The sequence below is a fragment of the Rhodococcus sp. G-MC3 genome (assembly GCF_030063335.1).
In the GTDB taxonomy this organism is placed as follows: Bacteria; Actinomycetota; Actinomycetes; order Mycobacteriales; family Mycobacteriaceae; genus Rhodococcoides.
The window spans coordinates 111975-227317 of record NZ_JASISW010000003.1; the positions used below are offsets into that span (position 1 = coordinate 111975).

General features: G+C 63.6%; 95 protein-coding genes, 3 pseudogenes and 1 riboswitch (2 of these 99 cut by a window edge). Of the genes and pseudogenes, 59 read left to right on the top strand and 39 right to left on the bottom strand.

Going from position 1 to position 115343, the window contains the following annotated elements:
* Nucleotides 1-299, bottom strand: the 5' portion of a protein-coding gene (locus tag QMK17_RS04025) for a MarR family winged helix-turn-helix transcriptional regulator (RefSeq protein WP_283507153.1). 163 nt of this gene lie to the left of the window's left edge; only the first 299 of its 462 coding nucleotides appear in the window; the start codon lies at nucleotides 297-299; the stop codon falls past the left edge of the window.
* A gap of 93 nt (nucleotides 300-392) precedes the next feature.
* Here QMK17_RS04025 and QMK17_RS04030 point away from each other — a divergent pair, with 93 nt between their 5' ends.
* Genes QMK17_RS04030 through QMK17_RS04040 form a run of 3 tightly spaced genes read left to right on the top strand, consistent with a single transcriptional unit; the run spans nucleotide 393 to nucleotide 2344 of the window.
* The gene (locus QMK17_RS04030; protein WP_283507154.1) at nucleotides 393-905 is read left to right on the top strand and encodes a VOC family protein; all 513 of its coding nucleotides are present in this window, start codon (nucleotides 393-395) and stop codon (nucleotides 903-905) included.
* Nucleotides 906-936: 31 nt separating this feature from the next.
* On the top strand, nucleotides 937-1536 hold the full coding sequence (wrbA, locus tag QMK17_RS04035; RefSeq protein WP_283507155.1) for an NAD(P)H:quinone oxidoreductase: 600 nt from the start codon (nucleotides 937-939) through the stop codon (nucleotides 1534-1536).
* A gap of 37 nt (nucleotides 1537-1573) precedes the next feature.
* The gene (locus QMK17_RS04040; protein ID WP_283507156.1) at nucleotides 1574-2344 is read left to right on the top strand and encodes a pirin family protein; all 771 of its coding nucleotides are present in this window, start codon (nucleotides 1574-1576) and stop codon (nucleotides 2342-2344) included.
* 58 nt (nucleotides 2345-2402) lie between these two features.
* Here the strand turns inward: QMK17_RS04040 and QMK17_RS04045 are convergent, their stop codons facing one another.
* Nucleotides 2403-2717 carry a hypothetical protein gene (locus QMK17_RS04045; RefSeq protein WP_283507332.1) on the bottom strand — a complete coding sequence of 105 codons (315 nt, stop codon included), beginning with the start codon at nucleotides 2715-2717 and terminating at the stop codon, nucleotides 2403-2405.
* Between the two features lie 249 nt (nucleotides 2718-2966).
* On the opposite strand from QMK17_RS04045, the gene QMK17_RS04050 reads away from it, so the two are divergent.
* The 5 genes and pseudogenes from QMK17_RS04050 to madC all read left to right on the top strand — a co-directional run bounded on the left by QMK17_RS04050 (nucleotide 2967) and on the right by madC (nucleotide 9323).
* Nucleotides 2967-3524, top strand: coding sequence for a TetR/AcrR family transcriptional regulator (locus QMK17_RS04050; protein ID WP_283507157.1), 558 nt, complete (start codon nucleotides 2967-2969; stop codon nucleotides 3522-3524).
* 102 nt (nucleotides 3525-3626) lie between these two features.
* Nucleotides 3627-5227: pseudogene (locus tag QMK17_RS04055) on the top strand (GMC oxidoreductase).
* Nucleotides 5228-5442: 215 nt separating this feature from the next.
* Entirely contained in the window at nucleotides 5443-6714 is a 1272-nt protein-coding gene (gene mdo / locus QMK17_RS04060) for an NDMA-dependent methanol dehydrogenase (protein ID WP_283507159.1), read from the top strand.
* 27 nt (nucleotides 6715-6741) lie between these two features.
* The gene (locus tag QMK17_RS04065; protein WP_283507160.1) at nucleotides 6742-7830 is read left to right on the top strand and encodes a MadB family AAA-type ATPase; all 1089 of its coding nucleotides are present in this window, start codon (nucleotides 6742-6744) and stop codon (nucleotides 7828-7830) included.
* Nucleotides 7827-9323 carry a MadC family VWA domain-containing protein gene (gene madC, locus QMK17_RS04070; protein WP_283507161.1) on the top strand — a complete coding sequence of 499 codons (1497 nt, stop codon included), beginning with the start codon at nucleotides 7827-7829 and terminating at the stop codon, nucleotides 9321-9323. Before QMK17_RS04065 ends, madC begins: the two co-directional genes overlap by 4 nt.
* On the opposite strand, the gene QMK17_RS04075 is transcribed toward madC, so the two are convergent.
* A complete protein-coding gene (locus tag QMK17_RS04075; RefSeq protein WP_283507162.1) occupies nucleotides 9278-11053 on the bottom strand; it encodes a nitroreductase family deazaflavin-dependent oxidoreductase in 1776 nt (591 codons plus the stop codon). The genes madC and QMK17_RS04075 overlap by 46 nt on opposite strands.
* Nucleotides 11054-11161: 108 nt before the next feature.
* Here QMK17_RS04075 and QMK17_RS04080 point away from each other — a divergent pair, with 108 nt between their 5' ends.
* The 4 genes from QMK17_RS04080 to QMK17_RS04095 all read left to right on the top strand — a co-directional run bounded on the left by QMK17_RS04080 (nucleotide 11162) and on the right by QMK17_RS04095 (nucleotide 16850).
* Nucleotides 11162-11749, top strand: a complete 588-nt coding sequence (locus QMK17_RS04080; protein WP_283507163.1) for a TetR/AcrR family transcriptional regulator — start codon at nucleotides 11162-11164, stop codon at nucleotides 11747-11749.
* 99 nt (nucleotides 11750-11848) lie between these two features.
* A complete protein-coding gene (locus QMK17_RS04085) occupies nucleotides 11849-13468 on the top strand; it encodes an MFS transporter (RefSeq protein WP_283507164.1) in 1620 nt (539 codons plus the stop codon).
* 76 nt (nucleotides 13469-13544) lie between these two features.
* The gene (locus QMK17_RS04090) at nucleotides 13545-14630 is read left to right on the top strand and encodes an MFS transporter (protein WP_283507165.1); all 1086 of its coding nucleotides are present in this window, start codon (nucleotides 13545-13547) and stop codon (nucleotides 14628-14630) included.
* Nucleotides 14631-14666: 36 nt separating this feature from the next.
* Entirely contained in the window at nucleotides 14667-16850 is a 2184-nt protein-coding gene (locus tag QMK17_RS04095; protein WP_283507166.1) for a thiamine pyrophosphate-dependent enzyme, read from the top strand.
* A 20-nt stretch (nucleotides 16851-16870) separates the two neighbouring features.
* Here the strand turns inward: QMK17_RS04095 and QMK17_RS04100 are convergent, their stop codons facing one another.
* Genes QMK17_RS04100 through QMK17_RS04120 form a run of 5 tightly spaced genes read right to left on the bottom strand, consistent with a single transcriptional unit; the run spans nucleotide 16871 to nucleotide 19559 of the window.
* Nucleotides 16871-17308, bottom strand: coding sequence for a GNAT family N-acetyltransferase (locus tag QMK17_RS04100; RefSeq protein WP_283507167.1), 438 nt, complete (start codon nucleotides 17306-17308; stop codon nucleotides 16871-16873).
* Nucleotides 17308-17928, bottom strand: coding sequence for a TetR/AcrR family transcriptional regulator (locus QMK17_RS04105; protein ID WP_283507168.1), 621 nt, complete (start codon nucleotides 17926-17928; stop codon nucleotides 17308-17310). The genes QMK17_RS04100 and QMK17_RS04105 overlap by 1 nt, the downstream gene beginning before the upstream one ends.
* Before the next feature lie 53 nt (nucleotides 17929-17981).
* Complete coding sequence (locus QMK17_RS04110) at nucleotides 17982-18167, bottom strand: rubredoxin (protein WP_283507169.1); 186 nt, start codon at nucleotides 18165-18167, stop codon at nucleotides 17982-17984.
* Nucleotide 18168: 1 nt separating this feature from the next.
* On the bottom strand, nucleotides 18169-18339 hold the full coding sequence (locus QMK17_RS04115; RefSeq protein WP_283507170.1) for a rubredoxin: 171 nt from the start codon (nucleotides 18337-18339) through the stop codon (nucleotides 18169-18171).
* Nucleotides 18339-19559, bottom strand: a complete 1221-nt coding sequence (locus QMK17_RS04120; RefSeq protein ID WP_283507319.1) for an alkane 1-monooxygenase — start codon at nucleotides 19557-19559, stop codon at nucleotides 18339-18341. Before QMK17_RS04120 ends, QMK17_RS04115 begins: the two co-directional genes overlap by 1 nt.
* A gap of 156 nt (nucleotides 19560-19715) precedes the next feature.
* On the opposite strand from QMK17_RS04120, the gene QMK17_RS04125 reads away from it, so the two are divergent.
* Nucleotides 19716-20135, top strand: a complete 420-nt coding sequence (locus QMK17_RS04125; RefSeq protein ID WP_283507171.1) for a TIGR03618 family F420-dependent PPOX class oxidoreductase — start codon at nucleotides 19716-19718, stop codon at nucleotides 20133-20135.
* Nucleotides 20136-20161: 26 nt separating this feature from the next.
* Here QMK17_RS04125 and QMK17_RS04130 read toward each other — a convergent pair whose 3' ends face one another.
* Nucleotides 20162-20629 carry a polyketide cyclase gene (locus QMK17_RS04130; protein WP_283507172.1) on the bottom strand — a complete coding sequence of 156 codons (468 nt, stop codon included), beginning with the start codon at nucleotides 20627-20629 and terminating at the stop codon, nucleotides 20162-20164.
* 260 nt (nucleotides 20630-20889) lie between these two features.
* Between QMK17_RS04130 and QMK17_RS04135 the strand changes: the two genes are divergently transcribed.
* The 3 genes from QMK17_RS04135 to QMK17_RS04145 all read left to right on the top strand — a co-directional run bounded on the left by QMK17_RS04135 (nucleotide 20890) and on the right by QMK17_RS04145 (nucleotide 25712).
* Entirely contained in the window at nucleotides 20890-23067 is a 2178-nt protein-coding gene (locus tag QMK17_RS04135; RefSeq protein WP_283507173.1) for a glutamine synthetase III family protein, read from the top strand.
* Between the two features lie 231 nt (nucleotides 23068-23298).
* Nucleotides 23299-24708 carry a hemolysin family protein gene (locus tag QMK17_RS04140; RefSeq protein WP_283507174.1) on the top strand — a complete coding sequence of 470 codons (1410 nt, stop codon included), beginning with the start codon at nucleotides 23299-23301 and terminating at the stop codon, nucleotides 24706-24708.
* Nucleotides 24705-25712, top strand: coding sequence for a hemolysin family protein (locus tag QMK17_RS04145; protein WP_283507175.1), 1008 nt, complete (start codon nucleotides 24705-24707; stop codon nucleotides 25710-25712). Before QMK17_RS04140 ends, QMK17_RS04145 begins: the two co-directional genes overlap by 4 nt.
* Before the next feature lie 226 nt (nucleotides 25713-25938).
* On the opposite strand, the gene QMK17_RS04150 is transcribed toward QMK17_RS04145, so the two are convergent.
* Nucleotides 25939-26400 (bottom strand): MarR family winged helix-turn-helix transcriptional regulator, encoded by a 462-nt coding sequence (locus QMK17_RS04150; RefSeq protein ID WP_283507176.1) that lies wholly within the window; start codon nucleotides 26398-26400, stop codon nucleotides 25939-25941.
* A gap of 121 nt (nucleotides 26401-26521) precedes the next feature.
* Here QMK17_RS04150 and QMK17_RS04155 point away from each other — a divergent pair, with 121 nt between their 5' ends.
* Genes QMK17_RS04155 through QMK17_RS04165 form a run of 3 tightly spaced genes read left to right on the top strand, consistent with a single transcriptional unit; the run spans nucleotide 26522 to nucleotide 29671 of the window.
* A complete protein-coding gene (locus QMK17_RS04155) occupies nucleotides 26522-27649 on the top strand; it encodes an AbrB family transcriptional regulator (protein WP_283507177.1) in 1128 nt (375 codons plus the stop codon).
* Nucleotides 27633-29117 carry an MFS transporter gene (locus tag QMK17_RS04160; RefSeq protein WP_283507178.1) on the top strand — a complete coding sequence of 495 codons (1485 nt, stop codon included), beginning with the start codon at nucleotides 27633-27635 and terminating at the stop codon, nucleotides 29115-29117. Before QMK17_RS04155 ends, QMK17_RS04160 begins: the two co-directional genes overlap by 17 nt.
* Nucleotides 29114-29671: a TetR/AcrR family transcriptional regulator gene (locus QMK17_RS04165; protein ID WP_283507179.1), complete on the top strand. Its 558-nt coding sequence runs from the start codon at nucleotides 29114-29116 to the stop codon at nucleotides 29669-29671. Before QMK17_RS04160 ends, QMK17_RS04165 begins: the two co-directional genes overlap by 4 nt.
* Nucleotides 29672-29682: 11 nt before the next feature.
* On the opposite strand, the gene QMK17_RS04170 is transcribed toward QMK17_RS04165, so the two are convergent.
* Both QMK17_RS04170 and QMK17_RS04175 read right to left on the bottom strand, forming a co-directional pair.
* A complete protein-coding gene (locus tag QMK17_RS04170) occupies nucleotides 29683-31698 on the bottom strand; it encodes a neutral/alkaline non-lysosomal ceramidase N-terminal domain-containing protein (protein ID WP_283507180.1) in 2016 nt (671 codons plus the stop codon).
* Between the two features lie 127 nt (nucleotides 31699-31825).
* Nucleotides 31826-32215 (bottom strand): winged helix-turn-helix transcriptional regulator, encoded by a 390-nt coding sequence (locus QMK17_RS04175; protein WP_283507181.1) that lies wholly within the window; start codon nucleotides 32213-32215, stop codon nucleotides 31826-31828.
* 124 nt (nucleotides 32216-32339) lie between these two features.
* Here QMK17_RS04175 and QMK17_RS04180 point away from each other — a divergent pair, with 124 nt between their 5' ends.
* A complete protein-coding gene (locus tag QMK17_RS04180) occupies nucleotides 32340-33185 on the top strand; it encodes an SDR family oxidoreductase (RefSeq protein ID WP_283507182.1) in 846 nt (281 codons plus the stop codon).
* A gap of 84 nt (nucleotides 33186-33269) precedes the next feature.
* On the opposite strand, the gene QMK17_RS04185 is transcribed toward QMK17_RS04180, so the two are convergent.
* Entirely contained in the window at nucleotides 33270-34634 is a 1365-nt protein-coding gene (locus QMK17_RS04185; RefSeq protein ID WP_283507183.1) for an FUSC family protein, read from the bottom strand.
* A gap of 73 nt (nucleotides 34635-34707) precedes the next feature.
* Here QMK17_RS04185 and QMK17_RS04190 point away from each other — a divergent pair, with 73 nt between their 5' ends.
* Nucleotides 34708-35208 (top strand): MarR family winged helix-turn-helix transcriptional regulator, encoded by a 501-nt coding sequence (locus QMK17_RS04190; protein WP_283507184.1) that lies wholly within the window; start codon nucleotides 34708-34710, stop codon nucleotides 35206-35208.
* Between the two features lie 69 nt (nucleotides 35209-35277).
* Here the strand turns inward: QMK17_RS04190 and QMK17_RS04195 are convergent, their stop codons facing one another.
* Nucleotides 35278-35904: a lipocalin family protein gene (locus QMK17_RS04195; protein ID WP_283507185.1), complete on the bottom strand. Its 627-nt coding sequence runs from the start codon at nucleotides 35902-35904 to the stop codon at nucleotides 35278-35280.
* 5 nt (nucleotides 35905-35909) lie between these two features.
* A complete protein-coding gene (locus QMK17_RS04200) occupies nucleotides 35910-37877 on the bottom strand; it encodes an MMPL family transporter (protein WP_283507320.1) in 1968 nt (655 codons plus the stop codon).
* A 219-nt stretch (nucleotides 37878-38096) separates the two neighbouring features.
* Here QMK17_RS04200 and QMK17_RS04205 point away from each other — a divergent pair, with 219 nt between their 5' ends.
* On the top strand, nucleotides 38097-38540 hold the full coding sequence (locus QMK17_RS04205; RefSeq protein WP_283507321.1) for a MarR family winged helix-turn-helix transcriptional regulator: 444 nt from the start codon (nucleotides 38097-38099) through the stop codon (nucleotides 38538-38540).
* Between the two features lie 189 nt (nucleotides 38541-38729).
* A complete protein-coding gene (locus tag QMK17_RS04210) occupies nucleotides 38730-39155 on the top strand; it encodes an STAS domain-containing protein (protein ID WP_283507186.1) in 426 nt (141 codons plus the stop codon).
* A 25-nt stretch (nucleotides 39156-39180) separates the two neighbouring features.
* Here the strand turns inward: QMK17_RS04210 and QMK17_RS04215 are convergent, their stop codons facing one another.
* From QMK17_RS04215 to QMK17_RS04235, 5 genes are all read right to left on the bottom strand, one after another.
* Nucleotides 39181-40767: a phytoene desaturase family protein gene (locus QMK17_RS04215; RefSeq protein ID WP_283507187.1), complete on the bottom strand. Its 1587-nt coding sequence runs from the start codon at nucleotides 40765-40767 to the stop codon at nucleotides 39181-39183.
* Nucleotides 40764-41204, bottom strand: coding sequence for an SRPBCC family protein (locus QMK17_RS04220; protein ID WP_283507188.1), 441 nt, complete (start codon nucleotides 41202-41204; stop codon nucleotides 40764-40766). Before QMK17_RS04220 ends, QMK17_RS04215 begins: the two co-directional genes overlap by 4 nt.
* 158 nt (nucleotides 41205-41362) lie before the next feature.
* A complete protein-coding gene (locus QMK17_RS04225) occupies nucleotides 41363-41746 on the bottom strand; it encodes a universal stress protein (protein WP_283507189.1) in 384 nt (127 codons plus the stop codon).
* A 29-nt stretch (nucleotides 41747-41775) separates the two neighbouring features.
* Entirely contained in the window at nucleotides 41776-43188 is a 1413-nt protein-coding gene (locus tag QMK17_RS04230; protein WP_283507190.1) for a CitMHS family transporter, read from the bottom strand.
* A 39-nt stretch (nucleotides 43189-43227) separates the two neighbouring features.
* Nucleotides 43228-44205 (bottom strand): Bug family tripartite tricarboxylate transporter substrate binding protein, encoded by a 978-nt coding sequence (locus QMK17_RS04235; RefSeq protein ID WP_283507191.1) that lies wholly within the window; start codon nucleotides 44203-44205, stop codon nucleotides 43228-43230.
* A 150-nt stretch (nucleotides 44206-44355) separates the two neighbouring features.
* On the opposite strand from QMK17_RS04235, the gene QMK17_RS04240 reads away from it, so the two are divergent.
* Nucleotides 44356-45906 carry a sensor histidine kinase gene (locus tag QMK17_RS04240; protein WP_283507192.1) on the top strand — a complete coding sequence of 517 codons (1551 nt, stop codon included), beginning with the start codon at nucleotides 44356-44358 and terminating at the stop codon, nucleotides 45904-45906.
* Between the two features lie 13 nt (nucleotides 45907-45919).
* Nucleotides 45920-46582, top strand: a complete 663-nt coding sequence (locus QMK17_RS04245) for a response regulator (RefSeq protein ID WP_283507193.1) — start codon at nucleotides 45920-45922, stop codon at nucleotides 46580-46582.
* Nucleotides 46583-46711: 129 nt separating this feature from the next.
* Here the strand turns inward: QMK17_RS04245 and QMK17_RS04250 are convergent, their stop codons facing one another.
* The gene (locus QMK17_RS04250; protein ID WP_283507194.1) at nucleotides 46712-47461 is read right to left on the bottom strand and encodes a dienelactone hydrolase family protein; all 750 of its coding nucleotides are present in this window, start codon (nucleotides 47459-47461) and stop codon (nucleotides 46712-46714) included.
* Between the two features lie 304 nt (nucleotides 47462-47765).
* Between QMK17_RS04250 and QMK17_RS04255 the strand changes: the two genes are divergently transcribed.
* Nucleotides 47766-49970: an HNH endonuclease signature motif containing protein gene (locus QMK17_RS04255; RefSeq protein WP_283507195.1), complete on the top strand. Its 2205-nt coding sequence runs from the start codon at nucleotides 47766-47768 to the stop codon at nucleotides 49968-49970.
* A gap of 115 nt (nucleotides 49971-50085) precedes the next feature.
* On the opposite strand, the gene QMK17_RS04260 is transcribed toward QMK17_RS04255, so the two are convergent.
* Nucleotides 50086-51036, bottom strand: a complete 951-nt coding sequence (locus QMK17_RS04260) for a proline dehydrogenase family protein (protein ID WP_283507322.1) — start codon at nucleotides 51034-51036, stop codon at nucleotides 50086-50088.
* Nucleotides 51027-52676 carry an L-glutamate gamma-semialdehyde dehydrogenase gene (gene pruA, locus QMK17_RS04265; protein ID WP_283507196.1) on the bottom strand — a complete coding sequence of 550 codons (1650 nt, stop codon included), beginning with the start codon at nucleotides 52674-52676 and terminating at the stop codon, nucleotides 51027-51029. Before pruA ends, QMK17_RS04260 begins: the two co-directional genes overlap by 10 nt.
* A gap of 99 nt (nucleotides 52677-52775) precedes the next feature.
* Here pruA and QMK17_RS04270 point away from each other — a divergent pair, with 99 nt between their 5' ends.
* Entirely contained in the window at nucleotides 52776-54359 is a 1584-nt protein-coding gene (locus QMK17_RS04270) for a PucR family transcriptional regulator (RefSeq protein WP_283507197.1), read from the top strand.
* On the opposite strand, the gene QMK17_RS04275 is transcribed toward QMK17_RS04270, so the two are convergent.
* Nucleotides 54337-54936 (bottom strand): TetR/AcrR family transcriptional regulator, encoded by a 600-nt coding sequence (locus QMK17_RS04275; RefSeq protein WP_283507198.1) that lies wholly within the window; start codon nucleotides 54934-54936, stop codon nucleotides 54337-54339. The genes QMK17_RS04270 and QMK17_RS04275 overlap by 23 nt on opposite strands.
* An 83-nt stretch (nucleotides 54937-55019) precedes the next feature.
* On the opposite strand from QMK17_RS04275, the gene QMK17_RS04280 reads away from it, so the two are divergent.
* Both QMK17_RS04280 and QMK17_RS04285 read left to right on the top strand, forming a co-directional pair.
* Nucleotides 55020-56159 carry an acyl-CoA dehydrogenase family protein gene (locus QMK17_RS04280; protein ID WP_283507199.1) on the top strand — a complete coding sequence of 380 codons (1140 nt, stop codon included), beginning with the start codon at nucleotides 55020-55022 and terminating at the stop codon, nucleotides 56157-56159.
* A gap of 14 nt (nucleotides 56160-56173) precedes the next feature.
* A complete protein-coding gene (locus QMK17_RS04285; protein WP_283507200.1) occupies nucleotides 56174-56884 on the top strand; it encodes a dienelactone hydrolase family protein in 711 nt (236 codons plus the stop codon).
* A gap of 52 nt (nucleotides 56885-56936) precedes the next feature.
* Here the strand turns inward: QMK17_RS04285 and QMK17_RS04290 are convergent, their stop codons facing one another.
* Together QMK17_RS04290 and QMK17_RS04295 are read right to left on the bottom strand one after the other, a co-directional pair.
* Entirely contained in the window at nucleotides 56937-57746 is an 810-nt protein-coding gene (locus tag QMK17_RS04290; protein ID WP_283507201.1) for an ABC transporter, read from the bottom strand.
* A 26-nt stretch (nucleotides 57747-57772) separates the two neighbouring features.
* Nucleotides 57773-58087 carry a DMT family transporter gene (locus QMK17_RS04295; protein ID WP_283507202.1) on the bottom strand — a complete coding sequence of 105 codons (315 nt, stop codon included), beginning with the start codon at nucleotides 58085-58087 and terminating at the stop codon, nucleotides 57773-57775.
* A gap of 13 nt (nucleotides 58088-58100) precedes the next feature.
* Nucleotides 58101-58162: riboswitch (guanidine-III (ykkC-III) riboswitch) on the bottom strand.
* A 111-nt stretch (nucleotides 58163-58273) separates the two neighbouring features.
* Between QMK17_RS04295 and QMK17_RS04300 the strand changes: the two are divergent.
* Together QMK17_RS04300 and QMK17_RS04305 are read left to right on the top strand one after the other, a co-directional pair.
* Nucleotides 58274-58738 (top strand): annotated as a pseudogene (locus tag QMK17_RS04300) (response regulator transcription factor); the annotation flags it as partial.
* Nucleotides 58739-58749: 11 nt separating this feature from the next.
* A pseudogene (locus tag QMK17_RS04305) lies at nucleotides 58750-59742 on the top strand (sensor histidine kinase); the annotation flags it as partial.
* Nucleotides 59743-59770: 28 nt separating this feature from the next.
* Here QMK17_RS04305 and QMK17_RS04310 read toward each other — a convergent pair.
* The gene (locus tag QMK17_RS04310) at nucleotides 59771-61129 is read right to left on the bottom strand and encodes an MFS transporter (RefSeq protein ID WP_283507203.1); all 1359 of its coding nucleotides are present in this window, start codon (nucleotides 61127-61129) and stop codon (nucleotides 59771-59773) included.
* A 32-nt stretch (nucleotides 61130-61161) separates the two neighbouring features.
* Between QMK17_RS04310 and QMK17_RS04315 the strand changes: the two genes are divergently transcribed.
* On the top strand, nucleotides 61162-61335 hold the full coding sequence (locus tag QMK17_RS04315; protein ID WP_283507204.1) for a hypothetical protein: 174 nt from the start codon (nucleotides 61162-61164) through the stop codon (nucleotides 61333-61335).
* A gap of 16 nt (nucleotides 61336-61351) precedes the next feature.
* Here the strand turns inward: QMK17_RS04315 and QMK17_RS04320 are convergent, their stop codons facing one another.
* Entirely contained in the window at nucleotides 61352-61777 is a 426-nt protein-coding gene (locus tag QMK17_RS04320; RefSeq protein ID WP_283507205.1) for an HIT family protein, read from the bottom strand.
* Nucleotides 61778-61864: 87 nt separating this feature from the next.
* On the opposite strand from QMK17_RS04320, the gene QMK17_RS04325 reads away from it, so the two are divergent.
* Genes QMK17_RS04325 through purD form a run of 3 tightly spaced genes read left to right on the top strand, consistent with a single transcriptional unit; the run spans nucleotide 61865 to nucleotide 66398 of the window.
* Nucleotides 61865-63106, top strand: a complete 1242-nt coding sequence (locus QMK17_RS04325; protein WP_283507206.1) for a bifunctional glycosyltransferase family 2/GtrA family protein — start codon at nucleotides 61865-61867, stop codon at nucleotides 63104-63106.
* A gap of 8 nt (nucleotides 63107-63114) precedes the next feature.
* On the top strand, nucleotides 63115-65106 hold the full coding sequence (locus QMK17_RS04330) for a glycosyltransferase family 39 protein (protein ID WP_442972691.1): 1992 nt from the start codon (nucleotides 63115-63117) through the stop codon (nucleotides 65104-65106).
* Nucleotides 65107-65147: 41 nt separating this feature from the next.
* The gene (gene purD, locus QMK17_RS04335) at nucleotides 65148-66398 is read left to right on the top strand and encodes a phosphoribosylamine--glycine ligase (protein WP_283507208.1); all 1251 of its coding nucleotides are present in this window, start codon (nucleotides 65148-65150) and stop codon (nucleotides 66396-66398) included.
* Between the two features lie 70 nt (nucleotides 66399-66468).
* On the opposite strand, the gene QMK17_RS04340 is transcribed toward purD, so the two are convergent.
* The gene (locus QMK17_RS04340) at nucleotides 66469-67305 is read right to left on the bottom strand and encodes a DUF559 domain-containing protein (RefSeq protein WP_283507209.1); all 837 of its coding nucleotides are present in this window, start codon (nucleotides 67303-67305) and stop codon (nucleotides 66469-66471) included.
* A gap of 85 nt (nucleotides 67306-67390) precedes the next feature.
* A complete protein-coding gene (gene thiM / locus QMK17_RS04345; RefSeq protein ID WP_283507210.1) occupies nucleotides 67391-68209 on the bottom strand; it encodes a hydroxyethylthiazole kinase in 819 nt (272 codons plus the stop codon).
* A 95-nt stretch (nucleotides 68210-68304) separates the two neighbouring features.
* On the opposite strand from thiM, the gene QMK17_RS04350 reads away from it, so the two are divergent.
* Nucleotides 68305-69414 (top strand): pyridoxal phosphate-dependent aminotransferase, encoded by a 1110-nt coding sequence (locus QMK17_RS04350; protein WP_283507323.1) that lies wholly within the window; start codon nucleotides 68305-68307, stop codon nucleotides 69412-69414.
* Here QMK17_RS04350 and QMK17_RS04355 read toward each other — a convergent pair.
* Nucleotides 69394-70401 carry a threonine aldolase family protein gene (locus QMK17_RS04355; RefSeq protein ID WP_283507211.1) on the bottom strand — a complete coding sequence of 336 codons (1008 nt, stop codon included), beginning with the start codon at nucleotides 70399-70401 and terminating at the stop codon, nucleotides 69394-69396. The two genes, QMK17_RS04350 and QMK17_RS04355, sit on opposite strands and share 21 nt — an antisense overlap.
* Before the next feature lie 66 nt (nucleotides 70402-70467).
* On the opposite strand from QMK17_RS04355, the gene QMK17_RS04360 reads away from it, so the two are divergent.
* Nucleotides 70468-71112 carry a TetR/AcrR family transcriptional regulator gene (locus tag QMK17_RS04360; protein WP_283507212.1) on the top strand — a complete coding sequence of 215 codons (645 nt, stop codon included), beginning with the start codon at nucleotides 70468-70470 and terminating at the stop codon, nucleotides 71110-71112.
* Nucleotides 71113-71161: 49 nt separating this feature from the next.
* Nucleotides 71162-72580: an adenylosuccinate lyase gene (purB, locus tag QMK17_RS04365; RefSeq protein WP_283507213.1), complete on the top strand. Its 1419-nt coding sequence runs from the start codon at nucleotides 71162-71164 to the stop codon at nucleotides 72578-72580.
* Between the two features lie 48 nt (nucleotides 72581-72628).
* On the opposite strand, the gene QMK17_RS04370 is transcribed toward purB, so the two are convergent.
* The gene (locus tag QMK17_RS04370) at nucleotides 72629-73432 is read right to left on the bottom strand and encodes an HAD-IIA family hydrolase (protein WP_283507214.1); all 804 of its coding nucleotides are present in this window, start codon (nucleotides 73430-73432) and stop codon (nucleotides 72629-72631) included.
* Nucleotides 73433-73484: 52 nt separating this feature from the next.
* Between QMK17_RS04370 and QMK17_RS04375 the strand changes: the two genes are divergently transcribed.
* A complete protein-coding gene (locus tag QMK17_RS04375) occupies nucleotides 73485-73910 on the top strand; it encodes an HIT family protein (protein WP_283507215.1) in 426 nt (141 codons plus the stop codon).
* A gap of 33 nt (nucleotides 73911-73943) precedes the next feature.
* Here the strand turns inward: QMK17_RS04375 and QMK17_RS04380 are convergent, their stop codons facing one another.
* Both QMK17_RS04380 and QMK17_RS04385 read right to left on the bottom strand, forming a co-directional pair.
* The gene (locus tag QMK17_RS04380) at nucleotides 73944-74717 is read right to left on the bottom strand and encodes a 2,3-dihydro-2,3-dihydroxybenzoate dehydrogenase (protein WP_283507216.1); all 774 of its coding nucleotides are present in this window, start codon (nucleotides 74715-74717) and stop codon (nucleotides 73944-73946) included.
* Entirely contained in the window at nucleotides 74714-75859 is a 1146-nt protein-coding gene (locus QMK17_RS04385; protein WP_283507217.1) for an isochorismate synthase, read from the bottom strand. Before QMK17_RS04385 ends, QMK17_RS04380 begins: the two co-directional genes overlap by 4 nt.
* Nucleotides 75860-75989: 130 nt before the next feature.
* On the opposite strand from QMK17_RS04385, the gene QMK17_RS04390 reads away from it, so the two are divergent.
* From QMK17_RS04390 to QMK17_RS04440, 11 genes are all read left to right on the top strand, one after another.
* The gene (locus QMK17_RS04390; protein WP_283507218.1) at nucleotides 75990-77285 is read left to right on the top strand and encodes a lysine N(6)-hydroxylase/L-ornithine N(5)-oxygenase family protein; all 1296 of its coding nucleotides are present in this window, start codon (nucleotides 75990-75992) and stop codon (nucleotides 77283-77285) included.
* Nucleotides 77285-79015, top strand: a complete 1731-nt coding sequence (locus QMK17_RS04395) for an ABC transporter transmembrane domain-containing protein (protein ID WP_283507219.1) — start codon at nucleotides 77285-77287, stop codon at nucleotides 79013-79015. The genes QMK17_RS04390 and QMK17_RS04395 overlap by 1 nt, the downstream gene beginning before the upstream one ends.
* Entirely contained in the window at nucleotides 79012-80799 is a 1788-nt protein-coding gene (locus tag QMK17_RS04400) for an ABC transporter ATP-binding protein (RefSeq protein ID WP_283507220.1), read from the top strand. The genes QMK17_RS04395 and QMK17_RS04400 overlap by 4 nt, the downstream gene beginning before the upstream one ends.
* A 46-nt stretch (nucleotides 80800-80845) precedes the next feature.
* On the top strand, nucleotides 80846-81508 hold the full coding sequence (locus tag QMK17_RS04405; protein ID WP_283507221.1) for an isochorismatase family protein: 663 nt from the start codon (nucleotides 80846-80848) through the stop codon (nucleotides 81506-81508).
* Complete coding sequence (locus QMK17_RS04410; protein ID WP_283507222.1) at nucleotides 81505-83124, top strand: (2,3-dihydroxybenzoyl)adenylate synthase; 1620 nt, start codon at nucleotides 81505-81507, stop codon at nucleotides 83122-83124. The genes QMK17_RS04405 and QMK17_RS04410 overlap by 4 nt, the downstream gene beginning before the upstream one ends.
* Complete coding sequence (locus QMK17_RS04415) at nucleotides 83121-96380, top strand: non-ribosomal peptide synthetase (protein ID WP_283507223.1); 13260 nt, start codon at nucleotides 83121-83123, stop codon at nucleotides 96378-96380. The genes QMK17_RS04410 and QMK17_RS04415 overlap by 4 nt, the downstream gene beginning before the upstream one ends.
* Before the next feature lie 80 nt (nucleotides 96381-96460).
* On the top strand, nucleotides 96461-97474 hold the full coding sequence (locus QMK17_RS04420) for an ABC transporter substrate-binding protein (RefSeq protein ID WP_336620124.1): 1014 nt from the start codon (nucleotides 96461-96463) through the stop codon (nucleotides 97472-97474).
* 89 nt (nucleotides 97475-97563) lie between these two features.
* A complete protein-coding gene (locus QMK17_RS04425; RefSeq protein WP_283507224.1) occupies nucleotides 97564-97791 on the top strand; it encodes a phosphopantetheine-binding protein in 228 nt (75 codons plus the stop codon).
* A gap of 27 nt (nucleotides 97792-97818) precedes the next feature.
* Nucleotides 97819-99657 carry a siderophore-interacting protein gene (locus QMK17_RS04430; protein WP_283507225.1) on the top strand — a complete coding sequence of 613 codons (1839 nt, stop codon included), beginning with the start codon at nucleotides 97819-97821 and terminating at the stop codon, nucleotides 99655-99657.
* Entirely contained in the window at nucleotides 99647-100540 is an 894-nt protein-coding gene (locus tag QMK17_RS04435) for a siderophore-interacting protein (RefSeq protein WP_283507226.1), read from the top strand. Before QMK17_RS04430 ends, QMK17_RS04435 begins: the two co-directional genes overlap by 11 nt.
* 60 nt (nucleotides 100541-100600) lie before the next feature.
* Nucleotides 100601-101344 (top strand): ABC transporter permease, encoded by a 744-nt coding sequence (locus QMK17_RS04440; protein ID WP_283507227.1) that lies wholly within the window; start codon nucleotides 100601-100603, stop codon nucleotides 101342-101344.
* Here QMK17_RS04440 and QMK17_RS04445 read toward each other — a convergent pair.
* The gene (locus tag QMK17_RS04445) at nucleotides 101295-102761 is read right to left on the bottom strand and encodes an MDR family MFS transporter (RefSeq protein WP_283507228.1); all 1467 of its coding nucleotides are present in this window, start codon (nucleotides 102759-102761) and stop codon (nucleotides 101295-101297) included. The genes QMK17_RS04440 and QMK17_RS04445 overlap by 50 nt on opposite strands.
* 63 nt (nucleotides 102762-102824) lie before the next feature.
* Between QMK17_RS04445 and QMK17_RS04450 the strand changes: the two genes are divergently transcribed.
* Both QMK17_RS04450 and QMK17_RS04455 read left to right on the top strand, forming a co-directional pair.
* A complete protein-coding gene (locus QMK17_RS04450; protein WP_283507229.1) occupies nucleotides 102825-103709 on the top strand; it encodes a phosphoribosylaminoimidazolesuccinocarboxamide synthase in 885 nt (294 codons plus the stop codon).
* Nucleotides 103706-105829 carry a S9 family peptidase gene (locus QMK17_RS04455; RefSeq protein ID WP_283507230.1) on the top strand — a complete coding sequence of 708 codons (2124 nt, stop codon included), beginning with the start codon at nucleotides 103706-103708 and terminating at the stop codon, nucleotides 105827-105829. The genes QMK17_RS04450 and QMK17_RS04455 overlap by 4 nt, the downstream gene beginning before the upstream one ends.
* Before the next feature lie 43 nt (nucleotides 105830-105872).
* On the opposite strand, the gene QMK17_RS04460 is transcribed toward QMK17_RS04455, so the two are convergent.
* A complete protein-coding gene (locus QMK17_RS04460; protein WP_283507231.1) occupies nucleotides 105873-106553 on the bottom strand; it encodes a response regulator in 681 nt (226 codons plus the stop codon).
* Nucleotides 106550-108184 (bottom strand): sensor histidine kinase, encoded by a 1635-nt coding sequence (locus tag QMK17_RS04465; protein WP_283507232.1) that lies wholly within the window; start codon nucleotides 108182-108184, stop codon nucleotides 106550-106552. The genes QMK17_RS04460 and QMK17_RS04465 overlap by 4 nt, the downstream gene beginning before the upstream one ends.
* 54 nt (nucleotides 108185-108238) lie before the next feature.
* On the opposite strand from QMK17_RS04465, the gene QMK17_RS04470 reads away from it, so the two are divergent.
* From QMK17_RS04470 to QMK17_RS04485, 4 genes are all read left to right on the top strand, one after another.
* Nucleotides 108239-109627 (top strand): cation:dicarboxylate symporter family transporter, encoded by a 1389-nt coding sequence (locus QMK17_RS04470; RefSeq protein WP_283507233.1) that lies wholly within the window; start codon nucleotides 108239-108241, stop codon nucleotides 109625-109627.
* A 137-nt stretch (nucleotides 109628-109764) separates the two neighbouring features.
* Nucleotides 109765-110274: a glutathione peroxidase gene (locus tag QMK17_RS04475; protein WP_283507234.1), complete on the top strand. Its 510-nt coding sequence runs from the start codon at nucleotides 109765-109767 to the stop codon at nucleotides 110272-110274.
* Between the two features lie 55 nt (nucleotides 110275-110329).
* Nucleotides 110330-111028 (top strand): DUF2334 domain-containing protein, encoded by a 699-nt coding sequence (locus QMK17_RS04480; RefSeq protein ID WP_283507235.1) that lies wholly within the window; start codon nucleotides 110330-110332, stop codon nucleotides 111026-111028.
* Between the two features lie 88 nt (nucleotides 111029-111116).
* Nucleotides 111117-111755, top strand: a complete 639-nt coding sequence (locus tag QMK17_RS04485; RefSeq protein WP_283507236.1) for an LppP/LprE family lipoprotein — start codon at nucleotides 111117-111119, stop codon at nucleotides 111753-111755.
* On the opposite strand, the gene QMK17_RS04490 is transcribed toward QMK17_RS04485, so the two are convergent.
* Nucleotides 111752-112390, bottom strand: coding sequence for an MBL fold metallo-hydrolase (locus QMK17_RS04490; protein ID WP_283507237.1), 639 nt, complete (start codon nucleotides 112388-112390; stop codon nucleotides 111752-111754). The genes QMK17_RS04485 and QMK17_RS04490 overlap by 4 nt on opposite strands.
* Before the next feature lie 97 nt (nucleotides 112391-112487).
* On the opposite strand from QMK17_RS04490, the gene purS reads away from it, so the two are divergent.
* The 3 genes from purS to QMK17_RS04505 all read left to right on the top strand — a co-directional run bounded on the left by purS (nucleotide 112488) and on the right by QMK17_RS04505 (nucleotide 114765).
* Complete coding sequence (gene purS / locus QMK17_RS04495; protein WP_068370576.1) at nucleotides 112488-112724, top strand: phosphoribosylformylglycinamidine synthase subunit PurS; 237 nt, start codon at nucleotides 112488-112490, stop codon at nucleotides 112722-112724.
* Nucleotides 112721-113398 carry a phosphoribosylformylglycinamidine synthase subunit PurQ gene (gene purQ / locus QMK17_RS04500; RefSeq protein WP_283507238.1) on the top strand — a complete coding sequence of 226 codons (678 nt, stop codon included), beginning with the start codon at nucleotides 112721-112723 and terminating at the stop codon, nucleotides 113396-113398. Before purS ends, purQ begins: the two co-directional genes overlap by 4 nt.
* A 98-nt stretch (nucleotides 113399-113496) precedes the next feature.
* Nucleotides 113497-114765 carry a M18 family aminopeptidase gene (locus QMK17_RS04505; RefSeq protein WP_283507239.1) on the top strand — a complete coding sequence of 423 codons (1269 nt, stop codon included), beginning with the start codon at nucleotides 113497-113499 and terminating at the stop codon, nucleotides 114763-114765.
* A gap of 96 nt (nucleotides 114766-114861) precedes the next feature.
* Here QMK17_RS04505 and QMK17_RS04510 read toward each other — a convergent pair whose 3' ends face one another.
* Nucleotides 114862-115343, bottom strand: the 3' portion of a protein-coding gene (locus tag QMK17_RS04510) for a nucleoside phosphorylase (protein WP_283507240.1). It continues 292 nt past the right edge of the window; only the last 482 of its 774 coding nucleotides appear in the window; its start codon lies beyond the right edge, outside the window — the gene reads right to left on this strand; its stop codon occupies nucleotides 114862-114864.

Here is a 115343-nt window from a genome sequence, read left to right on the forward strand (position 1 = left end):
AAGGTGCCGCGCTTGTCGTCCTCGCAGAGCACGCGCTGCGCCCATCCGGCGTCCACGAGTCGCGTCACCGCGCGCGTTACCCCGCCGCGCGTGGTGGTGACGGCGTCGGCGAGATCGCTCATCCTCATTCGGCGGTCCGGAGCCTCTGACAACAGCACCAGTAGTTCGAAATCGGTGAACGAGATGTTCGAGTCACGGCTGAGCTGCCGATCGAGCGTCTGCAACAAGAGTCGCGTCGCGTCGAGGTAGGCCCGCCACGCCAACTGTTCTTCGTCGTCGAGCCAGTTCGGTGTGTCCATACCAAGACCATAGCCGATTGGTTGACAAAGCAACTATATTCGGTAATGTAGTTGACGGAGCAATCAACGAGTCGTTCGAGGAGAGGTCGGCCAATGAGCATCACCGCAGCCGAGCAAGAGCGTTCCGATCATTTCGAAGCGCAGCGCGAAAGGCTTCGTGCCGAGTACTTGACTTCGCCCGAATCACGCCCGCAGTCGTCGGCGCGCGGGCTGCACCACACGGCTCTCGTCAGCAGCGACGTCCAACGAACCGTTGAGTTCTACCAGGGGCTTCTCGAGTTCCCGCTGACGGAACTGATCGAAAACCGCGACTACCCCGGCTCCTCGCACTTCTTCTTCGACATCGGCAACGGCAATCTGCTTGCCTTCTTCGACTTTCCCGGACTCGACGCCGGTCCGTACCGGGAAGTCCTTGGCGGACTCCATCATGTAGCCATCAGTGTGGAACCCACGCGGTGGGAAGCGTTGCGCGTCAAGCTCGTCGACGCCGGAATCGAACTCGCCGAGCACAGCGACGTGTCCCTCTACTTTCGCGATCCCGATGGCGCCCGGATCGAACTCATCGCCGACCCGCTCGGTGAAATGTACGGCTCCAAAGTTCTCTGACCACAGCACTTTCAGTGAAGGGACTCTTGATATGACCAAGCTCGCCATTCTGTACTACTCTGCGACCGGTCACGGCTCCGCGATGGCCGACCGTCTGGCCGCCGCCGCCGAGACTGCAGGCGCGGAAGTTCGAGTGCGGCACATCGCCGAAACTCGTGATCCGTCGACGTTCGCGGAGAACCCCGCGTGGTCGGCCAACTATGAGGCGACCAAGAACAAGCCTGCTGCCACCGGCGACGACATAGTCTGGGCCGACGCGGTCATCTTCGGCTCACCCACTCGTTTCGGCAGCACTGCAAGCCAATTCCAGGCGTTCATGGATTCGCTCGGTGGATTGTGGGCGCAGGGCAAGCTTGCCGACAAGGTTTACGCGGCTTTCACGTCGAGCCAGACTGCGCACGGTGGTCAGGAATCGACTCTTCTCGGCCTGTACACGTCGTTGATGCACTTCGGCGGAATTTTGGTTCCCCCGGGATACACCGACGCGCTGAAGTTCACCGACGGAAATCCCTACGGCGTCGGCCATGTCACCGGGCCGAACAATCAGAACGAGCTGGACGACGCCGCACTCGCCGCGCTCGATCACCTCGCGACTCGCGTGGTGACCATCGCGGGCAAATTCAACAGCTGACAACTTTTCTCTCGCCCACGATTTGAGGATCTTCGTCATGACTCTTGCCTTTCCAGCCCTCGATGTCCGTCGCGCCGATGACCGTTTCAAGACCGACATCGGCTGGTTGGATTCCAAGCATTCGTTCTCGTTCGGTCACCACTACGACCCGAAGAACACCCACCACGGTGTGCTTCTGGTCAACAATGACGACATCGTCTCTCCTGGTCAGGGTTTCGACACTCACGCTCACAAAGACATGGAAATTGTCACGTGGGTCCTGCACGGTTCGCTCGTGCACCAGGACTCCATGGGCCACAACGGGATCATCTATCCGGGTCTTGCCCAGCGGATGAGCGCGGGGACTGGTGTTCGTCATTCGGAGAAGAACGATTCCTGGCGTGCCGACGCATCCGTCGGCAAGCACAGGGAACCGGTTCGCTTCGTTCAGATGTGGGTGCTCCCTGACGAGCCGAATATCACGCCCGGCTACGAGCAGCTCGAGATCGACCACGAACTGCTGGCGGGCGGGCTGGTTCCGGTGGCATCGGGGATGGACGAGTACGCGGACCATTCGGCCATCCGCATCAAGAACAAGTACGCGGCGATGCACGTCGCTCGGATGCAACCCGGCCGGCCCGCGACTACGCTGCCGGACAGCCCCTTCCTGCACATCTTCGTTGCGAGCGGCAGTGCTTCGCTCGAAGGTGTCGGGGTCCTCGCGGAGGGCGACGCGGTCAGAATCAGCGGGGGTGGCGGTCAGCAGATGACCACCGAGGCCGGCGCCGAGGTCATCGTCTGGGAGATGCACGCGAGCGTCGCCGAGTAAACGTTGCCCACAGCGCCAGCAGCTGCGATGTCACCCTCCACTCCGATGGCGCCAGGCGCTACTTGTCTTCGGTCACCTCCGGTGTCAGCTCTCTGGTCGCCATTCCGCCGTTCTTGCCCTTGTCCGACGGGCCGGGGTGTCCGCCTTTCGGCTCGTCCTCGGGTATTTCAGGTGTGATGTCTGCTGGTGTGTCGTTGTCTGGGGCCTTGTTGTCCGTCATGAGGCACGCATAGCCGGTACGGACGGAATTCAACCGTGCGGACACCAGGTTCTGCCGGCACTGGAAGATCTTCTTCCAGCACTTCGAGACCGAGGAAGAATCGAGTGACCGAGTCCGGCGATCGACGAACGGCGACGTTCTGATTACCGTCAATACACTTCACGCTCATGAGTGGATTTCTGAAGCAGCGGGTTGGCGATACGGCACTCTACAAGCTCGCGGCCAACCGATCGCAGGGGCCGCTGACTCCGGCAAGAGCGGCGGCACGGTGGAATCTTCGTTGCGGGCCTGTGCACCGCGGCGCTGGCCGCAGTCATCGTGCTCCTGAAAGTGACGCTCACTCACTGACGCATCCAGTGGCGGATTCACCCACGGGGACGATCTCGACGCATAATTGGGCGCATGCGGTCCCGACAAAAGATCTTGAACGCCACTCTCGGACTGATCGAGACCGGCGGATTCGAGGGTGTCAATGTAGCGGCCGTGGCGAGTGCGGCCGGTGTGTCGAGGCAGACCGTCTATTCAATTTTCGGTTCGAGAGAAGAGGTCGTCTCGCAGGCGATGGCCGGCCTCGCCATCGAGATATTCCAAGGAATCGAAGCCCGATTGGAATCGGCCTGCACGGCATGCGACTACGTCGTCGAAGCTGTCGTGTCGGGACGATCTGCCGTTCGTACTCATCCGGTGCTCGCTTCGCTCCTGGTTGCCGAGCAGGGCAATCCGGTGTTCGACTTCGAGATGATGGCACGAGCGAATCCCGTTGCGCGGCATCTGTTCGAGCCGATGGTCGAGCGCGGACTCGCCACGAGGGACGAGCTCGGCGACATCGTCGAGATCGTGGTGCGGCTAGGGTTATCGATCATCTCCTTCGACAGCGATGCTGTTCGAACCGACGATGCGCTTCGCGCCTTCTTGCGAAAGTGGCTCGCGCCTGCACTCCCTACAAATCCAACTCCCTGAAATCTCTTCACTCGACTATTGCTTCTTGACACTAATACCTGGAACTGTCTAGTTTGTAGCCACACGGTCAGACGACCGAGGGGATGTGGGGGGTACAGCGTCGTGGGAATCAGCAGGCGGTCATTTCTGGTCGGTGCAGGAGCAGCAGCCGCGGGGCGACGCTTGCTTCTGCCAGCACTGCTTCGGCAAGCATCTCACCCGCCCGAAAAGGTGTTCCGCTGACTCGTGAGGATCATCGAGTCGTGGTCATCGGAACAGGGTTCGGAGGCGGCGTCACGGCGCTGCGTTTGGCCGAAGCCGGCGTTCCGGTCACGTTGCTCGAGCGCGGAATGCGCTGGCCTACAGGGCCGAACGCCGAGACATTCCCGCACGTGTCCACTCCTGACAAACGCCTACTGTGGCATCGCACAAACCCTCAGGTGTTCGGGCAGTCGGTTGCGTTCGATCCATATGCGGGTCTGCTCGAAGCGGTGATCGGCGACAACATGACGGCCGTCTGCGCGGCAGGCGTCGGCGGTGGGTCGCTTGTTTATCAGGGCATGACGCTGCAGCCCGCAGAACACGTGTTCAACGCGAACTTCCCAGAAGAACTCGACTGGGCAATGATGAATCGTGTTCACTACCCGCGAGTTGCGAAGATGCTCGGGCTGGCAACCGCGCCCGACGAATTGATCGCGAGTCCCAACTATCAGGCGGCACGGATGTTCGCCGCCAATGCCACTCGCGCTGGATATCCGGTATCGAAGATACCGATGCCGATCGACTGGAACTACGCTCTTGCGGAGTTGCGCGGCGAGATGAAGCCGTCGTACACCAACGGCGACGACGCAATGGGCGTCAACAACGGCGGTAAGCACTCGGTCGACGTCACCTACATCGCGGCCGCGGAAGCAACAGGCCTCGTCACGCTCGAGACGCTGCGCGAAGTCCGTGACGTCGAACGAGCTCCCGACGGGCGATGGACCGTCTACGTCGATCGGACCGACGCGTCCGGCACCGTGCTCGAGAACAAGATACTCACGACGAACGCTCTGGTCATGGCAGCGGGAAGCGCCAATACGACGAAGCTGCTGCTCCGCGCCTCCTCTACGGGACGCATTCCCGATATGCCCGACGCTCTGGGTGAGGGCTGGGGTACCAATGCCGATCGCATCTATGTCTGGGCGGACACCGGCGGGTTCGGTCCGACGCAGGGCGGGCCCGTCGTCTACGGCAGTTTGCAGTGGGACGATCCGAATGCGGCGATCACCGTCATCCAAGCGTCGTTCCCGCCATTGGCGCTGGGTTCTACACCGATCGACATCAGAAGCACGACGATGGTCGGATACGGAGTCAGTGCCGGCAGAGGCAGATTCGTTTACGATTCGGCCACGGACGACGCCGCGCTGCGATGGCCTTACGAGGGTGACGCCGTGATTCAGTCGAAGATCGGGCCGGTGGCGCACACGATCGCAGGTCCCACCGGGCTACTGGTCGACAGCAACGCCATCGTCCCGACAACTTGGCACCCGCTGGGCGGCGCGAACATGGGGCAGGTGTGCGACCTCCAAGGACGCGTCCACGGCCAACGCGGTCTGTATGTGCTGGACGGTGCGTTGATGCCGGGCAACTCGGCGGCGTGCAATCCGTCGATGACGATCGCCGCCGTCGCCGAGCGTGCGCTGGATCGACTGGTCGTCGAGGACGTCGGCACGGTCATTTGAGGCACGGTCATTTGAGGCACGGTCATTTTGAGGCACCGTCATTCGAGTGATCGAGACCTCTCCCGGCGCTGAGCAGTTCGACCGAACAGTGCCCCTTCCTGTCCGATCGGGTAGTTCGGGTCGGCACTCGTAGGGTTAGCGGCAGAATCCCTTGTTCCCGGGCACCTTCCGGGGACAGAGTGAGCGCAGTCACATTCGCTCACCAGGAGGAACCGATGGCAATCGAGCTCAATCAGATCTGGGACTTCCCGATCAAGGAATTCCACCCCTTTCCCCGCGCACTCCTCGGGGTGGGCGCACACGACATCATCGGCGTCGAAGCCAAGAATCTCGGCTTCAAGCGTTCGCTTCTCGTCACCACCGGCCTCCGCGGCTCCGGCATCATCGAGGAACTGATCGGCAAGATCGAATACCAGGGTGTCGAGGTCGTGCTGTTCGACAAGGTCGAGTCGAATCCCAAGGACTACAACGTCATGGATGCCGCGGCGATGTACCAGAAGGAGAAGTGCGACAGCATCATCTCCGTCGGTGGCGGATCCAGCCACGACGCGGCCAAGGGCGCCCGCATCGTCATCGCCCACGACGGTCGCAACATCAACGAGTTCGAAGGCTTCTCGAAGACCACGAACAAGGAGAACCCTCCGCACATCGCCGTATCCACCACCGCTGGCACGGGTTCGGAGACTTCCTGGGCCTACGTCATCACCGACACCTCGGACATGGACAAGCCGCACAAGTGGGTTGCATTCGACGAGGCGTCGATTGTCACCGTCGCGATCGATGACCCGCTGCTGTACTACACCTGCCCTCAGCACTTCACTGCGTACTGCGGGTTCGACGTATTGGCCCACGGCAGTGAGCCTTTCGTCTCGCGGCTTGATTTTGCGCCGTCACTGGGCAACGCCTTGTACTCGGTGGAACTCGTCGCGAAGAACCTCCGAGAAGCCGTGTACGAGCCGCGCAACCTGAAGGCCCGTGAGGGAATGATGAACGCGCAGTATATTGCCGGCCAGGCATTCAACTCGGGCGGCCTCGGCATCGTGCACTCCATTTCGCACGCCGTCAGTGCCTTCTTCGACTCGCATCACGGACTGAACAACGCCATCGCTCTGCCGCGAGTGTGGGAGTACAACCTCCCCGCGCGCTACGAGCGCTACGCACAGTTGGCGGGTGCCCTCGGAGTGGACACGAGGAACCTCTCGACCGTCCAGGCGGCAGATGCAGCGGTCGAGGCCGCGATCAGGCTTTCCAAGGATGTCGGCATCCCCGACAACTTCGGCGCCGTCAACACCGGGTCATACGACAAGAATCGGATGAATACCGGAAAGTACAACGGCCGAGGCGAAGTCATCCCGGGCGACGAGAAGACCGTGCTCAAGATCTCCGAGCACATCCAGGACGACTGGTGCACCCCGGGCAACCCGCGCGAAGTGACGATCGGCTCGATGATCCCGGTGGTCGACCACGCAATAAACGGCGCGTACTGATCCATTCCAGCACAAGGAGCAGAAAAAATGACATCGGCCGGCCTGGAAGCATGCGGTGATTCGATCTTTTCCGACAGTGCGAATACCGTTCGTGACGGTTTGCGCGAGACGGGCTACATAGCGGACGACGATCTTGCCGTCGTAGTCCATCTCGCCATCGCACTCGATCGACCACTGCTACTCGAAGGACCGGCCGGCGTCGGCAAGACCGAACTGGCCAAGGCGCTCGCCGTTGCCGGTGGGCGTCGGCTGGTTCGGCTGCAATGCTACGAGGGGCTCGACGACAACCGGGCGCTGTACGAATGGGATTACGCCAAGCAACTGCTGCACGTGCAAATGCTGCGCGACCGAATCGGTGCCGAGCTCGCTGAAATCGACACCACCGAAGCCGCATCGAAGATGTTGGCGAGCAAAGATTTCGGACTGTACTCCGAGAAGTTCCTCTCGGTCAGGCCGCTGCTCGACGCGATCCTCTCGGAGGAGCCGGTCGTGCTGCTGATCGACGAGGTGGATCGAACGGAAGAGTCCATGGAAGCATTGCTTCTCGAGATTCTTGCCGAGAAGCAGATAACCATCCCCGAGGTCGGAACTTTCACCGCCCGCTCCGATCCATGGGTGATATTGACCTCCAACGACACTCGTGAACTGTCCGCTGCGCTCAAGCGTCGATGCCTTCACTTCTCGGTCGGATTCCCCACGCCGGAGCGCGAGCGTGAGATCGTCTCTTCTCGGGCTCCCGAAGTGGAGGAGAAGACCGTCGCCGACGTCGTCGAACTCGCTCGTTCGCTGCGAGAACTGCCACTTCGTAAGAGCCCCTCGGTCTCCGAAGTGATCGACGCTGCGCGAGCAGCGATGCTGCTGCAGGGCAACGGCCAAGTCAAGGGACCCGACGCCGAACGCACACGCGAGATCTTGATGTCGGCGCTGCTCAAGTACGGCAGCGACGTGGATCTGGTAAGAGAGCGCTACACCGCACCGGCACAGGAAGTGTCGTCCGCGTCCCGCGCGAGCATGGCGTCGAAGCCTCCGAACACCACCACAGCGGCGTTCCGCGGACGCGGGGGCGGTACCGACGTAGCCAGGGCCGCACGAAGTGGCGGGATCAACAGACAATGAGCGGCGTTGCTGCCCACGTCCTCGACGTGATCTCGGCGGTCTTCGGTAGGTTGCTCAGGCGCCACGGCGTTGCGGCATCGCCGGCCGAGATCATCGAGGTCAGACGGGTGCTCGGTCTGATCGGGGCCTCGAACCTGGATGTATTGAGGTCTGCACTGCGCGCAACGTGCGCCAAGTACACCTATGAGCAAGAGGGTTTCGATGCAGCGTTCGACGCTCTGTTCGACCCGAGACCGGTCAGCGATCTGGACGAGCGCCGCACCAGCCGAGCCATGGCATCGGAAGGGTTGCCCACCGATCTCGAAATATCGAACGACGACCACGAGACCGCCAAGTACGCCGACTACAACGAGCGCGCTGCCGAGGTCGGCGAGTTCTTCGATACGCCTGACGCCGAGAAGGGCTTCAATCCGCACAAGGACGACGACGATCTGTCCATCACCGGTAGCGACTCGAATCTGGAGGTCGACACCGACAGTGACAGTGGCACTCGTGGTGTGAGTTTCACTGTCGACGTCGACCGAGCCGACTCGGCCACCGTCGGAGATCTGTCGTCGGCGCAGGCCGTGGTCTCGCAGGGCACTCTGAAATGGGACGACCCGGCGGGCATCCTGGGCTGGCTCAATTCATATGATCCCAATGCGCTCTATGGGGATCAAGGCGACGCCGACGAGCTCACGCAGTCTCAGCTGGAGAAACTTGTCGAGGCAGTGGAAGCATTCGTCGATGCGATTTCGGGCGGAGAAACTGCAACGCCCACTCCGGTTGGCGGCACCACCGATATTCCGTCGCGCGCCGAGGTGAACAATGCTTGCCGAGAACTGTTGCGCCGTATGCGCGGAACACCGCGTCCTCGTCCGCGCGAGGCGACCAACGGGCGGTTGAACATGCGTCGCACTGTTCGCGCCAGTATGCGAACCGACGGAGTCCCGTTTCATCTGATGGTGGATACTCCTGTGCCAGAACGTGTTCGGCTACTGATTCTCGCGGACGTATCTCTGTCGGTCCGGCCTATCACTGCATTCACGTTGCGCCTCGCGCAGGCGATGCGACACCGGACCAGCAGATGCACGGTGTTGGCATTCGTCGACAATCCCGTCGATGTCACCGACCTTTTGGCCCGCAGTACAGGTGATGACGCTTTGGCGTCGGTGCTCGCGGCCCCAGAACTCGACCTGGAGGCGAGTAGCGACTACGGCCGCACCTTCGAAGGACTGTTGACGACGCACGGATCCAAAGTCACAGCCCGCACCTCGGTGCTGATCGTCGGAGACGGACGCTGCAACGGCTTGCCTCCGCGCGTCGACAAGCTCGAGGAGTTGGCCCGCAAGGTGCACCGGTTGGCGTGGGTGACGCCGGAACATCAGCGGTACTGGACTCAGGCTTCCTGTGCAATGGGCGAGTACGCCGAGGTGTGCAACGGTGTGGTGACCGCGCGTGATGCTCGTCAACTGATCGAGCGCGCGCCCGAGTTGGGGAACGCGCTGCGGTGAAGCGGCGTCACCGCCCGTGAGCGCGGGGGACCCTCGAACGTTACCCGCACCGACACCGGAGTTGTCTGCAGCGCACCGAATGTCGCGCCCACCACACGGCCCAGGACCGGATTGGTGGTGAAGGTGCGCGCCCGGGCGATGACGTCGTCGGTGGGTACGAATTCCGCAATGCCGGGGCGCCACTGGTTACCCACCCGAATGCGGACGCGTGGATCGTCACCGATATTCGCGCCCCAACCGGATCTGGTGCCGTGCTGCGAAATGATCCATGCGCCGGTGTCGTCGAAGCTCGCAGACACCGGAACTCGTCTGGTCAAGCCCGATTTGCGGCCCACGGTCTCGATGTCGGTCATCAGTGGAACTCGTATGCCGATGGCGGTGAGCCCGTTCATCACCGGGTTGGCGAGGTACCGCCCGACGAAGCGCTCCTGCGTGAACTTGCGTACCGCAGGATCGGTACCCGTTCCACTGCGCCTGCTTCGGAAGGCATCGAGTCCGTTCCGCTGCAGGGTGGTCAGGGCCGTTCGCCATACCGGCCGCTCTGGATCCGGTGCTCCGCCGTCGCCGATCAAATGCAACTGATCGGTGTGCCATTGCAGATCGAGTGCGCCGTCGAGCGACTTCAGTGGCGCGTACTTCTTCGGTAGGCCGAGTGTGATGAGGGGGGAGACGAGGCGATCCGCTTGGTCGCGGATCAACGCATGACCTGAATGCGGAACAACAGCGGTGGGTCGCCCCAATCCGACAAGGTCGCAATCACCGGATGCCACGGCGGAGTTCATTGCCGCTCGGGTCCGGAATCCGCCGGTGACGGCGAGGGGCACGTCACCGGCGGCCCGGCGTACTTCCCGTGCGTAATCAAGGAAGTAGGCTTCGCGTTGCTTCGTGCTGTCAGCGACCTGGACCGGCCTGCCCATCATCGCGGGTGATTCGTAACTGCCCCCGCTGATTTCGATCAGATCGATGTGTTCGTCGACGAGGCGCTCGACGACGAGCCGGGATTCCTTCTCGCTGAAGCCGCCTTTCTGAAAATCTGCCGAGTTGAGTTTGATTCCTACAGCGAAGCCAGGCGACACCGCAGTTCTGATGGCGCGAACAACGCCCAGTACGAAAGCCATTCGACCGTCGATATCGCCGCCCCACCGATCCTCGCGCTTGTTGGCTGCGGGAGAGAGGAATTGGGAGACCAGGTAGCCGTGCGCGCCGTGGATCTGTACGCCGTCGAAGCCGGAGGTCTGGGCGAGGACGGCAGCCGTCGCGAATCGTTCGATGATGTCTTCGATCTCGTGATCGGTCAGGGCCCGAGGTGCAGGTATTCCTGGAATGTTCGGAGCGATCGCCGACGGCGCCACGGGCTTCGTGCGGGTTGCCAGCGGATTGGCCTGACGACCCGGGTGATTGAGCTGCATCCACACGGGAGAGCCGCCATCACGCGCGGATGTGGCCCAACGCGCCAGGGCGTCGAGGTCTCGATCATCTTCGATGACGACGTTGCCCGGCTCGCCGATATGCTGGCGATCGACCATCACGTTGCCGGTGATGACGAGTCCGTAGCCCCCGGCGCCCCACTGGGCGTACAACCGTTCGAGCCGAACGTCCGGGCTGTGGGACGAGTTGCCGAGGCCCTCACTGAGCGCAGCCTTCATCACTCGGTTCGGCAGCACCTGGCCGCACGCAAGAGTGAGTGGAACGGCAAGAGGGTGTGTGTTGCGGACTTCGCCGATGACCATGCTCGCTCCTGGTTCGCAGTTATGCTGGATTACATATTCCGGCAACATTATGTGTGACCCACGGTTACGTCAATGGTTGCCAGAGACGGATTATCGACAGGAGTGAACGTGAGCAGGAGTACTGCACGCGAGGACATGCTGCGCAGCGCGGCCATGCTGTTCCGTGAAAGGGGGGTGGAGGCGACCTCCCTCGCGGACGTCATCGAGCATGCGGGCGCACCCCGCGGGTCGATCTATCACCACTTTCCACGCGGAAAGCCGCAGCTCGTGGAGGAGGCGACACGGACGGCGGGTGCGCTGATGGGGTCGATGATCTCTGCGGGTCTCGCGAACAGCGGACCCGCCGAAACCTTGCGAGCGATCATCGGCGGCTTCCGTGGCCAGCTCGAATCGACCGACTACACCGCAGGGTGTCCGGTCGCGCCCGCCGCCTTCGAGGGTACGAACTCGCCGGCGGCACTGGCGGCGGCGGGGGAGTCGTTCACATCGTGGGAGGACACGATCTCGGCGTCACTGTGGCAGCGCGGACTGTCCCAGGATCGATCGCGCGCAATCGCGACCATGGCCATCTCCGCCATCGAGGGCGCATTGATCATCGCGAAAGCCCAGCGCAGCACCGTGGCGCTCGATCGAGTCGAAGCCGAGTTGCTCGCCTGGCTGGATGCCGCGCTGGAATCTGTCGAGAACAGGACCTAGCAACTCTCGCCCCTGACGAAAATATTGCTATTACTCGAAGTCACAGATATCTTCTGTCTATCACGCTATGTTGAGCGTCATAGTCGAAGGGAATCTCCCATGCCGCAATCTCTCGAATCTCGAGTCATCGGACCTGGCCTGTCTGCACGACAGCGATATCTGGCGTTGGCGGTGATCTGCGTCGCCGAACTTCTGGTCGTGCTGGACAACACCGTCGTCAACGTGGCATTGCCCTCGATAGGGCTCCAGCTGCGGTCGAGCATCAGTGGACTGCAGTGGGTGGTCGACGCTTACACACTCACCTTTGCGGGACTGCTGCTCGCCTTCGGTCACCTCGGAGATCGATACGGCCGAAAGAAAGTCATGATGATCGGGTTGATCGGCATCGCGGTGATGTCGGTCGGCGGCGCCCTGGCCACCGACCTCGGTCAGGTTGTGATCGCACGGGCGGCCATGGGGGTGTGTGCCGCGGCGGTATTCCCGGCGACACTCGCGCTGATCATCAATATCTTCACCGACGGCAAGGAACGCGCCCTCGCGATCGCAGCATGGACGGCGATGGCAGGTTTCGCCATCGCGATCGGCCCGACCGCGGGCGGGTTTCTGCTGGAACACTTCTCGTGGCACTCGGTTTTCTGGATCAACGTGCCGGTCGCTGCCGTCGTCGTAGTCGGGGCCTACCTGTTCGTACCGGAATCGAGATCCTCGCACGTCGGCAAGTACGACCCGCTCGGTATTGCGTTGTCCCTCGTCGGCATCACCGTGCTGGTGTGGGCGATCATCGAAGCGCCGCATCACGGCTGGCTGTCCACCATCAGTATTGCCGCTTACATAGGAGCAGTAGTGTGTCTCGCCGTGTTCGTCTGGTGGGAACTTCGCACTCCGTCGCCGGTTCTCGACATGAACCTTTTCCGCATCCGCCGATTCGCGTTGCCTGCCTTGGCAATCGCCGTCGCGTACTTCTCCATGTTCGGTTTCCTGTTCATGATCACCCAGTACTTCCAGGGCGTGATGGAACTCAGTCCACTGCAATTCGGCATTCACTCGTTGCCGTTCGCTGTATCCATCGCGATCGGCGCACCGCTGGCCACCGTTATCGCGCAGCGGATCGGTACCACCGCAGTGATCGTCTTCGGCCTGGTTGTGATGAGTGTCGGAATGTTCATCGCCGGTCAGGTGGAGGTCGAGACACCCTATGTCGGTCCGGTGGTCATTTCGATGGTTCTGATGGGACTCGGGCTAGCAATAGTTCAGGGACCAGCGACGGAGTCGATCATGTCCTCGGTGACCCTCGACGAGGCAGGGGCGGGTTCCGCGGTGAACGATACGACCCGTGAGGTCGGCGGCACACTGGGTGTGGCCGTCCTCGGTTCGATCGTGGCGTCGGTCTACAAGACAAAGGTCTCGCCTCTCGTCGACGCTGTTCCCGACGCACTGATGGAGCCGTATCAGAAGGCATTCGCACGTGAGACCGTTGTCAGCGTGATCGAGATCGTCAAGTCGCCGAGCAATTCCATCTTCGCCACCCAGAAGGCGGATCTGGTGTACGCGATGAAAGCTGCATCGCTCGAAGGCTTTCAGCTGGCCTCGTTCGTCACCGTCGGATCAGCGATGGCGTGTGCACTTGCCGTCGCGATATTCCTGCCGTGGGGACGACCGGAAGGCGACGGCGTGTTGCTCGCTTGGCGGAACAGCGTCCAGGCCGGGCATCGAAAATAGTGTTCACCAGCTCGCGATCACACGACGTGTCGGACGTTCGTTGCTGTCCGAGAACAGGTGTGGGCTCGATTTCCTGATGCGCTCGACGTCGGGTGCCTCGACCACGCTGATCGGCGCACTCCCGACGTACGACGCGATCGGCATTCTCGCCCCCGTCCTGCTGGTGGCACTGCGCCTCATCCAGGGCTTCGGTGCAGGTGCCGAGATTGCCGGTGCGACTGTCATGCTCGTGGAATACGCACCGAGCAAGCGTCGAGGGCTCATCGGTTCGCTCGTGTCTCTCGGAACCAACTCCGGCACGCTCGCGGCTTCGGGTATCTGGGCGATTCTCCTGGTGGTACTGACCGAGGATCAGCTGGTCAGCTGGGGCTGGCGCATCCCGTTCCTCGCCAGCTTCTTCCTGATGGTGTTCGCGATCTGGCTGCGGTCCAATCTCAAGGAAAGCCCTGTTTTCGAGAACCGCGCAGATGTCGTCGACGGCGTTGCACTCTCACACGCCGAGGTCGAGCAGGCGGATGCAGAGACCAAAGAAAGCGTTCTGGAGTCGGGACTCAAGCAGCGCAAGGGCCGCGCGTTCTTCGTCGCCCTCGGCTTGCGATTCGGTCAGGCCGGTAACTCCGGTTTGATCCAGACCTTCCTGGTGGGCTACATAGCCTCGACGCTACTGCTGGACAAGTCGATCGCCACGACGGCCATCGTCTACGGCTCCCTGCTCGGTTTCGTCACCATTCCGGTGGTCGGCATACTCGGGGACAAGTTCGGTCGACGACCGATGTACATGATTCTCAGCGGCGCGACGATGGTGCTCGCGTTCCCGCTGCTGTACCTGGTTACCAGCGGTAACAATGCCACCCTGATTCTGGCGATGGTGTTCGCACTCAACATCGGCGTGCTCGGCCTGTTCTCGCTCGAGAGTGTCACGATGGCCGAATTATTCGGTGCACGAACACGATTCACCCAGCTTGCACTGGCCAAGGAAATTGGTGGCATTCTTGCTACCGCCATCGGACCACTGATGGCTGCAACGCTCACCGCCGTCACCGGAAGCTGGTGGCCGATCGGAGCCATGTTGGTCGTCTACTCCGCCATCACGCTGGTGTCGGCCTACCTCTCGCCGGAGACCCGCGGACGCGACTTGGTCAGGCTCGACGACGCGATCTGATGTGCCTGGCGGCGAAGCCGCATAGACTTCGGCAGCATGGCCGAAGCGATCGACGAACACTTCCTCGACACCGTCGCCGCCCCGGTGCGAGAGCCTCGTTCACTCGGCCCGGACCTTACGCCCGCACGCGCGCTCGAGCTGTTCGACGCCCAGCTCGGTAGTCGGCACCTGGACTTCGCGGCGCGGTGGCTTCGATCGAAGGGGCAGGGTTTTTACACCATTGGATCCTCGGGGCACGAAAGCAACGCAGTGGTCGCCGGCGCCTCTAGGCCGACGGATCCTGCACTGCTGCACTACCGTTCGGGTGCGTTCTTCCTCGAACGCGCCAGGCAGGGCGGCGCGTTCGATTCAACGGGGAGTGATCGCACAGGTAGCGATCCGATCAGGGATGTGCTGCTCGGCCTGGCCGCGGCGACGGACGATCCGATCTCCGGCGGCAGACACAAGGTATTCGGCCGAGCCGACCTGGCCGTGATTCCGCAGACCTCGACGATAGCCTCGCACCTGCCGCGGGCCGTGGGCGTCGCGTTCTCGATCGGGCGTGCGCGCGCCTTGGCGGTCGAATCGCCGTGGCCATCCGACGCGGTGGTGGTGTGCAGCTTCGGCGACGCGTCCGCCAACCACTCCACCGCGGTGGGTGCCATCAACACCGCTGTGCAGACGGCATATCAGGGCTTGCCGATGCCGCTGCTGTTCGTCTGCGAGGACAACGGCATCGGGATCAGCGTGAAGACGCCCACGGGGTGGATCGCGTTCAATTTCGCAACACGACCAGGACTCGAATACTTCCATGCCGACGGTGACGACCTCGTCGCCGTCCATCGGGCATCGACCGCTGCCACGAACTGGGTCAGGCAGCATCGCCGTCCGGCGTTCCTGCACATCGCGACCGTGCGGCTGATGGGTCACGCCGGCTCGGACGTCGAATCTTCGTATCGCACCGCCGCCGAGGTGAGCGCCGATCACGATCGAGATCCAGTAGCGTGTACCGCCAGGTTGCTGATCGATGCGGGCGTCATCACGGCCGCAGGCGCTGCGGAACTGTACGAGGCCAAACGAACCCAGGTCATGGATATCGCGCGCGACGTCATCGCATCACCGAAGCTGGCCGATGCAGCAGCGGTGATGAGACCTCTGACCGAGCTGAACGAGTCTCTCGCCGAAGTCGTTGCGGATAGCATCGAGTTGCCGCCCGAGTCGACCTATGCGCAGGCGACGAACGCCGCGCTTCAGCACATACTGACCCGTTACTCGAACGCGGTCCTGTTCGGCGAGGACGTCGCCCGCAAAGGCGGGGTGTACGGCGTCACCAGGGGACTGCAGTCCAGATTCGGATCGAGGCGGGTGTTCGATACGGTGCTCGATGAGCAGTCCATCCTCGGATTGGCCACCGGCGCAGGTGTTTCAGGTCTACTTCCGATCGTCGAAATCCAGTATCTTGCCTACCTTCACAATGCCGCGGACCAGATCCGTGGGGAGGCGGCGACGCTGCAATTCTTCTCCGACCGCCGGTATCGGAATCCGATGATCGTCAGAATTGCGGGCTATGGCTACCAGAAGGGCTTCGGTGGACATTTCCACAACGACAACGCAATTGCGGCGCTGCGTGATATCCCCGGCATCGTCGTCGCCTCGCCGTCGCGTCCCGACGATGCAGCCGCGATGCTCGTCGCCTGTGCGGCTGCAGCCTCCGAGCAGGGAGCGGTGTGCTTGATGCTGGAACCGATTGCGCTCTACCACAGTCGGGATCTCTACGACGACGGTGACGGCGGCCGGCTCGCGGGCGGGACTGTGTCGCCGGTGACGATCGGACAGGCAAGAACGTACGGCGCTGACGGCGGGGGCAATGATCTGACCATCGTGACGTTTGCGAATGGCGTCGGGATGAGCCTGCGCGCGGCCCGCAGGTTGGCGGGCCGCGGCATCGAGGCACGTGTGGTGGACATGCGGTGGATTTCGCCGATGCCCGTCGCCGACATCCTCGAACATGCCAGCGCGAGCGGGCGCGTGCTCATCGTCGACGAGACCCGCAGGTCCGGTGGAGTGAGCGAAGGCGTGATCGCCGCTCTGGTCGACGCGGGCTTCGACGGACAGATTGCACGGGTGACGAGCGAGGACAGCTTCATCCCTTTGGGCGACGCAGCCCTGCACGTGTTGCTGTCCGAGGACACCATCGTCGACGCTGCTGTTGAATTGGCGGCGGTGAAATCAGCTACTTGATAGCTGGTGAATCATGGGGATCAAAGAATTGCAGATCTCGTCATCGGTAGGTGCGCGATTGCATCTTCCATGTAGTCCGGTCCGCTTCGGGCGAAACCGAAACCGCCATACCACTTTTCGAGCTGACTCTGAGCTCCGATGACGACGGCCTCGCCCGAGGCGAGTTCGAGCGCAGCCATCATGAGTTGTGCACTCAGTCCGCGGCCGCGTGCGTCGGCGGCTGTACACACGCGTCCGATACGGGTCTCGCCGTTCGAGCGGAGCACACGCAGCGTGGATACGACCCGCCCGTCGATGTTGTGCCAGAAATGCACGGTATCGGGGTGCTCGTCGGCGCCGTCGAGTTCGGGGTACGCGCAGTCTTGTTCGACGACGAACACGTCGACCCGAAGTTTGCAGATCGAGTACACCTCATGGCCGTTCAGCTCGGCGAACGGAGCGGAATGCAGCTCGGGCATCAGGCATCGCCCTTGATCGTGTCGACGAACGGTGTGAGCAATGACGCAAGGTCGGCTGCGACATCGGACGAGTTGCTCGGAGGCATGGACACGTAACTGAGCGCGAGCCGGACAACGGTGCGGCCCAGAACATCCGCGTTGTGCGCCGAGGCCCTGAGCCAGCTGCGCTCGAAGGTCTGCGCGAGTCGCAACGCCGCATGCTCGATCAACATGCCGCTCTCGGTGGTCACCAGTCTGAGCAAATCCGGTGGAGGATCGTCGGTGAGCATGGACATCACCAGCGGATCCGACGCACTACGAGCGAAGAATTCGGTGAAGGCGATGTACAGGGTTCGGAGACTGTCACCCTCGTTGGAATAGACAGCGTCGTCGACGGCGGAGACGAAGGAGTCGGTCAGCCGAAGTGCGTAGCCTTGCGCCAGACCCTTCCTGGTGCCGAATTCCTTGTACAGCGTCTGCCTACTGATTCCCGCGGCACTGGCGACATCGGCCATGTTGACCGTGGACCAAGTCCTCTGCAACAGCAGATCGTGGAGGCCGTCCAGGATCGTGGTGCGCATCAGGTCGGTCGCCGCGCTCTTGTAGGGGCTCGGGTTCACCGGACGGGTCGTCACATCCATCAGTCTATCTGCAGCGGCCGATCTGTCCGGTGCGGTGATGCGGGAGGCGGCCGTCACGGCCTGCTGATCTCGACCATGAAGAAGTCGGCTTTCGCCGCGCCGCAGTCCGGGCAGCTCCAATCTTCCGGGATGTCATCCCATTTTGTACCGGGTTCGATGCCGTCGTCGGGCCAGCCGATCTCCTCGTCGTATTCGAACCCGCACTGAATGCACTGGTACAGCTTGAAATCGGTCGACATCTCAGGACACTGCTTTCTGTTCGAAATCGATCTTCTCGCGCACCCCGCAGTCGGGGCACGGCCAATCGTCGGCGATATCGGCCCATGCTGTTCCTGCCGGAAAACCCTCTCGTGGTGCACCGGCCGATTCTTCGTAGATGTAGTTGCAGACAGGGCATTCATAACTGGCCATCACTGCACCTCCGGGTTTGCGCCGTAGCGGGCAAGGATCTTTTCGCGCTTGCTCGGTTCGATGTTGACAGAGGTGATGTCGCCGAGGTAATGATCCAACACCCTGTGGTCCATCACCTTTCGCCAGATCGGTGGGAAGTAGGCGACCGTGATCATGCTCGCGTAGCCGCTGGGCAGGTTCGGCGCGCCCTCCATGCTGCGCAGAGTCTGGTATCGCCGAGTCGGGTTTGCATGGTGATCACTGTGCCGCTGCAGGTGATACAGGAAGATGTTGGTGACGATGTGGTCGGAGTTCCAGCTGTGCTCAGGCGCGCATCGCTCGTACCGTCCGGACGCAGTCTTGCCGCGCAGCAGCCCGTAGTGCTCCAGGTAGTTCACCGTTTCGAGCAACGAGAACCCGTAGACGGCCTGAATTACCAGGAACGGCAGCACTGTTGGACCGAAGGCGATGGTCAGGGCGCCGAACAGTACGATCGACATGAGCCAAGCATTGAGGACGTCGTTGTGGATGTTCCAGGTGGACTTGCCCAGGCGGTCCATGCGTGACTTCTCCAGGCCCCACGCCGACTTCAGGCTGCCCCATACGCTGCGCGGCAGGAAGCGCCAGAAGCTCTCGCCGAACTTGGAACTCGCGGGATCCTCTGGCGTCGCAACGCGCACGTGGTGGCCGCGGTTGTGCTCGATGAAGAAGTGACCGTAAAACGTCTGCGCCAGAGTCACTTTGGAGAGCCATCGTTCGAGGCTTGCCTTCTTGTGGCCCATTTCGTGGGCGGTGTTGATGCCGACGCCGCCCATGACGCCGATGCTGATCGCAAGTCCGATCTTGGAAATCAGGCCGAGGCCGCCGTCGATGCCAAGCCAGCTCAGGTTGTCCGCTGTCCACAGGTAGCAGGCGGTGACGAGGCTCGCGAGTTGGAACGGGATGTAGATGTAGGTGCAGTAGCGGTAGTACTTGTCGTTCTCCAGGCGCTCCATGACCTCGTCCGGTGGATTCTGACCGTCGGGCCCGAAGAAGAGGTCGAGGGTGGGGAGCATCCCGTAGACGAGGATCGGTCCGATCCACCAGAAGACCGGTGAGACGGCGTTCCAGCCGAGCAGGTTGAACGCCCAGATCAGGCCGATCGCCATGAAGATGGCTGTCGGCGGGACAAGTCCCATCAGCCAGAGATAGCGCTTCTTGTCATGCCACTCGTCGACCGGCGTGCTCGGCCCCTGGCTCATCTGGGTTGCCACGACTGAACTCCTTTTCTGGAACAGATCAGATTCGGTGGTGCTCATCACTTCTTAACTGACAATACACCGAAAATGTCAACCAGTTAGACAAATGTGCAGATTTGTACAAATTACTGTGACTCAGTTCGCACGTAGGGTGTCGTCATGACGACTATCGAAGAAGCGGTGGCGCTCGCACGGTCGGAAAACGGGCTCGCGGTGGTCGCGACACTGCACGCAGCAGGGACGATTCAGGCGTCGGTGGTGAATGTGGGTCTGCTGCAGCACCCGGATTCGGATGCGCAGGTCCTTGGATTCGTGACGTACGGCAAGGCCAAACTCGCGAACCTGCGCGCACGCCCACAGGTCACTGTTACTTTTCGCGACGGATGGCAGTGGGCAACGGTCGAGGGGATTGCCGAGATAGTCGAGCAGACCGGGGAGACGCTACGTCAGCTCCGGCGCGATGTGTTTGCCGCCGCCGGAGGTGCGCACGACGACTGGGACGAGTACGACCGAGTCATGGAGGAACAGAAAAGGTCGGTCGTCCTCATCCGAATCGAGCGCGTGTACAGCAATCGTTAGGCGCGGCGAAAACGAGACTCGGGCCGTCAGTCCTCCAGCGCGACACCCAGATGATCGGCAAGCCTGCGCATGGTCCCGACGATCTGTTCTTCCTTCACGCGTGGGAACCCGGCAACCTTGCGAAACTCGGGGTCGGTAACACCGGACCAGTCGTACACCTGCGTCAGCGCGGTGCGGTCCTCGGAGAGAACGTCCAATTCCCAGGACCAGCGGGTCCCTCGGGGCTCGATTCCCTCCCGATTGGGGATCCAGCCGATGCGGCGGTCTTGTTCGAACACGAACACCGTGTTCTCCATGACGTACTCGCCGATCGCAGGCTGATACATCGCCATCGCGAATTTCTCACCCACCGCGGTGAGCGGTTGCGGGTCGACAGCACCCTGGAGCATGTCCGATCCATCGATGGACGACTGGACCTCGGGGTTTGCAAGCGCGGTGAACACCGAGGTGGCCGGGGCGCCGATGACACGTCGGACAATCAGTTGCTCGGACAAAGGAGAACTCGCTTTCCGTCGGAGGACAGTTACCCCTGTCTACCCGAATCGCGAGGAAACAGGCATGACTTCGCCGGGAACGGCTCATCGTCGTGAGCCCGTCAGCTCGTCACCCGGCTCTCGCTCCTCTCAGAGCGTGGGGATCGACAATTGCACCTCAGTAGACACAGCGACGAAACACGACCGCCACGCGGAATTCGTACAGTTCGCTGGTTGGCTCCGCAAAACAGCGTGGGGCACAGGCCGAGGGGTAGAAGCGTATGAGTGGAAATGCCGTTCGTCTTCAGGCAATCAAGGACGTCGAGGCCTATGTGCCCCCTGCAGTCAGTTTCATGGACGACGAGATGCCGGGCGAGATCTTCGGGGAGAACGTCTTCAGCAAGGTCGTCATGCAGAAGCGTCTGCCGAAATCGGTCTTCAAATCGGTGATGGCGACCATCGACAAGGGCAAGAAGCTCGATCCACTGGTTGCCGACGCGGTGGCGTCGGCGATGAAGGATTGGGCGCTCGAGAAGGGCGCGACGCACTACGCGCACGTCTTCTACCCGCTCACCGGCCTGACGGCGGAGAAGCACGACAGCTTCTTCGACCCGGTCGGCGACGGTAGCGCGCTCGCCGAATTCGCGGGCAAGACCCTCATCCAGGGCGAGCCCGACGCATCGAGCTTCCCCAACGGCGGACTGCGCAACACGTTCGAGGCTCGCGGATACACCGGCTGGGACGTCACCAGCCCCGCCTACGTGCTGGAAAACCCGAACGGCAACACGCTGTGTATCCCGACGGTGTTCGTCTCGATGACCGGTGAAGCGCTCGACCACAAGACGCCGCTGCTGCGTTCGCAGCAGGCAATGGGTGGCCACGCCGAAAGAATCCTGAAGCTTTTCGGACATGAGAACATCGAGAACATCGTGTCCTTCTGTGGCCCGGAGCAGGAGTACTTCCTCGTCGACCGGCACTTCTTCCTGGCGCGTCCCGATCTGCTGAACTCCGGTCGCACGCTGTTCGGCTCCAAGCCGCCCAAGGGCCAGGAGTTCGACGACCACTACTTCGGTGCGATCCCCGAGCGCGTGCTCGGCTTCATGATGGACACCGAACGTGAACTGTTCAAGCTCGGAATTCCGGCGAAGACCCGTCACAACGAGGTCGCGCCCGGACAATTCGAGATCGCGCCGATGTTCGAGCGTGGCAACATCGCGGCCGACCACCAGCAGTTGCTGATGACGACGTTCAAGACGATCGCCAAAAAGCACGGCATGGAGTGCCTGTTCCACGAGAAACCGTTCGAGGGCGTCAACGGATCGGGCAAGCACGTCAACTTCTCGCTCGGTAACTCCGAGCTCGGCTCGCTGCTCGTTCCCGGCGACAATCCCCACGACAACGCCCAGTTCCTGGTTTTTTGCGCGGCGGTCATTCGGGCAGTCCACAAGTACGGCGGCCTGCTGCGGGCGTCGGTGGCATCGGCAACGAACGATCATCGACTCGGCGCGAACGAAGCCCCGCCGGCCATCATCTCGATCTTCCTCGGTGACCAGCTTGCCGACGTGTTCGAGCAGATCGCCAAGGGTGCGGCCACGTCGTCGAAGGACAAGGGCACCATGATGATCGGTGCCGACACTCTTCCCATTCTGCCGACCGATCCGGGCGACCGAAACCGTACGAGTCCGTTCGCCTTCACCGGCAACAGGTTCGAGTTCCGAGCGCCGGGCTCGCTGCAGACCGTCAACGGACCGATGGTCACGATCAATACGATCATGGCCGAGGCACTCGATTACATGGCAACCAGCCTGGAGGCGTCGGTCGAGGACGGCACCGACTTCGACACCGCGGTCCAAAACCTGCTGACGGAAATCATTACCGAGCACGGCGCCGTCGTGTTCAACGGTGACGGCTACTCCGACAACTGGCAGGTCGAAGCGGAGTCGCGTGGACTTCCGAACCTGCGGACCACGCTCGACGCTCTGCCCGAACTGATCACCGAACCTGCAATGGAACTTTTCGCTAAGTACAAGGTCTTCAACCACCGAGAGATGCACTCGCGTTACGAGATCGGTCTCGAACAGTACGCGTTGACCGTGTTCGTCGAAGCTCGTTTGACACTCGAGATGGGGCAGACGTCCATCCTGCCCGCAGTTGTACGGCACCAGACCGAGCTGGCGCAGAACGTCACGGAATTGAAGTCTGCGGGCGTCGCTGCGGACATGTCACCGCTCGAAGAGGTTTCGATTCCCCTGGGTGAAATCCGGTCCGCCTTGGCGGCGCTGAAAACGGCGCTGGAAAAGGATCCTGCCGGTGACGCTCTCGTCGAAGCGGCATACGCGAAGGACGAACTGCTGCCCGCGATGGCCGCCGTCCGGTCAGCTGCGGATGTACTGGAAGCGATCGTCGCGGACGATCTTTGGCCGCTCCCGACGTACCAGGAGATGCTCTACATCCTGTAGGTATGTGAGCGGAAATACGTCCCCTGCGACGTATTTCCGCTCACATGCGCGTAGCGCGGTCCCTGTTTGGTGGTGAAAACGTCCGAGGCCGGAAACACCGGCTAGAATCGGACATTACCGCCACACCACAAGCAGAGGATTCATGGACAGCGATAAACCCGGGCCGGACACGGCCCCCCGCACTTCGAAGAAGTATCTTTCGAAAACAACGTGCGAGGCGGTGTCCGGCGAATGAGCGTGATTCTCACTCTCTTGCTCGGCGTCCTCGTCGTCTTCCTGATCACCGTTGTCACAGGCTATTTCGTGGCGCAGGAATTCGCGTACATGACCGTGGACCGCTCCCGGCTGAAGGCTCGCGCCGCAGCCGGCGACGCAGGTGCCCGTCGTACATTGGAAGTCACCAAGCGCACATCGTTCATGCTGTCCGGTGCCCAGCTCGGTATCACCGTGACGGGCCTGCTCGTCGGTTACGTCGCCGAACCCCTCATCGGCCAGTCCCTCGGCACCATGCTGGGCGGGGTCGGCATCCCCACCGGCGTCGGAGTCGGCATCGGCGCGGTACTGGCTCTGCTGTTCTCCACGTTCGTGCAGATGCTCTTCGGCGAATTGTTTCCCAAGAACTTCGCCATTGCACGCCCTGAGCCGGTTGCGCGCTGGCTCTCCTTGTCGACCACCATCTATCTCAAGGTGTTCGGCTGGCTCATCACCATCTTCGATCGCGCGTCGAACCTGCTGCTCGCGGCTCTGAAGATCGAGCCGGTGCACGATGTCGAGCATTCGGCGACCCCTCGCGACCTCGAACATATCGTCGCCGAGTCCAAGGGCTCGGGAGATTTGCCCGACGAGTTGTCCGATCTCCTCGATCGCATTCTCGACTTCCCGACTCGGACCGTCGAGCACGCGATGATTCCGCGTTCGCGGGCGGCAACGGTACGCGCCACTGACACTCTCGTCGAGGTCAAAAAACTGATGGGACAGGAGCATTCGCGCTATCCGGTGCTCGACGAGGAGGACGGCATCGTCGGTGTCGTGCACTTGCAGGACATTCTCGCTGCCGATGATCGACCCGAGGCCGAGATTCGCGAGTTCGTCCGGCCTGCACTGATCCTCCCGGAGACCCAGACCCTGCCCGACGCCGTCGGTGAGCTCCAGGCATCGAGCAATCAGCTCGCCTGCGTCATCGACGAATACGGCGGTCTCACCGGTGTCATCACCATCGAGGACCTCGCCGAGGAGCTCGTCGGCGAGATCACCGACGAGCACGACGACGAGGAAGACTTCACTCCCGTCGCCGGTGAGGACGGAACGTGGACGATGGCGGGTGCGATCCACATCGACGAGGTGGAGCGGTCGATCGATCACGATCTCCCTGATGGTGACTACGAGACGATCGCCGGTTTCGTCATCGCACACCACGGATCGCTACCGGCAATCGGAACGCGCATCGAGGTGGTTCTCCCCGCCGATTCGGACGATCTGCTGGGCGACGACGACGATGCACCCGTGCGGTTCGTCTCCGTCGAGGTGCTCGAGATCGACAATTACGTACCGTCGTCCGTGCGCCTCGAGCTGGGGCAGCGTGAGCGCGCCGACGAAGTCGACAACACCTCAGGTGACCGAGAAACGGACAGCCACCGATGAGCAATCCATGGATCGTCATCGCCGTCACCGTCGGCCTGATCGCGGCCAGTGCGTTCTTCGTGGCCGTCGAGTTCGCACTTCTTGCGGCCAAGCGCCATCGCCTCGAAGATGCGGCGATGACGAGCAGATCCGCACGTGCCGCTCTGCGCAGCGCGAGCGAGCTGACGGTGTTGCTCGCGGGATCACAGCTGGGCATCACCTTGTGCACCCTTGCGCTCGGAGCCACCACGAAGCCTGCGGTGCATCACTGGCTGACACCGGCTTTCGAATCCTGGGGAGTTCCGTACTGGGTCGCCGACGTCGCGGGTTTCGTACTCGCCTTGATCATTGTGACATTCCTGCATCTGGTGGTCGGCGAGATGGCTCCGAAGTCGTGGGCGATCGCGCACCCCGAGCGGTCGGCAACGTTGCTGGCAATTCCGATGCGCGGCTTCATGTTCCTGACCAGGCCGATTCTCGTTGCGCTCAACGCCATGGCCAACTGGTGCCTGCGCCGGGTCGGCGTCGAACCGGCTGATCAGGTTGCGTCGGGCCAGAATCCGGATGATCTCCGTCAGCTGGTGGAGCATTCGGTGAACGTCGGAGCCCTCGACGCGCGCTACTCTGCGCAGCTCTCCGGCGCACTCGAGCTGCAGAATCTCGAGGTGGGTGCTTTGGTGCGGATATCGGGTCTTCCTACCGCGGTGCAGTCCACAGAGTCGCTCGCCGACGTGCAGGCTGCATCGAGAGAATCGGGTCACCTGCGAATTCTCGTGCGCGACGGCGTCACCGTCAGCGGGGTCGTGCATGTGCGTGACACGTTGAACGGCGATGCATCCCTCGCCGACATCACCCGTCCGGTGTTCACCCTCGAATCGAGCACTCCGGTGTATGTCGCGCTTGCGTCGATGCGCGAGACGAGCAGTCACCTGGCTCTTATTGTAGATAGTGGAAAGACGGTCGGCGTGGTGACACTGTCGGATGTTTTGTCACGACTGTTGCCGACAGCGGCGGTCACTGCCTGACCGGTCGAAGCGAAAAGAAAGAGGGCCGCACCGATTCGTCGGTGCGGCCCTCTTCGTTCGAGTGCGTCTCAGGTTGGGTTCACGACGAGCAATGTGGCCCAGTAGGTGGCAACATCGTGCCCGACCTGGGGAAGCAGCGCGTCGTACAGCAGGTAGGACATCATAGAAACTCGAACTCCTGTTCTGGGTGCGGACCGGGGAGGCCGCAAGAGGGCTTTGCCACCCGCTATATTTCCTCAGAACGGGGTGGAAAGTCCAGAGGTTCGCCACTTTCCGGACGTCGAGCCAATTTCCACAGAATCGGCGCGGCCAGATTCAGAACGTCTCGTTCGAGTTGAGTGAGTTCGGTGCTCATGGCAGAGGCCAACCATTCGTCGCGCTGCTCGCGGTCGGCGGCGACGAGTTCGATGCCTCCGGCAGTGATCCGAATGATGAGTCGACGCCGGTCGCCAGGGTCGGGGGAGCGGGTCACCAGGCCCTCGGTCTCGAGAGCGTTGAGGTTGCTGGTCAGCGACTGGATGCGGACACCCTGCATAGTGGCGAGGTCGACGGGAGCGCTGGCGCCACCGCACCGTTCGATGTCGCCCAGGATCTGCATCTGGCTCGGGGTCAAGTAGTGGCGCGGGCGTTGCCTTCGCAGTCGCCTCGTCAGCGCCAGCATCGCCTCGCGTATCTCCGTAGCGCTCATTGAAAGAGCCTCCCCCCGCCGCGTCACCTATAAACGCATATCTAATTAGTACGTACAACAGTAGCTTTCTACCACTGTTTAGCGGGTTTGACGCACAGATTGACAAGAGTAGCCTTATCGTGTGCGAAAAGCCCTGCTCCGCTGGACTGCTCTGCTTGGCGTGACCGCCGTGGTGTGGGCCGTTCTCGCCGCTCTCGGTTTGTCCGCCTCGGCGCTGTTCGCCTCGCTCGTCGTCGCTGCTTTCTTTGCCGTCCGCGGGATCGGCCCCAGTCGCGTGCCCAAGCCTGCTGGGATGTTGGCACAGGGGATTCTTGCCGTCAGTATCGGATTGATGGTCGACACCGACACTTTGTCTGCGTTGGGATCGGCGTGGGTGCCCGCGCTCGGAGTCTGCGTCGCCACCCTCGTTGTCTCCGTCGCCGCAGGCTTCCTTCTTGCCGCCCACAAGGATGTCGATGCTTTGACCGGTGCGCTGTCGATGATCGCGGGCGGAGCTCAGGGTTTGGTGGCAGTCACCCGAGAACTCGGTGGCGACGAACGCATCGTGGCCGTCGTCCAGTACCTGCGAGTCGGTCTGATCATCGTCACGATGCCTCTTGTCGCCACTCTTGTTTTCGGCGCGGGCAGCAGTTCCGGTTCAGCGCGGGAGACCGGTGGAACTGCTTGGTACCTCGATCTTCTCGTTGTCGCGGCATGCATCGCTTGCGGCGTTGGAGTGGCGAAGTTGATCCGTCTGCCGGCGCCGGCGACGCTCGGTCCGTTGGCAGTGTCGATGGCTCTCGAACTGTCTGGGTGGATCGACTCGGTGTCGGCGCCGATGGTGCTGCTCCCGATTGCATTCGTGCTCATCGGCTGGCAGGCAGGGCTCGCGTTCACCCGCGACAGTGTCCGCGCCGTTGGACGCGTCTTTCCCTACGCCGTGGTGCTGATCGCCGCGGTGGGCGTGATCTGCGCGCTGCTCGGTCTCGTGCTCTCGCATGCGGCGGGCATTACTCTGCTGGAGGGATACCTTGCGACGACGCCAGGCGGATTGTCCGCGGTGCTCGCGGTGTCGGCGGCGAGCGGGGTGAACGTCACGTTCGTTGCTGCGGTTCAGGTTGTTCGGTTGGTGATCATGCTGTTCGCGGCACCGTTCGGTGCCAAAGCCTTCGTCGCGCTCCGCAACCGGAGAGCGAAGGAAATCGGAGCGCGACCGAAGTCTTGTCGGCCGATGACTGGCGTATCATCAGCTGATGACATCGATCGATGACACACCACGAGTCGATGAGCGTCGAGGTCTGGTACCGGTGCTCGTGTCCATCTGCGCCATTGTTGCGGTGGTCAGCAGCGTCGGAGCCCCGCTGATCCCCACGGTCGCCGATACCTACAGTGTGTCGTTCACCGGCGCTCAGTGGTCGTTGACCATCGCCATGTTGACCGGCGCCGTCACCGTCCCGGTGCTCGGACGGCTCGGTGACGGTCCACGGCGTCGCCCCGTCGTGATCTGGGCGCTTGTGGTCGTGTTCCTCGGCTGTATCTTTGCCGCCATCCCCGGCAACTTTGCGATGCTGATCATCGGACGTGGGCTCCAAGGCGTCGGGCTGGGCCTGATGCCGCTGGCCATGGCCGTTGCACGGGATCATCTCGGTCCGGGGCGGGCGCGCTCGTGTGTGGCCGCGCTCTCGGTGACAGCGGTCGCCGGTATCGGTTTCGGCTATCCACTGACCGGTGTCATCGCCCACTACTTCGGGTTCCACGCGTGCTTCGTCCTTGCTGCGGGCGCCACGCTCGTCGTCTTGATCGCCGCGATTCTCGTCGTACCGTCGAGCGGTCATCTGCCGGGACATCCACTCGACATCATCGGTGCCGTAACTCTCGGAGTAGGGCTGACGCTGCTGCTGATGGCGATCAGCTCCGGGGGCGAATGGGGCTGGACGTCTGTTCCTCTCATTGCATGCGCCGTGGTCGGAACCGTCGTGCTCGCGGCGTGGGCTGTGCACGAGCTGCGCGCCGAGCACCCCATCGTCCAACTCCGGTTACTTCGCAACCGATCGGTTCTCACTGCCGACGCCACCGGCTTGCTTGCCGGTATCGGAATGTTCATCTTGTCGTCTTCGGTGATCAGGTTCGTCCAGACTCCTGTCGACACCGGCTACGGGCTTGGGCGCTCGGCCATGATCGCAGGCCTCGTCCTCGTACCGTTCTCACTCGCGAGCGTCCTCGCCAACAAGCTCCTCCCGCTGGCGAGCGGATGGATGCCGCGAAACCTGATCATGCCGACCGGAGCGCTTTTCTTCGTCGGCGCGCTCGTACTGTTCCTGTTCGGGAGATCGGATCTCTGGATCGTATTCGTGGCAATGGGAATCGCAGGGCTCGGAGTCGGGTTCACTTTCGCCGCCATGCCTGCTTTCATCGTCAGCGCCGTGCCCGCACACGAAACCGGAAGCGCGCTCGGCGTCAATCAGGTGACACGCACCGTCGGCGGTGCTATCGGAAGTGCACTCAGTGCAACGGTTCTCGCGGCCTACACCGTCCCCGGAGCCCTCTACCCGGACAGTGACGGCTACTCGGCCACCTCGCTCGCCGGCATCGCCCTGTGGATCCTGACCGGACTGCTGGCGTTGGGCATTCCGTACGCCAAGCGCCGTGCATCACGCGAGTTGGTCGACGAGAGTGTGGACGCCTCGGCCGCAGGCTCGTTTGCGTACGAGATCGAGAGCAGTAGGGGCGCACGATGAGTGAGGTCAGGGCTCGGAACTCGAGCCGCACCCGGCAGGATCTGCTCGACGCCGCCGCTGCACTGTTCGGCGAACGAGGCTACGAGCGCAGCACCATTCGCGAGATCGGGGAACGCGCGGGCGCCGACCCCGCCTTGATCGCACGCTACTTCGGCAACAAAGCCGGGCTCTACCTCGAGACCCTCCCCACCGATGACACCGGACCCGCGTTGGCTGACATTCTCGACCCGGCCAGAATCGAGGAGACGTTACGTCGGGTCAATCTTCTCGGGCCGGGCCCGGTGCTGCAGGCCGTCATCAGGGCCCATGACGAGCCCTCCGTGCAAGCGGCCGCATCGGACCGCGTCGACAAACGATTGACCGAGGGCCTCGAAGCGAGGATGCGTGAGGAGAAACTGCAATCACCACGGCTTCGTGCGCAACTCGCGGTTGCCGCGTTGTCCGGTATTGCGCTCGCGCGGTCGGCAGGCACGTTGGAGGAACTCGCGTCCGCCGACCAGGAAGACGTCGTCCGGCTTACCGCCGCGATGCTCGGATCGTTGCTGGGTCCGTAGTTCGAGCTGCGTCAGGAGACTTCGAACGAAGCCGACGTGCCGACGAAGGGCGTGAGATGCCCGTCCAGCGAGCGGGCATCGCCGAAGTAGACGATCCTGTACGTCCCGGCGGATTGGCCCTGCGGTATGTCCCAGATGACGGTGGTCGAGGTGATCGGCCCTGCATTGTCGAACAGGATTTTCGTGTACCAATCACCGTCGTCGTATTCGCGAACCCATCCGGTACTCGTGAAGCGCTCGACGGCGAGATACGTGTCGTCGCGGCGCAGATTCGAATTGGGATTCGCTCCGGAAAAGCGCACGACAACCTGCTGCCCGACGCCGTACTCCGGTGCAGGTTGGGTCTGAACCTGACCGAAAGTTGTTCCTGAAGCGGCGATGTCGACGAACGGATTGCCGCCGATCGCCGACGGTATGGCGCCGGTGAGATCGCGTTGTGGGCCACCCGGTTCCACGGGTCTGCGCTCACGCAGTGCCGAAGCAAGGTCGACGGCAATCTGGATAGTGGCGGGAAGTTGCCACGGCCCGAACGCCGTTGCACCGCCTTCGTAGTCCTGCTCGGCGTACTCCTCGGGAGTGGTCAGGTAGTGACCGTAGCCATTGGTGTAGCCCTGCACGACGACCAGGTCACGGTCGATCCCCAGGGTCTCGGCCAATGCGGTGCGTAGCCGCGCCCCTGCTACCACCGTCGGCTCGAACGGACACGCGAAGAGGTGGAACGCTCCGATTCGGACGAGGTGGAACGGAAGTACCTGCTGCACGATCCCCGGGATCAAACCGACCGGCAGGATGACGTCTTTGGGTGCATGCGCTTCGCGTAACCACTGCGGCAAGATGACCGAACTCAGTGCTGCCAGAGCGGGATTGCCGCCACGTTCGCCTTCTTCGAGGCCGAGGGCAGGCACGCCGCCGCCGTCTTCCTGGCTCGATGCGGCGAACGCTGCGCCCAGTGCGGCTGGGGCGGTGGTGTGTGTGCGGCCGTCGCCGGTGAACTCGGCCCGAACGGTGTAGGAGGAGAAGTCGACGTAGATGGACCGCGCACCTATCCCAGCATCGAGCGAAGTTCCGTCCGATTCGGTTTGCGCATGCGCAGTGTCGAATTGGCGTAGGCCGATGATTCTGGTGTTCTCGAACTCGTCGGTCGTCGGGCCTGTCCCCGGTTGCCTGTCCAGGTTGGGCGTCACATCGCCGGGAGTACTTTGGCAGAAGGCTGCAACGAACGACGGGTTGGAAAAGTCGACGTGTTCAACGGCGCGTTCCCAGTGCCAGGCGGCGTAGCCCTTGTTGTCGGTGCTGACGAGCTGGTTTTCCGCTCTCATCGAGGTGCCATGTGTGGCAAACCAATTGATGACTCCGGCGAGTGAACCGCCGCGTTCGAGCTGCAGGTTGACCGATCGTGGGTCGATCTTGCGCGGGAACTGTGCGCCATCAGGATCTCGATCGAAGGCGACCGGTGAGCGGTTGACTCCCGCGTCGTCCAATGATCCCGAGGTGAGCGTCAGTTGTCCGGGCTGGACGTCGTCGTGGGCACGGACGATGGCGTCGACGATGCCGGATACGTTGGACTCGAACGTGATCGGACGAAACCCGAGCGTAGTGATGTCGACAAGCAGGTGACCGTCGGTGCCGCCGGGGGCCGCATGAGTGTGCGTCGCCGACAGCAATACGTTTCCGCGGTGATAGAGGTTGCCGTACCTCTCGGCGAGACGAGTGAGAACTTCTTCGAAGATGCTCTCGAACATCAAACCGACCTCGCAGGTCACGTGGACGAGTCGCTGTGAGGTCGCGGTGTCCACGAAGACGAAAGCGCGTGCGCGCTGGCGAAGATGCAGCCCAGCGGACGATTGTTCGAGCACCGCGTACCCGTTCATGCCCGCGCCGAGCGGTTCGCCGGTCATGTCTCCGATGCCGCGACCGACGTCGATGCCTGTAGGGGTTGCCCGCGCCGGTGACGCGCTGAGCGCAGCGATTCCGAGGGCTGCGCCCGTTGCGGTCAGAAACGTTCGTCTGCGCATGTCCCGATTCACGCTGTGCACGTTAACACCGCACGTGAGCGGCGGTGCCGATACGATCCGATCGTGATCGGACGAATCGACGAAGTGGTGTTCGACTGCACCGAACCGGCTGTGCTGGCGGCTTTCTGGGCCGGCGTGATCAGCGGTTGTCGTGTTCCTCGCGTGATGAGAGCACGGTGGGAAGGTTCGACTCGACGAGTTCGATGAGGCCGGTCAGCGCCGTCGCGACCTCACGCCCGAGTGGCGACAAACTGTATTCGACTTTCGGCGGGATGGCTTCGAGGACGGTGCGCACGACGAGACCGTCGCGCTCCAGAGTCTGCAGCGTCTGCGAAAGCATGCGCTCACTGACTCCGTCGACGCGCCGTCGTAGAGCGTTGAAGCGATAGTCGCCCTCGGCGAGTGCTGCCAAGGCGAGGATTCCCCACCTGCTGGTGGCGTTCTGCAGCGCCTCGCGCGACGAGCAGTTCCGCGCGAAGACATCTGCTTCCAAGTTCGCGTCTACATCGAGGTGGGGCACTTCGGTCATGCGTTCAATGTTAGCGCATGCATTTTGGTTCGCACTAATATTCCGGCTTGCACTGCACGAATAGTAAGTGCATACTCGGCAATGAACTTGAAGTTACAAGCAAGCGCGAACACTGGGAGCGGACATGACAACAGCAGTAACCGGAGCAACCGGACAGCTCGGAGCACTCGTTGTGGAGGGGCTGCTTGCACGCGGTCTCCCGGCGGGCGAAATTGTGGTCGTAGTCCGTGACGAGAAGAAGGCTCAGTCGCTCGCCGACAGGGGAGTGCAGGTTCGAGTCGCGAACTACACCGATGTGGATGCGTTGAAGGCGGCGCTCGGCGGCGTCGACAAGCTCCTGCTGGTATCGGGATCGGACATCGGCCAGCGAATTGCGCAGCACGCCAACGTTGTCGAGGCTGCAGAAGCTGCAGGCGTGAAGTTCATCGCCTACACCTCGATCCTGAAGGCCGACACGTCAGGCGTCAGCCTCGCCGCCGAACACCGTGCGACCGAGGATCGACTGACTGCATCGTCCATCCCCGCGGCGTTCCTGCGCAACGGCTGGTACTGGGAGAACTACAAGGGCTCGGTGCAGCAGGCTGCAGACAGCGGCACACTGCTCGGCGCAGGCGGAAACGGCAAGATTGCTGCTGCATCGCGCACCGATTTCGCGGCAGCAGCCGTGGAGGTGCTGCTGACCGACGGCCATGAAGGGAAGATCTACGAGCTCGGCGGCGACGAGCGTCTGACCTACAACGACTTGGCTGCCGTCATCGCGGAGGTGACCGGCAAGCCCGTCGAGTACAAAGATGTCTCCGAGGCCGAGTACACGGAGGTATTGAAGGGCGCGGGTCTGCCCGGCTTCGTCGCCGAAATGCTCGCGAGCGCGGACGCGGGCATCGCGCGCGGAGAGCTCGACACGGACTCGGGTGACCTGCAGAAGCTCATCGGCCGTAGCTCGTCTCCGGTGGCCGGCATTCTGGGCTGATCGGTGCCCCCGCTTCTCGCATGAATGGACCATGGCAACGGTTAGACGGTTGCAATGGTCCATTCATGCTGGTGGGGCGAGAGCTCAAGACAGATGCTGGCGATCCCCGATCTCGATAGTGACCGCCGCGATGACGATGCCGATGACAACGCCGATGAGGGTGTCGCCGATGCGGCTCAGGGCGACGGCTGGATCGAGGTGCCCGGCCAGACCGGTGAGTAGAAGAGCCATCGGTGTGATCGCCAGCGACGTGAGGCCGTAATTCTTCACCACGAGGAGTTCGGCGGCGACCTGGAAGATCACGATCGCGACCATCGTCTGCCAGTAGCCGAACGACAGTGCGATGAGTCCAGCAGCGATGGCGGCACCGCCGACATTGCCCAACAGTCGCTGGATTCCGCGCTGCACGGTGGTGCTGAACGTGATGCCCTGCATGGCAGCCATTGCGCCCATCGTTGCCCACATGGGATGTTCGAATCCGAAAGCTGTTGCACACCAGGCCGCCAGCGCCGCGGCAGCAGCAATGCGAAGCGCATTCACGACGAGTGAGCGTGTGCGGAGCCGGCCCAGACCGTCGCCGAAGAAGTTCCTGGGACGTGCGTCGAGTTCGTCGGCGCGAACCGGCAGGGCGTCGTAACGTCGCATGCGGCGGAGCTTGCGTTCGTGGGCCAGTACGTTTGTGGCGTGGGTCGGATCGTCGCCGCGGGCCCAGGCGTCGAGCAGGGCTTCGGCGTCGTCGAGCAATGTCACCAAACTCAGGCTGTGAGCACTGCGGCCGCCGTTGAGGCTGACGACCGTTCTGGCCCGCGCGATCGCGGCCCGTGCCGGCTCGTCGCGCCGGGAGTCGACAGCGGCGAGCGCCCGGGCGACGGCGAGCTGAGCTGGGCCTACAGGGTGAAGCAGGGCGGGCAGCATGGATATCGTCCAGCCGATGACTGCGCCGAGGGCCACGGTGAGGAAGACGGTCAGGATGTCGGCCGCTGAATGCGAGAATCCGACGGCTGCCGTCGTCGAGAAGATCAAGATGATTGCACCGGGTCCGTTGATGGCGAACGCGGCGAGCGTGAGAGTGCCGATTCCGGCGCCGACGGAGATCAGAATTACTTGCAGGGCCGACGACGATGTCGCGGCTCCCAGCGCAGCGCCGAGCGTGGCGTAGATGACGATGAGCGCGGCGACCAGGGCGAGTTTGCCGGCGCGGCGCGGGTAGGGCTCGTACCGGCCGAATGCCGAGCACAGAGAACCGAGTGCGGCGAAGCCTGCGAGGTCAGGGCGGTTCAACAGTCCGCCGCCGATCAGAACCACAGCAACGATGATGCCGACTCTCAGCGCAGGCGCGATGGTGGCGTCCGCTCGCCCGACGGACAGTGCCTGACGCCAGGTTCGGCCCGATACGACATGGGCGAGCGCGGTGCGGGAGTGTGCGATGCGGTCGATGGGTGTAATCACTTCTGAAAGTTTACATATGTTTCACTAGTAAAATGAATTCTGAAGACTGTGATGTTCGACGTAGCGTGTCCCCATGATCCCGGCGCAGCAATCAGGCGGAGATTTCGTCGACCATGTCCGTCGAGAGTGGACCGCGACGTTTCCCGATGTCGACACCTCCGCAATCGAGGTGCTGGCGCGGATCGGCCGGATTGCGTCGAAGGCAAACCACCTTCTCGATCTGACGCTGGTTCCGCTGGGAGTCTCACGCGCCGAGTTCGACGTCCTCAGTGCTATCCGCCGCGCGGGCAGGCCGTTGCGCGCAAGCGAGGTGACGTCCGTGACGCTCCTCAGTGGAGCGTCGACGACGAAAATTTCCGAGCGCCTCGTCAAGGACGGCATGATCGAGCGTCTGCGGTTCGAACGAGATGCACGGGTGGTGTTGCTCGCACTCACCGATTCCGGCCGCGATCTCGTCGATCGAGTGTTCCCGGTCCGGCTCGCGCGGGACCGGGAACTGCTCGAGGGGCTCGATACCGACGAACTGGCAACTCTCGCAGGATTACTGCGGAAAGTTGCGTCGAATGTGGAGTAGTGCGGCTTCGCCGCATGTGCGCGGAAATACGTCGCAGGGGAAGCATTTCCGCGCACGTGCGCGCAGCGCCTACACCGTCGACAGTGGCTGAATGCCGGTGGCTCCACCCGGCGTAGGCGACGTGAGAACGAACGTCGAGTTGTAGCCCTTCGATTCCACGACCGAGCGGATCTCACGGAACTTGTCGGGGCTTACCTCCGGTGAACGCGAGAGGATGAATCCCGACGTCCGAAGCGGGTCGCCGACGAGTGCCCACGAGTAGTCGTCGGCGATGTACGCCACGATGTAGTTGGTGGCGCCTTCGGGGTTTTCCTGCGTCGGGACGCCTGGGAAGCTCACGTGCAGCTGCGCATTGGTGGCGGTGTCGTTGACGCGAGCGTTGCCGATGATTCGGTTCTGTTCACCCGACCATGTGGTGCACGTATTCTCGACGCGAATGTTCATCGGGTCGATCAGCGAGTAGATCGCCTGGGTGTCGCGCGCGCATTCGAGGTTGAACGGCTGCGGCACTGCCGCCACCTGGTTCCACGTGCCGAGGTACCGCGCCACGTCGAGGGAGGGAACCGGGGTCAGAGGCTCGAATCCTGCAGATCCGGACGGTGCCGGCGCGGCCTGGGCGGTCCCGCCTGCGGCGAGAAGGCCAACGGTGGCTGCAGCCAGTGCGAAACCTCGGAAGATCGTCGAACGTGTCTTCATGAATCTCACTCCTTCTGTCCCACCAGTTCGCCACCGCTGGAATCGATTTTGCTCGGCCACCATATCCCCGGGCCGACAAGGGTGAACATCGCTGGAATGACCAGTGTGCGCACGACGAACGTATCGAGCAGAATGCCGAGGCCGACGATTATCCCCAACTGCGTCAACGTGATCAGCGGCAGGATGCCGAGAACGCAGAACACTGCAGCGAGCACGATGCCTGCGCTGGTGATGACACCGCCCGTCGCACCGACTGCCTGCACGATCGCGACGCGGGTGCCGTGCCCTGGCACCTCTTCTCGGGTGCGCGTGACCAGGAAGATCGTGTAGTCGACGCCGAGCGCCACCAGGAACAGGAACGCGTAGAGGGGAACGTTGTCGTCGAGCGCCGGGAATCCGAAGACGTTGCTGCTCACCAGGCTTCCGATCCCCAGTGCGGCAAGAGCGCTCAACACCGTCGTTCCGACGAGAATCAACGGGGCAACCAGGGACCGCAGCAGAGCGATCAGGACGGCCAGGACGACGATCAGAATCGCGGGCACGACGACGAGCCGGTCGCGGGCCGCGGCGTCGCTCGTGTCGAGGGCCTGAGCGTCGCTGCCGCCGACGAGAGCCCCGTCGATGTCGGTGAAGTGTGCGCGTAGGTCTTCCACCGCGGCGAACGCCTCGGCCGACGCCGGTGCCGTATCGGTGACGACGGACCATCTCGTCAGGCCGTTGCCGGAATCCGCGACGCGCTCGAACGAGGTCACAGCGTCGACGCTACCGAGAGAGGTTTCGACCTGCATTGCCGAATCCGTCGGGGCGACAACAGTGGTCGGATCCGCGAGCCCTGCCGGGAAGTGCTCGGCGAGAGCGTCGAATCCTTCGACGGATTCCGCGGTGACTCGGAACTGCTCGGTCTGCGACAGTCCGATCTCGGTTCCGAACAGTGCTGCGGCGCAGGCAATCAGCACAACGATCGTGATCGACGCGGTGCGCCTCGGATGACGTGCCACGGCGGCGGCCACCGAATGCCAGCGCCCTTCCTCGGCGGTGTCCTTGTCGGTGATCTTCGGCATGAACGGCCAGAACAGTTTCGGTCCACACAGCGCGAGCAGCGGCGGCAACACGAGTAGGACGAACACTGCTGCGACGATGAGTCCCGCAGCCGAAAGAGCGCCCAGGCTGCGCGTGCTGGGAAGGATGGCGAGCAGCAGGGTGAGAAGTGCCAGTACGACGGTTGCGTTGCTGGCAAGAATGGCGGGGCCCGCATGTCGGACGGCGCGCGCGAGTGCAACGCGGTGATCGTCGGGGTCTCGTCGAAGTTCTTCTCGGTAACGCGAGATGAGCAGCAGCGCGTAGTTGGTGCCTGCGCCGAAGACCAGCACGCTGGTGATGCCGGAGGTGGAACCGTCGAACGACAGGCCCGTTACCTCTGAGAGTGCTGTTCCCACCGACGATGCGACGCGGTCGCCGAGACCGATGACGATGAGCGGTACCAGCCACAGGATCGGCGATCGGTACGTCACGATCAGCAGGATCGCGACGACGAGTGCCGTCACGGCCAGCAACGCGAAGTTGGCACCGGAGAAAGAGTTCGCGATGTCGGCGCCGAATGCGGGGCCACCGGTGACCTGGGCGAGGAGGCCATCAGGTAAGCCGTCGCCAGCAGATTCCCGTAGTGAGGTGACGGTGTCGTTCAGATCGAAGCCGGACAACGACGAGTCGACCTGCACGATACCGAGAGCAGCCTTGCCGTCGGGCGCAGGAATCAGCCCCGACCCATCGAGGCGCCCCAACGCCGCCGTGCCTGCATCCAGGTCGGATGGGGTGAGTTCGGATCCGTCGTCCTTGGTGACAACAAGGAGGACAGGTTGCGAGTCGGAACCGGGGAACTGCGTCAGTAGCTCCGTGACCTGCGCGGACTCGGCCGCCGGGGGTACCGAGGATGGCGCTTGACCTGCAGAATCGTTCTCTCCGACGAGCGCCATGAAGCCCAGCGACACAATGACGACGGCAAGAGACAGTGCCCACGAGCGGCGAGAAGTGACAATTCGGGCGAATCGGATCCAGAAGTCCACCCGCAAACAATCTCAGAAACTTAACTATTAAGCAACTGAGGGATGCGGGGTGGTTCCCGCGGGATAGTCTGTCCGTTGTTCCAGTGCGGCGAAGGGAAGACAGTGTCAAAGCGTAGTGAGCTCGAGTCGATGATCTCATCGGACGTGCGCGCGCTGTCTGCTGTCTCCGAGGAGATCGGCCGGGTGTTCGCTTCGCAGCACGAGTTGCGGTCCAACGATTTTCGAGCACTTCTGCTGATCATGGTCGCCGATGTCGAGGGTGCTCCGCTGACCGCGGGCGAACTCGGAAACAAGCTTGGCTTTTCGTCCGCTGCGATGACCTACCTCGTCGAGCGGATGATCGAATCCGGCCACATTCGGCGAGAGAAGGATGCAGCGGACCGTCGTAAGGTAATCCTCCGCTATGACGCCCATGGCATGGAGGTCGCGCGCGGGTTTTTCGGGCCACTCGGCGCCCGAACCAGCGGTGCGCTTGCGGGTCTTCCTGACGCGGATCTTGCTGCGGCACATCGTGTTTTCGGCGTTCTGATCGACGCGATGCGTGTTCATCACAACGAATTGCAGGCCGGTTGAAACGGTTCAGGATCGAACTCGAATACACCTTTCGAAAGCTGTACGAGACGTCGATTTTGCAGTAGGGTGATCACTGGTTGAGCTAACAGCCGTTGTCGGGAGAAACTCCCAGGGTGTTCCTCAGTCGCATGACGGTCTGTCGCCACACCCCTATGCAGTTCCTCCCTGTCGATCGACGATGGGATAGCTATGACTGTTACTTCACAGAACTTGAACGACGAAGGCACTACGCGCTCGCAGGCATCGCGCTCGCAGGCATCGGAAACTTCGGTTGCCGTGGCTGCAACGGGTGCAATTTTCAGCTCAACCCCTGCCGGTTCGGATTCTCTCTTGGTCACCGTGCACGGTGATATCGACATGCGAAGCGCGGACACACTGTCCGACTACGTGTGCTCGCGAGTCCAAAGCGGCGTCCGTTTGGTGTTCGATCTGTCCGATGTCGATTTCTTCGGTATCGCAGGTCTGACTGTCTTCACCGCCCTCGATGACGCTGTCGAAGCGGCGGGCTCGAGCTGGTGCCTCGTCGAAGGTCATCCAGTGTTCCGGTTGCTCGAAGCCGCATCTGCAATTCCGAGTGTCCAGCGGTTCAGGCGAGTGGAAGACGCACTCGCCTGACCCCTGCTTACCGGCAAGATCAGCTTCAACGGGTGACCAGCTCCAGCAAGGAGCTGGTCACCTTTTTGCGTACGGCACCCAGCAGCCCTTGCTGCCCCAACGCTGCTCGCGCCGCATTCATCCCCGCCGCGCCGTGCACCCCGCCCCCTGGATGCGCCGATGCGCTGCCGAGGAACAAGTTTTCGACGGGTGTCTCCGAACGTCCGAGTCCTGGTGTCGGACGAAAGATCAGTTGCTGCTGAAGCTGCGCGGTTCCGCCGTTCACCGCACCGCCGTAGAGATTCGAATCGGCATCGAAGAGATCCGAAGGGCGCTGAACAACCTGCCCGACGATCGACGAAGTGAACCCGGGAGCATGCTCCTCTAGCACTTCCCGTGCTCGTTCGGCGATCGTGTCGGCCGACGCATCATCGGTGACCCCCCGCGGTAGATGCGTGTACGCCCAAGCGCTTTCGGTTCCCATCGGCGAACGCGTCGGATCCGCCGTTGTCATTTGCCCGAACAACATGAACGGGCGCTTCGGCAGAACGCCGGTGGACAAGTCCGTCGTCCACCGGAGGAGGCCGTCGTCGTCGGCACCGAGGTGGACCGTTCCTGCGAGCGACAGGCTCTTCGATCGCCACGGGATGGGACGGTCGAGCGCGTAGTTCACTTTCACGACGGGGGTGTCCCATTCGAACTTGGCGAGATCGTCGTGCATCCGCCGCGGAATTGCATCCGCGGGGAGCAGATCCTGGTAGAGCATCGGCGCGGAGACGTCGGCGATGATTGCCCGACGAGCGCGCACGGTATCACCGGAAGCAGTGTGCACGGTGGTTGCTCTGCCGTTCTCGATACCGATTCTCGTCACTGCACTACCGCACCGTAGCTGCGCGGATCCAGTTCGTCGGACGAGCGCGGCGGTCAGCTCCCCGGCGCCGCCCTTGGGAACCGGAAAGCCGACGTCCTGGGCCATCATCGTCAGCAGATAGCCCATGGCACCGCTCACCGGAGCGTCCATCGGAGCGTCTCCGTGCATAGCGTTTCCGAGTAGCAGGCAACGCGCAGCCGTGCTGTGGAAGGTTTCGTGTGCCATCGTGCGCGCAGGCAGCGACATGAAGCGAGCGAAGCGAAGTGTGTCCGCGGCGCCGAGTTCTCGCGCCAACGAGGCCGCAGCCTTCACCGGAGGAAAGGGGCCGAAGAACGCGTCGACCAGCGGTTTCTTGATTCTTGTCCACTGCTCGAACAGTTCGAACCAGGCATCACCATCGCGGCGATCGTATTCGGCGAGCGCGGCAGCGGTGTCGGCGACATTCGGCAGCACGACGGGTGCGTCCTCGTCGTCAGCGGAACGAGCGTGGCCGAATGCTGCCGGCGAGCGTGACCACACGAGACCGTGGTTCTCCAGGTCGAGGGCGGTCATGGCAGGAGACGATGCGCCGAGCGGATAGAACGCGCTGAACAGATCGCTCGTGTATCCGGGCACCAGCTCGGCGCTGCGCACAGCACCACCGGGTTCGGGACCGGCCTCGACAATCACCACGTCCCAGCCTGCATCGGCAAGGGCTGCTGCGGCGACGAGACCATTGTGTCCGGCCCCGATGACGACGGCATCGGCTGTAGTGGTGGTCATGACGGCGAAGACGACCTTTCCGCGAGAAGTGCCAGACGCCTGAGGGCCTCGCGGTTACGAGGGTGCACCAACGCGTGCTGGACGGCGTCGGGCACCAGGCTGATCGGAGGAGTCAGTGCATGCTCGATCATCTCGATTCGGCACCCGGCGGCAAGGGGCAGTAGGCGAATCGTCACACTTGCCGCACCGAAAGGAAGAGCTCGTGCCTCGAGTGAAAGCTCACGGCCCTCATGCAGTCCGGTGACCCGAGTGTGGTCACTGAGGACCACCGGCCAGATGCCGACCGAATGATGGATACGACTGCCCACGGACGGCCAGGCCGGATCCACCGCGCGGATACGCGAGGCGCCGACCACCCACGTTGCGTACGCCCAGCCGTCAGCCAGTACGTCCCAGACCTGCTCGACCGTTGCCGATGATTCCCGTGTTGTCGCCATCCTTGGCGGTTGCCCACCACACGGCGATACGAAACCGCGTTTCGCTCACACCTCGATCGGGAAGGTACAGCAGTAGTACCCGATCTCGTCCGGACGAGATTGGGTATCAGATCCCGCGGGTTGAACACACAGCCTGCGGGATCGCTGTTACCCAGAAACTAGCGAGACTTCACGAGAAGAATTTCCACCGGAATCTCGAGCAGCAGTCGCTGCACAGTCTGGCCCATCAAGAACTTGCCGACGGCACTGCGGTGACGAGATCCGATGACCACGAGTTCGGCGTCGACCTTGTCGATCAACGCGAGAAGGGTCGACGTCGAGTCGGGATCGGGTTGCGCGGCCTCGACGCGGGCATCGGGGGCGACGGCACGCACTGCAACTTGCACAGCCGCAACTTCCTGGGCCTGAGCCCCCGGGTCAGGGGAGCCCGACAGTGCATGTACCACAACGAGATCGGTAGCGCGGGTGCGTGCCTCTCGGACGCCCGCGACGAGTGCGGAGCGGCCCTCGTCGGATTGATTGTGTACGACGGCGACGGTCATGATGAACTCTTTTCAGTAGTGGGTCGGGATCAGCCGAAGGGGATCTGTCCGAGGGCGATACCCACGACCAGCATGGTCAGCGAGACGACCGCGGCTCGCCAGAGCACCTTCTTGTGATGATCGGCGAGGGAGACACCGGCGAGGGTGACCAGGAGCAGGATCGCCGGCACCAGCGGGCTCTGGAGGTGGACCGGCTGGCCGGTGATCGAGGCACGAGCCATTTCGACAGGCTCGATGCCGTACTGCGCAGCAGTTTCCGTCAGAACCGGGAGGATGCCGAAGTAGAAGGCATCGTTGGTCATGAAGAACGTCAGCGGCATGCTCAGAACCCCGGTGATGCCGGCGAGGTAGGGGCCCATCGCGGAGGGGATGACGTTGAGCAGCCACTCGGCCATGGCCTCGACCATGCCGGTTCCCTGGAAGACTCCGGTCAGTACTGCAGCAGCGAGAACCATGGCGACGACGGAGACGATCGACGAGGAGTGACGGGAGATGGCTTCGCCCTGCTCCTTGACGCGGGGGAAGTTGACGGTCAGCGCGATCGACGCGGCGATCATGAACAGAACCGGGATCGGCAGGATGTCCATGACGAGGACGACGAGAAGCGAAACCGTCAGAGCAGCGTTGAACCACAGCAGCTTCGGGCGCAGGGTGGGGCGTTCGGGATCGAGGCCGTCGAAGAACTGTCCCGACTCGCCTTTTGCGTCGCCGCCGGACGTGCCGCTGCCGTTCTTGCCGCTGCCGTTTTCACCGCTGCCCTTTTTACCGCGGCCGCCCTTGCTGGTCGAGCCACCGCCGGTGGCGACCAACTCGGGCTCGTAGACGAGTGCGCCGATGCGGCGACGCTCCATGATGCCCAGGTGTACGGCGAAGAGCAGGACGATGACGAGTCCGGCGATCATCGAGGGCACCATCGGGATGAAGACGTCGGAGGGGGAGATGCCGAGCGCGGAAGCAGCGCGAACCGTCGGGCCGCCCCACGGGATGATGTTCATCGTGCCGTTGGCGAGGCCGGCGACGACCGTCAGGATCACCGGGCTCACACCGAGTTTGAGATACAACGGCAACAGTGCAGAGGTGACGATGATGAACGTGGTGGAGCCGTCACCGTCGAGCGAGACGACCATGGCGAGGATCGCAGTTCCCAGCACGAGTTTCATGGGGTCGTTGCGAACCACTTTGAGGATGCCGCGGACCAGCGGATCGAACAGTCCGACGTCGATCATGATTCCGAAGAAGATGATCGCGAAGAACAGCAAGGCCGCGGTGGGCGCAAGTGTCTTGATGCCGTCGGTGATCATGTCGCCGATACCGAGCCCGGCGCCGGCGAAGAGACCGAATGCCACCGGTACCAACGTCAGTGCGACGACAGGCGTTGCGCGCTTCGTGAGAATCAAATACATGAAGACGGCGACCATGAGGAAGCCCAGTATCACGAGCATGGGAGTACTCCTTTGTACGAGCAGGTTGATGTGGAGAGATCAGCTGTGGGACGAGACGGGCAGGGTCTCGTGCACGAATGCTGCTTGTTCGCTGATGAATTCAGCAAAGTCGTCGCCGGTCAGGATGGAGCTTCGCCATCCGTTGCGGGTGAGGACGTCCTGCCAGGCGGCCGAGTCGTCGAGATCTCGGATGCGGTCGGTCCAGACATCGAGTTGCTCGTCGGTGAGGCCCGGCGGAGCCAGGAGGCCGCGCCAGTTCGCGAAGACGACATCGACTCCGGCTTCGCGAGCCGTCGGGGCATCGATCACCTCGACTCGCTCGGCGGTGCTGATCGCAAGTGCACGAACGGTTCCCGCCGTGATTTGATCCAGGTATTCGCTGACGCCCGTCGTCGCGACGTCGATGTCGCCGGTCAGCAGAGCGGGCAGCAATTGTCCGCCCCCTTCGAACTGTCGATAGTACGACGCCTCGGCGTCGACGCCGATTGCTCGCGCGAGCAGTACACGGAACAAACCATCCGGGCCGCCCTCTGCCGAACCACCGGCAAACTTGAGTCCGGCAGGATCGGCGCGCCAGGCGGATACAAGATCCGACATGGTCTGCAACGGTGAGCTCGCGGGGACCAGAACAACTTCGGGTTCTTCGAGCAGCTTCGCGATGGGTGCCACGTCTGCGATCGAGCGGTCCGAGATGGTCGTCTCCAACGCGCCGATCAACCCCAAGCCCATGACCATCGCGAGATCGGGATTGCCGACCTCGAGAGCCAAGCGACCGAGCCCGACGACGCCTCCCGATCCGGGAAGCACGACGACGTCGTAATCGGTGTCATCGGTTGCGAGAGTCTGAGTGAGATTACGAGCGGTGAGGTCGTAACCACCGCCTGCATCGGAGGGCACCACGAAACGGACGCGCGCGTTGCCCTCGGAACCGGAGAACACGGCCGGTTCCGAAGAGCATCCACCCACGAGTATCGCCAGCGAGACGCACAGGGCGCTTGCTGCGTTTCGACGCTTCATTGTGGGCACCCTCGAAGTGAACAACACTTTGTGACTGTGGTCACCCTTGCGGCCACAGTTTCTATTGTGTCCATTGTGCTCACAGTCTTTCGTCACTGTGGTCGTACGGATTCGGCATTTGCCTCGGCTACCCCGACGTAGGGTCCATTGGTGCGCAGAACCACGCTCGCCACCCAGCTGCTCAGATTGCAGCTGCTCATCGTGGTGGTTGTTCTCGTTGCGATCGGTGGCCTGTCCCTCGCTCAATCGTCGGCAGCCTTTCAGCGTGACGCGGGCCGGCGGGCACAATCGGCTGCGGAGACGCTGGCTGCCAATCCCGTCGTACGTCAGTTGTTGCCTTCGGCGCAGCCGCGTATCCGCACCGGACTGCAGAGCGCGGTGGAGTCGGTTCGTGCGGTCTCCGGACTCGACTACGCTCAGCTCACCGGTGTGGACGGTGTTGTTGTGCTGTCGACGGTGCCAGAACAGGTCGGTTCGGAGTCCCCGTCTTCTGCTCGTGGGTCGACGGTCGGGCTGACTGATACGTCCTTCGGGAAAGCTGTCGAGGCGCACGTACCCGTGCTCGACGACACCGGCACACTCGTCGGGACGGCAGTGGTCGGTGATCGTTACCCGTCGGCGTTCGACCGCTTCCTGCAGGCCGCGCCGAACCTGATCGTCTACCTTGCCGTCGCATCGGTGCTGGGCGGTGTTGGGTCGGTGCTGTTGGCCCGGCGAGTGAAGCGGCAGACGCTCGGCATGGAAGCGAGCGAGATCCTCGACCTCGTCGGCCAACGCGAAGCCATGCTCCGCGGATTGAAGGAAGGCGTCATCGCACTGGATCCGCATGGGCGCGTGTTGTTGATGAGCGAGAGTGCACACGACCTGTTACAAATCGAACGAGGAAGCAAAGGGCGCACGGTCGACGAACTCGGGTTGACCGATCGACTTCGCGACGTCCTGGTCGGCATCGAGGTCACAGCCGACGAGATCGTTTTGGTCGGGGACCGGGTTCTCGTCCTCAACACAGTTCCGATCGTGTCCAAGGGTAGAGCGGTCGGTACCGTCACCACGTTCCGTGACCGCACCGAACTCACCGACGTCGAAGAGGAACTCGGCGTGACGAAAACCAGCTCGACGGCGTTACGTGAACACATTCACGAGTTCGACAATCAGCTCCACACCATCTCAGGGCTTGTGCAGTTGCAGGAGTACGACGAGGTGGTGCGCTACGTCGATGGGTTGACGGCCAGGCGGGACGACGCCACTTCCGCGGTGACCGATTCGGTGTCCGACGTCAGCGTCGCAGCGCTCCTGATCGCGAAGATCGGTGCGGCTGCCCATCGTTCGGTAGTGGTGTCCATCGATGACGGTTCGACGCTCGGTCCCCACGGCGGAGCCCTCTCCCGTGACCTGTGCACCGTGCTCGGTAATCTCGTCGACAATGCCGTGACCGCATGCGAGGGCAGAGTGCGAATCTCACTCCGGGAGGATGACCGGCAGATCGAGATCAGGGTGCTCGACGACGGCAAGGGGGTCGCGCAGGGCGACCGAGGAAAGATTTTCGAACAAGGTTGGAGTACAAAAGGTTCGGCGAATACCGGTCATGGATTCGGTCTGGCGCTCGTGCGGCTGGTCTGCCGACGTCGGGGCGGGGACGTCTCGGTGAGCTCGGACGGCGAGTGGACCGTGTTCCGTGCCTACGTCGAGGAGTTGCAATGATGGAGTTTTTCAGGTGATACGCGTTCTGGTGGTCGACGACGATTTCATGGTCGCCAAGGTTCATTCCGGGTTTGTCGGCAAGACAGAGGGTTTCGAGGTGTGCGGTATCGCGCACAGCCCTGAGGCGGCTGTCGAAGCCGTCGGTTCGCTGCGGCCGGATCTCATCTTGCTCGATGTTCACCTCCCCGGCGCCAGTGGGCTCGATTTGATCTCCGCGTTTCGCGAATCGGCGCCCGACGTCGACATTCTCGTCATCACCAGCGAGCGTGAGGTCGCTTCGGTGCAGAAGGCTCTTCGAAGCGGGGTCGTGCACTACCTGATCAAACCGTTCAAATTCTCGGTACTGCAAGCGCGCCTTGATCAATACCGGACAACGCGGCAGAGTCTGGGTGCTACCGATGAAGCCGAGCAGGCAGCAGTGGACAAGGCCTTCGGCGTGTCGGGCGCGGAAGCAGATCTGCCCAAGGGGCTTTCGCGTGAGACGCTGGTATTGGTGGAATCGACGCTCCGCGGTGTGGACGCGCCGATCTCGGCCACCGACATGTCCGAGAGGTCGGGGATCTCGCGCTCCAGTGCGCGACGATATCTCGAGTACCTCTCAGGCATCGGGCGGGTCACGGTGTCGTTGGACTACGGGAACGTCGGGCGGCCGGAGCGGTTGTACCGACGGAAGTGAAGTGTCAGGTTCGAGTTGGGCATGGAACTGCGCGGGTACGACGACGAAGCGCGACAATGCGGGACCGCGCCTGGCAGTACGCATTTGGGAAGCTGTCCTAGTTCGAGGTTCGACTTTCGATCCGGACTTTCAGCTGTCGACGAGGGTGCCGGCGAGCAGCGGGAGCAGTCGGTCCCAGTGGCACTGAAGTGCGGAGGGGTTGAAAGCATCGGTGTCGGACATGCTGTAGCCGTGGATGGTGCCGGGATAGATCTCGGTGGTGTAGCCAACCCCCGCGGCGTCAAAGGCTTTGGTGAGCTCGTTCATCGCCTCGAGTGACATGTCGTTTTCGGAGAGGCCCAGATAGACCTGAGCGGCGACCTTGGAGACGAGTCGATGTGGGCTGTCGGACTCGTCGGTTACCAGGAAGCCTGGGTGGAATCCAGCGACGGCGGCCACCTGGTCGGGGTTTGCAGCTGCGGTCCGGATCGCCAAGGCGGCACCAATGCAGTAGCCGACAACCGCGAACGGACCATCGCTGACCTCGGGTTGGGTGGTGAGGAAGCCGAGGTAGGCGTCGGCGTCTCGCAGAGCGCGCTCGGTGGTGTGCGTCTCGATCAAAGGCATCAGCTGACCGATGACCGCCGGCCGGATCTCTTCTCCAATGTGTTCTGGAAGTTCGAGAACCGGTGCCGGACCATGCCGGTAATAAAGATTGGGGACGAGTACGAAGTACCCGTTCTCGGCCAGATCGCAGGCCATTTTCTCGAGTACAGGTCGCACGCCGAAGGCGTCCGTGTACATCAGCACCCCAGGGTGCCGCTCGCCGTCGTCGAGGAAGGCGGCGAATGCGTCGGCTCGACCGTCGTCAGTGGGAATGTTCAGAGTTTTGGTAATCATGAAGTCTCCTGTCGTAGTTGATTTTTCAAATGTTTTCAATCAACACGAAAGGGGTGGGGCTCGCGCAACTGCGAGAGATGCTGGATCGAGCTGTAGGCCCTTGCCGGCCCGTGTGGCGCTCAAAAGGGCGCCGGGTAACCGATCTGTGTGTGGCGCAGGGCCGTCCCGGTGGTCATCGTCGTCGAGGCTAGCTGAATTAGTCCTGGCCCGCACGTGTTGCCGTGCGATTTCTAGCCTCGCGTTGGCGGCGGCTGTGGGGGCATGCCGCGAGTTCTTGTCGGACCTCCGGCGTATATTCGAAAGTATGTTCGATACGGGGGTTTCGGCGGGGGACGTCGCGAGTGGTGAAGTGGGTGTCGATGCTGCTTGCTCGCGGGTTGTCGATGACGCAGTCGCGGCAGGACTATTGGGGTTTTCGGCGCGCAGCCGGGTCGCGGAGAACATCGCGCGGGCGAAGGTGGTGGAGTCGGCATGCGAAGTGGCCGAGATCCGTCTTGCTGCCGGTGAGGACGAGGGCGACGATCCGGCGACGGTGATGCGGTCGGTGGTGTGCGAGGTCGCGGCGGGGCTCAACGTGTCGCAGAAAGTGGCGAGCCCGTTCGTGGAGGTGGGGTCGGCATTGGACCGGTTGCCATTGACGTCGGTGCGGTTCGTGTACGGCAACCTCGATTGGGCACGGACGCAGGTGATCGCGCAGGTGTTGGGTAAAGCGTGCGATGCGACGATCAAGGCACTCGAGTTCGAGGCGGTCGCTGCAGCGGAATTCTTGGGGCCTCGGTCGTTGAGGCTGGAATTGTGGGCGCTCTGGGCGGAGCTCGACGAGGCGGAAGCGTCGGCGGCGAAGGGTACTGCGGTCAAGGGTGCTCGGGGGGTATCGATCAAACGTGAGGGTGACGGGACTTCGATGCTCGAGGCGACGCTGACCGACATCGAGGGTGCCGAAGCCGACGAGTTGGTGGAAGAAATCGCGGGGACTGTGTGCGCGCAGGATCCGCGGTCTGCGAAGTCGTTGCGTGCCGATGGGTTGTTGGCGTTGATTCACGGGGAGCATGCCCTCGAATGCAGGTGCGATCTGGGCGAGAACTGCCCGCAGTTCGGGGTGGCCGATCGCTCCGATGGACGGCGTGGGCACTTGCTGCAGATCGTGATCGATGTGGAGACGTTGCTTGGATTGACTTCGACACCAGCTCGTTTGGCGGATGGCACTCCGCTCGATTCGGAGGTGGCTCGGGTTTTGGCCGAGGATGCGCGGTGGCAGGGGTTGCTGACCGAACTGATCACTGCCCTCGCTGCACATGGAAGCGACAACACCGATACCAACCCGGAAGACGGTGCGGGTAACAGTTACGCAGCACCATTCGGTGCCGGGAAGGCCGGGGATTCACAAGCTGGACAGTCGAAGCCGAGCAGCTCGAAGGCGGGCGGTGCGAAGGCGGGCGGTGCGAAGGCTGATACCGCTAATCCCGCGAACGCGACATCAGCTGGTGCACAGTCGGGGTCAGCTGGTGCTGAGTCTGCCGATAACCCCGACGCAGAGCGTACCGATATGCAAGATGCAAAAAATGCCGCCACGCCTGGCAAGGGCGATGCGAAGAACAACGGTGCCGAGCCTGCCGGTGCCGAGAGCAACGACGCCGAGCCCGCCGGTGCCGAGCCCGCTGATGTGGAGCCCACGGATGCCGAGCCCGCCGAAGCTGAGTCCGCCGGCCCGACGTCGAAGGGCGGGATCAGGGTTCCGCGGCTGTTGTATCGCGGCCGGATCCGCCCGGCGGCGACGGTCCCACCCAGACCTGAGCGCACTCCCGGCAGCCCGAATCGGCCGCCGGCCTCGACCAGTGGGACGGTCAACGGCGCTGTCCGAGCACACGCGATCGCGGCGCTACTCTCTGCGATCGATAGAGACCCGGCACTCGCGAACGGAATTTTTCCTGACGGCCACGGCGGACTGGCCAGGCCTCCTGCAGGTGCGCTGACCTACACGCCATCCACTGCAGTCGCCGCACGAGTACGTATGACGTACCGGCGCTGCACCCATCCGGGATGCGAAATCCCCTCGACACGCTGCCAACTCGACCACATTGTGCCCTTCGACCACGACAGTCCTTCGCGCGGTGGGTGGAGTATCGAGACGAATCTGCATCCTGCCTGCGGGGGTCACCATCAACTGAAGACATCGAGAAACTGGACCATCGCGTATCTGGCCGGGGGTGCGATCCTGTGGACCAGCCGCGCCGGAATTCGCGCGATCAGCCTCCCCGAACTCGGCTGCCCTACTCCTCCGCGCAGCCGCAAGCGCCGCCGCAAAGCCGTCGATCCGGAACTGGATATACATGCTCTCACCTGGTGGGAGAGACACATGCCCGCTGACACACCGGAGCCGACCGCAGCCGATCAACGCGCCGCGGAAACAGACGATGCCCGCACCCGAATCCGACTGCTACGCCGACGACTTCGTGAGCATAAGACCATCCGAAAGCTCCGCAAGAACGCCGAACCCCCACCCTTCTGACGATGCCGCGGGCCTGAAATGCGCAGCAGTCCACGACACCGGCGGTGTACAGCACTGTCGGGACGGCAAGCAACCACCGAGTCACCGGCGGTCCCTCGACCGACTACCAGCCCGGCTACCCCCTCGACACGAGCGACCTCACGAAAAACATCAGATTCGCGGGCCTCTCCGCGAGCCGCCTCATGAAGTAGCCGTACCACTGGTTCCCGTACGGCACATACACCCTTACATGCTTGCCGTCGCCGACCAAACGTTGTTGCTCGGCGTCGCGGATTCCGTAGAGCATCTGATATTCGTACGAATCGACCGAGCGGCCGGTGTGGACGGCGAAACGGTCTGCCGCGTCGATCATCTCGGGATCATGCGATGCGACCATCGGATACCCTTGACCGTCCATCAGCACCTGCAGACACCGGACATACGAATCCGAAACGTCGGCAGGCTTCTGAAATGCAACCGATGGCGGCTCGTTGTAGGCGCCCTTGCACAACCGAATCCGTGACCGAGGGCCCGAGAACTCGCGGCAATCGGCCTCGGTGCGCTTTAGGTAAGCCTGCAACACAGTCCCCAGATCCGGAAAATCCTGCCGCAGAGTGCGAACGATGGACAGGGCAGAATCCGTAGTGGTGTGGTCTTCGGCGTCCACCGTCACCCACACTCCGGCCTTGTCGGCTGCACTGCAGATGATCCGCGCGTTCTCCAATGCCAGTGAGCTGTCGATTCCAAGACCCAGAGCCGACAACTTCACCGACACCTCCAACGCTCGCTCGCCGGCGTCGAGAGCCGAATATGCGTGCAGGAGCGACAGATACGCGTCGACGGTCGCCGAAGCCTGCGCCGCATCGGTGGTGTCCTCGCCCAGATAGTCCACCGAGACGAATCGGCCGGACGCCAGTAGAGATGCGACCGCGGCGACGGCGTCGGGCTCGGACTCCCCGGCGACGAACCGGTCGACCAGCTGCCTGGTGATCCGCATCTTGCTCATGGTTGCCCCGAGCCGAGGCGATCGCGCTGCCGCCAACAGCGCAGGACGCAGCGGATTGCTCAGAACAGTGGTCACTTGGATCCATCTCCGTCTTGGTGCGGGTAGGCATGCGCTGTCGGCGGCACGAAAGTCTCCTTGACCGTTCGAGCCGACGCCCAGCGGAGCAAGTTCTGCGGTGAACCGGCTTTGTCGTTGGTTCCGGATGCCCTGGCCCCGCCGAACGGCTGCTGCCCGACGACGGCACCCGACGGCTTGTCGTTGATGTAGAAGTTGCCTGCAGCGAAACGCAACGCCTTGTGCGCCTCGGCGACCGCGATGCGATCCTGGGCGATCACGGCTCCGGTGAGCGCGTACTTCGAGCCCGCATCGACCTTCTTCAGAATGTCGGCATAGGAATTGGCGGCAGAATCGTCGTAGACATGCACCGCGAGGATCGGCCCGAAGTACTCGGTGCTGAAGGCTTCGTCGGATGGATCGTCGCCGAGAAGAACTGTGGGGGAGACAAAGTAGCCTTCGGTGTCGTCACACGTTCCGCCGGCCGCAATGGTGAGGCTCGGCGTCGACTTCGCGCGATCGAGGGCAGCCGAATTGCGATCGAACGCCCGCTGATCGATGACGGCACCGCCGTAGTTGGACAAGTCTGTTACGTCACCGTACTTCAGCTGCGAGACCTGCTCGACGAAGGGATCGCCCATCTTCGACCAGACGGACTTCGGCACGAATGCCCGCGATGCTGCCGAGCATTTCTGGCCTTGGTAGTCGAAAGCTCCCCTGATGAGAGCCGTCGTCAGAACCTCTGGATCCGCCGAGGAATGTGCGAGAACGAAGTCCTTGCCGCCGGTCTCGCCGACGAGCCGCGGGTAGGTGTCGTAGTTCGAGATGTTGCTTCCCACCTCGCGCCACAAGTGCTGGAAGGTCGCCGTCGATCCGGTGAAATGGATCCCGGCCAAGCGGGGGTCGTTCAGTGCGACCTCGGAGACCAGAGGCCCGTCACCGAGTACGAGGTTGATGACGCCGGGCGGCAATCCTGCGGCTTCGAGCAGTTGCAGGGTCAGGTATGCGGCAACAGATTGCGTCGGCGACGGCTTCCACAGCACGGTGTTGCCCATCAGTGCAGGTGCGGTGGGCAGGTTGCCTGCGATGGCGGTGAAGTTGAACGGCGTGATCGCGTAAACGAACCCTTCCAGCGGCCGATACTCCACACGATTCCACACACCCGGCGAGGACACAGGCTGGTCGGCAAGGATCTGACGGGCGAACGCGACATTGAAGCGCCAGAAGTCGACGAGCTCACACGGGGCGTCGATCTCGGCCTGGTACGCGGACTTCGACTGCCCGAGCATCGTGGCTGCGGCGATCTTTTCGCGCCAGGGCCCGGCGAGCAGATCGGCCGCGCGAAGGAAGACTGCTGCACGGTCGTCGAAGGAAAGGTCGCGCCAGCCCGCTGCTGCCGCGGAGGCTGCTTCGATGGCATCGCGGACATCGTCATGCGTGGCATTGGCGAAGCTACCGATGACGGACGAATGCCGGTGAGGCTCGACGACGTTCTCACGCGACCCGGCGGCAACTCGGTGGACGCCCCCGATGACCTGGTGAATCTCCGTCGGGTTCGACTGCAATGCGTCGAGTTGGATCCTGAGGCGGCTTCGTTCCTGGCTGCCGGCGGCGTAGGAATTGACTGGCTCGTTGGTCGGGGTCGGTACCGAGGTGACGGCGTCCATGCTGGTCCTTCTTTCTCGACTGGTTGCCATCATTGAAGTCGGATTGCGAGTGCAAGTATTCTTCCGATCGGCCAAAGATTCTGTGGTTGACTTGGTCAGATGGATGAAGGGGTACCACTCGGCGCGGTCTCGAGCGCGCTTCACGGCGCGTTCGTCGAGCTTGTGTTCGTACCTCCCGGCCCCGAGGTCTCGATCAGATCGGTCAGCCTGCTGGACGCGGCCGATCTGGCCGATACCCAGGCAACGGCAGACCTGTGTCTCGTAGTCGGCGTCCCCGACGCTCAGGTCGTGGCATGGCTGGACGAGCTGGCACTCCGCGCTTCGGGTGATCGGCCACGCGCAGTAATGGTCAAGGGCGTCACTGTCGCGACGCATCACGCTGCGCGGCAGTGCGGTATCGCGCTCTTGTCCGTGCATACCCAAGCTCGTTGGGAGCGGCTACTTTCGATGATCCGAGGGGTGCTCGATCACTCGGTTGTGCGCACCCCTCTCGACCCTGTCGGCGACGACACTGACCTCTACGGGCTTGCACGCACGATCGCCACCCTGACCAAAGGGATGGTGAGTATCGAGGATGAGCGCTCGCACGTTCTCGCGTATTCGGCCGCGGACGACGCCGCCGACGAGCTGCGAACACTGTCGATACTCGGCCGTGAGGGACCGGCGGATTATCTTCGGCGCCTCGACGAGTGGGGGGTCTTCGACCGGATCAGGCGAAGTGACGACATCGTCGAAGTGCCCGCGGACGAGACGCTGCGTATTCGGCGACGGCTCGTCGTGGGCATCAGATCCATTCCCGACGCCACGGGTGCGGTCACCACGCTCGGCTCCATCTGGATCCAAGAGGGGCAGCAGCCGATCTCGGCCGACGCCGACGGGGTTCTGCGCGGAGCGGCGGCGGTCGCCGCGAGATTGATCAAGCGAAATCGCGACGCCCCGACCAACGAAGCACTGCAGATTCAGCGGCTGCTCGGTGCTCGCGGCGGACGCGTGGACGTGCCGTCGCTGGCTGCGGCGCTGTCGATCTCGGATTCAGGACCCGCAGCAGTCATCGGATTCGCCGCCATCGGGGACGAGGAGGTCGCACCATTCTCGGCTCCGATACGGCTGCACGCCAGCGCATTTCATCGAAGTTCGTTGGCGACGGCGCTCGGAGGCAGGATCTACGTGCTCTTTCCTGGAGAGATCGCGGTGCGCTCGCTCGAATCCTGGACGCGAGAGGCGATCGTGCGAATCGAACAACGGACGGGTATCGCGTTGCGCGCGGCCTTGGTCGCCCCGGTCGCCGCGTTGTCCGACGTCGCCGCTGCACGATTCGAAGTGGACCGAGTCCTGGATCGAACGACAGGCGACCTGCGGGTGACGACGCTAGCCGAGTCCAGGACTTCGGTGTTGCTCGGCGAAATCGTCGAACTCGTCGCCAACCACGAGCACCTACACGATCCACGAATCGAGAGCCTTCGGCAGTACGACGCGAAGAACGCGTCGACGATGACCGGCAGTCTGCGGGTCTATCTTGCGCACTTCGGCGATGTCAGGGCCGCCGCCGAGGAGCTTCGGGTGCACCCGAATACGTTGCGGTACCGAATCAAACGCGTCGAGCAGATCCTCGGTGCGGATCTGAGCGACCCAGATGATCGGTTGTTGATCGAGCTTCAGCTCAGGATCGGGAACCAGCCGTGATGCCTCCTGCCGTTAACCCTGTGGTCAGTAGCGCGGCCAACTCGGCATAGGCCTGAGAGTCGTCCAACCCCGTCCGAGCCGCGATTTCTCGGGTCTGGATACGTGCCATCGTCGTCGCCGCGACGTCGGCGACGAAAGCGGCATGGACGCTGCGGAAGTCGCCTGCGGCTGCGCCGTCGTCGATCAGCTGCTGCACTCGCTTTGCCGCGAAGGCGGTGTTCTGCTCGTATACCTCACGGGCTGGTGCGAACGCCGCGAGATCGTCCATGAACTGCCGGGACGCCGGTTGCAACGCGGCGCCCACGGCCGACAGGTACGCGGTGAGCCGCCCGGCAGTGCCGACGGTGGAGACGATGGACGACTCCACCCGTTCTGTAGCGCCTCGGAAGAAGTGCACGGTCGCGGCCCGCACCAACTGCTCCTTGCTCCCCGCGAGGGTGTACAGCGTGGACTTGCTACAGCGCAGACGTGCGGCGATGTCGTCGAGAGTCAGATGGGTAAAGCCCTCGGCGAGAAAGAGGGAGACCAACTCGTCGAACAGTTGAGCACGTCGCGCAGTCGCATGAGCGGCAGTCATGCCGGTAGATAGTACTGCACTAGCCTCGCCAGTACTGTGTGCAGTACTGTCGAAGAGTCCCCAGTACTGTCAGGAGTTCATTTATGCCCGTCGATCGCTTGCTGCCCACCGCAGAGGCTCGTGACCTCATTCAGCTCACCCGCGACATAGCGGACAAGGTTCTCGATCCCATCGTCGACGAGCACGAGAAGAGCGAGACCTACCCCGACGGCGTCTTTGCGACGCTCGGTGAGGCAGGGCTGCTGAGCCTTCCGTTCCCCGAGGAATGGGGCGGCGGCGGTCAGCCCTACGAGGTCTACCTGCAGGTACTGGAAGAATTGGCTGCTCGTTGGGCATCCGTCGCGGTGGCCGTCAGCGTGCACAGCCTCGCCTGTTCGCCGCTGCTCGCCTTCGGCACCGAAGAGCAGAAGCAGCGGTGGCTCCCGGAGATGCTCGCAGGCAACCTGATCGGCGCCTACAGCCTGTCCGAGCCTCAGGCCGGATCCGATGCGGCCGCGCTGACCTGCAAGGCAACCCCCAAGGATGACGGCTACGTCGTCAACGGTGCCAAAGCGTGGATCACGCACGGCGGCGTCGCGGACTTCTACAATCTGTTCGCGCGTACCGGTGAGGGTTCCAAGGGCGTGTCCTGCTTCTTGATCCCCAAGGGTCAGGAGGGACTGTCCTTCGGCAAGCCCGAGGAGAAGATGGGTCTGCACGCCGTGCCCACCACTTCGGCCAACTACGACAACGCCTTCGTCTCCGCTGAGCGTCGTATCGGAACGGAAGGTCAGGGTCTTCAGATCGCCTTCAGTGCACTGGATTCGGGCAGACTCGGTATCGCTGCAGTGGCCGTCGGAATTGCGCAGGCCGCTCTCGACGACGCTGTCAAGTATGCCAACGAGCGCACCACGTTCGGTAAGAAGATCGTCGACCACCAGGGTCTCGGATTCTTGCTCGCTGACATGGCAGCCGCCGTCGACTCCGCACGTGCCACCTACATCGATGCTGCCCGCAGGCGCGACGCCGGCCTCGACTACTCGCGGGGCGCGTCCGTCGCGAAACTCGTCGCTACCGACGCCGCGATGAAGGTGACCACCGACGCTGTTCAGGTCTTCGGCGGGTACGGCTACACGCGAGACTTCCGAGTCGAGCGCTATATGCGCGACGCCAAGATCACCCAGATTTTCGAGGGCACCAACCAGATTCAGCGGCTTGTGATCGCACGAAGCTTGCGGTCCTGAGCTAGCCTTCGTCCATGGCTGACATCCAGGTGAACACACCCGCAGGCCCGATCGATGCAGTGCTCGAGACTCCGTCGGGAGAGGTGGGTTCCGAGCAGAAGTGGCCCGGGGTGGTCATCGTTCATGATGTGTTCGGTCTCTCGCCGGACATCAGGAACATTGCCCGACGCTTCGCCGACAAGGGCTACGTCGCGCTCGCCCCCGACCTCTACACGCGCGGAGGTGCCAGGAAGTGTGTGGCAGGCGTTTTCCGCGCGTTGCTGGGGCAGAGCGGTGTGGCTGTCGACGACCTTCTGGCGGCGCGCGAGTTCCTCGCGGCGCAGGAGAACGTAACCGGCAAGGTCGGCATCGTCGGATTCTGCATGGGCGGCGGCTTCGCATTGTTGCTCTCGCCCAACGGGTTCGATGCCAGCGCACCGTTCTACGGCATCACGCCCAAGAAGGTCGACGAGGTCTTGGGCGGCGCCTGCCCGATTGTCGCTTCCTACGGCAAGAACGATCCGTCGCTGATCGGTGCAGGCAAGAAGATCGAAAAAGTGTTGTCCGCGAAGGGCATCGCGCACGACGTCAAGACTTACCCCGGTGCGAGCCATGGATTCGCCAACGCGTTACCGGAAGGCATTGCCGGAAAGCTCGTCAAGATCACTGGAATGGGTTGGCGCGGAAAGCAAGCCGAGGATGCGTTCGGGCGAGTTTTCTCGTTTTTCGAGACTCACCTGCGATGACATGTGCGTGGAAATACGTCACCTGGGACGTATTTCCGCACACATGCGTAGCCTACTGAAGCTCGTGGACCGTCTGTTTACCCTTGAGCCAGCGGTTCGGCAGCCGTCCGACCAGCTCGCCGAGCGGATTGACGGCCTGCGACAGGATCTCGACCGAATCTTGCAGAATATCGATGCTGATACCCATGCGTTCGAGGTTCGGCGCCAACTGAGCGAGCGTTTCGGACAGACTGACGAGCTGGTCGAGCGGGCCGCCCTTGGCGGTGAGCCGCTCGACCGCGCCGCCCTCGGCCAGCAGTTCTTCGAGCAGTCCGCCCTCGGCGATCGACCGCTCGATGATCCCGCCTTCGCGCGTCAACAGTTCGAGTGGTCCGTCCTTGGCGGTGAGGCGTTCGAGTGGACCGTCGACGGCAGTGATGCGATCCAAAAGTCCGCCCTCGGCGAGGAGCCGCTCCAAGGGGCCATCCTCGGCGAGCAGCCGGTCGAGTGGGCCACCGGTGGCCGTGACTCGATCGACCGGGCCGCCTTCGGCAAGGAGTCGATCGAGTGTTCCTTCCTCCGATGTCAACCGATCGACGACGCCGCCGGACGCGAGCAGCCGGTCCAGCGGTCCGCCCTCGCGCAGGGCGTTGCCGAGTGCGCGATCTTCGGAGGTGAGCTGTCCGAGCTGAGTGAGCAGCTGCATCGTGCCGCCCTTGGGATTGGTGAGCGTCGCGATATTGCCGATGTTGCCTGGCGTCGCGACGCCCGATTCCAACGCGAATCGAGTGGTCGAGAGTATTGCTCCCGTCACTTCCAGGGCGGTCTCCGCAATAGCTATTCCAGCGCGTGCGGGCAGTGTGATCGCGGACACCCAGTTCATAGAAGTTACTGTAACCGCTCGACCACTCAGTGCAGCAGCTTCAGCCCAACAACGCACCCGACGATGCCCATGAGCAGGGCGACCTTGATCCAAGATGCAGTCTCGTCGCCGGTGATCATCGCGTATGCAACGGTGAGCGTCGCGCCGATGCCGACCCAGACCGCGTAGGCGGTTCCAACTGGAAGGGTGCGCATCGCATATGCGAGCCCGCCCATGCTGGCAATGAGCGCGACACCGAACACGATGGTCGGGATGGGGCGAGAAAAACCTTCGGATTTGCCGAGCGCGGTGGCCCACACTGCTTCGAGGAACCCGGAGACGACCAAAATTAGCCAAGCCATGAGACAACACTCCCATGCACCGTCTTGTCGCTGGCCGGGTACGGTGCGCTCGTCCGTTAGTCATCTAGACTGGTACCAGGGTACCACTTCATCATGTCTCCACTGCTATGTCTTCACTGCTTTCCTCACAGAAACCTCACAGCAAGAGTCCAGCATCCACGCAGGTACCAGGACCATGATGGTCCGGTGAGCGAAACACCTGAGGCACGCGTATTGGTAGTCGACGACGAACCAACCATTCTGGAACTCCTGTCGGTCAGTCTGCGGTTCCAAGGGTTCGAGGTGCAGACTGCTGCGTCCGGGCCGGAAGGACTCGACAAGGCGCGGACCTTCCGGCCCGAGGCCGTGATTCTCGACGTCATGATGCCTGGCATGGACGGCTTCGGCCTGTTGCGTCGGCTGCGCGCCGACGGTGTCGACGCACCTGCACTGTTTCTCACAGCCCGTGATTCGGTCGAGGACAAGGTGTCCGGACTTACGCTCGGCGCTGACGACTACGTCACCAAGCCCTTCAGCCTCGAAGAGGTCGTCGCGCGCCTGCGTGTCATTCTCCGCAGGTCCGGCAAGACCGAGGAGCCCGCGCCGTCGCGGATCTCGTTCGCGGACATCGAGCTCGACGACGACACCCACGAGGTATGGAAGGCGGGCGAGCACAGGCAACGACGATCGTCGCGCAGAGTCTCACACAAACGCAGATCACCGTTGAAAAACTTCTCGTACTGCAATTGATCATCGGTGCAATCGTTCTCGGAATCCTGGCAGTGGTGACGTACTTTGTGGTGCGCCGAAGTCTGCGGCCGCTCGTCCAAGTCGAAGAGACCGCGGCAGCCATCGCAGCAGGAGATCTCCACGAGAGGGTGCCCGAGCGAAGCTCTCGGACCGAACTCGGAAAGCTCTCGATTGCACTGAACGGCATGCTGTCTCAGATTCAGCGCGCCTTTGCTGCCAGTGAAGCCTCCGAAGAAGCGGCACGGGCGTCGGAGAACAAGATGCGACGATTCGTCGCCGACGCCAGTCATGAACTCAGGACTCCGCTGACCACCATCCGCGGCTTCGCCGAGCTCTACCGACAGGGCGCGATGAGCGATATCACGTTGCTGATGAACCGCATCGAATCCGAATCCGCTCGCATGGGCCTTCTTGTGGAGGATCTGCTGATGCTGGCTCGCCTCGATGCCCAGCGACCGATCGAAACCAAGTCGGTCGACATTCTGACGATCGCCGCCGACGCGGTACACGACGCCAAAGCAGTGGCTCCGCAGCGTGATATCTCACTGAAGGTGCTTCCGGGGCCAGGCATTCCCGAGGTTGTCGGCGACGATGCGCGGTTGAGGCAGGTGCTCGCGAATCTCGTCGGCAATGCCATCCGGCACACACCCCCTGATGCAAGTATCGCTATCGGCGTCGCAACCACCGACACATCGGTACTCCTCGAGGTCCGCGACACCGGACCCGGTTTGTCCTCCGAGGAAGCGGGCCATGTCTTCGAACGGTTCTATCGCGCCGACTCGTCGCGCACACGCGAGAGCGGCGGCAGTGGTCTCGGCCTGTCGATCGTGTCGGCATTGGTTGCCGCGCACAACGGAACGGTGACTCTCGACAGCGTCCCTGGTGAAGGGGCGACGTTCCGCGTGGAGCTACCCAGGGTTCTATGACGGCGGGGTTCTTTGACGGCGGCGTGGTTCAACGCCTGCGCGTTGCCAACACCACCAACGCGCCGACGACGGATGCGGCCGCAGTGAACAGCACCGCGGTGTTCCAGCCGTCGACCATGCTCGACGGGGTCGGCGTTCCGGCCGGGAGCGCGAGGACCGACACTACGGTCACGCCGATCGCCGAGCCGACGTACCGCGCAGTATTGTTGGCGCCGCTGCCCATGCCCGCTCGACCCGCTGGCACGCTGGCCACCGCTTCGCGTCCGAGGGCCGCATTCAGCACACCACTGGCGATGCCTGCAACGATCAAACCTGGTAAGAACCTCACCCACGTGGAGGATTCGGACACACCCAGCAGCGCGAGTTGCCCGACGGCTACACCGAGCAACCCGATGGCGAGCTGAGCTCCACCGCTCACACTCGGCGGAATCCGCCGGGCAAGCAGAGCTGTGACGACAGACGTGCCGGACCACGCGAACAGCAGGAACGCCGCGCCGAGAGCATCGATGCCGTAGGTGTTTCCGAGGAACCCCGACATGAACGACATCAGCGCGATGATGCCGATGCCCGTCACCAACGCGGCGACCGTCGCGGCGACGAACGGTGGATGCATCAACAGCTTTAGGTCCAACATGGCCACGTTGCTGCGAGATTCATGAATTACGAAGAGCGTCAACAAGAGTACCGCCGCGGCGAACAGCACGATCGGCGTGGGCTGCGTCCATCCACGGCGACCCTCGACCAGGCCTGCGAGCAGTGCGCTGACACCGATGCCGAGAAGTAGCGCGCCCGCTGGATCGAGTCCTCGCGGAGTATCGGTCCGCGATTCGGGAACCAGCAGATTCGCTGCCACCGCGAGCACCGCAGCAAGCACGGCGAGGATCCAATACGCGTCACGCCACGTTGCGACACGATCGAGAAACGCGGAGGCCAGCGGACCGAGTGCGATGCCTGCCCCGACGCTGGCACCCCAGATTCCGCTCGCCCGAGCACGTAGCGGACCGGCCATATGTGTGTGGGCGATGAGGCCGAGGCCGGAGGCGACCAACGCCGCGCCGCCGAGTCCCTGCACGATTCGGGCAACAACGAACACCGGCGTGTTCGGTGCCACTGCGCATGCCACCGACCCGAGAGCGAGGACCACGGCACCGATGACGAACGTCCGGCGCCTGCCGAAGTCGTCGGCGATGGTCCCTGCGATCAGTAGTGCTGCGCCGAGCCCGATGCTCATGGAACTGAGAATCCAGGTCTTGCCTGCTGCATCGCTGCCGAGGGTGGCGGCCGTCGAGTTGATCGTCGCCAGTGGGGCGGTGAACGCGACGAGGGTCAGCAGTGTGCCCAGCGCAGCGACGGTGAGCGTTCGACGTTGGACCTCAGCGTGTGTCATCGAGTTCCTTTTCGGTTCGGTGAGCGAACCTTATGCTGGCAAATCTGGTTCTGGTCGGGGAGCGGTGGACGCTGCTGATCAGGGCAGGACTGTGCCCGACGTGCGGAGTGGTTCCTCGTCCTTCGGACGAATCGATGCGGCCGGGACCAGGTATCGGTGACAGGGTGCGGCCGAACGCAGTGTCCATCGCACTGCGTTCGACGTGACGGTTGTTGGAACCGATCAGGTAGGGACGTTCTTGCTGTGTCCGAGATCGGTGAGCGCAGCCTTGATCTTGGCGGCCGCATCGTCGAGCGATTCGGGTGACGGGCTGGGATCCGCGCCCGAGATGTCGAAGTTGCCCATGTCGTAGGCCGGGAACACGTGCAGGTGCAGGTGCGGAACCTCGAGACCCGCAATCAGGAAGCCGGCGCGCGGGGCGCCGAAACCCTTCCGCACGGCCTGGCCCACCTTCTGAGCCACCGAGGTCAACTTGCCGAAGACAGCGCCGTCGATGTCCTGCCACTGGTCGATCTCCTCGCGAGGAACGATCAGTGTGTGGCCCTGCGTGACGGGAGCGATGGTCAGAAACGCCACGACGTCCTCGTCCTCCCACACGAATCGTCCCGGAATCTCGCCGCTGATGATCTTGCTGAACACGGATGCCATGAGCCCACAATAGGCCCGGAGCTGTACCCAGGAAACTGCCAGCTCGGATGCAGGGTGGTCGCAGGCGCGGAGACCAATCTTGATCCCATGACATCGAACTCGCTACTCCGAGCAGACGGCCGCCGGTCCGGCTCGGGCTCCGCTACCAGGGCCACTGCCTCGCTCGAGGTGGTCATTCCCGTCTACAACGAGGAAGCCGACCTCGAACAGTGCATTCGGCGGCTCCACGCTCACTTGGGCGACAACATCCCGTTCAGGGCGCAGATCACCATCGCCGACAACGCCAGTACTGACGGCACCCTTGCCGTCGCCGCGCGTCTCGCCGAGGAGATCGACGGCGTCCGAGTCCATCACCTCGAGGAGAAGGGACGCGGACGTGCACTGAAAGCAGTGTGGCTCGCCTCCGACGCCGACGTCGTGGCCTACATGGACGTCGACCTCTCCACCGACCTGAACGCGCTGATGCCGCTGATCGCCCCGCTGATGTCGGGACATTCCGACCTCGCGATCGGCTCGCGGCTCAGCCGCTCGTCCCGTGTCGTGCGCGGTGCGAAGCGTGAGTTCATCTCGCGAAGCTACAACTTGATTTTGCGAACCTCGCTCCGTGCGCGGTTCTCCGACGCCCAATGTGGGTTCAAGGCCATGCGCACCGATGTGGCCCGCGAACTCCTACCGTTGGTTCAGGACACCGGTTGGTTCTTCGACACCGAACTGCTCGTCATCGCCGAGAAGGTAGGCCTGAGGATCCACGAGGTTCCGGTCGACTGGGTCGACGACCCGAACAGTAGCGTCAACATCGTCGACACCGCCGTGAAGGATCTTCAGGGATGCTGGCGTGTCGGGCGCGCCCTGGCGTCGGGCGCGCTGCCTGTCGCCGAACTACGCACAAGTCTTGGACGGGAGCCGCTCGTGGCCGGAGTGCCGCACGGAATGGTCGGACAGTTGGTGCGCTTCGGCATCATCGGTGTCGCCAGCACCATCGCCTACGGCCTTCTCTATCTCGTGCTGCATCCAGTGATCGGTGCGCAGGCCGCGAACTTCATCGGTCTTCTGATCACTGCTGTACTGAACACCGCTGCCAACCGAGCATTCACGTTCGGAGTCCGTGGATCCGAGGGTGCCGGAAAGCATCAGCTTCAAGGGCTGCTCGTCTTCGGGTTCGCCCTCGTCGTCACCAGTGGATCGCTCGCGATCCTGCACACCTGGGTTCCGGACGTATCCCGCCACGTCGAACTGGTGGTGCTCATCGCAGCCAATCTCGTTGCGACAGTGTGTCGTTTCGTTGCATTGCGCTGGGTGTTCCGCAGCAGTGAAGGAGCGCAGCAGTGACCACCTTGATGGAACGGCACTTGGACGCTCCGGTGCCTCAGAAGAGTGCCCGTGTGGAGTGGATCGGCCTCGGTGCACTGCTGGTCGGCACCGCCGTCGCATACATCTGGGGACTCGGGGCCTCGGGGTGGGCCAACTCGTTCTACTCCGCTGCAGTGCAAGCAGGTTCGGTGTCGTGGAAGGCGTTCTTCTTCGGCTCGTCCGACGCCGCCAACTCGATCACCGTCGACAAGCCGCCGATGTCCCTGTGGCTGATGTCGCTGTCCGTGCGCATCTTCGGCCTCAGCTCGTGGGCGATGTTGATCCCGCAGGCACTCCTGGGCGTCGGATCCGTCGCACTGCTGTGGGCGTCCATTCGCCGTCAGTTCGGCTCGGCTGCAGGACTTCTCGCGGGACTTGCTCTTGCTGTTACGCCAGTCGCAGCCCTGATGTTCCGCTTCAACAACCCCGATGCCCTGCTGGTGCTGCTCATGATCGCAGCGGTCTGGGCCTCGATGCGGGCAGTCGAGGACGGCCGCACACGCTGGCTCGTTCTCGTCGGAGTGTTCGTCGGCTTCGGGTTCCTGACCAAGCAGCTCCAGGTCATGCTCGTGATACCGCCGATCGCGCTGATGTACATCGTTGCCGGTCCGCCAAAGTTCGTGAAACGACTGCTCCAGCTCTTCGCAGCCCTGGGCGCCGCAATCGTCTCCGCAGGCTGGTGGCTCCTCGTCGTCGAACTGTGGCCCGCATCGTCGCGGCCGTGGATCGGCGGCTCGCAGAACAACTCGATCCTGGAGCTGACCCTCGGTTACAACGGACTCGGTCGTCTCAGCGGTGACGAAACCGGCAGCGTGACACCGGGTGGCGGCGCCACTGGCGGAGCTGGTGGAACAGCGGGTGGCGGTGCGGCCGGCGGCGGCATGTGGGGCGAAACAGGCATCACCCGGATGTTCGACTCCTCGCAGGGCGGTCAGATCGCCTGGCTCATCCCGTCGGCGCTGATCCTGCTGGTGCTCGGACTTGCACTGCGCGGACGTGTTCGTCGTACCGACCCGCAGCGCGCAGCGCTGGCCGTGTGGGGTCTGTGGCTGCTGGTAACCGGGCTGACCTTCAGCTTCATGGCAGGCATCTTCCACTCCTATTACACCGTGGCTCTGGCTCCGGCGATTGCCGCGCTGATCGGTGCGGGCAGTGTGCTGGCCTGGCGTCACCGTGAGCAGTACTGGGTTCGGATCGGCATGGCTGCGGGCACTCTCGCCGCCGTCGTCACGGCATGGGTCATGCTGGGGCGCAGCGCAGACTTCGTACCCTGGCTTCGCTGGACCATTCTGGTCGTCGGCCTGGTCGGCGCCGTACTGTTGCTGATCCCGGCAATGACGCGCGGAAAACTGGCTGTCGCGTCGATTCTCGCGGTGATGTTCGCAGGCCTGGCTGGACCGACCGCCTACGCGATCGACACCGTCAACACCCCGCACACCGGATCCATCGTCACCGCAGGACCCTCGACGGGCATGGGCGGATTCGGCGGCGGACGCGGCGTGGGCGGCGCACGTGATGGTGGCGGTCAGATGCCGGGCGGTCAGATACCCATGGCTCCTCCTGCTGCTACGGGTGCTGCTGCTACGGACGGCGGGGCAAGCCAAATACGCGGCATGGGCGGAGCCGCAGGCGGCCTGCTCAGTGGCAGCACGCCGACCGCCGCGATCACCTCGCTCCTCGACGCCGACGCCGACTCGTACACCTGGGTCGCGGCAGCCATCGGATCCAACAGCGCCTCCGGCTACCAGCTGGCGACCGAGGATCCGGTCATGGCTATCGGTGGCTTCAACGGCACCGACCCGTCGCCGACCCTCGCGCAGTTCCAGGACTACGTGGAGAACGGCCAGATCCACTACTTCATCGCAGGCGGAGGAATGGGTGGCGCCAGCTCGGGCACCTCGGCCGAGATCTCGGAATGGGTCATTGCGAACTACGCAGCGACCACGGTCGACGGGGTCACGTTGTACGACCTGAGCTAGCTTTTCGCTCGGAGCGGGTCGAGCCGATACTCTTGTCCACTGTGCGCGTACTCGTCATAGGTTCCGGTGCTCGTGAGCACGCCCTCCTTCTTGCGTTGAGCAAGGACCCGTTGGTCAGCAAGCTGCTGGTGGCTCCGGGGAATGCAGGCACGGCGACACTCGCCGAGCAGCATTCCGTCGACGTCGCGTCCGGCGAGGCCGTCACTGCGCTGGCCCGCAAGGTCGAAGCCGACCTGGTGGTCATCGGGCCCGAGGTGCCTCTCGTTCTCGGTGTGGCCGATGCGCTCCGCGCCGCGGGGATCGCCACTTTCGGGCCGTCAGCCGAAGCTGCTCGGATCGAAGGCTCGAAGGCGTTCGCCAAGGACGTCATGGCGGCGGCAGGAGTCCGCACGGCGCACAGTGAGATCGTCGATTCTCCGGCGAAGCTCGACGCGGCGCTCGACCGCTTCGGGCCCAACTGGGTGGTCAAGGACGACGGCTTGGCCGCGGGGAAAGGCGTCGTGGTCACCACCGACCGTCTCGTGGCGCGCGATCACGCTGCCGAACTGCTCGAGACCGGACATCCGGTGCTGCTCGAATCCTTCCTCGACGGACCCGAGGTCTCGCTGTTCTGCCTCGTCGACGGCGAGACTGTCGTACCGTTGCTGCCCGCGCAGGACCACAAGCGCGTCGGCGACGCAGACACCGGACCCAATACCGGCGGCATGGGTGCATACACCCCACTCCCGTGGCTACCCGACGCCGTGGTCCAGCAGATCGTCAGCGAGGTCGTCGAACCCGTCGCCGCCGAGATGGTCAAGCGAGGTTGCCCGTTCTCCGGTCTGCTGTATGCGGGACTGGCGATCGGTGCGCAAGGCCCCGCTGTCGTCGAATTCAACTGTCGCTTCGGTGATCCCGAGACTCAGGCTGTGTTGGAACTGCTCGATTCCCCGCTCGGTGAAGCACTCAATGCCACGGCTACCGGCACTCTCGCTTCGCTTTCCCCGTTGCGGTGGAAGGAGGGCGCCGCGGTGACCGTAGTGCTCGCCGCCGAGAACTATCCCGGCCGTCCGCGTACCGGTGATGCGATCACCGGCGCCGAGGGAGTCGGCGTGTTCCATGCTGGCACTGCGCTGAAGGACAATGCCGTCGTCTCCGCAGGTGGTCGCGTGCTCAGTGTCGTGGGATCGGGTGCGGATCTGGCCGCAGCGCGGGCGGATGCGTATTCGAAGATCGAGTCGATCCGTCTGCCGGGCAGCCACTTTCGCACCGATATCGGCCTGGCGGCGCAAGAAGGGCGTATTCAGTTGTAGGACCGGGAGCTTTCCTCCATTATTGCGCAAAATTTCCGGGTTTCGGGAAGTTTCGCGCAATAGTGGAGCTCTATGCACCCCTGCTCTTTCTACGTCTTCGCACAACGGCGACTATTTCGTCCGCAACCGCGTCGACGTTCCGATAGACGGTTGCAGCCGAGAACCTCAGCACCAGCCACCCGCGGAGCACCATCCAGTTCTGACGTTTCCGGTCGTTGTCGAACGGTTCTGGGGCGATGTGGTATTTCCGCCCATCGATTTCGACGTCCACTTTCGATGGGCCGTCGACGAGATCGCCGTAATAGTGGCCGATGGGTGCGTTGATCTCCATCTTCACTCCTCGCGCACGGACCGCTCTGGCGACCAGTCGCTCCGGTTCCGACAACGTTCCGGGACAGCAGAGTTCAAGCTGGCGACGTACCTCGCGTATCCCGGCCATTCCGCGCGCGGTCTCGCAGTGATCTGTCACGGCGCGCCAGCTCACGCGGGCTCCGATGTTCCCGTCGAAGAATTGTTCCAGCGCGATTCCAGTCAGTGTTGCCGCCACGTCGACGAAGCACTGCACCGCCGACACCACCGGCATTCCACGGTGCTCGAACACCGGAACATCCCTACGATGCACCGTAACCAATGGCGATCCGGTGACCCTGACGTAGCGGGGCAGCGTCACATGTACGACGGTGGGTTCGAGTACGGACAGATCCCACAGCCACGCGGCGCTCGCATGGCTGAGCACCGCATCTCCGCGCCACAGCGACACCGCCGTGCAGAGTTCGAAGTAGCTCGGCTCCGGCTCCGAATAGATCCCCGGAAGGATGCGCACCAGGGCTCCTAGCTTGATCCGTCGCGCAATGCCCGAGCGCGAGATCCCCGATTCCTCCAACTGCGTGCGTGTGTAGACCCCCATGTTCACAACTGTGCATTGCGGTGGCAGCCGAAGACCCTCGAAAACAGTCAGCTGTGGACAACCAGTCGGCCTGTGGATGAACGGGTTACAGAGTCAACGGCTCGATCTGTGCTCCGCGCAGGTCAGTGGGGGTGACCGACGCCAGGGCATCGAGGTAGGCCACCGCGAAAGATCCTGGGCCGGTAGCGTTCTTCGCAGCTTTTTCGGACGCGACCATGACGTGGGCGTGCGCGGCAGTGATTCCGACGAGCGGATCGGGCGACACACTAAGATAAGCCGCCACCAACGCTGCAAGTGAGCAACCGGTCGCGGTCACCTTCGTGAGCAGCGGACTGCCACCGGTCACCGACACACCCACCGGCCCCGAATTGCCGCGACCGACGATGTAGTCGACCGGGCCCGATGCGGATACCACCTGGGCTGACTCGAGCAACGCAACTGCCGCCGGTACGGCAGCCTTGGAATCAGACGAGCTGTCCACTCCACGACCGAAGCTTCCGAGCCCGGCGAGCGCGATGATCTCCGATGCGTTGCCGCGGATGGCTGTGGGTTCGAGGGTGAGCAGCTCAGCGGCGAGTTCGGTCCGCCACGGTAGACCGCCGACGCCGACTGGATCGAGAACCCATGGTGTACCCGATGAGCGTGCAGATTTCGCGGCGAGAGTGAACGCTGCCGCTGTGCCGTCGTCCGGTGTTCCGAGGTTCACCAGTACACCGGAGGCTATCGCGGCGAACCCTGCGGCTTCGTGAACATTGTCGATGTGCGCGTTGCTCGCTCCTGCCGCGAGCAGAACGTTGGTGACGAAGTTCGCGGACACGACATTGGTCAGCGATTGCACCAGCGGAGTCGACGACCGCAGTGCGTCCAGTGCATCGGCTACATCCTGAGCTGTTGGTTCCGGCATCGGTCCAGTCTTCCACGGAGGTTAGCCTCGAACTCGTGGTTACCGAGTCGAACAGAAGCCCGTCGAGGCGAAGCAGGATCGAGCCGTTCCATGTAATGGACGTGTTCAAAGCCGCAGCCGTCAGGACGCGCACGCACGGCGACGTGCTGTCGCTCGCGGCAGGCCAGCCGTCGACATCCGCTCCCGCGCCGGTACTGCGAGCGACGAGGGAGGCGCTGGAGACGCACCTGCTCGGTTACACCGAGACGCTCGGCATCCTGCCGCTACGGGAGGCAATCGCGAAGCATCATGCGCTCGAGGCAGGCGTCACCGTTCATGCCGACGACGTCGTGGTGACCACCGGATCATCCGGCGCGTTCACTCTGCTGTTCCTCGCTGCGTTCGACATCGGAGATACCGTCGTCATGGCGCGCCCCGGGTACCCGGCATATCGAAATACACTCGCGGCGTTGGGTTGTCGCGTCGTCGAATTGGACTGCGCCGCGGAGTCGAGATTCCAACCGACCGTGGCGATGCTCGACGCGTTACCCGAGCCGCCGAAGGGACTGATCATCGCAAGCCCCGCGAACCCGACGGGCACCATCATCGACGCCGACGAGCTTGCCGCGATCGCTCGGTGGTGCGAGAACAACGGCACCCTGCTGATCTCCGACGAGATCTATCACGGCATTTCCTACGGCGACGTCGGCACGTCCAGCGCATGGGAGACGTCGAAGGAATCCGTCGTCATCGGATCGGTGTCGAAGTACTTCTCGATGACGGGCTGGCGCCTCGGCTGGATGCTGTTGCCCTCGACGCTCCGCCGGGCCGTGGAACGACTCGCGTCCAACATGACCGTCTGCCCGCCCGCGATCTCTCAGCTTGCTGCCGTTGCTGCGTTCACCGCGGAATCGCGAACCGAACTCGACGGCCACGTCCGGCGCTACGCCCGCAATCGGCACATCGTGCTGGACGGACTCACGAAAGCAGGCGTCACCGATCTCGCGCCAGCCGACGGAGCGTTCTACGCGTACGCCGATATCGGGCATCTGACGCAGGATTCGCGTGCCTGGTGCGAGAACGTGCTCGCGAGCACAGGTGTCGCGCTCGCCCCCGGCGTCGACTTCGATACTGTCCACGGCCTAGAGACCGTCAGATTCTCGTTCGCCGGGACGACCGAGGATGTGACCGAGGCCCTGGTGCGCCTAACGCCGATCCTCTCCTAGCCGCCCGAGCACCTCGCGGATATCGGACTCGCTCACATCGCGATGCGTGACGAAGCGGATCTTCCCGGTCACCGTGACGGCAGCGATTCCCAGTTCGGCAAGTTCGGCAATGCCGAGCGACCCGTCTGCGAGCACGATGTTGGTCTGCGGCGCCGCGACGATCCAGCCGCGCTCGCGGAGGCCGTCGGCGAGGAGTGTGGCATTGGCGTGATCGGCTGCGAGCGAGTCGACGTTGTCGAGTGCCAGCAGGCCGGCCGCGGCGAGGATCCCGCCCTGCCTGACGCCGCCGCCGAGCATCTTGCGGATCCGTCGGGCTTCGGTGATGCGCGCGGAATCGGAGGCCAGCATCGAGCCGACGGGTGCACCGAGGCCTTTGCTCAAACAGACCTGGACGGTGTCCGCGCCGCGCGTCAGATCCGACACCGGGACCCCGAGCGCAGCGGCTGCATTCCACACCCGAGCGCCGTCGAGGTGAACCAACAAGTCTTTGGAACGCGCGGCCTCGACGAGCGAGTTCCACTCGTTGGCGTCGAACACCGCCCCGCCCGCGAAGTTGTGAGTGTTCTCTAGGCACAGCAGCGTCGTTGACAGCGTGAAGTAGGGCCCGGTTCCGACGGCCGCGCGGACGGTCTCGGGCGTCGGGCGCCCTGGCCCGGCGTCGTGGGGGAGAACCTGCGGCATCCCCTGGGCGAGCCAGGCGGCCGTGCCGAGCTCGGAGCCGAGCACGTGCGCATGCTCGGGAGCGAGGAAGGCGTCTCCGCGCCGCAGGTGCAGCATCAGCGCGATCAGGTTGCCCATCGAGCCGCTCGGAACCCACAGTGCCCCCTCGTAACCGAGCATCGACGCGACGCGCTCTTCGAGTCGTGCCATCGTCGGGTCGCGGTCGAGGACGTCATCACCGACGTCGGCGTCGGCCATCGCGTGTCGCATGGCGGCGTCGGGGCGGGTGACGGTGTCGGAGCGGAGGTCGATGGTTCGAACGGTCATGTAGTTCACGATTGCACATGGGCGAAAGACCCGTTTACCTCAGACAGATGGGCGCGGACTGGCACGATGGCTCCAATGTCAGCCGTATCGTCCGAGACTCCGCACAAGGTGTCGGGCGCGACTCCAAAAGGAGAGCGTCGACGACACGCTCTGGCTTGTGCCGCAGCCGATCTACTGGTCGAGGGCGGGTTCGACGCGGTTCGCCATCGAGCGGTTGCGGCAAGGGCGAGTCTTCCGCTTGCGTCCACGACCTACTACTTCGAATCGCTCGACGATCTCATCGCCTGCGCAGTAGAGGTGCTCGGAAACCGAGAACTCGAAGTGATGCGCGGGCGAATCGACCAGCTGGGAAGCCTCGGTCGCGACATGGAGTCGACCGTCGAACTCATCGTGGATCTGCTCATCGGTCCGCAGGACGGCCTCGACGAAGGACACGAACGACTCGTCGCGCGCTACGAGAGATTCATCGCCTCCGCACGTCATCCGCAGCTTCGGGAGGTGCAACTGAGACTGCGAGCGCAGATCGACGACCTGCTGACCGACGTGCTCCGCCGATCGGGACGAATCGTCCACGAAGAGCAACTCCGACGTCTCGTGGCGGTGGTCGACGGTGCCGTCGTCGGAGCGCTGGGCGAGGTCGATCCCGAGCCGAGGGCAATGGCACGCAGCATGCTGCTCGAGGTCATCGACGTGGTCGCGCCTGCCCAGTGAACATGCCGTGCGCTCGCCAAGCAGAGCTGCCAACGTAAACTGAGTTCTCGTGACCATTCCGAATGTCCTCGCCACCCGTTATGCAAGCCCCGAACTGGTGGACCTCTGGTCTCCGGAACACAAGATCGTTCTTGAACGTCAGCTGTGGATCGCCGTCCTCAAAGCCCAGTCCGACCTGGGCGTCGACGTGCCGTCGTCTGCGATCTCGGACTACGAACGCGTGATCGGTCAGGTCGATCTGGCGTCGATCGCGGCGCGCGAACGGGTCACCCGTCACGACGTCAAGGCTCGTATCGAGGAGTTCAACGCCCTCGCAGGCCACGAGCAGATCCACAAGGGCCTCACGAGCCGCGACCTGACGGAGAACGTCGAGCAGCTGCAGATCCTGCGTTCGTTGCAGCACGTCCACGCGCACGGAGTTGCCGTCGCCGCGAAGCTGGCCGAGCGCGCAGCGGAGTACTCCTCGCTGGTGATGGCTGGCCGCAGTCACAACGTTGCCGCTCAGGCCACCACGCTCGGCAAGCGTTTCGCCTCTGCCGCCGACGAGATCCTGATCGCGCTCGCGCGGCTGGAGGAACTCATCGCTCGCTACCCGCTCCGCGGAATCAAAGGCCCGATGGGCACGGCCCAGGACATGCTCGACCTGCTCGACGGCGACTCCGCGAAGCTCACCGCGCTCGAGCGCCTCGTCGCCGACCACCTCGGGTTCCGTCACGTGCTCAACAGCGTCGGCCAGGTGTACCCGCGTTCACTCGACCACGACGTCGTCTCGGCGTTGGTTCAACTCGGTGCCGGTCCATCCTCGTTCGCCCACACCGTTCGCCTGATGGCAGGGCACGAGCTGGTGACCGAGGGCTTTCAGCCGGGCCAGGTCGGATCGTCGGCGATGCCGCACAAGATGAACACCCGCTCCTGCGAGCGCGTCAACGGCCTGCAGGTCATCCTGCGCGGCTACGGCTCGATGGCTGCCGAGCTCGCCGGTGCGCAGTGGAACGAGGGCGACGTGTTCTGCTCGGTCGTGCGGCGCGTCGCGCTGCCCGATGCGTTCTTCGCCATCGACGGCATGATCGAGACGTTCCTGACGGTACTCGCAGAATTCGGCGCGTACCCGGCCGTCATCGAGAAGGAACTGACCCGTTACCTGCCCTTCCTGGCGACGACGAAGGTGCTCATGGCGTCGGTACGCGCAGGCGTCGGCCGCGAGACCGCGCACGAGGCGATCAAGGAGCATGCCGTCGCCGTGGCACTGGCGATGCGCGAGCAGGGGCAGGAGCCGGACCTGTTGGATCGGCTGGCCGCCGACGAGCGCATTCCGCTCGATCGCGCCGGGCTCGACGCTGCCCTCGCCGACAAGTCGGCGTTCATCGGTGCTGCGCAGGCTCAGGTCTCAGCGGTCGTCTCCGAGGTTGAAACCCTTGTCGGTCAGTTCCCCGCCGGAGCCAAGTACACGCCGTCACCGATCCTGTAGGACGCCTGCGGCGCCCGTGCGCGTTTCGGTACGCTCCCCTGTCACTTTTCACTCACGGGCGGCGAGCAGGTCCGGGAGATCGGCCACCGAGTCGATGACGTGGTTCGGCTGTAATCCGAACTCCTGCTCGGCGCGGCGGTCCAGCACGTCCTGCTGAAACTTTCCGGTCCGCACGAGTACTCCGGTCATGCCGACGACCTGGGCTGCGAGCACGTCGTTGTCCAGGTCGTCGCCGACCATCACCACATCGGCTGGATCGACGCCCATCCGTTCGGCTGCGGTCTGGAATCCCAGCGGCGCAGGCTTCCCGACGGCTTTCGCCGTGTGTCCCGACGCCTTCTCCATCCCGGCGAGATACATGCCGGTGTCGATGCGAAGTCCCGCGCCGGTGGTCCACATGAGGCTGCGATGCATGGCGACGACGGGGATGCCGCGGCACAACCAGTCGTAGACCCTGCTGAGTCGTTCGTGGGTGAATTCCGGTCCTGCGCCGCCGATGACGACCACCTCGGGATCGCCGCCCGATTCGGGGACGAATTCGATGCCGGGCATATCGCCCGCAATGTCGCCGTTGTTGATCAGCACCGTTCGCGCTCCCGGGTAGGTCTCGCGCAGGTAATCGGCGGTGAGGCTCGCAGCGGTGACGATCTCGTCGGCGTGGACCGGCATGCCTGCCTCGGTCAGCGCGTCGGCGATCTGGGCCCGTGTCTTGGATGTGGTGTTGGTCAGAAACGCCCGCGCGATGTCGCGGCTGTTCAGGAAGTCCAGCGTCTCGGCTGCACCCGGCACCGGTTTCCATGATGTGACCAGTACGCCGTCGATGTCGAAGAGAACGCCTCCCAATAAACCCATGGCCAGACTTTAGTCGCGGGCCCGCCCCTGTGCAGTCCTAGACTGTGCGTCTATGAATCCGTACACAATTTTTGCCGAAATCATTGCCGGGACCGCCGAATCCAGTCGGGTGTACGAGGACGACCTTGTGCTGGCGTTCCTCGATATCAGGCCGGTCACTCGTGGTCACGTGCTGGTCGTTCCGAAGACGCAAGCTCGGTCCTTGGCAGAATTGGACCCCGAGATCGGTGCGCACATGTTCGTCGTCGGGCAGAAGGTTGCTGCCGCATTGCGGGCGAGCGATCCCCGATGCGCAGGCGTCAATTTCTTCCTCGCCGACGGTGAAGTGGCCGGCCAGGAAATCTTCCACGTTCATCTTCATGTGATCCCGCGGACGACGGGTGACGGGTTCGGGCTGCGGGCGCGTCCGACATCGCCTGCGCGGGCCGAACTCGACCACAGAGCAGTGGAGATCGCGTCGGCATTGGCGAGGTCGTGACTGTCGTTGCACGCCGAGCGAGGTGATTGCGGTTTACGCACGCAGTGTCGCTCCACCGTCGACGTACAGCGATTGCATGGTGATGTGGCGTGCTCGGTCGGAGAGCAGGAACTCGACGGCATCCGCTATGTCCTCGGGTGACGCTATGCGGCCCAGTGGAATTCCTGCTTTGTAGGTGGCCAGGTCGCCGTCGATGACGGCCCGCGCATTGCTGTCGTCGGTGGGGTCCGCCCACATCGCGCGCTGCATGTCGGTGTCGGTCGAGCCTGGCGCGACGATGTTCGCCCGAATCCCGTACTGCGCCAGTTCGAGCCCTACTATTCGGGTCAACATCGTCGACGCAGCCTTCGACGATCCGTACGCACCCATCGACATCCTCGGTACGCCTGCGGAGTTGGAGCCGACGACGACGATCGAACCAGCGCGGCGCTCACGCATCGAGCGACCGACCGCTTGTACGACGTTGAGCAGACCGAACAGGTTGACATCGAAAATGTTTCGGAATTCTTCGATATTCGAATCGAGAACGCTACCGGTGCAAAGGATTCCGGCGACGTGGGCGAGAGCACCGATGGGACCGTGAACGGACTCGATGTCGGAGACCGCGGACCTCACGGCGTTGGAATCGCGTATGTCCAGAACATGGGTGCTGATCGGTTGCTGCGGGGCACCGGCCGCACGCGCGGTCTCGGCGAGTCCGCGGGCATCGACGTCGGCCAGTGCGAGACGGTGACCCGACGCAGCCAGCCCGACGGCGACCGCCCGGCCGATGCCGTTCGCGGCACCGACTACGAGAGTGACCGTCACAGCGACACTCCGAGTGCGCTCAGCACGGTGCCGAACTTGGTGATGGTTTCGCGCAGTTCCGCATCGGGGTCGGATTCGGCCACGATTCCTCCTCCTGCGTATGCGGTCACCTCTCGACCGTGCCTGCTGATCTCGGCGCATCGGATGGCAACCATCCATTCGCCGTCACCGTTGGCATCACACCATCCGATCGCGCCTGCGTAGAAGCCTCGATCGCCTTCGAGTTCGTCGATGGTCGAGTAGGCGAGATCGGTCGGGGTTCCGCACACCGCAGGCGTTGGATGCAGGGCGAGCGCGAGATCGAGAGCGGTGGTGGACTTTTCGTGCAGCTCACCTCTGATCGGGGTCCCGAGGTGCCAGAGTTGCGGTGTGTGCGTGACGGTGGGTCCTCGTGGAATATCGAGTGCGCTGCAGAATGGCGAGAGAGCTGTGCGGATGGCGTCGACGACGAACGCATGCTCGCGTCGATCCTTGGGTGATTCCGCGAGACTGCGACCGATCTCGCGGTCGGTTGTTTCGTTCCGATGGCGTGGAGCCGAACCGGCCAAGGGATGGCAGGTGACTATTCGCCCCTGTCGACGGATCAACACCTCGGGACTCGAACCGACGAGCGATCGACCGACAAACGATCCACCGGCCGCGCCGAGGTCGACGAGGTACCCATTGCCCGACGGGTTGCCTGCCACCAGAGCGGCGAGTACCGATCTTGGATCGACGACGGCGTCGGTACGCAGTGCGAGTCTCCGGGCAAGGACCACTTTTTGCAGCGGCGTCGACGCAGTACGCAGAACGTTCACTGCTGTACGAACGCGATCGATGTGGTCGTCCTCGCACAGGTCCCCGACGACGAACTCCGGCAGATCGGTCAGCACGAGTGGTGGCTGCCAGGGGAGCGGCGAGACTGTGAGATTCAGCGGTGCAGTCAGCGCACTCGGAGTCTGGCGCGAGAAGGGGAGTGCGCCGACGACGGCATCGACATCGCCCGAACGCAGGGCATCGGCGGCGGCCGCGGCGTCATCGAACTGTGCACGGACGCCCGTTGCGGTCACGCTTCCGTGCGGGCGGGAGAGGACGAATGAGCCTGGCGTCCCTGCTGCTACGGCGTCGATGGTGGGCGTCGCCGCAGCGATATGCGAAGTCATCTCGTTGCCTCGTTTCGTCGGTTTCGACCCACCTGGTGGTGCTCGATGATGGAAAGGCTAGCCTAAACCGGATGTCGTAGAATAGGTTAGGCTAAATTATCTTCCAACCGACAAGGATGCATTGTTACCCATGGCCAGCAACAATTCCGACGTAGTGGATATCCTCGGAGTCGGCTACGGGCCGTCGAACCTGGGGTTGGCGATCGCCCTAGAGGAGCGCAATGCCCAATTCGCGCTTGCGGACCGGCTCACTTCGGTGTTCGTCGAACGGCAAACGGAATTCAAGTGGCACCCTGGCATGTTGCTTCCTGGCGCGACGATGCAAATATCGTTCCTCAAAGATCTTGCAACCCAACGCAACACCCGCAGCGAGTACACGTTCCTGCAGTACCTCGCCGAACGCGACCGGCTGACTCATTTCATCAATCTGCAGACGTTCTTTCCTTCACGTGTGGAGTTCCACGATTATCTGACGTGGGCAGAGAACAAGGTCGCGGCCGATGTGCACTACGGGTCCGTCGCGAACTCGGTCCAGTGGCAGGGCGAGTACTTCGAGGTCACGGTCGACTCCCGTGGCGGCGAGCGCCAAGTCCTGCGTGCTCGCAACGTCGTGTTGGCAGGCGGACTGACCGCGAAGTTGCCCGACGGTGTCCACCCGGGCCCGCGGGTGTTCCACAACCACCGGGTTCTGGACCATCTGGAAGCGCTCCCCGATCTGCAGCACGGTCGATTCGTCGTCGTCGGGGCCGGCCAGAGTGCCGCCGAAGTTGTTGCCCATCTGCACGAGCGCTATCGCGACGCCGAGGTGCACGCGGTGTTCGGCAAGTACGGGTACAGCCCTGCCGACGACAGCCCGTACGCCAATCGCGTATTCGACCCGGAAGCGGTGGACGATTTCTATGCTGCATCTCCGCGACTGCGCGATCAATTGATCGCTTACCACCGCAGTACCAACTACTCGGCGGTGGATCTGCCGTTGATCGAGGATCTGTACAACCGTGAGTACGGGGAACGAGTGAGCGGTCGGCGTCGACTCTTCGTCCATGGAGCTTCGGAAGTATCCACCCCGGTGGTCTCCGACTCCGGCGCCCACGTCCGAGTTCGTCACCGCCCCACTGGGCGGGACGAGCATATGCAGTGCGATGCAGTAATATTCGCGACCGGTTTCAGGCCACTCGACCTTCACGGGATTCTCGGCCCACTGGCGCACGAGTGCGTGTTCTCCGCCGACGGCACCCCAGAGGTCGAGCGCGATTATCGGCTACGCACCACGGATGCAGTATTCGGTGGTATCTACCTGCAGGGCGGAACCGAGCATTCGCACGGTTTGACGTCGTCCCTGCTGTCGAACATCGCTGTGCGTTCGGGTGAGCTGGTCGATTCGCTGGCATCACGGTCGTTGCTCGACGCGGTCCTGACGCGCTGATGAAACTGCCGATCCTCTTCGACGCACCTGCCGAGCCGCTGGCCATCGATGACATCACGGTCACGGCGACGACGACACCTCGCCAACTGACTCTTCGCACCATGTTCGCCGCGAAGAAGTACACGGTTCCAGCAGGAATGCTCCTCATCGCGCATCAACTGGGCGCTGCCCTCATACCTGTCATCATGGGCCAAGCGATCGACCGTGCGATCGGTACCGGTGACCCGAAACAGTTGGTTCTGTGGACAGCCTTGCTGGCGGTCGACTACGCGTTCGTATCGTTCACCTTCCGGTTCGGTGGCCGCATCGGCTTCCTGGGAATGAACGCCATTGCGCACAAGGTGCGAACGAAGATCACGAACCGCATCCTCGACCCCGAGGGCATGGGTGGTCCGGCGCGTCAACCCGGGATGTTGCTCAGCATCGCGACATCGGACGCCCGTCAGATGGCCATGGCCGTCGCGATCGTCATCTATCCGCTCGGCGAATTCGCAGCCGTGCTGTTCGCCGCGATAATCCTGCTGTACATCTCGTGGCCGCTCGGACTGGCGATCGCTGTCGCGACGCCGGTCATGCTCTGGGTGATGGACCGAGCAGGCGGTCCGCTACGCCGACGTAGCGTGCAGCAACAGCAGGTCGCCGGTGAAGCGGCCGGAACGGCAGCAGATCTTGTCGGGGGATTCCGAATAGTCAAGGGCCTCGGCGCGGAACCCGAGGCAAGCAGGCGATACCGCGCTGCCAGCGAGCGGGCGCTGCAGGGAACGTTGAAAGCCAATCTCGCCCGGGCCGGCTACCTCGGATCGATGGAGACCGTCGCAGGTCTGTTCATCGCAGGCGTCGCGGTAGCCGCGGGGCTCATGGCCTTGCGCGGTGCAATGACGGTGGGTCAGCTGATCACTGTCGTCGGGGTGACGCAGTTCGTACTCGGGCCGCTGCAGGCATTCGCGTCCAACTTCGGCACGATCTGGGCTGGCGCACTGGCATCCGCGGAACGCGTCCTGACGATAGTGCAGGCGCCCCATCGAACGGAGAGGGCACCGTTCTCGGCTGCGCCGGAGGGATTCGCTCTCGAATTCTCCGGTGTCCGGTGCGGAGCAGGACCCGTCGTCGACATCATTGTGCGCGAGGGTGAATTCATGGCCATCGAAACGGATTCAGCGACGGCTGGTGCTCTGTCCGGCGTTCTTGCCGGAGTGATACGCCCCGCTGCCGGTGCGGTCACGGTCGGAGGTGTCGATGCAAGGTCCCTGAGCGGCGAGGACCGCAGACGGCGTCTGATCGTCGCGCCACACGAGAGCGATCTGTTCGAAGGCACTGTGGCAGAGAACGTATCGATGCCCGGCGATATCCCTGGCGATGCAGTCGCACGAGCTCTCATGGCCGCCGCCTGTGACGATGTCGCGGCAGCGTTGCCGGACGGGCTCGACACCGACGTCGGCGAAGCCGGACGATTGCTGTCCGGTGGCCAACGCCAACGCGTCGCGTTGGCTCGCGCTCTGGCCGCAGATCCACAGATCCTCGTCCTGCTCGACCCAACCACAGCAGTCGATTCGGTAACGGAAGCGGTTGTTGCCGAACGTATCGCGCAGTCGCGTCGTGGTCGGACCACGGTGATCTTTACTTCGGCGCCGGCACTGTTGGCCGCCGCGTCACGGCGGTTGAGAATCGGCGAGACATCCAACGGCGAGACTTTCAACGGCGAGACATCGGTATTGGAGCGTTCGCTGTGACCGCTGCGATGGCTCCCACCCAGCCCGACAAGCTCCCGATCGCCGACGCCCGCGCAGTGCGCGCGGAAATCGCCCGTACGCTTCGCGGGCAGGGCGCTCGGCTGCTCGGGGTGGTGGCCACAATGGTCGTCGGTGCCGCCCTCGGACTCGTCGCCCCCTGGGCCCTCGGCCGGATGGTCGACACCGTCATCGGCGACGGCAGTGCACAGCAAATATGGCAGCTGGGTCTCGTGATGGTCGGTGCTGCAGTGGCATTCGCTGCGTTCACGGCGTTGGGAGTCGTGCTTTCATCGAGGCTGTTCGAGACTGCCCTTGCCCATCTGCGTGAGCGGATGTTCTCGACCAGCGTCGGATTGCCGCTCGAGCGGGTCGAGCGAGCAGGGAGCGGTGATCTGATCTCCCGTGCCACCGACGACGTCGACGAGGTCTCGTCGGCGATCAACACCGTTGTGCCGGCAGTGTCGACATCGTTGTTCACCATCGTTCTGACCGCCGTCGGGCTCACCGCGTTGGACTGGCGATTTCTCGGCGCAATCGTGTTGGTATTGCCGGTGTACGCACTTGCGGTGCGGTGGTATCTGCGCAACGCCCCTGGCATTTACGCGTCCGAGCGGGCGGCGATGGGCATGCGAGCACAGCAGGTTCTTGGTTCGGTTCGTGGACTGCGCACGGTGCACGAGTATCACCTGGCCCCCACGTTGGCACATCGCATCGGCACTCATTCGTGGGAAGTGGTGCGCTGGACGATGCGCGCCCGCATCGTGCAGAACCGCTTCTACGGCAGGTTGAATACAGCCCAGTTCATCGCCATGGCTAGCTTGCTGGTGATCGGCTACTTCCTCGTCGGAGCAGAGGCACTGACCGTCGGTGCGACGACGACGGCAATGCTGTTCTTCCTCAGGCTGTTCGAGCCGATCGACGAGTTGCTACTCGTTGTCGACGAACTGCAGTCGGCGCTGGCGTCTCTGACTCGCATCGTCGGGGTGATCGAGACCGGTGCAGTCGGTGCAGTCGGTGCAGTCGGTGCGGTGACAACTCGCAAGGCCGTCCTGGAAGCTACGGACATCACGTTCGGTTACTCGCGCACGCGGCCGGTACTACGTAAAATTGATCTCCGACTCGAACCCGGTGAGAAAGTGGCGCTCGTGGGCACCTCGGGAGCGGGGAAGACCACGCTCGCCGCCGTGCTCGCCGGCGTACGGACGCCGAACGGGGGCAGAATCGAGTTCGACGGTGTCGATCTGGCCGCCATGTCCGATGCCGAACGTGCCAAACGAATTACATTGGTGACTCAGGAAGTGCACGTTTTCACGGGCACATTGCGCAGTGATCTCGCATTGGCGGATCCGGGCGCCGACGACGCCACGATGGAAGCGGCGCTGAGGACAGTTCTTGCGGGAGACTGGTTCGATCTGCTGCCCGCCGGGTTGGATACACAGGTCGGTGACGCCGGGCATCCGCTCACCCCGATGCAGGCCCAACAGTTGGCGTTGGCGCGCTTGGTACTCGTCGATCCGCCCGTTGCGATTCTCGACGAAGCAACTGCCGACGCAGGCAGCGCTGGAGCCTCCCTGTTGGAACGTTCGGCGGAAGCGGCGCTCGCCGGACGAAGTGCGCTCGTCGTGGCGCATCGACTGGGTCAGGCTCGTCATGCCGATCGAATCCTGTTGATGGACTGCGGGGTCATCGTCGAGGCGGGTTCGCACGAGGCGCTGATCGCCCGCGACGGCAGATACGCAGAGCTGTGGGAAGCGTGGAGTCGTCACCGACGAGGCCCGGCCTGAAGGTACAGGCCTACCGGAAAGCACAAGACGAAGGAAAGGGACGGCAATGGCGATACCGAAAATTTCGAGCTACACGATGCCCACACGGGACGAGATTGCGGACAATGTGGTCGACTGGGAACTCGACCCGGGACGCGCAGCACTGCTCGTGCACGACATGCAGAACTACTTCATCGACGCGTACGTGGACGCCGCGGAGCTGATCGTGCCGGTCGTCGACAACATCAGGGCCATAAGAACATTGGCTGCCGAACTCGATATCCCTGTGGTGTTCACCATGCAGCCAGGAGATCAGCATCCCTCGCGCCGCGGCATTCTCGCGGATTTCTGGGGACCAGGCCTGGGCACCGGCCGCGATACCGAGGTGATCGAGGCACTGCGTCCCGAGCCGGGCGACATCGAGGTCACCAAGTGGCGCTACTCGGCGTTCCAGCGCACCGACCTGCGGGAGCTGCTCGGCCACCACGGGCGCGACCAGCTGATCGTGACCGGTGTATATACCCACATGGGGTGCATGCTCAGTGCCGCAGAGGCATTCATGTCCGATGTGAGTCCGTTCTTGGTGCTCGACGCCACAGCGGACTTCACGCGGGAAGAGCACATCATGGCGGCGACATATGCGGCCAAACGCTGCGGTGCGGTTGTCACCACGGATACCGTCCTGCACTCGCTCGAGCGCGAACCGGCGTCCGCCGGAGCGGCGTCTTGAGCGCAACGGTCACGTCGTCGGTGGAGCCCCTGCATGTGCCAGGCGTCGTCGGTTATCCCGACGAATTCGCAGCGCTGTACCGCGACAAGGGATACTGGGTCGATCAGACTCATTCGGACCTGTTGGCCTCCACTGCAGCTCAATTCGGTAACCGTCTCGCGGTTGTCGATGCCTGTCGCAGCCTCACCTACGCCGAGCTGGCAGACCGCGTGAAGTTGGTCGCGGGCGAGTTTGCGCGCGGCGGTATCGCGCGCGGCGATCGCGTCGTGGTGCACATGCCCAACACCGTCGAGTACGTCGAGGTCGTGTTCGCACTGTTCGAGATCGGCGCGCTTCCGGTGTTCGCGCTGGCTGCGCATCGCGCCGGCGACATCACCGGCTTCTGCTCGGCAACCTCGGCTGCCGGGTACGTCACCGTGGACCGATTCGGCGGCACCGATTACTCGACCATCGCCGCCGAAATCGCGCGGACACATCCGGATCTCACTGCAGTGGTGGTTCCGATCGGTGACGAGAGTTGGGCCAGCGGGCCCGCGTTGCCGCGTTGCAGACGCTCATTGGCATCGGACGTCGCGTTTCTGCAATTGTCCGGTGGCACGACGGGTACCCCGAAACTCATTCCGCGCACGCACGATGACTATCTTTACTCCGTCCGCGAGAGTGCACGAATCTGCGCGATCGACGAAACGTCGGTAATGCTTGCCGTACTTCCCATCTCCCACAATTTCACGATGAGCTCGCCAGGTCTGCTGGGTATGGTCGCGGCCGGGGGAGCCGTCGTCATGGCTCCCGATCCGAGCCCGGACACGTGTTTCGCCCTGGTGGAGAAGTATTCGGTCACCCACGCCGCTCTCGTGCCACCGCTGCTGGTGGCGTGGCTGAATTCGTCGGCGCGCGCACTGCGCGACATCGGTTCGCTCGACGGAGTGTGGGTCGGCGGTGCCACGCTCCCCGCAGAGGTTGCGCGGCGGGTCACCCCGGAGCTGGGCTGCGCCTTGACCCAGGTCTTCGGCATGGCGGAGGGATTGGTGAACTACACCCGACTGGGGGATGACGACGAGACGGTGTTCACCACTCAAGGGCGTCCCATCTCACCCGACGACGAGGTGCGCGTCGTCGACGACGCAGGCCAGGTGGTCCCCGACGGCGAGCCGGGTAACCTCCAGACCCGGGGGCCTTACACGATCCGCGGGTATTATGCCGCGCCCGAACACAACAGCACGTGCTTCACCCCCGACGGCTTCTACTGCACCGGGGATGTAGTGATACGCGACGACCGTGGATATCTTCAGGTCGTCGGGCGTACGAAGGATCAGATCAATCGCGGCGGTGAGAAGGTCGCGCCCGCGATGGTGGAGAACCACCTGCTCGCCCACGAGGGCATCCACGACGTCTCGGTGGTAGGAACACCCGATTCCGAACTGGGCGAGAAGATCTGCGCGTACGTCATTCGTCGTGACCCGCAGTCGGAATCACCGACAGCATCCCAGCTGCGAGCATTTCTGCGTACCGAACGCAAGGTTGCCGCATACACCGTCCCCGACAGATTCGAGTTCGTCATCGAGTTCCCGACGACCTCGGTGGGCAAGATCGACAAGAAGGCCCAGACGATATGACTCTCACCGACGACACCCGTACCGACGCGGCCACGACGCTGCTGCCGCTCACCGGAGCGCAGTGGGGTATTTGGAATGCCCAACGTCTCGAACCGGATTCGCCGTACTACCTCGTCGGTGAGGTTCTCGAGATCGTCGGTACCGCTACCGAGGTGCCCATCGATCTCGTCGCGCTGGTGGACGCCATCGAGGCGACCATCGGTGAAGCGGACACGATGCGCCTGCGCTTCATCGACACCGAAGACGGTCCGCGTCAGTGGATCACCGAGGCCGGCGCGTTGACGATCTCTGTTGTGGATCTGTCCGAACGGCCCGATCCTCGCGCGAGCGCCGAGGAGCTCGTCGTGCAGTGCAGGGCCGAGGCCGCTGAGATGTGCCGTGAGATGGTGGACCGCGAATTGTTCGCCTATACCCTGCTGCAGCTCTCACCCACCGAGGTGTGGTGTGTGCAGCTCTATCACCACTTGGTTGTCGATGGCTACTCGGCTGCGATGATCTCGCGCCGGATCGCGGCTCGCTACACCGCCGCGGTCGCCGACAAGCCTTTGCGTCCCAATTCATTCGGATCTTTCACGGACGTGGTGGCCGAGGATGTCACCTATCGAGAGTCCGCGCAGGCAGCGACCGATCGCGAGTACTGGTCCGCCGCTTTGACCCCGCTGCCGGAGCGGCACGGACGCGGCGGCTCGAGCGACAGCCCGGCAGAGCGGACGTACTCGGCCAGAGCCGTCGTCGACGCCGGCGCCATGGATCGGATCAAGCAGATCGCCGACGAGTGCGGGTGCACCTGGGCGGACGTGCTGATCGGTGGATACGCCGGATTTGTCGCACGCTTGCTGAACACCTCCGACGTGGTGATCGCGTTCCCGATGTTGGTGCGTACCACCCGGACGTCCCTGACCACGCCGTCGATGGCCGTCAACGTGCTGCCGTTGCGGGTGTCGATCGGACTCGGTGACGACATCACCGCCCTGGCGATCGCGACGGCAGCGGTACTGAAAGATCTTCGTGAGCATCAGCAGTACCGCGGTGAGGACATTGTGCGCGACCTCGCGGCGCCCGGTGTCGGCGCCCTGTTGCACGGCGTGGGGATCAATCTCAAGGCGTTCGACTTCGATCTGAACTTCGCCGGTGCGGTCGGGACGCTGCGCAACGTCGCCGGTGGTCCGCCCGAAGAACTCGGTCTCACCGCCACACCCATCGACGGCGGCCGAATGATGCTCGGATTCGAGGTCGACGCGCGGCAGATGACCGAAACCGCGGTCCGCGGCCGTGTCGAGGGCTTGGCCGGATTGTTGTCGGCGCTGTGCGCACCCGAGCAACCGTGCCTGGGCCGCATAGATATTCGGACGAGCGGACTCGATCGGGACTGGGTTGCAGCTCCGATTCCGGCGGCAGAGCAATGGTCCATCCCTGAGATGTTCGACGCGATGGTCGCCGCCCATGGCGGCGACATCGTGCTGACCGAATCCGCTACGTCCTGGACCGCGACGCAACTGGCGGCCCGGGTGCACGCGATCGCACGTCTCGTTCGTGCACGCGGAGTGGGACCGGACGACATCGTCGCCCTTGCGCTTCCCCGATCGGTCGACCTTGTCGCGAGCATCTTCGCTGTCTGGACGGCGGGCGCCGGATACGTCGTACTCGATCCGGCTTACCCAGCCGAGCGGTTGAACGATCTTGCCCGACGCTCGGCTCCGTCGATCCTTCTGTGCGAAAGAGTCTCTCCCGTACCGAATGTCGACGTGGACATTGTTGCGTTGGCGGACGAACGTGTTCGGGTCGAGTTGGCATCCTTCCCCGCCGGACGACTCGAAGCTCACGAACTGCTCAAGGCCCGGCATCGCGATCACACCGCCTACGTTCTGTTCACATCCGGCTCCACGGGAACCCCCAAGGGGGTGGTCGTCCGCGCCGGCGGCCTAGCGCACCTCGCCGCCCGGCACCGCCGCACTCTGTATGCCGACGCCACGCGCCGCGTGGGCGGCCGCAGGCTCCGGGTCGCCCATACGACATCCTTCGCCTTCGATGCATCCCTCGATCCGCTACTGTGGATTCTCGACGGTCACCGTATTCATCTGTACGACAGCGAAGTTCAGCGTGATGCAGATCTTCAGGTCGAGTTGTTCTCGGCAGACGGCATCGACGTGGTCGACACGACTCCGTCCATGGCATCGTTCCTCGTGGATGCAGGACTCGTCAGGACTGGTTCCGTCAGCACTGGTTCCGTCAGCACGATCGTCGTGGGCGGCGAGGCGTTGCCGCCCGCTCTCGCCGGGCAGCTGAGCGCGAGTAAGGCTGTGGTGCACAACATGTACGGCCCGACCGAGGCCACTGTCGACGCTATCGGCGGTGAGGTCACCGGCGTGGACGTGCGGATCGGACGGCCGCTGGAGGGGACCGCGGCCTACCTTCTCGACGGAGCTCTGCGACCGGTTCTCGACGGTGAGACGGGCGAGTTGTATCTCGCGGGACCGCAACTGGCACGTGGCTATCTGGCCATGCCCGCAGCCACGGCCGATCGCTTTTTGGCGGATCCGTTCGATCCGGCGGGCGGTCGGATGTACCGCACGGGCGATTTCGCCCGCTGGGACGCGGCGGCGGGATACGAGTACCGCGGGCGAGCCGACGATCAGGTCAAGATTCGCGGGCACCGCGTCGAACTGCGCGAGGTCGAGGCGGCACTGGCCGCGACGACCGGCGTCGGTACCGCGGTCGCGATTGTGGAGGGAAGCGGCACGGCGGCAAAGCTTCTCGGCTACGTCGTCGTCGACGCAGGAGCCGATCTGCTGACCGCTGACGGCATCCGGCGCGACATGCTGACCCGGGTACCCGATCACATGGTCCCCTCGCTGGTCACCGTACTTCGCGAGCTGCCGGTCACCGTAAACGGCAAGGTGGATCGCGCACGGCTTCCCGCGCCGCAGGCGGCCGATGTCTCCGGTGGGCGTGCCCCGAGCACGGCCGCAGAATTCGCCTTGTGCACCGTCCTTGCAGACGTCCTCGGCCACGACGAGGTTTCGCTGGGCTCAGATCTGTTCAGCCTCGGCGGCGACAGCATTGCCGCAATCAGCATCAGCAGCAGACTGCGCGCACATTCGGTGCTTCTCACTCCCAAAGAGATTCTCACCGGACGTGATCTCGCGACACTTGCAGCGATCAGCAGAACCCCCTCGCGGATCGCCGCGGCCGCTGCCGAAGACGTTGCGTTCGGACCATCACCGGCAACCCCGATCCTGCGTCGCGTGCTGGAGGGCAGTCCCCCGGACTCGACGGCTGCGTACGCGCAGTGGACGGTCGTCGAGGTAACCGAGCACATCGAGCTCGCCGCAGTGCGTTCGGCCGTATCGGTCATGCTCGAACGTCATGCGGCACTGAGAATCCGCGTCGCCGACGAGAACACCGTCGAGATCGCGCGTGAGCAGGCCGTCGTTGAGTCGGACGTGACCGAATACGGTCCGGTGGACACCGATCGATTCGACGAGGTTGTCGTCGAACTCGCGCGCGAACTCGCTGCGGACCTGTCGCCGCGTACCGGGCGCATGCTGCAGATTGCCGTGATCAGAACATCCGGCGGGCAAGACCGAGTGCTCACGGTTGTGCACCATTTCGCTATCGACGCGGTGTCGTGGCCTGTCCTGCTCAGCGATTTGATCGGTGCCGTCGGTTCCCGCGCGTTGCCGGCGGTCAGCGGAACGTCGTGGCGTCGCCGAGCGGTGGATCTGGCCGAACGCGGATCGGCCCACCGGTACCTCGACGAGCTCGATCACTGGACCACAGTCCTGGGTGGGGAGCAGGAACCCGTCGTCGACGCCGCACTGCGGCCGAGCATCGATACTCACGCCACCTCGTCCGTCACCCGCACCGGCTACTCCGCGGCAGTCACCTCCGCGGTCATCGATGATCTGTGCACAAAGTACCGCTGCCGTCCGGACGAGGTCCTGCTCGTGGCGCTGACGGTGGCCGTACGCGCATTCCGCGGCGAGGGTCTCGGCGACTTCCCGGTCCTGATGGAAGGCCATGGTCGCGACGGTGACGGTGCCGCCACCGAAGACTTCGGTCCGACCGTTGGCTGGTTCACCACGGAATACCCGGTGTCCGTGCCTGCTGCCGCACTGAATTCGGCCGAGCGTGTCGGCGAAGCGCAGGGAGGAGGCGCAGTGGTGGCTGCGCTGCTGCACGAGATCAAGGCGCGGCGTCGGGCAGGCCGCGACAACGGAATCGGCTACGGCGTCCTGCGATACCTCGACGACGCAGGCAGTTCGCTGTCGGCGCTGCCCGAGCCGCAGATCGTGCTCAACTACCTCGGCAAGGCGAGTGCAATGTCGGGGGAGGGCTGGAAGACCCTCTCCGCCGACGCATTCGGTGTTGTGGAGCCGCCGGATCGGATGCTTACCGAGGTGTTGGCACTCAACGCGTTCGTGCGCGACGGGGACGGCAGGGGCGGCGGCTCGACGCTGTCGGTCGAATGGACCGCAGCCGGTGAGCTGCTCGCAGCCGACGATGTTCTTGCGTTGCAGGAACATTTCAGGCAGGCATTGGAAGGTATGGCCGCACATGCCGCGCTGTTCACCGGTGGACTGAGTGCCGTCGACACCGGCGTCGTCGACGTCAGCCAGGACCAGATCACTCACCTGGAATCGCTGAACGGACCGCTGGATCGACTGCTGCCACTGTCGCCACTGCAGCAGGGGCTGCTCGCGCACTCCGCTCGCTACAGCGACCACGACGTGTACACGTTGACCGCTGTGGTCGATCTGCACGGCAGCCTCGACGCCGACCGTCTGAGGCGCGCCTTCACCGCAGTCGTGCACCGCCACCCCAACCTGGCAGCGAGCTTTCACTTCGACACTGTCGATACGCCCGTGCAGGCCGTCCCCCGCAGCATGAGCATCGACTGGCGAGTAACGGACCTTCGCGAGCTCACCGAGGCCGGCGCCCGCGCCGGCGCCGACCAGGCAGGCCGTATGGCGGCCGGTCGCGTGTTCGACGTCAGCTCGGGTCCACTGCTCGCCGGTCACGTCCTTCTCCTGCCCGGCAACCGGACCACGCTCGTCCTGAACGCGCATCACCTCGTGACCGACGGCTGGTCGACGCCGATCGTCCTGCGTGAACTGGTGCACGTCTACAACCACCTCGACGGCGACCTCGATCCACTGCCACCCGCACCCGACTACGGCGACTACCTGCGCTGGCTTGCCACGCGTGAACGGCGCGAGATGCTTGCGGCGTGGCGCGATCGACTGGGCGGACTCGATGAACCGACCCTCGTCGCGCGCGGAGAGGGCACAGGGGAAAGCACCCTCGCGCAGGAAGCGAAGATTTCCGAGACGCTCGGCGAAAGGCTCACCGAGTTCGCACAGGACAACGGCTTGACGGCAAACACTGTGGTGCAAGCCGCGTGGAGCGCGATTCTGTCCGCGCTCGTCGGCCACTCCGACGTGGTCTTCGGCACGACGGTCTCGGGGCGCCCCGCCGATCTCGACCGTGTCGAACAGATGGTGGGTCTTTTCAGCAACACTGTCCCGGTTCGGCTTCACCTGGACGAGCGACCGTTGAGGGACGTGCTGCGGCGCAGTCAGAGCGAACAGTACGACCTCGGAGATGCCGAACACCTGCCGCTGCCGGAGATCATTGCCTGCAGTGACATTCCCCGTGACATCGGTCGGGACGCCGGACTGTTCGACACCCTCGTCGTATTCGAGAACTATCCCAACCTCTTCGGGGGAGACGACGTCGGGCTCCCCGAGCACACCAGGGTCGTCGGCATCGGCAATCTCAGTCTCACCCAGTACCCGCTGTCACTGCTGGCCCCGCCCGGCACTCGCTTCCGGCTCGTCGTCGATCACGACCCGACCGTCCTCGACACCGCGATCGCCTCGGCCGTGACCGAGGCCTTGCCGACTGTTCTCGAACAGATACTTCTCGGACTCGATCGCCCAGCGCTGGAACTGATTCCGCAGTCCCTTCCTGCGCTGCCTGACCGGAGCCGCGCTCGGGTCGAACCGAGGCGCAGGCCTTCGTCGATTACGGCCGCACCGACCTCGGCCGTCACGACTGTGACGAGACTGCTGGCCGAGGTGCTCGACACACCGTTGGACCCGGACGACGATTTCTTCGAACGTGGCGGGCACTCGATCGCGGCAATGCGCGCTGTGAGCGGCCTGCGTAAGTCCGGCGTCGTCGTCACCGTGGCGGACGTCTTCGCCGCGCGTACCCCGCGGGCGATCGCCGCGATGTCCGGACAGGTCGGTCCGGACTCGCTGGGTGAAACCCCCATCGCAGTGCCTGCTGCCCCCGTGGTGTCGTCGGCTCAGGAACGGCTGTGGGTCCTTGCTCAGCTGGAGGGGCCGAGCCACACCCACGATGTTCCGGTGGTGCTCGAACTCACGGGCTCGGTGGACGTGAGCGCACTTGCCCAGGCGTGGTCGGATCTGCTGGCGCACTATCGGATTCTGCGGACGTGCTACCCGCCGACTCCGGCTGGTGATCCGACGGTACGAGTCTTGGAGACAGACTCCGCTCCTGTGCTGACCGATCACGTCACCGAACTGCCGATGCATGAAGCGATCCGGGAGGTGTTGGAGGACCCCGAGGCAGTATTCGACATCGCCGCCGCTGCACCCGTCCGTGCAGCGCACGTCCATGGAGCGAACTGGGCGGCAGTAATTCTCGTCGTTCACCACATCGCGATCGACGGCGCCTCGGTCCCGATCCTGCTCGACGCGCTGGCCACTGCCTACCGTGCCCGAATCGACGGCAACCCGGTGCAGCTGCAAGCGTCCGCCCCGGAATTCGCCGAGTTCGCTGCCGTCGATCGTGCGCGCACCGAGTCCGCCGAAGGCCTACGTGAATTGCAGTACTGGTGTTCGCGGCTCTCGAATCTGCCGTCGGAACTCGAATTGCCGCTCGATCGTCCGCGGCCACGCACCGCCTCGCACCGATCGGTCGGCGCGAGTCGTGTTCTCTCCCGCGATCTCCTGGCGGAGATACGCGGGGCAACGGTTCGGCACGGGGTGAGCCCTTTGATGATCGTCGAAGCAGCAGTGGCGTTGACGTGGCATCGGTTCGGGGCCGGTGACGACATCCCGCTCGGTACCACGGTGTCCGATCGAGAGATACTCGGCGACGGGCGTTTCCGCGATACTGTCGGTTACTTGGTCAATACCGTGGTCCATCGGATTGACCTGTCCGGGAACCCGAGTACATCGCAGGTGCTCGACCGAGTACGAACCGCGGGACTGGACGCCCTCGAACACAGCGGCGCGCCTTTCGACCGGGTCGTCGACGCGCTCGCACCCGGTCGTGCGCAAGGACGTCATCCACTGTTCCAGACTCTCGTCGGACACGAGGTCGAAGGTGGTGCGCTGCACTTGGGCGAAGCAATTGCCACTCCGATCGAGCCCCTCGATCCACCCGCGAGAATGGATCTCGTCGTGTGGTTGCGAGAGAGCGCATCTGGGGCAGAACTACGGCTCGGCGGTGCCGCAGATCTGTTCGACGCAGCGACTCTCGAGCACCTTCTCGACGAGGTTTTCGCAGTGCTCGAGCACGTTGTGACCCGGCCCGAGGCATCTGTCTCGGCCATCGGCGCCGGCGCGTCCACCTCGGGGGCGACGCGGAACGATCGTCCGCTCTCGGTGGTCGAACGATTCTGCGAACAGGTGCGTGCCCACCCGACTCGGCCGGCGATTTCATTCGGCGACAACGAGATCGACTACGGCAATGCCGGTCGCATGGTCGACGGGCTGGCTCGCGGCCTGACCGCGGCCGGGGTCCGAGCCGGATCGGTGGTCGGTGTGGCAGTCGGGCGTGACCATCACCTGCCTGTCTCGTTGCTCGCAGTATTACGATGCGGCGCCGCGTACCTGCCTCTGGACGTCGACTATCCGCGCGAGCGACTGCAGTACATGATCGACGACGCCAGTCCCGTCTGCGTGCTGGTCACCTCCGACACCGTCGACGCGGCATCGTGGATGGACACCCCGTTCGTGCGCGCCGATCGCGCCGATCGACCCGGTGATGCGGCGCTGCCTTCGATCCGGGACGTCGGTGACGATCTCGCGTATGTCATCCACACCTCGGGTACGACGGGAAAACCGAAGGGCGTCATGGTCACCACGGCGAACCTGGCGGCGTTCGCGGCAGCGGTCACCGAGCAGGGCTGGGTGCTACCCGCCGACCGGATCGTCGCGGTAACGACCGTATCCTTCGACATCGCGGTACTGGAACTGCTCTGCCCGTTGACCGTGGGTGCATCGGTGGTCATCGCACCTCGCGCGTCCGTGGTGGATCCGAACGCGCTGTCCTCGCTCGTCACCGACTCCGGGGCGACCCTCGTTCAGGCGACGCCGTCCCTGTGGCGATTGCTCGCGGCCGTCGACCCTGCCCGGGGCTTCGGCGCCCTGCGTGCTCTGGTGGGCGGTGAGGCGCTGCCCACCGAACTTGCCGACCAGCTGACCGCTCAGTGCAGCGAGGTGTGGAATGTATACGGCCCCACCGAAGTCACGGTGTGGGCCACCGCCGACAAGCTCGCTGCTGGTGCCCCGGTCACCATCGGGGCGCCGTGGTCGGATGTCGGAGTACGAATCCTGGACCACTTGCTCCGTGAAGTCCCCGAAGGAGCTGCCGGTGAGCTGTACCTCGGTGGGGCGCAGGTGGCGCGTGGATACCTGAACCGGCCAGGGCATACGGCGACCCGATTCGTGGCCGACCCCGATCATCGGGCCGAACGGCTCTACCGCACCGGGGATCTCGTCCGTCGCCGACGTGGCCGCATCGAATACCTGCGACGCACCGACGACCAGGTGAAGGTCCGCGGATTCCGCCTCGAACTCGGCGAGGTCGACACCGTCCTGCGGTCCCTACCGGGTGTGCTCGACGCGGCCGCCAAGGTTGCCGAGATCGCCGATGGCACCGCCCGCTTGTTCGGTTACGTCGTACTGGAGGAAGGCACCGCGGTGGACTCGGTGCGCATGCGCCGTGCACTCGCCGAGTCGGTCCCCGACCAGTTCGTTCCACAGTCGATCACGGCGGTGGATCGACTGCCTCGGACACTGAACGGAAAATTGGACCGTGCAGCTCTTCCCGAACCCGTCGACGCTGTCTCTACGGGGCGAACCTCCGCGTCGCGTCTTGTTTTCGACGATCTCGTCGATGCCGCTGCTGACGTGCTCGGCATTACTGTCGACCCCGATTCAAGCTTCTTCGAGCTTGGCGGGGACAGCATCGCGGCGGTTCGTTTCGCGGCTGCCGCGACGAGCCGCGGTGTTCGATTCGCGGTGGCCGACGTGTTCGATGCTGCCAGCCTCACCGAACTTGCCGAGCGCGCAACGCGAACCGAACCCCTGCTTCCGAACGTGGACCGCGAATCGGATCTGGTGGCTCTCGACGACGACGCACGCAGCTTCCTCGACGCGTCGTACCCGGGATGGCAGCAGGTGGTACCGCTCACGCCACTGCAGCGCGGCATGTACTTCCAGTCGGTCACGGGCGCAGTGGGTTCCACCGACAACTATCACGTCCAACACCAGTTCACATTCGCCGAACCGATCGACCGCCCGGCATTGGTCAGCGCTGCCGCCGCATTGTTGGAGCGCTATCCCAATCTCGCCGCCGCGTTCAGCCATACCGCGTTCGACGAGCCTGTCGCAATCATCGGCCGGGCCACCGTCCCCATCGTCGAGCACAGCGCCGAATCATGTGCGACGACACAAGCTCTGGCTGCTGCCGAATTCGCACGCCCCTTCGCGCTCGACCGTGCACCGCTGCTCCGGATGCTCATCGTTGCGGAACCGGAGGGCAGGCAGACTCTCCTTCTCACTCAGCATCACATCCTGACCGACGCATGGTCGCAATCGATCATGTTCAGCGAACTGTTCGTTCTCTACGGGGTGGCGCGCCTGAGTGCGGGCCTGTACCCGATCGGAACGGATCTGTCGGCTGCCCTGGCGCGCGTACTCGACCCACCCGCCGATTTCACCGACCACCTCCGGCACCTCGCGGGGCGTGAGAAGGCGGATTCCACCGATGCGTGGGCGAGATACCTTGCCGATCTCGCCGAGCCGACGATCCTCGCTCCTGGTGCCGACCAACAAGCGATGTCGCTACCGAATCGGATCACGCGCGAAGTCGACGCCCGGATCGGCGACGCCCTCGCCCGCCGCGCCGCCGAGTACGGCGTCACGGTCGGCACGATCGTCGCGCTTGCGTGGGGACTGACGCTGCGCCGTGTGACCGGGCGCGACGACGTCGTGTTCGGGTCGACGGTGTCCGGCCGCGACCCGATGGTGCCTGCAGTAGAACGCATAGTTGGCTTGACGCTCAACACGGTTCCGGTCCGAGTGCGCACCTCACCCGGCGCCCGCTTACGCGACCTGCTGTCACGGATGATGACCGAGCAAGGTGGCCTCATCGACCACCAGCATCTGGGACTCGGTGAGATCTCCCGCGCCGCCGGATTCGCGACGCTGTTCGACACCTTGCTGGTGTTTCGAAACGTGGGCGGTGACGCTGTCCGATTCTCCACGTTCGAGCGAGCGGGAATCACCGCGGCCGAGGCGACCGACGCCACCCATTACGCCGTCACCGTGGACGTCGATCCGAGCAGCCGAAGCGGTTCGCTCGAGGTGACGATCGAACACCGCCGCGATCTGATCGACGACGACGCTGCGGAGTCGCTGCTGCGCACGATGATCGACATGATCGCGGTGCTCACCGGCGACACCGCAACCAGGACGGTGGCCGACACCGGACGCTCGCGAACCGAGCTCGAACGGACGGCACTGAATCCCGTTCGCGTGTCCGTTCCCGTACCGGGCGAGCGAGAAGGAAGCATCGACACGCTGTTGAGCGAACGGGCCGCGGCGACCCCCGATGCGCCGGCGCTGACCTGCGGAACCGAGACCCTCACCGCCCGTGGTCTCGACGATCGTGTCACAGCCATGGCTCGGTGCCTCGCTCACTCGGGCGTGGGGCCTGGAGATGTCGTAGCGTTGTTGTTGCCGCGTATCGCCGATCACGTTGTCGCCATCTTTGCTGTGATGCGCACCGGGGCAGCGTATCTGCCGTTGGATCTGCAGAACCCGGCCGAGCGCCTGCGTGAGATCGTGACCGACAGTGGTGCACGCGCGGTCGTCACTATCGGCGATTCGGCCGTCGGGGTAGAGCTGGACGGTGTCACGGTGTTCGACCTGGCCGATGATGCTCTGCGCGCGATCCTGGATGGAAGGGTCGCTGCCCCGGACGCACGCGTTCGGGGGCCGCGGTACGCCGATCAGCTTGCGTACGTGATCTACACGTCGGGCTCGACCGGCAAGCCGAAGGGCGTACAGGTAGGCCACCGGGGATTGACCGCGATGTACCACAATCATCGCGACGAGATCTTCGCTCCCACCGAGAACTCCGTCGGCGGACGGCAACTGCGAATCGCCCACACGGTGTCGTTCTCCTTCGACATGTCGTGGGAAGAGCTGTTCTGGATGTTGGCAGGTCACCACGTCCATGTCATCGACGAGACGATGCGGGTGGACCCGCGGGCACTGGTCCAGCACTACCGGACCGTGGGAATCGATGTGGTCAACGTGACACCCTCGTACGCAAGGGAATTGATCACGGCAGGGTTGCTCGACGACGATCGCGGGCCCTCCCTGGTGATGCTCGGCGGCGAGGCGGTACCACAGGAGTTGTGGACCAGGCTGCGCGAGCAACCTGGCGTCACCGGTTACGACCTGTACGGCCCGACCGAGTTCACGATCAACGCGATGGGGTCGTCCGTGGCGGACAGTGAAAGCCCGTGTCTCGGTGGTCCCGTGCGCAATGCCGTTGCTCGGGTTCTCGATTCAGGGCTGCGTCCCGTCGCGACCGGAGCCTCGGGCGAGCTGTACATGTCCGGTGACGGAACGGCGCACGGCTACCTGGGCCGCACTGGTATGAGCAGCTCCGTGTTCGTGGCCGATCCCTTCGGCTCCGGGGCGCGGATGTATCGCACCGGTGACTTGGTGCGGTACATCCGCGGTGGTCGGCTCGAATATCTGGGCCGCGCCGACCGTCAGGTCAAGATCCGCGGCATCCGCATCGAACTCGGGGAGGTCGAGTCCGCCCTCGAGAGCCTGGACGGAGTGTCACGCGCGGCCGCCACCGTGCGAACGAGCGACTCGGCGACCCGGCTGATCGGATACGTCGTCGTCGACGGCACCGAGACCGGTGATCTCCGCGCGCTGCTGCGAGAGCGTGTGCCGGCGCATCTGGTCCCCGCGCAGATCGTCGTCGTCGAATCGATCCCATTGACGGTGAACGGCAAACTCGACCGGGCAGCGCTGCCGGCGCCGCCGAAACGGGATGTCGAGGAAACGCTGCACACCGACACCCAGAAAGCGGTCGCCGCGGTGTATCGCGAAGTACTCGGGCGCGACGATGTGGGCGGCGACGACGGATTTGCCGACAGTGGCGGCGATTCCCTCTCGGCGATGCGTGTGGTCTCACGCTTGGGGCGCGAGGTCGGAGTCCGGATCGAGGTCGCCGAGTTACTCACTCGACAGACCGTGACGTCGGTGGCGGAGTACGTAGACCAACAGCGAGGCGGCAGCGCGGAAGCCGAGAGCCCAGAAGTAGAGAGCGAGGTAATCCATTGGGGAAGTGCGCGTACCGGCGATCCGCTGATCTGTATCCATCCCGCCGGGGGATTTGCGTTCGGGTTCTCTCCGCTGGCATCGATGCTGGATCGACCGGTTGTCGGGCTGCAACTACCAGCGCAAGATCGGCCAGGAACTTTCGACGAACTCGTCGGGCACCATCTCAGGTCCGTTCGTCGGCAGCAGCCGCATGGGCCTTGTCACCTGCTCGGCTATTCGTTCGGCGGCAACATCGCCTACGCGCTGGCTGCACACCTCACGGCGGACGGTGAAAGCGTTGCGTTCGTGGGTGTGGTGGATTCGGCACCGGTCGGCGACGACCGTGCGGGTGCGGAGCGCGGCACGCTCGACCGCGGGCCACGCGATGTGCCCGAGGAGTTCGCCGATGCGGTGGCACGCAATTTCGCCTACACCGCCTTGGTGCTGCAGACAGCCACACTGCCGAAATACGACGGCACGCTGACGCTCTTCGAAGCGCAGCGACACAGGCCTGTTCGTGGGTTCGCCGAACGATGGGCTCGAATCCACGACGCGGAACTCGTGGTCCACTCGGTGGACTTCGATCACGACGGGATTGTCACAGCGGAAGGTTGGCGAGAAATCGTGCCACGACTACCCGTGTGAACCCGGCGCGAAAAAATACGACCGGGCGGCGACCGAACCGTCCGGCAATACCGAAGATGATGATCTCGAAAGGATCCGCAGTGTCCGATTTCGAATTTCGACGACGAGGCCTTCGCCTCGTTGCCAGTGTGTCGGTGGCGATGGTTGCCCTCGGTCTGACCGCCTGCAGCTCAGACTCCGACAACGACACTGCCGGTAGCGAACCGGCAGTAAGCGAGACTCGGGTGGTCTCCACCGACAAAGGCGATGTGACGGTTCCGGCCGACCCGCAACGCATCGCGGTGCTCTCCGCCGGTTTCGCTGGATACCTGTACACGCTCGACGCTCCCATCGCCATCACCGACACCCGGCTGCTCGGAGTGACGAACCTCGATGGCGGGTTCCCTCCGCAGTGGGCCGAGAAGGCCGAGGCGCAGGGAACCAAGGAACTGCCCGCCGGTGAAGAGCTGAACATCGAGTCAATCGCACAGGCCGAGCCGGACCTGATCATCGCTGGCGGACAGGGTTACTCGGCAGTTCTGGCCAGCGAGGCGTACGACCAGCTCACTGCAATCGCGCCGACTGTTCTGATCCCGTCGACGGTGAACACCTGGCAGGGAGAGTTGGAGGCGGTCGCCGAGGCAGCCGGCGAAAGCGACAAGGTCGAGGGCTTGCTGCAGGCATACGAGGACAAGGTCGCCGAGGTCAAGGGCTCCATCACCGTTCCCGGTTCCCCCGTCGCGTACTTCCTCTCGCTGAGCACCAATGAGCCGTCGTTCATTCCGCAGACCGCGGCGCTTCCGACACTGCTGTCCGAGGTCGGTTTCGAACCGGAGGACATCATCGCCAAAGCGGGTAATCCGGAGCTGTACGGCTCGGGCGATTCGTTCATCGTCAGTCCCGAGTTGCTCGCACCTGTCGCCACCGCACCGGTAATGTTCGTCGTCCCGGTCGCGGGTCGCACACTCGCTGAGCTGCAGCAGGATCCGCTTTACACCGGCCTCCCCGCCTTCGCCGGCAACAAGGTCTACGAACTGCCCGCGACGAGCTATCGCCCCGACTACGACGGGGTCATCGCAACGCTGGACGATATACAGGAGATGTTCGCCACGTAGTCGTTGGAGGGTCGGCGGACACCTGCCGACCCTGTGCTCGGCATTCTCGATGCCCATACAGAGATGCCCATACAGAAAGGTTTCTCACCGTGCTCACCCGCGAAATTGTTATCGGTGACATCGCCGTCGCACTGGATCAGTTACCGGAATCGATCGGTGACGACCTCAATTTGCTGGACGAGGGCCTGGATTCGATCCGCATCATGGGTCTGGTGGAACGGTGGCGGTCTGCCGGTGCACCGGACGTCGACTTCCCAACGCTGGCAGCTGACCCCACCGTGGCGCACTGGGTTGCAGTCGCGCTCGGCGAACATTGATCGATCGAGAGAAAGAGGAGTTTTCAGATGGCGGGGACCGTCCGTGAAGTACAAGTGTTTCCGATCTGTCTTCGAGAGTTGGACGTTCTCCGCGTCGAAGACGTGACCCCCGGCATGCGGCGGGTCACCGTTGGCGGACCGTCGATGGACAGACACGTCCGCGACGGCGTCGAGCTACCTCCGGTCCGTACGACCGGATTCGACGACGACGTCAAGGTACTCCCTGTCGACCCAGCAACCGGGACGCTACCGTTTCCGGTGCCGAAGAACTGCAACGACGGAACAGTCGACTGGCCCGCGGGGTCGTTCCCATACGGGCGCACGTACACCGTGCGCAGCTTCGACGAGGACAAGCGCGAACTTGTTCTCGACTTCGCCGCCCACGAAGGTGGTCTCGCGGCAACGTGGGCACGTACGGTGCGCCCTGGTGAGAAGGTTCTGGTAGCAGGGCCCAAACACTCATCGAGTCTCCCTCGTGAGGTGGACTGGATGCTGATCGCCGGAGACGAGACAGCCCTGCCTGCCATTGCGCACTGCCTCGAAAAGTTACCTGCGGATCTGCAGGCGACCGTGGTCGTCGAGGTGGCCGAACCGTCACACCGACAAGAGTTGACCTCGGCTGCCGCCGTGGACATCACATGGTTGTACCGATCCGAGTCCGGGGGTGATTCTCGGCTCGTCGAGGCGGTACAGAACACGCAGTGGCGGCCGGGTCAACCGTATCTGTGGGTGGCCGGAGAGGCGCTGACCATCAAGCCACTGCGGCGGTGGGCGAAACTGGACAAGAAGATCGACAAGCGATTCGTCGAGATCGCAGGTTACTGGCGCAGGCGTGAGCAGAGCGCAGACACTCCCGTCGTCGATGCCGATGCTGGGGGAGACGCTGGATCGCAGCTGCACGAGATGTCGGAGCTGTTGCCTCCGTTGGTCATCAGGACGGCAGTCACGCTAGGGGTGTTCGCTGCCGTCGACAGCGGCGCCGACACGGTCGATGCCATCGCTGCGGAATGCGCTACGCATCCCGGAGCAACGGCGAAGCTGCTGCGCCACCTGACTCTTCTTGATCTGCTGGCGATCGACGGTGAGCTGTTCGCACTCACCGAGATGGGTTCCATACTCGCCGATCAGGACACGTTCACGAGCCAAGCGTTGCACTACGGCAGTATCCACACGCGGCTCGAACTCTCGTTTCTCGGGCTGACCGAGACTGTGCGAACCGGAATGGCCGCCCCGGCGCACAGTTTTGCCGTCAAGTCCGTAGAGCCGGGGTTCGCGGAAGACTTCCACGAAGAAGCTGCTTTCGGTGCGGTCTACCGAGCGCCTGCGTTGCTGGACGCCGTCGACCTCGACGGTGTCGCCACCGTCGCGATGTACGGGGAAGGCGCGGGGGTATATGCCGACACGCTGGCCCGTCAACGCCCCGAGTTGAAGATCGGGCTCGTCGGGCTGCCCGCCTCGAACCAGCGCAACATCGCGGACGTCGCGCAGGCGCGCCGCGATGCGGTGCACTGCGTCGACGCCAGTGAGTTCACTGCGTTGGCAACCCCGGTGGACCTGGCGATTGCAGTCGATCTCGTTGATGCTCACCCTGATGTCGATGCACGCCTGCTGATCTCGTCGCTCGCAGCATCGGCCGAACGAGTGGTGGTGATCACCGACGTACTCGACCCGGCGACATCCGACGATCACGACACCGAGGAAGACTTGCTTCGATTGTGCCTGTACGGGTCCGGTCGTCGCACGGAAGCCGAGCTACGTGCGTTGATCAGCGCATCGGTCGGGGGCGATGTACGGTTCGGCAGCCTGGGGTGGGGTTCGACAGTGGTCGAGTTTCGGAGTCCAGCGAGGTCATACGATGACCGATAGCAAGCGTGGTTTCTACTTTGCCGATGTCGTTGCTGTGAAACAGCTTACGACGCACATGGTGCGGGTGACGTTCGGCGGCGAGGACGTCGCGCAGTACGTATCCATCGGCGCACCCGACGAATGCGTGACGCTGTTCTTCGCGCGCGCCGGTGAGGACGTACCGCCTGCCATGACCGAGGTCGACGGCAAGTGGTGGTACTACGACGTCGAGCCCGTCCCCGAGGGGCGCAACTACACCGTCCGTCGATTCGATGCTGCCGCAGGACAACTCGTCATCGATTTTTTCGCGCACGAGGGCGGCGTCGCAGCTACCTGGGCACTGAATGCAGCGGTGGGACAAACCATTGTGTGGACACGCCCACGATCCTGGTACGGCGTCCCCGAGACCGCTGACTGGCAATTGTTCCTTGCCGACATGACCGGGCTTCCGGCGCTCGGACGCATCATCGAGGAATTACCGGCAGGCGCGACAGCCCACGCCATCGTCGAGGTGCTCGAACGCGGGGACATCCAGCAGTTCGAGACCGCGGGCGATGTCACCTACGACTGGCGAATCGGATCCGGCAACGGTGATTCGGCGAGCGTGCTCGACGACGCGGCGAAGCAGTACGAGCTTCCGGACGGCGAAGGTTACATCTGGTTCGCGGGCGAGGCGGCGTGCTCGCGCACGGTCCGAAAGTACTTCCGTAAGGAACTCGGATACCCGGTCACGCAATTCGAGATCATCGGATACTGGCGGGCGAACTCGGAGCTGTGGTTGGAGAAGTACAAGAAATACCAGGAAGAGGCGTTGTCGGTGTACAACGGCGCGCTGGAAGCCGGCCGTACCGAAGGCGAAGCCAGCGAAGAATTCGATGCAATGTTGGAGCGGGTCGGGCTCTAGCCATGTGAGCGCGAATACGTCCTCTGGGACGTATTTCCACGCACATGGTGGACTTACCGGGTGAGTTCCTCCCTGGCCGAGCCCGGCATTCCGTTGGCAGTGTTGTGCGTTGTCATGGTGTTGCTGGCGGCGTTGGTGTACCGGATCTCGGCAATCGGGGAGGTCTGGACGGTTCCGTCTGCTGCGGTGCGCGGGTTCCTGCAGTTGGCCGCCGTGTCGCTGATTCTCGCTGCGGCACTGGCACATCTTTGGTCGTCGTTGCTGGTTCTGCTGGTGATGTTCGGGGCGGCCGCTTTCACGTCGATCCGGCGATCGGAAGCCGGCCGGTCCGGGCTGTGGCTCATCCTCCCTCTCGGGGTGGGAGTTGGCGTCGTGATGCCCCTGTGCTTGCTCACCGGGGTCGTTCCCATCCAGGGCATCGCAATCGTTCCTGTCGGCGGCATCATTCTGGGCGGAACGATGACCGCGACGTCTCTGTCGGCCCGTCGAGCACTGGATGCTGTGACGGACCGGCACGGCGAAGTCGAAGCAGCGCTCAGTCTCGGCCTTCTCGAACGTGACTCGCGCCTCGAAGTGGTTCGGCCGACTGCATCCGATGCACTGCTTCCAGGCCTCGATCAGACTCGCACCGTAGGACTGGTGACGTTGCCCGGCGCGTTCGTCGGGGTGCTGTTGGCGAGTGGATCGGCCATTCAAGCAGGCGCAGTGCAAATTCTTGTTCTGACAGGTCTGCTGCTGGCTCAGACCCTCGCCGTCACGCTGACCGTCGATCTGGTGTCACGGGGTCGGGTTCACCGGTCTTGACGTGGCCGGGCATCAGCGTCGCCGCAACCAGCATCAGCACCGCAGCACCGACGATACCCAGAAAAACCAGGTGGATGGCGTCGGAGAGCTGGCTCGGATCCGGGTCACCCGGCCCGGAGATGCGCGAGTTCACAACCGCGCCGAAGATCGCGACCCCCACTGCGCTCCCGATCGACCGAGCGAACATATTGGTCGACGTCGCGACGCCTCGTTCCTCCCAATCGACGCTGGACTGCGCGGCGATCAACGTGGGGCTCGCTGCGAGACCCATCCCGAGGCCGACGACAAAGCACATCGCCGCGACCTGCCAAATCTGTGAATCGGCCGTGATGAGCGTCGCCATTGCGGTCCCGACCACGGTGATCGCCGCGCCGGTCGTCGCCGTCGCGCGGAATCCGAAACGGAGATAGACCCTGCCCGACATCGACGCCGCGATGGGCCACCCCATCGTCAAGGTCGCCAGCGAGAACCCCGCGACGATCGCCCCGGTACCGAGGACGCCTTGCACGAACGTCGGAACGTAGGACGTCAACCCGAGCACAATCGCGCCGACGAGCAGTGAGACCGTGCTTGACACCACCAGTACGCGTCGGGTGAACACCCATAGTGGCAGGATCGGCTCCTCGGCGCGTGTCTGCTGCCAGGCGAACAGTGCGAGCGAGGCGATGCCGAGAGCGAAGATCGACATGGAGATCGCGGAGAACCAACTCCAGGACTGACCGCCTTCGAGCAGCGCCAGCAGTATTGCCGCGGCTCCGACCGTGAGGAGGCCGGCACCCAGATAATCGATCTTCGGTTTGCGACGAGTCATCTCGCCCTCGTGGAATCGTCTGATCAGCATCCACGCCGCGAGGCCGCACAGCGGAATGTTGACGAAGAAGATCCAGCGCCACGACAGGAACTCGGAGAAGATGCCGCCCAAGGCAGGCCCGAGCACCGAGGAGATAGCCCACACGCTCGCGAGGTACCCCTGCACTTTGGCGCGTTCGCGCAGCGTGTAGATATCGCCTGCGATGGTGATCGACATCGGCTGGACAGCCCCCGCGCCCAGCCCTTGGATTGCTCGAAACGCGATCAGGGCCGGCATGCTCCACGCGAGCCCGCAGAGAATCGACCCGATCAGGAACACGCCGATGCCCCACAGCATGATCTTCTTGCGTCCGAACAAATCTGCGAGCTTGCCGTAGATCGGAACGGAGACGGCCTGGGCCAGCAGGTAGATGGAGAACAACCACGGGAACTGGCTGAAGCCGCCCAGGTCACCGACGATGGAGAGCACCGCCGTCGCGATGATCGTCGAATCGAGGGCGACGAGCGATGTGCTGAGCATCAGCGCGATGAGTACCGGGCCACGTTCGGATCGGAACCCGACGGCCGCCACTTCGCCGCTGCTTTCGTGTTCACTGTTCGTTGCCATTAGCAACCATTGTTCTCCTGTCACACACGCGGAGCTTCATCAGGCCCAGATAGGGTTGACTTCGTGCGCCCAACTCTCAGCAGCTACCAGCATCTGGCCGGCGGCAAGGTTCGCGATCTCTATATCGTCGACGACGACCACCTACTCCTCGTCGCGAGCGACCGCATCTCGGCCTACGACCACGTCCTCGATACGCCGATCCCCGACAAGGGACGCGTCTTGACGGCAATGAGTGTGTTCTTCTTCGAGGAACTCGGGGGAGTGAACCACCTTGCGGGCGATCCGCTGGACGTACGCATTCCCCAGGAACTCCTCGGCCGCGCACTCGTCGTCAAAAAGCTCCAGATGGTGCCCATCGAATGCGTCGCGCGTGGCTTCCTGACCGGCTCCGGCCTGTCGGACTACCAGCGGACCGGAGCGGTGTGCGGCGTCGCACTGCCCGAGGGGCTCGTCGAATCGAGCAAGCTCGAGGAGCCGATCTTCACTCCGGCAGCCAAGGCCGCGCTCGGCGAGCACGACGAGAACGTCGATTACGACGCCGTCGTCGACAAGGTCGGCGCGGAGTTGGCGTTCAAGCTGCGCGAGGACACGCTGGAAATCTACGTGCGCGCGGCGAACTTCGCGCTTGACCGCGGAATCATTCTCGCCGACACGAAGTTCGAGTTCGGACTCGACGTCGACGGCAACCTAGTGCTCGCCGACGAGGTCCTCACTCCCGACTCCTCCCGCTACTGGCCAGCCGACGGTTATGCCGAAGGGCGCATCCAGCCGAGCTTCGACAAGCAGTACGTCCGTGACTGGCTCACCGGCGAATCGGGCTGGGATCGCCACGGCGACACCCCGCCGCCCGCACTTCCCGAAGAGGTCGTCGCTGCGACGCGTGCACGGTACATCGAGGCCTACGAACGTATTTCGGGTCTCAACTTCGAGGATTGGGTCAAGCCATGACAGTTACTCCGCCGATCGCCAAAAAGGTTCCGCTGGAGCGGACACATCACGGCGATACGTTCGTCGACAACTACGAATGGTTGCGGGACAAGGAAAGCCCCGACGTGATTGCCTACCTCGAAGCCGAGAACGCCTACACCGAGCAGCAGACGGCCGGTCTGGAAGAGCTCCGCGGAAAGATCTTCGACGAGATCAAGTCGCGTACTCAGGAAACCGATCTCTCGGTACCGACGCGCATGGGCGAGTGGTGGTACTACTCGCGCACCATCGAGGGCAAGTCCTACGGGCTCTCGTGCCGCTGCCCCGTCGATTCCCCCGACGACTGGACACCTCCGACCCTGTCCGGCCACGTTCCGAAGGAGCAGATCCTGCTCGATTCGAACCTCGAAGCCGAAGGCCATGACTTCTTCTCCCTCGGTGCGTTCTCGATCAGCCAGGATGGCAACCTGCTGGCGTATTCGACCGACACCGAGGGCGACGAGCGATACACACTGCGCTTCAAGGATCTTCGCACCGGTGAGTTGCTGAGCGACACCATCGACAAGGTCTCCACTGGTGCGACCTTCTCGATCGATCACGGCCACGTCTTCTACCAAACTGTCGACGAATCCTGGCGCCCCGACACCGTATGGCGCCACAAACTCGGCACCCCGGTTGACCAGGACGTCAAGGTCTTCCACGAGCCGGACGAGAGCTATTGGGTCGGCTTCGGGTCCACTCGCAGTGAGAAGTACCTGATGATCTGGGTCGGCTCCAAGATCACCTCCGAATGCCTCGTCCTGGAATCGGAGAATCCCGAGGGCGAGTTCCGCGTCGTACTGCCGCGAGTCGAAGGCGTGGAGTACAGCGTCGAACATGCGGTGGTGAAGGGCGAGGATCGATTCCTCATCCAGCACAACGGTTCCGTCAACGGTTGGGGAACCGCCGGGGAGAAGGCCGAGAACTTTCTGCTCGCCGACGCACCCGTCGACGATCCAGCGAATCAGACCATTCTCATCCAGCATCGCGAGGACGTGCGCCTCGAAGATGCCGACGCCTTCGCTGATCACCTCGTGCTCAGCTACCGCCGGGAAGCATTGACGCGCTTGGCTATCTGGCCGTTGGGTCCCGACGGCTACGGCGAGTACCACGAGCTCGAGTTCGAGGAGGAGCTGTTCGCCGTCGGCTCCGGCTCGAATCCCGAATGGACGCAGCCACTGCTGCGCATGGCCTACACCTCGTTCACCACGCCCGGCAAGGTGTACGACTACGTGCTCGCGACAGGCGAGCTGCTGCTGCGTAAGTCGCAGCCGGTGCTCGGGGATTTCGATGCTTCGGATTACGTGCAGCATCGGGATTGGGCCGTGGCGCCGGATGGAACACGAATTCCCCTGTCGGTCGTGCACCGCAAGGACGTCCCCGAGGGCCCTGCTCCGACGCTTCTGTACGGCTACGGCTCGTACGAGGCGTCGATGGATCCGTCGTTCTCGGTAGCCCGCTTGTCGCTGCTGGATCGCGGCATCGTCTTCGTCGTCGCACACGTGCGCGGCGGCGGTGAGATGGGAAGGCACTGGTACGAGAACGGCAAGACGCTGACGAAGAAGAACACCTTCACCGACTTCGTGTCTGCCGCAGAGCATCTGATCGACTCCGGTCGTACGGCGCCGAAGCATCTCGTCGCCGACGGTGGTAGCGCCGGTGGGCTGTTGATGGGTGCCGTCGCGAACCTGGCGCCGGAATTGTTCAACGGCATCCTCGCGAACGTGCCGTTCGTCGATCCGCTGACCTCGATCCTCGATCCGTCGCTTCCCTTGACGGTCATCGAATGGGACGAGTGGGGTAACCCGTTGGCGGACAAGGAGGTGTACGAGTACATGAAGTCGTACAGCCCCTACGAGAACATCGAAGCCAAGGACTACCCGTCGATCCTCGCGATTACATCCATCAACGACACCCGTGTGCTGTACGTCGAACCCGCGAAATGGGTTGCGGCGCTGCGTGCAACCAAGACCGGCGACTCGGAATTGCTACTCAAGACCGAGATGAGCGCAGGGCACGGCGGTGTCAGCGGGCGTTACGAGAAGTGGAAAGAGGCGGCGTTCGAGTACGCCTGGATCGTGAGCGCGACCGGCGCCATGTGAGTGGAACTACGTCGCCTGTGACGTATTTCCACTCACATGCGCGTCAGCGCCAGACGTACCGAACTTGAGGCCGACCGGCCTTGCCGTACTCGGTGTTCCGGGTAACCAGGCCGTCGTCGGCGAGTCGTTCGAGGTACCGCCACGCCGTCACTCGGGATACACCGACGAGTTTGGCGGCCTCGGATGCATTCAGTCCGCCCGGTGCATCGCGGACGATGGCGGTGACCCCGTCCATCGTCTGCGGTGCAATACCTTTGGGAGTGGACGCCCGCTCGTCGGCGGTCCTCAGGTGCGACATTGCCCGATCGATATCTCGTTGACTGGCTGCGTTCTCACCTGCCGGTAGGGCGTCGTGAAACTCGCGGTAGCGTTCCAGTTTGTCTCGAAAAGCCGCGAAGGTGAACGGCTTCAACAGATACAGCACCACGCCGTGCGCGACGGCGGACCGCACTACCGCCAGATCTCGTTCGGAGGTGATGGCGATGACGTCCGGGCTCGGCCGCAGACCACCGAGCGCAGCGGCAACATCGATGCCGTTGGCGTCGGGTAAGCCGATGTCCAGCAGTACCAGATCAATCGGCGTTTCCGCCTCGCTTGCCGCACGCATTGCACGCGATCCCGTGTGCGCCATGCCGACAACGGTGAACCCGGGTACGCGTTCGACGTACGTTTTGTGCGCCTCGGCGATGAGCACCTCGTCCTCGACGATCAACACCCTGATCACGACGAATGCCCTACCGGGATTTTTGCTGTGAGCACCGAGCCATAGGTGACCTCGGAGGTCAGCGCACCGCGATACCGCGAGACGACCTGAGTGACGAGGGCGAGCCCGAGTCCCCGTGAACCTGCCTTGGTGGAGTAGCCGCGGGTGAGAGCCGTCTTCAATACGTCGTCATCCATACCGGGGCCGCTGTCGGACACCCTTACCACCAGTTCCGACGACGAATCACGTACTGTCACTTCGACCCACGGCTGATCGGATTCTTTCGACGCATCGATTGCATTGTCTATCAGATTGCCGACCAGCGTGACCAATTCGCGTGGAGTGACGATACCCGCGTGATCGAGTGCAGTGTCTTCGGTGATCGTCAGTTCCACCCCCTGCTCGGCGGCTTGACCGACCTTGCCGAGCAGCAGTGCAGCGAGCGCAGGCTCGTTGACGTTTCCCATCAGTCGGTCGATGAGATGCTGCGAGAGTTCCAGATCGGCCGTCGCGAATTCCACGGCTTCGTTCGGGCGTCCGAGTTCGACCATCGTGATCACCGTGTGCAGGCGGTTGGCCGACTCGTGGGCCTGTGAGCGCAACGATTCGGCGAAGCCGCGTATCGAGTCGAGTTCGCCCATCACGCCTTGGAGTTCCGTGCGGTCGCGGATGCTGAGAACGTCGCCGAGACGTCGCCCCTCCCACATGACCGGATCCTGATTGACGACGAGGATGCGGGAGCTGGTGAGATGCAGCTCGCCGTTCAACGATCCAGGTTCCAAGTGCTGCAAGGATTCCGGCAGATCCTCCCGGCGCACCGGGCCGTCGGGCAGATCGAGAAGGCGCCTCGCCTCGTCGTTGACGATCTCCGCGGAGTCGTTTTTCCCGAAGACGACCAAGCCCTCGCTGATGGAGTGCAGGACGGCGTCGTGATGCTCGTACATGGTGCGCAGCTCCGCCGGCGCCATCCCGAGGGTTTGCCGCCGCAGACGGCGGCTGAGCAGCACCGAACCGATCGTCGCGACGATGAACGCGGCGATCACGACGCCGATGATGAGCGGCAACCCCGACACGAATTGATCGCTGATCTTCGCCCTTGTGACACCCGCCGACACGAGTCCGACGATCCGACCACCGTCGTCGGTTACCGGAGTGACCGACCGAATCGAAGGGCCGAGTGATCCCACATAGGTCTCGGTGAACGTCTCACCGGCAAGTGCGCGATCGATGTTCCCGCTGAACGGCTTACCGATCAGGTCGACGGTGGTGTGGGTGAACCTGGTCCGGTCCGGAGCCATGACGACGATGAAGTCGACACCGGTGACCTTCCGAATTCGCTCGGTCTCGGGCTGCAGATAGGCGGTGGGGTCATTGGATGCGATCGCCAGTGGGGTCGACGGTTCGTTGGCGATGCTGGCCGCCACGGCAATGACTTCCCGCCGCGTCGCATCGTCACTGTTGGATCGTTCGTTGATGACGGTGAGGATCCCGCCGGCGAGCACGATGACGGCTGTCACGACCAATTGCAGGACAAGAACCTGCCCCGCGACGCTGGTCGGACGCTTCGCCACGTTGTCGTGCCTCGTTTCTTTCCTCGAACCTGTGAACAGAATGAACGTATTCGTGACTGTCGTCACGATTTCAACCAACATCGTCCTTAGCGAGGGGTGATCCAACTCACTCCATTAGTCACAAAGGACGTACTCATGACTACCAGCATCGACGCTGACAGACACCAGGACCCAACACCGGAACCGAAGAAGAAGCGCGACAAGACTCACTGGCTCTACATCGCGGTGATCATCGCCGTGGTCGCCGGCGTCATTGTCGGCCTTCTCTGGAAAGACGTCGGCGTCGAACTCGCCGTTCTTGGAACCCTGTTCGTCAGCTTGATCAAGATGATGATCAGCCCGGTCATCTTCTGCACCATCGTCCTCGGTATCGGATCGGTGCGAGCGGCCGCCAGCGTCGGCAAGGTCGGCGGCTTGGCACTGGCGTACTTCCTGAGTATGTCGACCATCGCGCTCGGCATCGGCATGGTCGTCGGCAACCTAATTCAACCCGGTGACGGTCTGGACATCCCGGCCAGCGGCGGAGCCGACGACCTCGTGAAGACCGCGGAGGCGGCCGGCGGCACCATGGACTTCATCGCCGGAATCATCCCGACGTCGCTGCTCTCGTCGCTGACCGAGGGTTCAGTGCTGCAGACGCTGTTCGTCGCCATCCTCGTCGGCTTCGCATTGCAGGCCATGGGTAAGCAGGGCGAGGGCATCCTCAAGGGCATCGGCGCCGTGCAGAAGCTCGTCTTCCGCATCCTGACGATGATCCTGTGGCTTGCCCCGATCGGCGCCTTCGGTGCCATCGCTGGAGTCGTCGGTGCTACCGGATTCGACGCCGTCATCCAGCTCGGCACCCTGATGCTGGCGTTCTACATCACCTGCATCATCTTCGTTTTCGGTTTCCTCGGCCTGATTTTGCGCTTCGTCACCGGCTTCTCGATCTTCAAGCTCGTGAAGTACCTGGCACGTGAGTATCTGCTCATCGTCGCGACCAGCTCGTCGGAGTCGGCTTTGCCGCGTCTGATCGCCAAGATGGAACACGTCGGCGTCGAGCGCACCACCGTCGGCATAGTCGTTCCCACCGGCTACTCGTTCAACCTCGACGGCACCGCCATCTACCTGACGATGGCCTCGATCTTCATCGCCGACGCCATGAACCTGCCGCTGTCGATTCCCGAGCAGTTCTCGCTCCTGCTGTTCATGATCATCGCCTCCAAGGGTGCAGCCGGAGTCTCCGGTGCCGGCCTGGCAACCCTGGCCGGCGGCCTGTCGAGCCACCGCCCCGAGCTGCTCGACGGTATCGGCCTGATCGTCGGTATCGACCGGTTCATGTCCGAAGCCCGCGCGGTCACGAACTTCTCCGGCAACGCCGTTGCAACCCTTCTGGTGGGAACGTGGACCAAGACGCTCGATGCATCGAGAGTCAAAACCGTGCTCGACGGGAACCTGCCGTTCGACGAGGCGACGATGATCGACGATCACCTGCCCGAGGACGACAAGCGGGTCGAGCTACAGAAGACTGCCACCACGGCCTAGGACCTGCCGGGCGCTGCGCACCCCCCCAGCGCCCGGTTCGGAAAAGAACAGATGGAACGGCCCCACATCAAGGGGCCGTTCTTTCTGCTCTTCGTACGGTCAATTCTTCTTCACGGGGTGCTCACAGGTAAGTTCGGATGATGACTGAAGTCCAGAACATCGGCATCAATACGCTGGGCGGTGCGCCCACCACGCTCGATGAGTACGCCGGCAGGGCAGTGCTGATCGTCAACGTCGCCTCGAAGTGCGGCTTGACTCCTCAGTACGCCACGCTGGAAAAATTGGCCACCGAATACGCTGCCCAGGGCCTGTCGGTCATCGGCATCCCGTGCAACCAGTTCGGCGCACAGGAACCAGGCTCTGCCGAGGAAATCGAATCGTTCTGCTCGACCACCTACGGCGTCACCTTCCCGATGATGGAGAAGGTCGACGTCAACGGCGAGAACCAGCACCCGCTGTACGCCGAGCTCAGCAAGACCGAGGACGCCGAAGGCAACGCAGGCGACATTCAGTGGAACTTCGAGAAGTTCCTGATCTCGCCGGACGGTGTCGTCACCAACCGTTTCCGTCCCCGCACGGAGCCGGACGCACCCGAGGTGCTGGCCGCGATCGACAAGATCCTGCCGAAGGAAACCATCGCCGTTTAGACGCGGTCAATTCTCCCGTCGAGCCTCGTTCACCCTGGTGTGCGAGGCTCGCGGCATGTCTGGAGCACTGATCGTGTCAGTGAGCGGAATCAACAACGACACCTGCGAGCACGCAGCAGAATTTGCGCGTGAACTCGACAGGCGCGGCGTCGCGCTGTCGCTGCTCGTTGCGCCTCGCTTGAAGGACAAATATCGCCTGACGCAGGACGAGAGCACTCAGGACTGGCTGCGTAACCGTCGTGACGGGGGCGATGCAATCGTCCTGCACGGGTACGACCAGGCCGCGACGAAACACCGTCGCGCCGAGTTCGCAGCGTTACCCCGGCACGAGGCCAGGCTGCGGCTGATGGCGGCGGACCGCGTCATGGAACAGACCGGGCTGCGCACCCGGGTGTTTGCGGCCCCGAGGTGGATCGCCTCGCCCGGTGCGGTTGCCGCCCTCCCGGACGCGGGATTCCGAATGATCGCGGGCATCAGTGGAATTCACGATTTCGAGACCGGATCGGTGACGCGGGCGAGGGTTCTGGGTATCGGTGAAGGATTCAAGGCCGAACCGTGGTGGTGCCGAGCACTCGTGATCGGGGCGGGCCGGACCGCTCGGCGCGGTGGCTTGGTTCGATTGGCCATCAGTGCAAAGCAATTGGGAAGAACCGGTCCTCGGCAGGCAATGCTCGACGCCGTCGACCTCGCGATGTACAGCGGTGCCGTCCCGAGTGTGTACGAGCATCCACGTCCGGTCCGCAAGGCTGCGTAGCCGTCGCCTTTATGCAATTGTGACGTAACGGACCTTTCGGTACGGAAGATGTACTCCTCGACGGTGCAACCGATTTCGAGGCGGCAAGATGAAGAAACTTCTGCTCGTGGCGATCAGCGTGATGGCATTGGTGGCCTGCGGAAACTCCGAAGACGGTGACGCGACGGCTGTGGCGGAATCCTCGGCGGCGCCGGGCAGGCAAAGCGTCACCCAGACCCCGGAGCTGTCGATCCCTGCCCTGCCGCCGGTGGTCAGCGGGGCGCCGGTGCCCGCGCCGGGGTTGCTTCCGACCGCTGATGCCGGATCGCCCCAGGCAGCGCCCGCCCAGCCCGCGCAGTGCATCTCGATGGGATCGCCCGTGGTGACGAACGCGTTGGCAACGATTCCCGCGTATTTCGACGGCACCCCATGGGTTGCCTACGACATGGGTGATCCCTGCGCGTTGTTCACCTGGGTCTCCGCGACCGCGCCCATGGCGACATCCAGCACCCCTGACCACCATCTGTTCTTCGCCGACGGCGTCTACCTCGGCACCGCAACGCTCGAGCCCTACAGCTTCTCGTCGGTGTCCGGTCAGACCGCGGACACCATCACAATCGGCTATCGGTGGCTCGTCGGCGACGAGGCTTTCGCCGATCCGCAGGGAGGGCCTGCATCCATCCGCTACGAGTGGGACGGCTCGACGGTGACCATGCGCGATACTCTGCCGACCGAAGTCACCGGCTAGATCGAGACCGAGGATTCCTCCGGAAGCTCTCGGAAATCGGCGTCGGACATTTCTTTGAACCGGCCGTAATAGATGCCACGGGCTTGCTCGGCGATCGTGGCCTGGTGGATTGGAAACGCAACCCGCGGTGCGACCGCGCGGAGAAACTCGATGTTCTCGGACAGTTTCGACCACGGCGCCGCGGTGGGCAGTGCCAGCACGTCGACCGTCTGCTCGGGCACGAACAGCGAGTCGCCCGGATGCATCAGCTCCGCTGGATTTTCGGGGGTGCCGAGAAGAAAGCCAGTGTTGTCGATCACGGGAAGTTCGGGGTGGATCACCGCGTGGGTGCCCCCGATGCCGGTCACCTGAATGCCGCCGACGGTGAAGACATCTCCGGCGTGGGTCGCGGTCCAACGTCCGCCGAGTTGCGACGCCGTCATCGGGTCGCTGTACAGCGCCGCCCCCGGATTGCCTTCCAGCAGAGCGGGAAGGCGCCCCTGATCGACGTGATCTGGATGCTGGTGGGTGATCAGAATGGCGTCGAGGCCGGTGATGCCGTCGAAACCGTGGGAGAAGTTGCCCGGGTCGAAGAGCACGGTTGTGCCGTTCAGTTCGACCAGCAAGCACGAGTGTCCGAAGTGAGTCAGTCGCATAACTCCACAGTAAGCGCGGTTTCACAGGTCCTGCCGGGTCTGCGTAGACTCCGACCTGCCGGTACCGATCATTTCTGTCGTTTCAAGGAGCTCCCACGTGGCCCGAGTTGTTGTCGATGTCATGCCCAAGGCCGAAATTCTCGACCCTCAAGGTCAGGCCATCGCAGGTGCGCTCGGTCGCCTCGGCGTCGCCGGAGTCTCCGACGTGCGTCAGGGCAAGCGTTTCGAGCTCGAGGTCGACGACAGCGTCGACGATGCCGAGCTCGAGAAGATCGCCGAGTCGCTCCTCGCGAACACCGTGATCGAGGACTGGAAGGTCACCCGACTCTCATGAGTGCTCGTATCGGTGTGATCACGTTTCCCGGAACTCTCGACGACGTCGACGCCTCACGCGCCGTCACGCTCGCAGGCGGCGAAGCTGTCAGCCTGTGGCACGCCGACGCCGACCTGAAGAATGTCGACGCCATCGTCGTTCCCGGCGGCTTCTCCTACGGCGACTACCTCCGCGCCGGGGCCATCGCGCGGTTCGCCCCCGTCATGGAATCCGTCGTGAAGGCAGCCGAAGGCGGCATGCCCGTCCTCGGAATCTGCAACGGTTTCCAGGTCCTGTGCGAGGTCGGCTTGCTTCCTGGTGCGTTGACCCGCAACGAGAAGCTGCACTTCGTGTGCCGTGACCAGTGGCTGAAGGTCGAGAACACCGACACTGCATGGTCCTCGCGATACGAACCGGGAGCCGAGATCCTCGTGCCGGTCAAGAACGCCGAAGGCCGGTTCCAGGCATCGCCGAAGGTACTCGACGAGCTCGAAGGCGACGGCCGCGTGGTGTTCCGTTACAGCGGATCCAACCCGAACGGCTCGCAGCGCGATATCGCAGGCATCTCTTCGGCCAACGGCCGCGTCGTCGGAATAATGCCGCACCCCGAGCACGCCACCGAGCCCCTCACCGGACCGAGCGACGACGGGCTCGGCATCTTCTACTCTGCGTTGGACGCAATCGTTTCTGCGTAGGGGCCTTCGGCCCATGTGCGCGGAAATACGTCCCAGGCGACGTATTTTCACGCACATGCGCGGAGCGCACGTGCGGCGGCAAATGACAGAATGGTTCCATGCCGTCTAAAGCTTCCGCTGTTGGTTTGTGCAACTTCGTCGACGTGTCCCCCTCGCCCTTCCACGTCTGCCGCACGGTGTCGGTGCAGCTGGAAGAGGTCGGCTTCGTGGAGGTCGACGAGACCGAGGCATGGCCGACCGAGGCAGGTCGGTACTACCTCATCAGGGGCGGCTCGCTCGTCGCGTGGAGCACCGAGAGCGAGGGACCGTTCCGTATCGTCGGCGGTCACACCGACAGCCCGAACCTCCGGGTCAAGCAGCATCCGGATCTGACATCGGCTGGGTGGCAGATGGTAGGGCTCGAGCCGTACGGGGGCGCGTGGCTCAACTCGTGGCTCGACCGTGATCTCGGTTTGTCCGGCCGCCTCAGTGTGCGGGACGGCAATGGCCTGCGCGAGGTGCTGGTCAAGGTCGACGAACCGATCTTGCGCGTCCCGCAGTTGGCGATCCACCTGTCCGAAGACCGCAAGGGCGTCACCCTCGACCCGCAGCGTCACGTCAATGCCATCTGGGGAGTAGGTAATTCGCCTCGTTCGTTCTTGGGATTCATTGCCGAACAAGAAGGCGTCGATCCGTCGGCCGTTCTCGGCTGGGAACTGATGACGCACGATCTGGCGCCCAGTGCGGTCGTCGGTGTCGAAGCCGAATTGGTTAGCGCGCCAAGGCTCGACAATCAGGGAACCTGCTATGCCGGCACGCGAGCCTTGATTGCCGCAGTAGAGAATCCGACCGCTCACACACCGGTATTGGCCTTGTTCGACCACGAAGAGGTCGGCAGTATGTCCGACCGAGGTGCGTTCTCGGATCTGCTCAATACCGTTCTGGAGCGAATCGTGTTGGGCCGCGGGGGAGGCCGCGAAGACTTCCTGCGGACGATGGCGGGATCCATCTGTGCCTCGGGGGATATGGCGCACGCGACGCATCCCAACTATCCAGACCGGCACGAGCCGGCTCATCGCATCGAGCTCGGCGGTGGACCCGTCCTCAAGGTCAACCAGAACCTCCGGTACGCAACAGATTCCGCTGGTGCCGGTGCTTTTGCTCTGGCATGCGATCAGGCTGGTGTACCGATGCAGCGTTACGTCCACCGTGCCGATCTGCCGTGCGGTTCGACCATCGGTCCCATCACGGCATCGCGCACCGGGCTCTCGACCGTCGACGTCGGCGCGGCTCAGTTGGCGATGCATTCGGCGCGAGAGTTGATGGGAGCATCCGACGTCGCGTCGTATTCGGATGCGTTGGCGGCGTTCCTCGCCCCCGCTCAGTAACGCCTTCGGCCCGTGAGTGCTTTGCTACGCTCGGCGGTACCAAAACACGCACGGGCAGGTCGGCAGCGGTGAGCGGAAACGTACGTCCGGCGGTACTCAGACACGCACGGGCGGCGCCAGCCGCAGACACGCATCGGCCGCGAGCCAGAACAACTGCTCGCGAACCGACTGGGCTTTGGTCCACCCCCGGTGCTCCCAATCGGCAGCGAGCGAATCGCCTGCGTACAGCAGCTGCGCGAACCGAACCCCGCGATACTGGGCGACCGCGCAGAACGCCGACGCCTCCATGTCGACCGTCGAGCAGCCCTCGTCGACGCGCCTCGACACTCGGCTCCTGGTTTCGCGATAGATCGCATCGGTGGTCCACGACCGACCGGTGACGAAGTCGATCCCCGCCTCACTCAACACCGCTTGTAGCACCGCGACACCGTCGGGATCAGCCTCGACGATGCGTCCCGGCGGCAGATAGTGGAACGAGGTTCCCTCGTCGCGCAGTGCGCTCTCGACCACCATCACGTGGCCCATGCCGAGGTCGTCGGTCAGAGCGCCTGCGCCGCCGACAGCCACGAACTCGGTGC

What these genes read in the sequence shown, in the direction of transcription:
- QMK17_RS04255 (WP_283507195.1), top strand. Translation starts at nt 47,766, where the DNA reads ATGTTCGATACGGGGGTTTCGGCGGGGGACGTCGCGAGTGGTGAAGTG.
- QMK17_RS04120 (WP_283507319.1), bottom strand. Translation starts at nt 19,559, where the DNA reads ATGAGCCAGGGGCCGAGCACGCCGGTCGACGAGTGGCATGACAAGAAG.
- QMK17_RS04220 (WP_283507188.1), bottom strand. Translation starts at nt 41,204, where the DNA reads ATGGCGACAACACGGGAATCATCGGCAACGGTCGAGCAGGTCTGGGAC.
- QMK17_RS04355 (WP_283507211.1), bottom strand. Translation starts at nt 70,401, where the DNA reads ATGACCGTTCGAACCATCGACCTCCGCTCCGACACCGTCACCCGCCCC.
- QMK17_RS04350 (WP_283507323.1), top strand. Translation starts at nt 68,305, where the DNA reads ATGGACGTGTTCAAAGCCGCAGCCGTCAGGACGCGCACGCACGGCGAC.
- QMK17_RS04235 (WP_283507191.1), bottom strand. Translation starts at nt 44,205, where the DNA reads ATGAAGCGTCGAAACGCAGCAAGCGCCCTGTGCGTCTCGCTGGCGATA.
- QMK17_RS04390 (WP_283507218.1), top strand. Translation starts at nt 75,990, where the DNA reads ATGGCCAGCAACAATTCCGACGTAGTGGATATCCTCGGAGTCGGCTAC.
- QMK17_RS04150 (WP_283507176.1), bottom strand. Translation starts at nt 26,400, where the DNA reads ATGAGCGCTACGGAGATACGCGAGGCGATGCTGGCGCTGACGAGGCGA.
- QMK17_RS04470 (WP_283507233.1), top strand. Translation starts at nt 108,239, where the DNA reads ATGACTACCAGCATCGACGCTGACAGACACCAGGACCCAACACCGGAA.
- QMK17_RS04175 (WP_283507181.1), bottom strand. Translation starts at nt 32,215, where the DNA reads ATGACCGAAGTGCCCCACCTCGATGTAGACGCGAACTTGGAAGCAGAT.
- QMK17_RS04065 (WP_283507160.1), top strand. Translation starts at nt 6,742, where the DNA reads ATGACATCGGCCGGCCTGGAAGCATGCGGTGATTCGATCTTTTCCGAC.
- QMK17_RS04215 (WP_283507187.1), bottom strand. Translation starts at nt 40,767, where the DNA reads ATGACCACCACTACAGCCGATGCCGTCGTCATCGGGGCCGGACACAAT.
- QMK17_RS04105 (WP_283507168.1), bottom strand. Translation starts at nt 17,928, where the DNA reads ATGGATGTGACGACCCGTCCGGTGAACCCGAGCCCCTACAAGAGCGCG.
- QMK17_RS04275 (WP_283507198.1), bottom strand. Translation starts at nt 54,936, where the DNA reads ATGACTGCCGCTCATGCGACTGCGCGACGTGCTCAACTGTTCGACGAG.
- QMK17_RS04285 (WP_283507200.1), top strand. Translation starts at nt 56,174, where the DNA reads ATGGCTGACATCCAGGTGAACACACCCGCAGGCCCGATCGATGCAGTG.
- QMK17_RS04405 (WP_283507221.1), top strand. Translation starts at nt 80,846, where the DNA reads ATGGCGATACCGAAAATTTCGAGCTACACGATGCCCACACGGGACGAG.
- QMK17_RS04110 (WP_283507169.1), bottom strand. Translation starts at nt 18,167, where the DNA reads ATGTCGACCGATTTCAAGCTGTACCAGTGCATTCAGTGCGGGTTCGAA.
- QMK17_RS04165 (WP_283507179.1), top strand. Translation starts at nt 29,114, where the DNA reads ATGAGTGAGGTCAGGGCTCGGAACTCGAGCCGCACCCGGCAGGATCTG.
- QMK17_RS04330 (WP_442972691.1), top strand. Translation starts at nt 63,115, where the DNA reads ATGGAACGGCACTTGGACGCTCCGGTGCCTCAGAAGAGTGCCCGTGTG.
- QMK17_RS04445 (WP_283507228.1), bottom strand. Translation starts at nt 102,761, where the DNA reads ATGGCAACGAACAGTGAACACGAAAGCAGCGGCGAAGTGGCGGCCGTC.
- QMK17_RS04200 (WP_283507320.1), bottom strand. Translation starts at nt 37,877, where the DNA reads ATGGCGCTCGTCGGAGAGAACGATTCTGCAGGTCAAGCGCCATCCTCG.
- QMK17_RS04100 (WP_283507167.1), bottom strand. Translation starts at nt 17,308, where the DNA reads ATGCCCGAGCTGCATTCCGCTCCGTTCGCCGAGCTGAACGGCCATGAG.
- QMK17_RS04140 (WP_283507174.1), top strand. Translation starts at nt 23,299, where the DNA reads ATGAGCGTGATTCTCACTCTCTTGCTCGGCGTCCTCGTCGTCTTCCTG.
- QMK17_RS04135 (WP_283507173.1), top strand. Translation starts at nt 20,890, where the DNA reads ATGAGTGGAAATGCCGTTCGTCTTCAGGCAATCAAGGACGTCGAGGCC.
- QMK17_RS04415 (WP_283507223.1), top strand. Translation starts at nt 83,121, where the DNA reads ATGACTCTCACCGACGACACCCGTACCGACGCGGCCACGACGCTGCTG.
- QMK17_RS04180 (WP_283507182.1), top strand. Translation starts at nt 32,340, where the DNA reads ATGACAACAGCAGTAACCGGAGCAACCGGACAGCTCGGAGCACTCGTT.
- QMK17_RS04310 (WP_283507203.1), bottom strand. Translation starts at nt 61,129, where the DNA reads ATGACACACGCTGAGGTCCAACGTCGAACGCTCACCGTCGCTGCGCTG.
- QMK17_RS04465 (WP_283507232.1), bottom strand. Translation starts at nt 108,184, where the DNA reads ATGTTGGTTGAAATCGTGACGACAGTCACGAATACGTTCATTCTGTTC.
- QMK17_RS04040 (WP_283507156.1), top strand. Translation starts at nt 1,574, where the DNA reads ATGACTCTTGCCTTTCCAGCCCTCGATGTCCGTCGCGCCGATGACCGT.
- thiM (WP_283507210.1), bottom strand. Translation starts at nt 68,209, where the DNA reads ATGCCGGAACCAACAGCTCAGGATGTAGCCGATGCACTGGACGCACTG.
- QMK17_RS04085 (WP_283507164.1), top strand. Translation starts at nt 11,849, where the DNA reads ATGCCGCAATCTCTCGAATCTCGAGTCATCGGACCTGGCCTGTCTGCA.
- madC (WP_283507161.1), top strand. Translation starts at nt 7,827, where the DNA reads ATGAGCGGCGTTGCTGCCCACGTCCTCGACGTGATCTCGGCGGTCTTC.
- QMK17_RS04195 (WP_283507185.1), bottom strand. Translation starts at nt 35,904, where the DNA reads ATGAAGACACGTTCGACGATCTTCCGAGGTTTCGCACTGGCTGCAGCC.
- QMK17_RS04295 (WP_283507202.1), bottom strand. Translation starts at nt 58,087, where the DNA reads ATGGCTTGGCTAATTTTGGTCGTCTCCGGGTTCCTCGAAGCAGTGTGG.
- QMK17_RS04290 (WP_283507201.1), bottom strand. Translation starts at nt 57,746, where the DNA reads ATGAACTGGGTGTCCGCGATCACACTGCCCGCACGCGCTGGAATAGCT.
- wrbA (WP_283507155.1), top strand. Translation starts at nt 937, where the DNA reads ATGACCAAGCTCGCCATTCTGTACTACTCTGCGACCGGTCACGGCTCC.
- QMK17_RS04435 (WP_283507226.1), top strand. Translation starts at nt 99,647, where the DNA reads ATGACCGATAGCAAGCGTGGTTTCTACTTTGCCGATGTCGTTGCTGTG.
- QMK17_RS04205 (WP_283507321.1), top strand. Translation starts at nt 38,097, where the DNA reads ATGATCTCATCGGACGTGCGCGCGCTGTCTGCTGTCTCCGAGGAGATC.
- QMK17_RS04325 (WP_283507206.1), top strand. Translation starts at nt 61,865, where the DNA reads ATGACATCGAACTCGCTACTCCGAGCAGACGGCCGCCGGTCCGGCTCG.
- QMK17_RS04375 (WP_283507215.1), top strand. Translation starts at nt 73,485, where the DNA reads ATGAATCCGTACACAATTTTTGCCGAAATCATTGCCGGGACCGCCGAA.
- QMK17_RS04320 (WP_283507205.1), bottom strand. Translation starts at nt 61,777, where the DNA reads ATGGCATCCGTGTTCAGCAAGATCATCAGCGGCGAGATTCCGGGACGA.
- QMK17_RS04270 (WP_283507197.1), top strand. Translation starts at nt 52,776, where the DNA reads ATGGATGAAGGGGTACCACTCGGCGCGGTCTCGAGCGCGCTTCACGGC.
- QMK17_RS04030 (WP_283507154.1), top strand. Translation starts at nt 393, where the DNA reads ATGAGCATCACCGCAGCCGAGCAAGAGCGTTCCGATCATTTCGAAGCG.
- QMK17_RS04360 (WP_283507212.1), top strand. Translation starts at nt 70,468, where the DNA reads ATGGCTCCAATGTCAGCCGTATCGTCCGAGACTCCGCACAAGGTGTCG.
- QMK17_RS04485 (WP_283507236.1), top strand. Translation starts at nt 111,117, where the DNA reads ATGAAGAAACTTCTGCTCGTGGCGATCAGCGTGATGGCATTGGTGGCC.
- pruA (WP_283507196.1), bottom strand. Translation starts at nt 52,676, where the DNA reads ATGGACGCCGTCACCTCGGTACCGACCCCGACCAACGAGCCAGTCAAT.
- QMK17_RS04340 (WP_283507209.1), bottom strand. Translation starts at nt 67,305, where the DNA reads ATGGGGGTCTACACACGCACGCAGTTGGAGGAATCGGGGATCTCGCGC.
- QMK17_RS04190 (WP_283507184.1), top strand. Translation starts at nt 34,708, where the DNA reads ATGATCCCGGCGCAGCAATCAGGCGGAGATTTCGTCGACCATGTCCGT.
- QMK17_RS04280 (WP_283507199.1), top strand. Translation starts at nt 55,020, where the DNA reads ATGCCCGTCGATCGCTTGCTGCCCACCGCAGAGGCTCGTGACCTCATT.
- QMK17_RS04385 (WP_283507217.1), bottom strand. Translation starts at nt 75,859, where the DNA reads ATGACTTCGCATATCGCTGCGGCGACGCCCACCATCGACGCCGTAGCA.
- QMK17_RS04160 (WP_283507178.1), top strand. Translation starts at nt 27,633, where the DNA reads ATGACATCGATCGATGACACACCACGAGTCGATGAGCGTCGAGGTCTG.
- purQ (WP_283507238.1), top strand. Translation starts at nt 112,721, where the DNA reads ATGAGTGCTCGTATCGGTGTGATCACGTTTCCCGGAACTCTCGACGAC.
- QMK17_RS04075 (WP_283507162.1), bottom strand. Translation starts at nt 11,053, where the DNA reads ATGGTCATCGGCGAAGTCCGCAACACACACCCTCTTGCCGTTCCACTC.
- QMK17_RS04090 (WP_283507165.1), top strand. Translation starts at nt 13,545, where the DNA reads ATGCGCTCGACGTCGGGTGCCTCGACCACGCTGATCGGCGCACTCCCG.
- QMK17_RS04125 (WP_283507171.1), top strand. Translation starts at nt 19,716, where the DNA reads ATGACGACTATCGAAGAAGCGGTGGCGCTCGCACGGTCGGAAAACGGG.
- QMK17_RS04225 (WP_283507189.1), bottom strand. Translation starts at nt 41,746, where the DNA reads ATGACCGTCGCCGTCGTACACAATCAATCCGACGAGGGCCGCTCCGCA.
- QMK17_RS04230 (WP_283507190.1), bottom strand. Translation starts at nt 43,188, where the DNA reads ATGCTCGTGATACTGGGCTTCCTCATGGTCGCCGTCTTCATGTATTTG.
- QMK17_RS04095 (WP_283507166.1), top strand. Translation starts at nt 14,667, where the DNA reads ATGGCCGAAGCGATCGACGAACACTTCCTCGACACCGTCGCCGCCCCG.
- QMK17_RS04210 (WP_283507186.1), top strand. Translation starts at nt 38,730, where the DNA reads ATGACTGTTACTTCACAGAACTTGAACGACGAAGGCACTACGCGCTCG.
- QMK17_RS04050 (WP_283507157.1), top strand. Translation starts at nt 2,967, where the DNA reads ATGCGGTCCCGACAAAAGATCTTGAACGCCACTCTCGGACTGATCGAG.
- QMK17_RS04115 (WP_283507170.1), bottom strand. Translation starts at nt 18,339, where the DNA reads ATGGCCAGTTATGAATGCCCTGTCTGCAACTACATCTACGAAGAATCG.
- QMK17_RS04250 (WP_283507194.1), bottom strand. Translation starts at nt 47,461, where the DNA reads ATGATTACCAAAACTCTGAACATTCCCACTGACGACGGTCGAGCCGAC.
- QMK17_RS04475 (WP_283507234.1), top strand. Translation starts at nt 109,765, where the DNA reads ATGATGACTGAAGTCCAGAACATCGGCATCAATACGCTGGGCGGTGCG.
- QMK17_RS04370 (WP_283507214.1), bottom strand. Translation starts at nt 73,432, where the DNA reads ATGGGTTTATTGGGAGGCGTTCTCTTCGACATCGACGGCGTACTGGTC.
- QMK17_RS04315 (WP_283507204.1), top strand. Translation starts at nt 61,162, where the DNA reads ATGCTGGCAAATCTGGTTCTGGTCGGGGAGCGGTGGACGCTGCTGATC.
- QMK17_RS04395 (WP_283507219.1), top strand. Translation starts at nt 77,285, where the DNA reads ATGAAACTGCCGATCCTCTTCGACGCACCTGCCGAGCCGCTGGCCATC.
- QMK17_RS04430 (WP_283507225.1), top strand. Translation starts at nt 97,819, where the DNA reads ATGGCGGGGACCGTCCGTGAAGTACAAGTGTTTCCGATCTGTCTTCGA.
- QMK17_RS04490 (WP_283507237.1), bottom strand. Translation starts at nt 112,390, where the DNA reads ATGCGACTGACTCACTTCGGACACTCGTGCTTGCTGGTCGAACTGAAC.
- QMK17_RS04145 (WP_283507175.1), top strand. Translation starts at nt 24,705, where the DNA reads ATGAGCAATCCATGGATCGTCATCGCCGTCACCGTCGGCCTGATCGCG.
- QMK17_RS04505 (WP_283507239.1), top strand. Translation starts at nt 113,497, where the DNA reads ATGCCGTCTAAAGCTTCCGCTGTTGGTTTGTGCAACTTCGTCGACGTG.
- QMK17_RS04455 (WP_283507230.1), top strand. Translation starts at nt 103,706, where the DNA reads ATGACAGTTACTCCGCCGATCGCCAAAAAGGTTCCGCTGGAGCGGACA.
- mdo (WP_283507159.1), top strand. Translation starts at nt 5,443, where the DNA reads ATGGCAATCGAGCTCAATCAGATCTGGGACTTCCCGATCAAGGAATTC.
- QMK17_RS04480 (WP_283507235.1), top strand. Translation starts at nt 110,330, where the DNA reads ATGTCTGGAGCACTGATCGTGTCAGTGAGCGGAATCAACAACGACACC.